Here is a 115,343-nt window from a genome sequence, read left to right on the forward strand (position 1 = left end):
GATCAGTGTGCTGACATCAGTCGTCGGCTGGGTGGCGAGATGGACGAAGCCAACTTCTTCGGCGATTCGCCCTTTACGCTCGAAGTTTCGTCGCCAGGGGTCGATTTCCCGCTGGCGTTTCCGCGTCAGTATGTTCGTAACATCGGTCGGCAACTAGCGGTGGTGCTAACCGATGGCAGCCTGCACCGCGGTAAACTCGAGGCCGCCGATGAGCAGCAGATTGTGCTGAATATCGTACCCGAGAAACGGTCAAAAACCAAACAGAAGAAAGACGCTGAAGCTGGTATCGTTGTGTTGAGTGGCCCAACCTCCCTCCCCTACGACCAGATTAAAAAAGCAACCGTAGAAATATCGTTCAATTAAGTTACAGACTGCTGCCTTCAGGGAACGACAAGTCCGTTCTGACTTTACTCGCTGACTGCCTGCCCGGGTAGACCACCCATACAGAAACTGAAACAGAAAAACTGCACACGAAGAAAATGACCAGTGGATTATTAATCGAATCGTTTGCCGATTTCGCCCGGTCGAAGAACATTGACCGGCCCACCATGATCGCTATTCTGGAAGAAGTCTTCCGGACAATGATTCGTAAGAAATACGGCACCGACGAAAACTTCGACGTTATCATCAACGCCGAAAGTGGCGATCTGGAGATGTGGCGCACCCGCGAGATTGTCGACGATGACTCTGAAGACATCTGGGATTACGACAAAATCCCCCTCGCCGAAGCCCGCAAAATCCAGGACGACTTCGAAGTAGGCGAACAGGTTGCCGAAGAGGTAAAACTGGAAGACTTCGGCCGTCGGGTTGTTCAGACAGCCCGTCAGACCCTGATTCAGCGTATCAAGGATATGGAGAAAGAACTCCTGTATCAGAAATACAAAGATCAGGTGGGCGATCTGGTCAGCGCTGAAGTGTATCAGCTGCTGAAACACGAAATTATCCTGGTCGACTCGGAGAATAACGAACTGAGCCTGCCCCGTACCGAACAGATTCCCAAAGATCGGTACCGGAAAGGCGAAGCCGTTAAAGCTGTGATCAAGAGCGTTGAGATGCTGAACGGCACGCCCAAAATCATGCTGTCGCGCACGTCGCCGGTCTTCCTGGAGCGCCTGTTCGAAATCGAGGTTCCCGAAATTTACGATGGCCTGATCTCCATCCGCAAAATCGTTCGCGAACCGGGCGAGCGGGCCAAAGTAGCCGTTGAATCGTACGACGATCGCATCGATCCGGTGGGTGCCTGCGTAGGTATGAAAGGCTCCCGGATTCACGGCATCGTTCGTGAGCTGGGTAACGAAAACATTGACGTTATCAACTATACCGAAAACCTCGAGTTGCTCATCAGCCGCGCCCTAAGCCCGGCCAAAATCAGCTCGATGCAGATCGATCGCGAAACCAAACGGGTGTCGGTATTCCTCAAACCCGATCAGGTATCCCTGGCAATCGGTAAAGGCGGGCAGAACATCAAGCTGGCCGGCCGACTGGTCGACATGGAGATCGACGTGTTCCGCGACAACGAAGGCCAGGAGGATGACGAAGACGTTGACCTGATGGAATTCTCCGACGAAATCGACGAGTGGATGATCGATGAGCTGCGTAAGGTGGGTCTCGATACCGCCAAGAGCGTGCTGGCCCTCAGCCGCGAAGAGCTCGTTCGGCGGACCGATCTGGAAGAAGATACCGTTGAAGAAATCCTCAATATCCTCAAGCAGGAGTTTGAGTAAGACCGGCCGGTATCGTAACGGAGGAAGAATGGACAATTAACGACCTGACCAGGTGTTCATTCTTCACTTTTCACGCGGCATTATTGAAAGAAGGGATTTTAATTGCTGTAACTGTTGTTCATACCATATCAACAACCATTAAATTTGCCGAATATAGACCGAACGTATGGCAGAAGAAAAGTCAATGCGCCTGAGCCAAGTGGCAAAAATTCTCAACAAAGGGCTTTCCTCTGTTGCGAATAGTCTGTCTGCCAAAGGGTTTAAGGTCGAAATTAATCCTAACACCAAAATCAACATGGAACAGTTGGAGGTGTTAGCGAAGGAGTATAAATCAACGGAACTCCTGAACGGAGCTCGCCGGACCGAACCGTCGGTTGCGGTCGCCGAGCCACCGCGTCGTCGGGAGGAAGATTTCCTACCGGCCTACCGTCGTGATGACGCAGGTCGCCCCCTTGCCGAAGCCAAGCCCGAAGCGCCTAAACCCGCCCCGGCCGAGCCCAAACCAGCCCCCCAGACCGCTCAGACGGGTTTGCCGGGCCTGAAAGTCGTTGGCAAGATTGATCTAAATGCCAGACCGGCTGCCACACCTGCCCCCGAAGCCAAAGCTCCGGTGGAAGAGAAGCCTGTCGAAGCACCGAAACCGGCTCCCGCTCCTGCTCCGGTAACACCACCCAAAGTGGAAGCGCCGGTTGAGAAGCCGGTTCAGCCAGAACCGGTGAAGGCTCCGGTCGAAGCACCGAAACCGGCTCCCGCTCCGGTAGTGGCTAAAGAAGAACCCGCTCCGGCACCTGCTCCTGTAGAGCCTAAACCCGAAGCGCCCAAACCAGTACAGGCGGCACCCGTTCCGGCTGCGCCAGTAGCGCAACCAGAACCACCCAAAGTGGAAGCACCCAAGCCTGCTCCTGCAGCAGCTCCAGCGCCCGCACAGCCCCGCGCTGAAGAACGGCCGGCCGTTGCTCAGGCACCAGCCAAACCAGCCACGCCACCGCCCGCTCCAGCCCCGGCTGAGAGTGAGCCGGCACCGACCGAGACGATCCGGGCAGCCGGTAGTCACCAGTTGGGTGGCCTGAAAATTCTGGGTAAAATCGAACTGCCGGTCAATAACCCCCGTCAGGGTGGTGGCGGCAGCAACGCCGATAAAAAGAAACGCAAGCGGATTCGGGGTGGTCGCGAAGGCGCCGTTGGTGGAACAAACCAGCAGGCTCAGGGCGGCAACGGCCAACCGCAGGGTCAAGGAAATACCAATCGTCCGCAGGGCGACCGCGGTCCGGCAAACCGGGCGCAGGGCGACCGGCCACCAGGCGATCGGAACCAGCCGCGCGATGGAAATCGTACACCGGCCCAGGGCGATCGGACGGCAACTAACAGCCCGGCACCGGCTGGCGGCAACCAGGCTAACACCGGCAACAACGCCAACCGGGGCGGTAACAACGCCAACCGGGGTGGTAATAATTCTAACCGGGGCGGTAACAACGCCAACCGGGGTGGTAACAACCGTCGTGAGGCCCCTTCACAAGCCGACGTACGGAAGTCGATCCAGCAGACCAACGCCCGTATGCAGGGCAACCAGCCCAACCGGGGTGCAGATCGTCGGCGCGACCGTCGGAACCAGCGCGAAGAAGATCGTCGCCTGCTGAACGAACAGGAAGAGCTCGAAGCAAAAATCCTGAAGGTAACCGAGTTTGTGTCGGCCAACGACCTGGCTTCGCTGATGAACGTCTCGATCAACGAGGTGATCTCGGTCTGTCTGAACCTCGGTATGTTCGTCTCGATCAACCAGCGACTCGATGCGGAAGCCATCACGGTTATCGCCGATGAATTTGGTTATGACGTACAGTTCGTGTCGGCCGAAGATGAAACCGAAGCGGGTATCGATGTTGAAGGCGACGAGCCGGATGATCTACAGCCCCGGGCACCGATCGTTACGATCATGGGACACGTCGACCATGGTAAAACATCGCTGCTCGACTACATCCGCCGGGCCAAGGTAGCGGCTGGCGAAGCCGGTGGTATTACGCAGCACATTGGTGCCTACAGCGTACGTACCAACGACGACCGGGCCATTACGTTCCTCGATACCCCGGGTCACGAAGCCTTTACGGCCATGCGGGCCCGCGGTGCGAAAGTAACCGACGTTGTTATTATCGTAATCGCAGCCGACGATAGCGTGATGCCCCAAACCCGTGAGGCTATCAACCACGCGCAGGTGGCTGGCGTACCGATTGTCTTTGCGTTCTCGAAAGTAGATAAACCAGGTGCCGACGCCGAGAAGATTCGTTCTGAACTGGCGTCTATGAACCTCCTCGTCGAAGAATGGGGTGGTAAGTACCAGGCCCAGGAAATTTCGTCTAAGTCGGGTATGGGCGTCGATGAGCTGCTTGAGAAAGTACTGCTCGAAGCCGAATTGCTCGAACTCAAAGCGAACCCCGACCGCCGGGCCCTCGGTACCGTTATTGAAGCCTCGCTCGACAAAGGTCGTGGCTACATCTCAACGGTACTGGTCGAAAACGGAACGCTCCGCCAGGGAGACATCATGCTGGTAGGCGCCCATTACGGGCGCATCCGGGCCATGACGAACGACCGGGGCGAACGGATCAAAGAAGCAGGTCCTGCCCAACCGGTTCAGATTCTGGGTCTGCCGGGTGCTCCGCAGGCTGGCGATAAGTTCAACGTGATGGAAACGGAGCGCGAAGCCCGTGAAATTGCGAACAAACGCGAACAGCTGCTCCGCGAACAAACGCTCCGGACCCGCAAGCACATCACCCTCGAAGAAATTGGCCGTCGTAAAGCGATCGGTACTTTCAAAGAGCTGAACGTGATTGTGAAAGGTGACGTAGATGGTTCGGTAGAAGCCCTGTCGGATTCGCTGCTTCAACTGTCGACGGAAGAGGTCCAGGTGAACATCATCCACAAAGCAGTCGGTCAGATTTCTGAATCGGACATTCTGCTGGCTTCGGCCTCGGATGCGGTCATCGTTGGTTTCCAGGTGCGGCCATCGGCCCCGGCCCGGAAACTGGCCGAACAGGAGCAGATCGAAATTCGTCTGTACTCGATTATTTACGACGCCATCAACGAGGTGAAAGACGCCATGGAAGGCCTGCTGGCACCAACCGTTGAAGAAGTAATTGTCGGTAATATCGAAGTACGCGAGGTGTTCAAGATCAGTAAGATCGGTACGGTAGCCGGTTGTTACGTGACCGAAGGCAACATCAAACGGAACAACAAGATCCGGCTTATCCGCGACTTCATCGTGGTACACACGGGCGAAATCAGCGCCCTCAAGCGTTTCAAAGATGACGTCAACGATGTGAAATTCGGCTATGAATGCGGCTTGAGCATCAAAAACTTCAACGACATTGAAGTTGGTGATATCATCGAAAGCTTCGAACTGAAAGAAGTAAAACGGACGCTCTAACCGGCGCTGTCGGGCGGTACGCGTTAATCGTGCATCCCATATAGTAATCCTGAGCCCCGATTGTAGCACAATCGGGGCTTTTTTGTGCTTCCGCCCGACCAGCAAGCCCATTATACGTGGCAGAAAGTACAGGAATCAGCGGCTTTTTGAGGTGAGCCCCTGCGCGGATGATAAACTGGTACAATCTGTGTACGATAGATAGCTGTCGCACCGGGCGGGTTCGGGTTTTACCAAGTCATAATCCCTGACTATCTTAGAGCACCTACAAACCAAAGTCCCGCGCCAGGTCGTTATTTACTAGATGAATTTCCTGTATCCCTCGTTCCTGTTCGGCCTGCTGGCCGTGTCGGTTCCCATTGCCATACACCTGTTTAACTTCCGTCGGACACGCCGGGTGTTTTTCACCAATGTTGCTTTGCTACGGACAGTCCAGACCGAGACCAAATCGTTTCGGCGGTTGAAGCACTGGCTTATTCTGGCAGCTCGCTGCCTGTTTCTGGCCTGTCTGGTGCTGGCCTTTGCGCAGCCATTCATCCCGAGCAAAAATCAGCTGGGCTTGTCGCGACAGGGCGTCACGAGCCTGTACGTTGATAACTCGTACAGCATGCAGAACGAGCGGAACGAAAAGCGGTATCTGGATATAGCCATTGGCCGACTGGATGAACTCCTGACTCTGTTTCGCAACGCAACGTCGCTGCAGCTGCTGACCAACGACTTTTCGGCCGCCGAACAGCAGGCAGGCTCTGCCGAAGCCATTCGCGACCGGGTTACGTCGGTTCGCTTTGCCCACACGCCCCGAACCCTCGAAACCGTATACCGGCGGCAGCGTAACCTGCTCAGCAGCCTGAACCCGGGCGGCCGTAACCAGCTCTTCTGGTTTTCCGATTTCCAGAAAAGTACGGTAGGCGATCTGACCCGGCTGAAACTGGACACTACGGACCGGCTCTTCATTGTGCCGCTCGACGCGCAGCCTACCCGAAACGTATACGTTGATTCGGTATGGCTCAGCACGCCATTCATTCGCGAAATGCAGAACAACAGCCTGAATGTGAAGCTGACCAACGGCGGCCGTGAGAACGTGAAGAACCTGCCGGTTCGGCTGTACCTCGACGATACGCAGACCTCAACGGCTACGGCCGTGCTGCCCCCCGGTGGCTCGGCTACGGTGTCTCTCAACTTTAACGTAACGACGAAAGGCTACCACCGCGGCCGGATCGTATTCGAAGATTTCCCCATTACATTCGACAACCAGTATTTTTTCGTCATAGAAGCTTCACCCGCCGTTCGGGTACTGCATCTGTTCGAGCAAAAAAGCCCGAAAGACTACGTAGACGCGGTTTATTCAGACGATAGCCTGTTTGTACGGCGCAGCTTCAGTGCGCTGAACTTCGACGTGGGGCAACTGCGCGAAACGGATCTGGTTGTGCTGGAAGGCGTATCGCAGGTCTCGGGTACGCTTCGGTCCGAGCTGGAGCGATTTGTCAGGCAGGGAGGCAGCCTGGCTATCATTCCGCCCGCCACCCCCGATGCGTCGAGCTATGGGCCGTTCCTAAGCAGCCTGGGTGTAAATGGCGTAAGTACCCTGCCGGCAGAGCAGGCGTCGCGCCCCGTTGCTGACCCCGACCGGCGCAATCCGTTTTTCCAGGACGTCTTTCAGCAAAGCTACCAGTCCGAGCCGCTGAACATGCCCTCGGCCGCTCCGGTCTGGCGCTGGAGTGCCGGCGAGCGTTTGCTTACCCTCCGCGACGGAAGCCCGATGCTCACCCAGACCCGGTCCGGGCAGGGCAGCGTATACGTCCTGGGCACGCCCCTGGCAGCTGACTACGGCAACCTGGCCGAGCATGCGCTGTTCGTTCCGATCATGTATAAGATGGCAGCTCTAAGCGTCCGCTCCCAGCGAACGGCCTATTCGTTCGACGAAAATTTGCTGGCGGTACCGATCAGCAACCCAGCGGAGCGGGCCGTCTACAAACTGAAGCGCGACAAGCTGGAGATCATTCCGATTCAGCGCGTTGTGGGGAATCAGCTGCTGCTCGAGATGCCCAAGAGCAATGAGCTGGCAACCGGCCAGGAGGTTGAAGCCGGGTATTATGAATTGCAGAACAGCGCGGGCAAGACCGAGCGGCTGCTGGCCTTCAACCACGGAAACGCCGAGTCGGCCATGGACTTCTACTCGGCCGATGAGCTGCGTCGGGTATTCGCCAGCCAGCCCAATGTTGAGGTATTCGACAGCATACAGGATGGCGACTTTGTGCAGGTGCTGGAGCAGGAAAACCTCGGCAAAAGCCTCTGGAAGTACTTTCTGCTGGCCGCTCTGGGCTTCCTGCTGATTGAGGTTGGTCTGGTTCGGTTTATGAAAGGGTAGCCTGTCTGCTGTACCGGTCCTGCTTCAATGATCAGGCGTCTGTAGAATGGCCATTGAAGCAGACCTGGTAACGTCTTTCATCCTTTCCGTTCGTATTCGACGAAATCAAAAGCCGCTTCGTGTCGATCGTCGGCCTGATGCGGCACCCGGCTCACTTCGGTCCAGTCACGCCGATCGAACGTCGGAAAGTGGGCATCTCCGTCGAACTCCTTGTGAATTTCGGTCAGATAAAGCGTAGTAGCCACCGGCAGCGCCATAGTGTATATTTCGGCCCCGCCAATAACAAATATCTCGTTGTCGTTCAACGATTTCGCTATAGCCAGCGCATCGTCGAGTGTGTGTACCACCGTTGTGCCGGCGGCCTGAAAGTCGGTATTGCGGGTAAGTATGATATTGGTCCGGTTGGGTAGCGGTTTCCCCAGGGCTTCGAGGGTTTTTCGACCCATGATGATGGGGTGATGGCTCGTTTTTCGCTTGAAAAACGCGAAGTCATCGGGCAGGTGCCAGGGCATATCGGGCTGGCCCTGGCTGTTGTTGAGACCGATGACACCATTTTGTGCCACGGCGGCAATAAGACTAATCTTCATACTCCCTGGTTTCTAACGTTTGTTGCTGGCTGACCGCTGGCCCAATGGCATCCGGCCACTGGGCTCCTATATATGCAAAAGGCGCACGTACGTATCGGTCCGGTACTCATAAAAGGCGATTTCCGCGTAAGAACTCTTCGGTGGTCATGCGCCGTTTGCCCTCGGCCTGTAACAAATCAACAGAGAGCCACTGATCGGCCGCCCGCACCAGAATCTGTTTTTTATGGTCGGTATACGCCTGACCCGGCTCGGCAGCGAAGGGCGACTCGTTGGCAATGGAGACGGCATAGATTTTGAAGAACTTCTCGTTGATCGTTGTCCAGGCGGCTGGGTAAGGCGACAGGCCTCTTACGAAATTACGGATGTCCCGGGCGGGTTGATTCCAGTTGATTTCGGTGGTTTCGCGACTGAGTTTAGGGGCCGGTTTCAGATCGTCGGCTGCGGGTTGCGGATGGCGCGGGTAGTCACCAGCTTCGATAGCCCGCACCGTCTGTACGACCAGGCTCGCCCCCCGTTCCATGAGTCGGTCGTGCAGCGAACCAGCCGTATCGTCTGGATAGATCGGTTCCCGATCCTGAAAAATCATCTGGCCGGTATCGATTTCTTTTTCGATGAAAAACGTAGTCACCCCCGTTTCGGCGTCGCCGTTGATGATGGCCCAGTTGATAGGTGCCGCACCCCGATACTGCGGCAATAGCGACCCGTGCAGATTGAACGTACCGATCGTTGGCATCGACCAGACCACCTCGGGCAGCATCCGAAAAGCAACGACAACGAACAAATCGGCGTTATAAGCCTGCAGGGCAGCCAGGAAAGCGGGGTCACGCAGTTTTTCGGGCTGAAGGACAGGTAAACTGGCCGCTTCAGCCGCTTTTTTAACGGGCGACGGCGACAGTTGCAGCCCGCGGCCCGAGGGGCGGTCGGGGGCGGTTACAACAGCGACTACGGTACAACCCGCGCCTAACAGCCGCTGCAGACTGGTAACGGCAAAGTCGGGCGTACCCATGAAAACAATACGAAGCGGTTGCGTCATGAATGGTCAGTCAGTTTTTAGCAGGCGGGCCGGTATGCTGTTGATATAGCCCGGAAGTATTCTTAATTTTGTGAAACAGATGTCCTGCTCCTGGCAGGCATCGCGTCAGAACGTGATCGGCCGACAGCGGCCCTACCCATGCGACGAACAGATAAACACATATTCGAACCGCTCGCTTCGGACTCCCGACGGCGACACTGACGCGGCTGCAAAGAAAACCAATTTGGATGCAGAACGGTCGGCGTACCGTTCTTTTTGTTTTTAGTAGCGGCCCCAAACCATTGTGAAACTCGAGTAACGCGTATCGTACTATTATGGGAAAGATTTCATATTACACCGAAGAAGGGCTCAACCGGCTCAAGGCTGAGCTGAATGACCTGAAGACCAAAGGCCGGGCCGAAATTGCCCGTCAGATTGCCGAAGCCCGCGACAAAGGCGACCTCAGCGAAAACGCGGAGTATGACGCAGCCAAAGATGCGCAGGGTCTTCATGAGCTGAAAATATCGAAACTTGAAGAAGTGCTGTCGAACGCCCGCATTCTCGATGAGTCGACTATCGATGCATCGCAGGTATCGGTGTTGTCGAAAGTAAAGATCAAGAACAAGAAAAACGGAGCCGAGATGTTGTATACGCTGGTTTCGGAAGAAGAGGCCGACCTGAAAGCGGGCCGGATTTCGGTAGGTTCACCCATCGGCAAAGGACTGCTCGGCAAGCGCGTCGGCGATATAGCCGAAATTAAAGTACCAGCCGGCGTGATGGAATTTGAAGTTGTTGAAATAGCCCGATAATCTGGTTTTTCGATATACGGTTTTCAGGCAGGCGACTAGCTGTACGGCGCACACCTGGAAACCGTATACCGGACACTAAATTCATATTGATATGACTATCTTCTCGCGGATTGTGGCTGGCGAGATTCCCGCCCACAAGATTGCCGAAACCGACGATTACCTGGCGTTTCTGGATGCGTTTCCGACCACAACGGGCCACACGCTGGTTATCCCCAAAAAAGAGGTCGACTATCTGTTCGATCTGGAAGATGAGTTATATATGGGCCTGATGGCCTTTGCCAAACGCATAGCCCCCGCCATTGAGAAAGCCATTCTCTGCAAGCGCATTGGCGTTGCGGTAATTGGACTGGAGGTACCTCACGCGCACGTTCATCTGATTCCGCTGAATTCCATGGCCGACATGAACTTCAGTAACAAGATGAAGCCGAGCCAGGAAGAACTGTCCGAAACGGCCGCCCTCATCCGTCAGCATCTGTCGTTGTAGACACAGCCACTGGTTCAGGGAAGTACCCGACCCGCAACGTGGGCTTCGTCATCTTCGCCATTCTCATACCCGTTATTGGGCGTCGAGTCAGCATCGGCCGGCCCTGTCAGTGTGGCTTTTATCACCAGAAGGCCGGGGGCGACGGCCCGCAACGGAACGGTTCGGCCCAGGCTTTGGCCCGGCGCCAGACTTACAGGGTCAGAAATCAGTTCTGTGCCTGTCAATATCCATCCCGGCGTCGGTATAAACTGAACATTTGCCGGCAACTGGCAGCGCACCTGTACGGCTTCAGCACCTGCCCCGCCATCGTTACGAATAGTCATTTTGACCTGCAACACCTGATTCCGTTCGAGTACTTGTTTGTCCAGCGCCATATGTACGCTTAAATCAGGCCGGGCAGGATCGGGCAAGGGTTGATTTGGTAAAACGGCTGGTAACGGCTGCGCAACCGGATTGTCCGATGCATAGAGAGCCCCGTTGTCAGGATAGGTCCGAAAGTCGACGGTGGCGTTGTCATCCTCTCCATCGGCCGTTCCGGTGTCTGGCTCACTATCCGGGTCGGTTACCGCGGCTTTCAGGATCTGCGCAGCATTTCGGTACTGGCCCGGCCGCGCCACCCGCGCCCAGTAGGAAAGCGACCGAATGGAATGGGCCGCAAGCGACTGAACGGTAGCCTGGATGCTCCCGGGTATCTGCCGAAAATCAGCACTCCGACTAAATACCAGTCCGGCAGGTAAGCGGTTATCTACCACAACCGATTGAGCGTCGGCCGGTCCCTGGTTCTCTACGGCAACGGTGAACTGAACCTCCTCCCCTACGGCCGGGGTCCGTTGCTGAACGGTCATGGCCAGGCTCAGGTCGGCCTGCGGATAATCACGCCTACGGAAACGTACCCGGCTAATAGCCTGTCTGCCCCGTTCGAGTACGTAGAGTGTTGTTCCGGCCAAAGCGGCATCGACCGGCAGGTTGAAGCCTTCGGCTACCCGGCTAACCTGCATCCGGTAATTATCCATAGTCGGGTTGTACTGAAGCCGAATCGAACTCAGATCCAGCCCGCGCCCGTTGGTATAGCCCAGCACAAATCCTGAACCGGTAAAATCGGCCAGACTACTATCCGTATCAAATACCAGACCCAGGGGCGACGCATGGGGCGTAAAGCTGGTGATTTCGCTGGATGGTACAGCCTGGCGGGTTGCCGGATCAATCACAAACCAGGCGTCGGGTCCGGTATTGACAATAGCTGACGCGAATGGGATGGCAGGTCGGGGCGGATAGGCAGGGTCTGTACGAAAGCCCTCGGTTCGGTACCCGGCCGAAAGCAGCGGGTCCGCATCCGGGTTGTAGTCAGGAAACTGCTGTGGCGTTTCGTTGCCGCCAATAAGCCAGGGAAAACCATAATGCCGACCGGGCCGCAGCCAGTTCAGCTCTTCAGGATCAGACCGATTGCCGGCGTTCTCGGCCCCGAACAAACGACCTTCGCTATTGAAGGCCATGTCAAACGTGTTACGAACACCTTCGCAGAACAGGAGCCCCGACTGCCGGACGGCTTCATCATTGTTGGGCAGAAACAGATTTTCTGCCGCCAGTGGCAACCGAAAAATACGGGCTGTCAGCGCAGTCTCACGCAGGTTGGGGAAACGACCACCGGCATCCTGTACTTCGCCATGGTCCGTTCGGGAGCCACTGGCAATGTAGACCGAATCCTGATCAGGCGACACACAAACACCATTGAACGCATGATCGAAGGCGGTGTTCGAATTAGCGTAGGGCGCCGTTTCGAGTAAGGTCGACCACTGCCGGGAACCATCGGCCTTAAGACGCCCCTTTGCCACGCGGCCCACCCCTTCGTACGGAAACCGGCGAATTCCAACCAGAATCAGCGTACTATCGGCAAAAGCCAGGCCCTGCAGATAATCGATGCCATGCTGCGCTACACCGGCCACAGACACCTCCTCAGGCAGCCCTCCGGTAGGGGTCGGTCTGAGCTGAAACACATTCCCCTCGGTATCGGCATAGAACAATGTACGCGAAACCGGATCCTGTACCAGCCGAACCCCCGCCCTCGACAGGAACATATACGTATCGACAGTTACGTAGGGATGCAGCGATCTGGGTTGAGCAACGGCCAGGTTCTGACTGGCAACGATTGCCAGAACGAACAGCCAGCAGGCTCCACCCTTTATGCCAATACCTCGTGCCATTTAGTATTCGTAGGCTCGTTTACAGGAGCAAATTTCGTGGCTGCTTCCCCATCCGCATAGTTTCATAGAACTATTTAATCTACTGAATTACCAATAAATTGACGGTGCAGATATACGGTCAGTCCAGATGGCGCAGGGCTTATTTCAGCTTCTGCTGCAGCGCTTTCATCTCCGTAACGGGCGAGGCTCGTTCGTACAGAACGTTGTAAACAGCCTCTACTATGGGCATGTCGACCTTATATTGCCGGTTGATGGCGTGGATGCTTTTTACGGCATAGTACCCTTCGGCAATCATATTCATTTCGGCCTGGGCCGACTGAATGGTGTATCCCCGGCCAATGAGTGTACCGAAGGTGCGGTTGCGGCTGAAGGGCGAATAGGCCGTAACGAGCAGATCGCCCAGGTAGGCCGAGCCGCTGAGGTCGCGGTGCTGCGGGTATACGGCATCGACAAACCGCTTGATTTCCTGCATGGCGTTAGAGACCAGTACGGCCTGAAAGTTATCGCCGTAGCCGATCCCACGCGTAATACCCGATGCCAGCGCGATAATATTTTTCATGACAGCACTGTATTCGATGCCGTAGATGTCGGCCAGGGGCGATGCCTGAACGAAGCGGCAGGTCAGCAGTTGGGCTACTTCATCGGCGCAGTCGAGGTCGGTAGAGCCGATCGTCAGGTAGGACTGCTTTTCGAGGGCTACTTCTTCGGCATGACACGGTCCGGCAATGACCGCCATCCGGCTGGTTGGTACGCCATACTGATCGCTGATCCAGTCGGTTACGAGCTGATTTTTTTCGGGAATCATACCCTTGATCGCCGAAATAACGCATTTCCCGGCGAAATCACGAGCTTCCAGCCCGCCCAGCGCATCGCCCACGAATGCCGCTGGTACGGCCAGGATGATATAATCGCTGTCTTTAAACGCGTCTCGTATTTTGGTGCAGATCTTTACCTTGCGCGGGTTGATCTGGACATCGCTGAGGTAGCTCTTGTTGTGATGAAACTGCCTGATGTGGTCGGCGTCGGCTTTGCTCCGGAGCCACCATTTGATAAGTACATTATTTTCGGAGAGGATCTTGATGAGCGCCGTAGCCCAGCTTCCCCCACCCACCATCGTTAAACGGGTTGGTTGTTGAGATTTCATGGGGTAAAGCTAGGAAAAAGCTTGTCTGGTTCAATAAAACGGCGTTTACAGCCCCGTCCCTCCCTGTGCCGATGCGTAAATGGCGTCGATAACCGTCATCAGCCGGGCCCCCTGTTCGCCGGTGCAGATGGTAGATGGTTTGCCGGCGCAGGCATCCAGAAAAGCAACGGTATTTTTCAGCTGGATGTCGACCTCATCCAGGTAGGGAAACGTGATGTCGGCCAGTTCGCCGGCCACCTCGGTATGCAGCACAAACGGGAACAGCTGCACTCCTCCCTGGCTCCCGAACACCTCCAGATTCCGGTCTACATCGACCTGGTTGTTGAGCGCAAACGTGGCCGACAGCATAATTGAGGCCTTATTTGGGAAAGACAGGTATGCCATGCCGGCATCTTCTACCTCGAACGTGTCGGGGTTCCAGGCCCCCTTCAGCCCCTTGCCACCCGCTTTGCCGATGAAATCGTAGGTATTGCCAACCACCCGGTCGGGCAGTTCGTAGTCGAAAGCCATCAGGGCCAGGTCGAGCACGTGAACCCCCAGGTCCATCAGCGCCCCGCCCCCCTGCATCTCTCTGTTAGTGAAGTAGCCCCAGCCCGGAATTCCCCGCCGACGCAGGAAGTTGGCTTTGATGTGATAAATAGCCCCCAGCCGCCCCTCCGCCTTGCAGCGCATCAGCAGTTGCCACTCGGGCGTTTGCCGGAGCTGGAAGTTGTAGCCCAGCACCAGCCCTTTTTCCGTAGCCAGTTCGGCCATGTCGCGGGCTTCCTGCGCCGTAAGCGCCGGTGGTTTTTCGCAGAAAACGTGACATCCCCACGATAAGGCCTGCCTGGTATACGGGTAATGAAATTTGTTGGGTGTACAGATCACCACCAGGTTCGGCTGGCACGCCCGGTACATAGCGTCGGCATCGGCAAACGCGTGCGGAATAGCGTGTTTGTCGGCCAGCGCACGGGCTTTGGTCTGGTCGCGGCTGCAGACGGCTACGATCTCGACTTGATCTGAACAGGCTTTCAGGGCGGGAATGTGGTTCGTATCGGCAATACTGCCTCCGCCAATAATGGCTACACGAAAAGCGGGCATAGGAATAAGGACTCGGGGTTAGGTCAGAACAGAGCGGTAAATATCACAGATTCGGGTTATCATTCCTCGCTCCTGTTTACCGGCAACTCAAAGGCTTACCGCTAACTAACTGGCATACAGCACAATTACTCACCTTTATTCTAGCTTTGTTTCCTCTCAAGCCTTTTGCCGTACCATGGAACTGTTCTTACTGCTCATCCTTACGCTTACCGCTTTCCTTTTATACAGTCGCTTTGGCTCCGTAAAACAACTGCTCGAGCAGCAGCGTACCGATATGGGCCAGCTACGCGCGGAGTTACTTCGGCTGCGCGATGAGATACGGGGCACTACCGGCGAGACAGGTCCGGCACTGATCACCCCGGCCCGCCCAACGCCCCCCGTAGCGCCCCCCCTTGCTGCGACACCGGTTCGGGAGCCGGTGCTGCCAGTGGTTATACCTCAACCAGTACCGGCTCCCGAACCGGTGTCGCAGCCCGTTACGGAATCCGCTCCGCAGCCAGCCCCAGGCCGTTTGGCAGTACCGCCCGCGGTTCGGCAACCGGCCCCACCCCGCCCGTCGTTCATCCGCCGGTTTCTGACCGACAATCCGGACCTGGAAAAATTCATTGGCGAAAACCTCATCAACAAAATCGGCATTGCCATTCTAGTTTTGGGAATTGGCTATTTCGTGAAGTACGCCATCGATCAGCAGTGGCTCAGCGAAGCCGGACGGGTAGCGATCGGCATAACGGCGGGCGCTGTACTGCTTGGCATGGCCCACCGGCTTCGGAAGACGTTTACAGCCTTCAGTTCGGTACTGGTGGGTGGTGGTCTGACGGTTCTTTATTTTACGATTGCCATTGCCTTTCATTATTACAGCCTGTTTAGCCAGACCAGCGCCTTCGTAATCATGGTCGTTATAACGGGTTTCGGGGTGCTGCTGACGCTGGCCTACAACCGGGTCGAGCTGGCCATAATGACGCTGCTTGGCGGTTTTGCGACCCCGTTCATGGTCAGCTCGGGCGAGGGAAACTATATCGTACTGTTTACCTACATCCTGATTCTGGACGTAGGGATGCTGGTTCTGTCTTACTTCAGAAAATGGCCGCAGGTTCACCTGCTGTCGTATGTCTGTACGGTTCTACTGTATGGCTTCTGGCTGTCGGTTAGCGTGGTAGACCAGCCCAACGCGCCTTATACCGGCGCCTGGGTGTTTGCCAGTTTGTTCTACGGGCTGTTTCTGACCATGAATCTGCTGCACAATCTGAAAGAGAAAGCGCTGTTTAGCCGCGTCGACATCGGCCTGCTGCTGAGTAATACGGGGCTGTACTACAGCGCGGGCATGATCACCATGGCTCATATCGACGGTGGACGCTGGCAGGGGGCCTTTACAGCCGGACTGGCGGTTGTCAACCTGGCGCTGGCCCGGTTTCTCTTCCGCCGGGCTGGCGTTGATCGCACCCTGCTCTATTTGCTGATCGGCCTGGTGGTGACCTTCGGCAGTCTGGCGATACCGGTTCAGTTAGAGGGCAACTACATTACCATGTTCTGGGCGCTGGAAGCCGTTCTACTCCTGTGGTTATCGCAGAAATCCGGTCTTCGGCTCATGGCTACCAGTGCCGTACTGGTTACCGGACTAATGCTCATCAGCCTCTGGATGGATTGGGAATCGATGTACGGTGACGGGGCCGTTCAGTTGCTGCCTGTCATCCTCAACAAAGCCGTTATTACCAGCCTGGTGGCCATTGGCGGTCTGGTCGGCTCCCGCCAGTTACTGGGTCGGCAGGAAGCCCCTATTCCTTTCTGGCCCGCCAATCTGGTCATCAGCCGGTACCGCCAGTTTCTGAGCTATGTCCTGCTGATTACGATCTACCTGGCCGGTGCCCTGGAAACGAACTATCAGGCTATTAACCAGTATGGCTTCGGCCCTAACCGGCTAGCAGTCCTTGGTGCCTACAACATGCTGTTTGCGGGTGTTATGCTAGCGCTGGCCTACCGATCGGGTATCCAGAGCTGGCTACGCCAGGCCGCTGGCCTGGGGCTATTGTTCCTGCTTCTGTACGTCTTTGTGTTCGCAACGGCCCCGCTGGGCGTACTGGCTGACCATTATTACGGAACAAGCCCATCGCTGGCGGGTTTTGGCTGGCATTACCTCAGTCTGGCCTCGCTGGCCGGCATATTGATCCTGCTTCAGCGAATTATTGCCCGGCTCGACCCGTTGCCGGCCGCTGTTGCCCGATACTGGCCGTGGGTGCTGGGGTTCGTGGTGGTGTATGCGGCCAGCTGGGAGCTGTTCAACCATGTTGTGTTCAGCCGTTTCCCGGGGGTAGCTATCGCACAAACCAGCGGGCAGAAAGCCCTTTCCTACGACCAGTTCGACGCCGTTCTCCAACAGGTGACTACGGTTGGGCTGCCCATTCTGTGGGGCATTTGCGCCTTCGTGTTCATGTGGCTGGGGCTGTCGCGCAAAAACCGGAGCTTCCGGGTTCTGTCGCTGGCCTTGTTCGCGCTGACCCTGCTCAAGCTGTTTCTGTACGACATGCGCGACATTTCGGAAGGAGGCCGGGTAGCTGCATTTATCATTCTGGGTGTGCTGCTGCTCGTGATCTCGTTCATGTACCAGCGCATCAAAAAACTGCTCAGTGCCGACCAGCCCGATTCGCCCGTCCTATGAGAAGATTGATTTGTATGGGCGCTGTGCTGTGTTTACCCATGCGACTCAGCGTGGCGCAGTCGTACCGGTACCGGGCCGACCTGGAACCGGTGCGGCAGTCGGGTTTTCACCGGATCATGCTCCCATCATCCGTAGTGGGCCAGCTTAACAACACACTGGGCGACATCCGGCTGGTCGACAATCAAGACCGGGAAGTCCCATACCAGCTCCGCCAATCGGGAGCAGGCCCGACCAGCCGGTTCGTGGCTTACTCGATCGTCAGCCGGAGCAGCGTACCGGACCGGTATACGACGCTGGTTGTTCAGCCACCCGACCAGAAACCGATCCAATCGCTGACCCTGCTGGTCAAAAATGCGCGTCTTCAGAAACAGGCCCGGCTCAGCGGCAGTAACGACAACCGGCAGTGGTTCGGCATACGCGAAGACGTCGTGCTCGAATCGCCTGATAGCAAAGACCATACATCCGGTCGCCTGCAGCTGGACTTTCCGCTGAGCGACTACCGGTTCTACCGGCTCGACCTGGCCGACTCGCTGACGGCGCCGTTGAACATTCTCCAGATTGGTGGGTATCAGCCGGTAGTCGTAACGCCTTCGTATACGCCGATCAACGGCCTGCAGCAGCAACAGCTAGCCACCAAAACGACCACCCATACCGATATACGGCTAACTTTTTCGGCCCCGGCCCGGATTGACAGGCTCGTTATTCCGATCAATAGGCCCGCCCGGTATGAGCGCCGGGCCGAACTCGGCCTGATCAGCCGGCGGAGGGGCCGTCGCCGGCGGGTCGAGACGGAATTTGAAGTGATTCGGTCATTCACTCTCCGCTCCGGCGACAGTGCGGTAGTGCTGCTTTCGGGTCTGCGTACGCCCAGTCTGCATCTGATCATTCACAACGGAGACAGCCCCCCTTTGCAGCCTGGGCGTATTCGGGCATACCAGCGCACGACCTGGCTCACGGCCGATCTAAGCGCCGGTACGCCCTACGCGTTGCTCCTCGGCAGCGAGCAGCTGTCAGCGCCCCGGTACGATTTGACAACGTTCAGCACCCTATTGCCCGACGCGTTACCGATTATCAACCTGGCTCCACTCAGACCGATGAATACCGACCCGATCAGCGATGCAGGTTCGATCGATACCAGGTGGTTCATCTGGCCGGCGCTCGGTCTGGCCCTGCTGATCATGGCGATTCAATCGTACCGACTGATCAAGGAGATGCAACGCCCCGTTTCCTGAACCCGCCCACCAGCGCCTTTATGGAATAACCGTAACCGATCGGTATACCGGTGTTTCGACGGGGGTCGACACACTGATTTCGCGAATAACCACGTCGAGTCCGTTTGATAGTTTGAGGGTATAGGTTCCCGAGGCTAGTTCGCTCAGATCCAGTTGCAGGCGGGTTTTAGTTTCGGTCTGGAGCATAGTCCGGTTGAAGCAGGCATTTCCTTGCTGATCCAGCAGCTGAATCGATACCTCGCCCCCCAGTTCTTTATCGATGTTCACCACCAGTTTACCACGTATAGACACGTAGGCCCCCACCTGATAATGGGCTAGTTTGGTTGGTCGGTCGCGCCGGGGCAGCGGGGCGGCCATAGTCAGGTTGACAAGAAAGGTCAGAAGCAGTGTTGTTGCGAGTCTGTTCATAGTAGTAAGAGGTTAGTTGTTTTGTGCTTAGTCGCGAGATAAAGACACGCAGCAAACCAAACATTGCGCCTATCTGGACAAATGGCTCATTTTGTCCATAAGTGGCAGCAGCTGACCCCGGTATCCGGGCTGGTCATAAACGCCAAAACGCCCGACGGAACAGCGTCGGGCGTTTTGGCATCAGGCAGTCAGAAACCGATTACTCTTCTTTTTCTTCTGTCTTTTTCTTGGCTTTATTCGGATCACGTTTCGTCACCAGCTCGCCGTCTTTCAGCTTTTTGGATACCGCAATGAACGGACCGGAAATGATCTGCTCGCCCGGCTTCAGCCCCGATATCACTTCGATATTCTCGAAGTCGCTGATCCCGGTTTTCACCTCGCGCTGCACGGCCTTACCGCCGACGTTTACAAACACCAGCTCCTTCACCGCTTCCTTTTTCTCGACCTGACCGGCTGGCTTCTCATCGACTGTGCCGCTGGGCCGATCAGTCTGTTCCGGCGTCTCTACCTCCGCACCGCGCGTCGTTACCGCGGCAATCGGCACCGCCAGCACGCCCGATTTCCGGTCGGTAATCACCTCCACCGAAGCCGTCATACCTGGTTTGAAGGGATATCCTTTCTTGTCTTTCTGGGCCAGCAGGTCGGCATACGAGCTGTTGAGAATCTTGATTTTGACTTCAAACTCCGTTACGGCATCCGACGACAGCGCTGCGGCTGTAGCCCCCGACGAACTCGTAAGTCCGTTGGCCGTATTGGCAATTTCGTAGACAACCCCTTTGAACTTACGACCCGCCGTGGTGTACGAATCCACCTCAATGTCGGCCGTATCGCCCAGGTTCACCCGAACGATGTCGTTTTCGTTAACGTTTACGCGCACTTCCATGTTCTGGAGGTTTGCGATACGCATAATTTCGGTACCGGCCATCTGGGATGTACCGACCACGCGCTCGCCCAGCTCAACGTTCAGTTTGGAAACCGTGCCGTTTACGGGGGCGTAGATGGTTGTTTTGCGCAGGTTTTCGGTAGCATCCCGCAGGCTCGCTTCGGCACTTTGAATGCTGAACTGAGCGGCCCGTACGTTTGCTTTTGCCGCTTCAACTTCCTGCTGGGCTACGTTGTAGTTGGCCTCGCTGGTTTCCAGATCGGCCGAAGAAATCACTTTATCCGCAAACAGTTTCCGGTTACGGTCATAATCGGCCTTGGCCCGGATCAGCCGCGCACTCGATTGCGATACCGACGCTTTCGACTGTTCCAACTGCGCCCGGCTCTGGTTCACCGTAGCCCGCGCCCGCGCCAGCAGCGACTCGTAGTTGTCGGGCCGGATACGAACCAGCAGCTGACCCGCCTTAACCGGATCACCTTCGTTTACGTACAGGCCAATAATTTCGCCTGATACGTCGGGGCTGATTTTTACCTCTACCTGGGGCTGAACCCGGCCCGACGCACTGACGCGCTCGGTAATATTGGTTCGCTTAACCGTTGCAAAGTCTACTTCGGTCATCTTGGGCTTCCCGATCATGCCAGCCTGCTTAGCGGCTACCAGACCTCCCACGAGTAGCACAACGAGTCCACCCAATATCCACCAGATGCGGTTCGATTTCTTCTTCATAGTTCATTATTGAGTGATCGAGCGATGCGTGATTCGGCGCCTTCTGAGCCGGCCGCTCCATCACAGATTCACCCAATTACCTATTAAAACGTAAGCGGTTTATTCTGATAAAAGTCTAATATCTTGGTCCGGAACACGTAATCGTACTTGGCCTGCACCAGGCTGGCGCGCGCCCGGTCGAGGTTACTCTTCGCAATGTTATAATCTACGGCATTGATGGCCCCGGCGTTGAACCGGTTTTCTGATGCCCGGAAGGCCTGCTCAAAGGCGGTTACCTGCGTCAGGGTAGCCCGGTATCGGTTGCCCGATGCCACTAAATTAGCGTAAGCGTTTTCAATATTTTGCCGCAGCGCCAGCCGGGTGTTGTCGGCCTGCAACTCGGAGTTCTGCCGGTTGATCGTAGCCAGCTGCACCCGGGTGCGGGCCTGATACCGGTTAAAGATCGGCACCTGAAGCGTAAGCCCCAGCGACCGGTTCTGGTTATTCTTGAACTGCTCGGCGAAGTTAAAATTCTCGAACGAGTAATTCGGCTGATCGATGAGAATCGTTTGTTGTATGCCGTTAATGGTGATCGTTTGCGGAATCTGCGTGACGCCATTCTCGATCCGGCGTTGGGCACCGAAGTTGGAGTACAGGGTCGTTACACCACCATTTAAGGTCAGCAGCGGCATGTAGTTACCCCGGGCTACCCGAACCCCTACCTCATCGCTCCGCACCCGCAGGTCGGCGGCCCGCACATCGGGCATGTTATTGGTCGCAATTTCGTAGACCTGCTGGGGCGACGCATCGTAATCGGCTACGTTCGGATCGGGCAGCGACACGGGCTGCACACTGATGGCCTGATTGCCAAACAGGTTCATGGCCTGAAGCAGGGCTACCTTGGCCAGATCGATGTTGTTCTGCGCGTTCACGATGGCCAGCTCGTCAGTAGCCCGCTGAGCCTGCAAATCGAACAACGCCGACTCGGCCGCAGCACCGGCGTTGACCAGTTTCTGCGTCCGCTCGTACTGCGACCGGCTCACGTCGGCCTGCCGCTGGGCAATGGCCAGCTGCTCCTGCCCCGTCAGTACGTTCAGGTAGTTCTGTACCACCAGCAGGATGACGTTGTTCTGAGTGGCCAGCAGGTTCTGTTCATTCGATTGAACCAGCAGCGCATTCTGCCGGATGGTATTTTGCAGAATGCCTCCGTTGTAGACCGTTACCGACGATGTCAGCTGAAAGTTGTTCGACAGAATGGAGCGCTCAACAAACTGGTTGGTTACGGGGTTTACGTTAAAACCCGAGCTGAAGTTCTGGGTTGCAAATCCGTTCAGGTTGGGCAGCCGGTTGAGCTTGGACTGTTGCAGCTGAACGTTGCTGTTGTTCACCTGAAGCTGGCTTTGCCGAACAGTGATGTTATTTTTCAGCGCAATTTCGATGCACTGCTGCAGGCTGAGCTGCTGCGACGGAGCGATGACTGCGTCGCCCGTTGCGGGCGAAACGGCCGCTGGTGGATTGGTGGTCGACTGAGCCAGACTGGTCAGCGCGCTCCAGCCAAAACAACACCCCATTACTCCGATTCGTAGAAAGCGCATGCGTCTTGTATTCATTGTGTTTGATGATTCAATGTTACAAACTTACCTTCGGCGCAGCTATCGTTTTAGGATAAACGGCGCAAACCAAGCATGTTTCTGGTTTATAATTCGGATTTACTCGCTGAAGATGCCTTTCTACTGACGGCCAACGACCGGGCATTTCAATATGGTGACGGTCTTTTTGAGACCATTCGTTACGAAGCTGGGCAACTGTGGTTCTGGGATGATCACCTCAGCCGACTAACAGCAGGCATGGCTGCGCTCCACCTGTTGGCACCGGCTGCAGCCTGGTCAGAGACGCTGCAGCAGCGTGTTCTGGCCCTGCTGGCGGCCAACGGGCTGACGCAGGCCAGCGCCCGGGTCAGAATTCAGGTCTGGCGGCAGACCGGAGGCCTCTATACGCCCACGACCAACCAGCTTAACCTGCTGATAACAGCCCGGCCCGGTCAGCCATTTGCTATAACCAATCAGGCAAAAATAGGTATTTATCCAGATATACAATTAGCGTATTCTCCCATTTCAGGCTACAAAACCTCCAATGCGTTACCGTATGTACTGGCGGGGTTATTTAAGCAAGAACAAGGCTATCAGGATGCTATTCTGCTCGACCAGCAGGGTCATCTGGCGGAGTGCGTAGCGTCGAACCTGTTCTGGTTTCGGCAGGATGTGCTGCATACCCCGTCGTTACAGACCGGCTGCATCAACGGTATTGCCCGGCGCCAGCTGCTGCGGGCCTTTCCCATGGTTCGGGAGGGGCTTTTCCTGCCTGCCAGCCTGGCCGAAGCAGAGTTGGTGTTTACCGCCAACGTCATGGGTATTCAGGTGTACAAAGGGCGGCTGAGCGAAACGCTTCAGGCCAGGCTCCTGACCCTGTTCAGCCCGGCCTGACCACCAGCCGCTTACAGGACCGTACCAACCGCAGGCTGGCCACTCTCTTCGAGCCATCCGTCTTTCAGCCGCACGATGCGGGACCCGTATTCGGCGTTTAGCTCGGAGTGTGTCACCTGCACGATGGTAACCCCGTCTTTCTGGTTCAACTCCCGAAACAGTTCCATAATATCACGGGCCTGATCGGAATGCAGGTTGCCGGTAGGCTCGTCGGCAAAGATGACGCTCGGCTGGGCCGCCAGCGCCCGCGCAATACCGACCAGCTGCTGCTGCCCACCCGACAGTTGAGCCGGGAACAAATCTTTTTTGGCCACCATATTGAACCGGTCGAGCAGCTCAGCCACCCGGCTTTTACGCTCCGAGCTGCCTACGCCTTTGTACAGTAGCGGAGTCTCGATGTTTTCATACACCGTCAGTTCGTCAATCAGGTGGTAGGCCTGAAACACAAAGCCGATCTGCGTCCGGTGGAGTTCGGTCCGGCGTTTTTCACTCAGTTTCTGAACGGGCTGATCGGCAAACAGATACTCCCCTTCCGACGGCTCTTCGAGCAGGCCCAGAATGTGAAGCAGGGTACTTTTACCCGATCCGCTTGGCCCCATGATTGACACAAACTCGCCCTGCGCGATGCTAAGATTGATAGTCCGTAGTACATAAACCCGACCAAATCCGGCCGGGTAGTATTTCGACACGTTGCGAAGTTGAATCATAATTGATTTATTTTGAGTTACTTCAGTGGCACTGGTATTCCGTAATTTGCGGGCCGCGGCTGCAGCCCGGCGCCCTGACCCCGACACCCTGTTCAAGCGCCGTGCCAGCTTCCTTTTTGAGCTGTCTGTCAGTTGATTACCTAAAATAAAACCACTACAGCGTCCGATAGCGGACAGGAATTCCTCTGAAACCGGACACTTTTTTTTGAGGTTCATGCAACAATAAGCCATTAACTCGCATCTTGTATCAAATCATTAACTTGTTTCAGCCATGAAAATACTTACTGTGCTGCTGGTTCTCTTTACGGCGAGTCTGAACACGACCAGCCGTGACTGGAAAAAAGACCGGCCTATATCGAGCTTTACGAAACTAAGCGTTTCGAGTGGCATTGACGTTTACCTGACGCAGGGCAACAGCGAAAGGCTGACGATCGAATCCAAAGGGGTTGATGAAGAAGACGTGAAGTCGGAAGTTCGCAACGGCACCCTCCGGCTCTATATCGAGCGCAAAGGAGGAAACTGGGGGTTCAACTTCGGGCGTGACCGCTACGTCAAGGCCTACCTGACGTTCAAACAGCTGACCGATCTGCAGGCGTCGGGGGGAGCCGATGTGCTGGGCCAGGGAACGCTCTCGTTCAATGACCTGAACGTCGATGCATCGGGTGGGGCTGATATTAAGCTGACCCTGAAAGCAAACGACCTGAACGCGTCGGCCTCGGGCGGAGCTGATCTGCTGATCGAAGGGTCGGCCCGGGTACTCAACGCCAGCGGCTCGGGCGGAGCCGATCTCGACGCCCGCAAGCTGGTTGTCGAAGTTGGCAACGCGGTCTCCTCGGGCGGGTCTGACGTGTATATCAACGCCACCCGCGAGTTAAGTTTGAAAGCCTCGGGCGGCTCTGATATTTATTACTACGGTTCGGCCCGGGTTCTGGGCAAGAGCGAGTCGGGCGGGTCCGATATTACAAAAAGAAACTAAACAGCCGACCAGCTGACCACGATGCGACCGGGCGTTTGTAATAAACGACCCGGTCGTATTGCGTTTGTACGATGGCCAGCGTAGTGGGCCGACCCGCTCTGGTGTGGGTAGAGAGGTAAGTCCGGGCGTCGTCATAACTATCGAAGCCCGTCAGATGGGTACGTTTTTCGGTATGCTGACACGCGATATAGCGGGGCGCCGGCGACGTTGCCAGCAGCCCGGTAACGCAGAAATCATGGTTCAGGACGCCCATAGTGATGCTTCGCAAAGGGTACGAACTTTATCGCGCGACCGTTTCAGGCGCATTTTCACGGCACTCTCTTTCAAGTTCAGCTTTTTGGCAATCTGAAGCACATCCAGCCCTTCCTGATACTTCATCCGCAGAATCAGCGCTTCCTGCGGAGCAATAGACTCCATGGCTTTGGCCAGCTGCTGCAGGTTATTTTCAGCACTCTCACCGTCAGCCGACTGCGCTACGGCGTATTCGGTTTCCTGATCCAGACCGGTTGTGGCCAGCCGGTTCGACCGCTTGATCTGATCGATGCAGTAGTTGTAGGAGATCGAATAAAGCCAGGTTGAAAACGACGACCGCTCTTGAAAACGATCCAGGTGAGCAAACATGCGCAGGAAAATATCATGAGTATAATCCTGGGCCTGCTCCGAATTTTTTGTCATGGAATAACATCTGTTGTATACCTTGCGTACATATCGGTTATACAACAGCTCAAAACACTCGTTAGGGTTAGTATTACGGTACTGACGAATAACTTCTTCGTCATTCAATGCTGGTTTCATACGTTTGGAAGTGGTAGAAGTTTTGGGGTAGTTGACTTAAGTACTTTCTTGTTCTTTGATGACCCAAATTTGATCTTACTGTTATAGTTTGTGGCCAATTATTCGATGAACTGTACCGTTTTGCCGATTTTTGGAAAACCTAAGTCGATATTCCATTCTAATTTGTAATTATTTCATCTAATAATTTTATAATTTGTTACCCATATTGGTATATTGCTAAGGTTTTAATCTCACTGCTTGTACATGAAAGGAATTGTATTTACGGAACTTTTAGAAATGGTTGAGGACCAGTATGGTTACGCGCTGGTAGACACCATATTAGACCAAAGTAATCTTCCTTCCGGAGGCATTTATACGGCCATTGGCACGTATGATCATGGCGAGATGGTTACTTTGCTGCACAGTCTTAGCCAGCATACCACTACCCCTGTTCCAGAGCTCCTGCGCGCGTATGGCCGGTACATGTTTGGCTCCTTCACCCGCAATTATTACCAGTTTATCGAGCGATCTACCTCTGCCTTTAGTTTACTAAACTCCATTCAGCATTACATTCATGTTGAAGTGAGAAAACTATATCCGGATGCGGAGTTGCCCCACTTCGCCATGGAGCAGCCTTCAGAAAACCACCTGAAGATGTATTACCAGTCGGAGCGGAAACTATCAGATTTCGCCTATGGTCTGATCGAAGGGTGTCTGGCTCATTATGGAGAAACCGCCACCATCCGGAAAACGGAGCTGACCCCCGATGGCAGTCAGGTTTTGTTCGACATCGTGAAAGACTAAGCGTATGCCCGACAACGACATAGACCTGATCAAAAGGCGGTTGGCGCGGGAAAAAGCAGCCCGTTTGCAGGCAGAGGCCATACTTGAAAAAAAAGCGCTGGCCCTCTATAATGCCAACAACCAGCTCCAGCACCTCAACGACCACCTCGAACAGCAGGTGCGCGACAAGCTGGGCGAGCTGGAGCAGAGCGAACAACGCTATCGGCAACTGATCGAATCGGTACAGGACATCATCTATAAAATTTCGCCCAGGGGGTATTTCACATTCGTCAGCCCGGTGGTTGAGAAATCGCTCGGCTATACCGAAGCGGAATTTGTCGGTACGCATTTTACGCGCTTCGTCGATGACGACTACCGCAAACCCCTGACCGATTTTTACCTGGCCATGATGACCGAAGGCCAGGATAGTACCTACAACGAGTTTCCGATTCGGTCAAAAGACGGTCGCCACGTCTGGATTGGTCAGACCGTGCGGCCGATTACGGTCGATGGTCAGATCGTAGAACTGGTAGCCGTGGCTCGTGACGTATCGGACCGCAAACTGGCCGAACAGGAGCTGGCCAAGGCCCGTCAGGTAGCCGAAGAAGCCCAACGGGCCGAAAAACAGTTTCTGACCAACATGAGCCATGAGATCAGAACGCCCCTCAACGCCATCATCGGGATGTCGCACCTGCTGTTCGATACGCAGCCAACCCGCCAGCAACGCGAATACATCGATATCCTGAAGACGTCGGCCGACTTTCTGCACAGCCTGATTTCTGACCTGCTCGACATGACCAAAATCGAAGCAGGCCGCATTGAAGTGAGTCCGCGCCCCTTCGATCTGGCGGGGCTGCTGCGGGCTACCCAGAAGGTATTCGAAATCAAGCTGCACAACCGGCCCGTTACCATCGACGTGATGCACGACGCTCGTATTTCGGGCGATTTTATCGGCGACGATGTCATGCTGAACCAGATTCTGATGAACCTGATCGGCAACGCCGAAAAATTCACGGAAGAAGGCAGTATTCAGATCACCGCCCGGATTGTACAGGAAGACGACAACCGCTGCTGGATCGAGTTCAGCGTGACCGATACGGGCGTCGGCATCCCGGAAGACAAGCAGGGTCTGATTTTCAAGAAGTTTAGACAGGTAAATCCGCAGGGTCACAAGTACAAGGGAACGGGGCTCGGCCTGGCCATCACCAAAGAGCTGGTCGAGATTCAGGAAGGAACCATCAGCGTCAGAAGCCAGAACGGACAGGGAAGTACTTTTACGTTCAAGTTACCCTACGTCCGCGCCACGGCCACGACCGACAACCGGGATGCTGGCAACCCCGTTCTGAAGACGGTGGGTAAACTGCCCGTCAGCCACGTTATGGTCGTTGAAGACAACCTGATGAACCAGACCTATATCGGCAGTCTGCTCACCAAGTGGAAAATTCCGTTCACGCTGGCATCGGACGGTAAAAAAGCCGTTGAGGAAGCCAAACAGCAGCGGTTCGACATGATCCTGATGGATATTCAGATGCCGATTATGGACGGCTACGAAGCCACCGTGGCCATCCGGAGTACCCACAACCCCAACCAGCACGTACCCATCATCGCCCTGACAGCCTCCGCCATGCTCGATCACAAAAGCCTGGCGATGGAAGTAGGCATGAACGACTTCCTGACCAAGCCTTTTGAGCCGAGTCAGCTGCTGAACATACTGGAGCGATACGCCCCAACGGCCGCGTCGGAAGCCGCCCCCCGTAAATCAGACCCTTCGGTTAAGCCGAAACCCACCTTACCGGCCGATGATGTCCTGGACCGGCAGCGCTTGTTCGAACTATACGGTTCGGATAAAGAGCATGCCGCCGAAATGTTCGCCACGTTTCTGGACGATGTGGTACCTGAATTACTCCAGTTACCTGACCTTTGTACCGACCAGAACTGGTCAATGCTGGCTTCTATGGCCCATAAGCTGAAGCCAACGCTGGGTATGGTGGGCCTGTCGAGACTGGAAGATGAACTCCGTCAGATTGAACGGGGCCTGGGCCAGAACATTGATAAAGAGCCGCTGGTGCAACGTTGTCAGGCGCTGGTCGAAGAGGTTACGGACCTGTTGCCGGTCTTACGGAACGAGATAAAAACGCTTTCTCCAAAAGCTTAATCGATGAGCTTGACATGTATCATTGTAGATGACGAGCTGATGGCGCGGAACGCGTTGCAGCGCATGTGCGAACAGCACGAGGCCCTGAGCGTGGTCGGTACCTTTGCCGGCGCAGCACCAGCGCTGGATTACCTGGCCGAACACAGCGTTGACCTGATCTGGCTCGATGTTGAAATGCCGGATTTGTCAGGCTTCGGACTGCTCGAACAGCTGTCGTCTATTCCGCTGGTGGTGCTCACCACCAGCAAGACCGAGTATGCCTACGATGCGTACCAGTATCAGGTAACCGACTACCTGAAGAAGCCAATTACCCTGCCCCGGTTTAAAATTGCCGTGGAGCGGGCGCTGGAACTGGGTGTGCGTAATCGGCCAACGGTATCGCAGGATCGGCAGGAAATTTACATCAAAACCGACGGGCGCTATATCCGGCTCCCGTTCGAAACCATCGCTTATATTGAGAATATGGGCGACTACGTCAAGATCTTCACCACGACACAAACCTATATTGTGTACGCTACCATGAAGTATATCGAGGAGAAGCTGGGCCCACAGTTTCTGCGGGTTCATCGATCGTATATCGTTCACCTCGACAAGATCGTGGATATCGAAGAGAATACGCTGGTTATTCAAAACAAGGTAATTCCAATCAGTCGGGCCAACAAGTCCGAACTGATGAACCGGCTGAACCTGTTATGACTGATCAACGACGCCTGCCGACTCCATTAAACTCAATATACTTACGATGAATACTTTCTCCGTTCATGATCCGGCTCACTCCCGTGGTCCTGACCTTGCCCCGGCAACGGTCTCTGCCATTCAGGATGAGCTGGCGGCCATGCCGCTCCTGACTGCTCCCGAAAAGGTACTTGTTAAGGATGTATGGAATAAATTCCTGGCTTTTCAGGACATGCTTGTCGAGCTGTTCTTCGAACGGCTCCTGCACGAGAACCCCGACCTGGCCGATCGGCTGGGCGATTCGGTCGATCTGGTTCCGGGTTATTTTGCGCAGCTGTTCGACCAGAGCGTGCGGCAGCTGATCCCGCAAACGGAGCGTATCCTGCGCGAGAGTTACCGGGGTGTATACCCGTCTCAACCGGCTCATCATCAGCCGATCGATCAGCAGATAGCGCTCCTGACCGACCTGGGTATGCGCCCCGTTCACTGGATTTCCGCCCGCCGGGTGTGGATGTGGACCATTGCTCAGGTACCACACCTCGAAGACTATGACCGGGATAACATAGCGCGGGGCAACGAATCGGCTTTTTACCGCTTTTTCTCGCTTCATTTACTTCCCACGGCTTTCGACGTCGATCGGGCCTATGCCAGCATGCTGACGCCAGACATGGTACAGGTCATGCGGAAAAGCTGCGAGATTATGGCGGCCAACGCACTGTCCACCGGTACGGAGTTTTACCAGGAGCTGTTTCAGACCCAGCCCGATCTGCTGCCCTATTTCGGCCGTACCGACGTAGACGGGCTGGCCGAACACCTGATGCATACGCTGGTGTTTCTGACGCGCTCGCTCGAAGCAGGCCGGGATGTAGCGACGGAGCTCCGCGACCTGGGCCGTACCCACCTGCGGGCCGGCATTCCGCCGGAGGCCTATCCTAAACTGGTGGCCCCCATGCTGGCGGTTATGAAACGGCATCTGCCCAACTTCTCCGCCGAACAGGAGCAGGCCTGGTCGATGCTCCTCATCCGGGTGAGCCATGTGCTGCAGCAGCCCATGATCAGCGTACAGCGGCTACTGGCCTCGGCCCGGGAATTTATTGACCAGCTGGCCGCCGAGCTGGAGTGGACCCAGGCCGACCGGATTCGGCGGTGGGGCGAAGTGGAACGGGAAATCAGGGCAACGGGTACCTACACGCAGACCTACGACGAACTGTCGTACGGGGCGCAGCTGGCCTGGCGAAACGCCACCAAATGCATCGGGCGCATCTCGTGGCGGAACATGCTGGTTCGGGATATGCGGCACGTGAACGACCCCGACGCGATGTTCCGCGAGTGCGTCGAACACATGCGTCTGGCTACCAACGGCGGCATTATTCAGACCGTGATGACCGTTTTCCGCCCCAAAAAACCCGCCGAACGCTGGGGGCCGCGCATCTGGAACAGCCAGTACGTCCGGTTTGCGGCTTACGAGCAACCCGACGGCTCGATACTGGGCGACCCCGCCAACCTGAAACTCACCCAGGCCATTGTCCGGCAGGGCTGGACTCCCCCGGCCGACAAAACAGCCTTCGATTATCTGCCGCTGGTCATCGACGTACCCGGTCAGCAGCCGCGTCTGTATTCGTTTCAACCCGACGATGTGCTGCGGGTAACGCTCGAACACCCGCAGTACCCGGCGTTTGATGCCCTCAACCTGCAATGGTGTGCGGTTCCGGCCATTACCAATTTCCGGCTCGACATCGGGGGCGTACAGTACGGTTGTGTGCCGTTCAACGGCTGGTTTATGGAAACCGAAATTGCCCGCAACCTCTGGGAAGAAGGCCGCTACAACCTGGCCGAACCCATTGCCCGCAGCTTCAACCTGGACACCTCCAGCGCGCTCTGGCACGACCGCGCCTTTCTGGAGCTGAACGCAGCCGTACTGCATTCCTTCACCAAAGCCCGGGTTACGCTGGTCGATCACCAGACGGCCGCCCGCCAGTTTATGACCCACGATCAGCGCGAAAAACGAGCCGGGCGCGAGTGCCCGGCCCAGTGGTCGTGGGTGGTGCCGTCGGCCGGCGGCAGTACTACGCCCGTCTGGCACCACGAAATGCGGGATTTCTACCTGAACCCCAGCTTCCACTACGCGGCCGACCGCTGGTCGGTCATTGACGATCAGTACGTCATGGCTGATGATCACGTCATGGCCTCGACACCCGTAGCGCAGCGGCTGCTCATTCTGTACGGATCGGAAACCGGCACGTCTGAAAGCTATGCCCACCAGACCGCCCGCCGGCTGAGTCGATACCATCCGCGGGTTATGGCGCTCGACGAATACGATCTGACTCAACTCCCTCAGGAACAGTGGCTGCTGATTATTTCATCCACGTTCCGAAAAGGAGAGCTACCGGCCAACGCCCAGCGCTTTTATACCCAGATCAGACAGTTGCCCGATGGAGCCCTCAGCAAGCTTCATTTTGCGGTACTGGCTCTGGGCAATACCGTTTATCCGCACTTCTGCGCTGCCGGCATCATGCTGGACCAGCAGCTGGCCCGGCTGGGTGCTAACCGGGCAGCCGCCCTGCACAAAGCCGATGAAATCAACGGCCAGGCCGCTACTTTCCGGCAATGGCTGGGTCTGGTAGCCCGCTTGCTGGGCGAAGATCCGAGCCGATCGACCGAGGAGCAGACTAGCCGGGCCGACTGGAAACTTCAGGTGTCGTTCGTTGACGCGGAGCATGTCGATAGCGCCGAGACGGATAAGCGGCTCCATCGCCACCCCGGCGTCGACGTGCCCGTCATCACCAACCGCGAACTGCTTAAGGAGGTGATTGTAGGCAGCCGGTCTACCCGTTTCATTGCCTTCGATATTTCAGAGACCGGCCTTACCTACGAAACCGGCGACCACGTTGTCATTTACCCGCACAACCCACCCGAACTGGTGGAGCGGATTTGCCGCCAGATCAACGTAGACGCCGACGCCTATTTTTACACCTCCCTGACAACCCCGGAAGGAGCCGACGTCCTGGGCGATCATACGTACCCGGCTCCGGTGCGGGTAGGCGACGTGCTGATCAAAGACCTCGATCTGTCGCTTCGCGAACCCTACGACGAGCTTGTTGATGCCCTGCTGGCGGCTGCCCAGGACCCGGCCGAACGCGCCATGCTGGCGAGCTGGAGTGAACTGCTGAACCGCGACGAGTATGACGCCGATGGGCAGGCCCTCAAAAAACACATGGCAGACGCGTTTATGAGCGTCTGCGATTTGCTGGATGCGTTTCCGTCGGCACCGCTCACGTTTGGTCAGCTCATTGAGCTGCTACCCCGCCAGCGCCCCCGCCTGTACTCGATTTCGTCCTGCTCACTGGTGTACCCGACCGAGATCCACGTTACGGTTGGGGTTGTGCAGATCACCACCGACGAAGGCTATACCCGACCGGGTTTGTGTTCCAACTACCTGGCCCGACTAACCACGGGTGATCATGTCAGACTATCGGTACGCACCTCCAACTTCCGCCCCCCGCGCGATCCGCAGGCGCCGATGCTCATGGTCGGACCTGGTACGGGCCTGTCGCCCCTGGTTGGTTTTCTGCAGCACCGCGAAGTACAGCTCCGCATGCTCCGGCAGGCGCAGCAGTCGGCCAGCGGTCATACCCTGTCCGATGCGCCGTCGGCTACGCTCAACTACCCCGGCAGCCCGCTGCTGAAAGCCCGGAACGGTCGGCCTAAAACCGGCTGGAGCTCGGCCCGGCCGGGCGAAACCCGCCTGTTTTTCGGCTGCCGCAACCTGAACGACTACCTCTACCAGCAGGAACTGGAAACCTGGCACGAAGAAGGCATCCTGACCCACCTCGACGTTGCCTTTTCCCGACTGGGCGAAGACCGCATCTACGTACAGGATTTGATGGGACGGCAGGGAGCCGCTATATGGGAGGTGCTATCGCAGCCCGATTGCCACTACTATGTCTGCGGAGACGCCAAGATGGCCGATGATGTATTTGCCGTTCTGCTGAATGTGGCCCGCACGTATGGCGGCCTGTCGGCTACCGAAGCGGTCGAGTTTTTCAGGACCATGCAGCACGAAAACCGCTTCTTCATGGACGTCTGGGGGGTATTGCTCAACTTCAAACAGTCGATGGCCGAAGTGCAGGCCGCCAAGTATACGCAGGGAGAACGCTGGTTAATGGATCGAATCGGGTAATTTTGCCCACTCATTCATCCGTTCACGCTCTTGACACCGACTCTCGGAATTCTGGGCGGAGGGCAGCTGGGCCTTATGCTCCTGCAAGCCGCCATTGACTGGAACCTGCGTGTGCACGTGCTCGACCCCGACGCCGACGCACCCTGCCGCCATTTATGTACTCAATTCAACACCGGCTCCCTGACCGACTACGATACCGTGTATCAGTTCGGCCAGGGAGTCGATGTGCTGACGATTGAGATTGAACGCGTTAATGTAGACGCCCTCGAAGCCCTCGAACGCGAAGGAAAGCGCGTATACCCGCAGCCCGCCGTCATCCGCGTCATTCAGGATAAACGACTCCAGAAGCAGTTCTACCGCGACAATAACCTGCCCACGGCCGATTTTACCCTGACCGACAACCGCGCTGACGCCATCCGGCAGATCAACCAGAACCCGGCCTTACTACCCGCCTTTCATAAACTCGGCCGCGACGGGTACGACGGGCGGGGCGTTCAGCGGATTGCTGCCGCAGCCGACGCCGACAAAGCCTTCGACGCGCCGGGCGTACTCGAAAAAGCGGTCGACTTCGAGAAAGAGCTGGCCGTTATCGTGGCCCGTAATGAACGGGGTGACGTGCAGACGTTCCCAACGGTAGAGATGGTCTTTCATCCAGAGCTGAACCTGGTCGAGTACCTCTTCGCCCCCGCCGAAATTACCACCGATATAGACCGGCAGGCGCAGGCCATAGCCCGCCAGACGGCCGATGCGTTTGGCATTGTTGGGCTGCTGGCGGTTGAGCTGTTTCTCGACAAAGCTGGTAACGTACTCATCAACGAAGTAGCGCCCCGGCCCCACAACAGCGGTCATCATACCATCCGGGCCAACGTAACCTCGCAGTTTGAACAACACTGGCGGGCCGTTCTGAACTACCCCCTGGGTAACACCGACGCCTACCAGCCAGCCGCCATGCTCAACCTGCTGGGCGAAGACGGGCATACCGGCCCGGCGCGCTACGAAGGACTCGAAACGCTGCTGACCATGCCGGGGGTGTTCCCCTTCTTTTACGGCAAAGCCATTACCAAGCCGTTCCGGAAGATGGGCCACGTCACGGTTATGGACGCCGACATGGACACCCTTCGCCAGAAAGTATCGGCGGTGAAAACGGGAATCCGGGTAGTGACCTAGGCTACCCGGTTGGTCAGCGTTCCGATTCCGTCAATGGTAATGCGAACCTCATCCTGGCTGGCCAGGGTAAAATCGTCGGGCGGAACGATACCGGTGCCGGTCATGAGGTAGCAGCCGTTCGGAAACGAGCACTCCCGAAACAGAAACGAAACCAGTTCGTTATGCTGACGCTTCATCTGGCTGATGGCAATGCGGTTGCTGAACACAGGCTGACCCGCCCGGAGAATGTCCAGCTGTATCTGCGAATCGGGCGCGATGGGCGATTCCGGCACGTACAGACAGGGTCCGAGAGCCGCGCTGCCGTCGTAGGTTTTGGCCTGCGGCAGGTAAAGCGGATTTTCGCCCTCGATGCTGCGCGAGCTCATGTCGTTACCGCAGGTATAGCCAACAATCGCACCCGAGGAGGTCATGAACAGGGTTAGTTCGGGCTCCGGCACATTCCAGGTCGAATCGGCCCGGATCCGGACGGCGTCGCCCGGCCCCACAACACGCTCGGCGGTAGATTTAAAAAACAGTTCGGGCCGCTCAGCATCGTAGACCCGGTCGTAGAAATTATCGCCCCCCGACTTTTTCGACTCTTCCATCCGGGCATCGCGGCTCCGCAGGTAGGTTACGCCCGAAGCCCATACCTCCTGCCGTCCGATGGGAGCCAGCAGGTCGGTTTCGGCCCACTGCCGGTACTCGTCCGATGGCGTGTTCTGGGTAGTATACTGACGCAGTACGGTATAGAGGTCATCCTGGTTGACGAGTTCGTCCCAGTCCGTAACGGGGAGGTGATAATACTGCTGCTGATCGCTCAGTACGATGCCGGAGCGGGTTTTATACAGATGCATAGGAACGCTAAAACTAGATCGTGAAAGTAGTACAGTGAATAAATGCCAGGCGGGCGTAGAATTACTGACGTTGGCCGCTTTTTTTGCCGCATTCGTTGTTAAGTACGTATACGGTTCCCTTTCCTTGAGTCCTGATGCTGCAGAAAACCCGGGGCATTGCCCTTAGCTACATCCGCTACCGCGAAACGTCGATCATCGCCCGCGTTTATACCGAAGAGTTCGGTTTGCAGAGCTACATTGTGAACGGCGTTCGATCGGCCAAGAGCAAAAATAACCGCATTGCTCTCTTTCAGCCGCTCACGTTACTGGATATGGTCGTGTATTACAAGAACGACCGCGACCTGCATCGGCTTTCGGAGGTGAAAACGCTGCATCCGTTTCAGAGTCTGCCGTTCGAGGTGACCAAATCGACCATTGCGCTCTTCGTTACGGAAATGCTCAACAAGGTCCTGAAAGAAGAGGCCGGCAGTCCAGTGCTGTTCCGGTTTCTGCTCGACTCGGTCCTGTTTCTGGAAGAAGCCCGGTCCAACTACGAAAATTTCCACCTGATCTTTCTGCTCAAACTGTCGTTTTTCCTGGGTTTCGGTCCCGAAGGCGCGCGCGAGTTCGAAGACCAGCTGCGCGAGAACTCCTACCCCTTCTTACCCGATGCGGCTGTTGAGGAAGCGCTGAACACCATGCTTCGGAAACCCTTCGGCACGCCTATCTCGCTGACCCGCACGGCCCGAAACGAGCTGGCCAACGCGCTGGTTGCCTACTATCAGATTCACATCGACACCGTTGGCGAAGTAAAATCGCTACCCGTTCTGCGCGAGGTGCTTGGCTAGCGATCAGGGTTTTACAGCCGTAATTTTTACGACACCGGCTCCGTCCAGCACATCGCCCGGCTGCAGGCCCGACAGGTCGATGCTCAAGTCGGCCCCCACCCGTTTCCAGGGCAGTTTTTTGGCCGAGCCCAGCAGCGTAACGGTCGACGTTTCGGTCAGGGTTACCCCCAGAAGGGTTAGCTGCGGTACGTAGCGGGGCACGATCGCATAGAGGGTATTGGCTTTTCGGGTAAAGAAAGCGTTGATGTGCGCTTTCCCGCCCGGCTGCGGTTTGGTCAGCTCGCTTACGTCGTAGCTGGTCTGGTACCCCCCTTCCTTGACGTCGGGCCGCTTGCCGGCGCTCCACTGACGCGGCACTGTCCAGGCTTCTGCATCGAATATGGCTTCGCCGTTCCGGTCCAGCCAGGCCCCCAGCTGCCTCAGCCGGTCTTCCATCAGGTCAGGAATGCGCCCGTCGGCGGTAGGGCCGATGTCGAGCAGCAGGTTACCGCCCCGCGATACAATATCAGCCAGAATCAGCACCAGGTCGGCTCCGCTTTTGTAATCGGTAACGGTTTCCATCCGGTTGTACCCGAACGACTGCCCCATACCCCGGTTCTCTTCCCACACCACACTGGCGTCCATACCTGACCCGTATTCGGAGGTGAAGTACGTGCTCCGATGCACCTTCCGGGTGTTCTTGCCCCAGCGGTCGTTGACCACCACTTCGTCCTTCACCGGCGATTCGTTATAGAGCCAGGCCAGCAGGTCGGGGCTTCGCCACTGCGTATCGGTCAGGTCCCACTCGCCATCCGAGAAGATAATAGACGGCTTGTAGCGGGTTACCACGTCCTTAAACTGCGGAAACAAGTGTTCGTTGACAAACCGGCTTTTGTCGGCCTGTAACCATACCGGGTTGTACCATTCGTACAGCGAATAATAAATGCCCATTTTTAGCCCGGCCTTCCGAACCGAATTGCTCAGATCGCCGAGCAAGTCACGCTTAGGCCCGACCGAAACCGCATTCCAGGGCCGCCCCCACGACCGATCGGCTTCGGCGCTGGGCCAGAGGGTAAAGCCCTCGTGGTGTTTGCTGGTCAGCACCACGTACCGCGCGCCCGATTTCCTGAACACCTCGGCCCAGTGATCCGGCTCGAACAGCTCCGCCCGAAACTGGGAAGCAAACTCCTTGTAGTCGAAGCTGGCTCCGTAATTCTTCGTGTGGAACGCTTTCACCTCCTTGTGGCTGTGCCGGTCGGTCTCCATCAGATTACTCCAGTACCATTCGGAATACCCGTCAGGCCGAACGGGCGCATAAGCCGGGACGGAATACGTACCCCAGTGGATGAAGATGCCAAACTTAGCTTTCCGGAACCAGTCGGGAATAGGCCGCTGGTCGAGCGACGCCCAGTTGGGTTGGTAGGGTTGGGCATGAACGGGCGACCCGGTTCGTACAAGCAGACTGATCAGCAGCAGAAAGGCCGTGTGCGCAGCGTTAATCGATTGCATGAATACAGAGATAAGGATTGGTCATAAAAAGGTTAGAAATACTGACTAATACTCCTTTTACGGGCGATACAACCGACCGACCAACGCTAACCGTACATCCCATGAATGGGCAGTCTCTCAAACTCTTCTGGCGACGAACCGCTCAGCGAAAGAGCCATTTTTTTATCAATCTGTTCGGACTGTCGGTAGCCATTGCGGCCACGACCCTTATTTTTTTGTGGGTCAACCACGAAACCAGCTTCGACCGGCATTTCAGCAACGCCGACCAGATCTACCGCGTTTATCCGGAAATCAGCGTCAATGGTAAGGATTTCAGCAATGCCATGGCTCCGCCCCCACTGATGCGCGTTCTCTCCCGCGACTTTCCGGAGGTTATGGCCAGCACGCGCATCTGGAGTTACCCGAACAAACTGGTTAGCTACGAGCAGGCAGGCCACGAAACAAAGGCTTTCAACGAGAAACGACTGTATCAGGCCGACTCCACATTCTTCGATCTGTTCAACATCCGGATGCTCCAGGGCGATGCCAGAAAAGCCCTGACGGTACCCTTCAAAATGGTCATCACCGAAGAAACGGCCATTCGGTATTTTGGCGAAGCCGTTTACCGCTCGGGCAAAGCGCTGGGTAAAAGTCTGTCCATTACTTTCTTCGGCAAAAAATACGACTGCGAAGTAACGGGCATCACCGAAAACGTGCCGGCCAACTCGCATTTCCACTATGACCTCATCCTGTCTAACGTCACCGACCCCTGGTGCAACTCCAACGTCTGGGTCGACAACACCTATTACACCTACGTATTGCTACGCCCCGGCAGCGATCCCAAAGCGCTGGAGGCCAAGCTGCCTTCGCTCATCCGCACCCACCTGAACCCGCAGCTACAGGTGAATTTCGGGGTCAGTTACGATGCTCTCCGGAAGCGGGGCGAATACTGGGACTACAAACTACAGCCGCTAACCGACATCCACCTGGGCTCTAATTTTGCGCGGGAGCTGGAGCCCAATGGGAACCGGAACAATGTTACGTTGCTGATGGCGGTCGCTTTTTTCATGCTGCTCATTGCCTGCATCAATTACACCAACCTGACCATGGCGGGGGCTATCGAGCGCTCGCGGGAGGTCGGTGTGCGCAAGGTACTGGGATCGACGGTCGGGCAGCTGCGCGCCCAGTTTTTTACGGAGTCGGCCTTGATGAGCGGGTTAGCGCTGGTGCTGGCCACCCTGCTGATCGTGCTGCTGCTGAACCCGTTTACCGAGATGCTGGGCGCGTCTTTACCAACCAACCCACTGCGTGAGGGTACCACATGGCTCCTGCTGGGAGGTATTTTTGGCCTGGTAACCCTGTTGGGTGGCGCTTATCCGGCTTACTACCTGTCTACGTTTACGACCACGCTGGCCCTGAAGGGGAAGGTTAGCCCCCGCTCGGGCACGGTAAGTTTTCAGGGGGTTTTGGTAACCGCCCAGTTTGCTATTTCCATCACCCTGGCCATCTGTGCTCTGGTGGTTTATCGGCAGCTGGATCTGCTGCGCTCGCAGTCAGCTGGTTTCCAGAAAGACAATGTGATCATGGTGGCCGACCCGTCAGTCAAGCTACGCGATCAGTCGGAGGTGTTCATTCAGGAACTGTCCCGTTTTCCGGGTATCAGCAGTGCCAGCGTCTGCTCCGACTATCCGGGCAGCGGCAGCTACTCGTTTCCCATCGCGGCCCGGCGCAAGGGCGAATCGGCCGATCAGCTCCTGTATAACTTCACCGCAGGATACGATTTCCTGAAGACCTTTTCGATCAACCTGCTGGAGGGGCGCGACTTTGCCAAGACGTTCGACGATGCCAGCCCCAAACGGGTGATTCTTAACGAAACGGCGGTCCGGATGCTGGGGCTGAAAACGCCCATTCATGCCCAGATCGTCACCAAAAACCTGAACGTACTTAAACTGGAAGAGCAAACCTACGAGGTCATCGGAGTGGTAAAAGACTTCAACTTCGAGTCGCTGCACAAAGCCATTCTGCCGATGGCTATTTTTCTCGATCAGAACGGCTCGTACGTGTCCATCCGGGTTAAACCGGGCAATCCGGATCAGCACCTGGCCGCTATCCGGCAGGTATGGGAGAAACGGCTGCCCGGTGTCCCGTTTGAGTATTCGTTTCTGGATTCTCAGCTGGATACGCTCTACAAAACCGAACGCAGCCTGAGCCAGGTGCTGGCTATACTGACCGGTCTTACCATTCTGGTAGCCGCGGTGGGCCTCTTCGGGCTAACCCTGCTGATGGTGCAGCGCCGAACCAAGGAAATCGGCATCCGAAAAGTCATCGGAGCGAGTTTGGCCGATGTGCTGCTGACGCTGAACCGCGATTATATCCGCTGGATGGGTGCTGCGTTCCTGATCGCCTGCCCGATGGCCTGGTTCGCTATGAACCGCTGGCTCCAGCATTTTGCCTATCAGGCCAGCATTCCCTGGTGGTTGTTTGCCGCAACGGGTACCCTGGCCCTGGGTATTGCCCTGCTGACCGCCAGCTTTCAAACGATCCGGGCCGCCCTGCAGAACCCCGTAAACTCGCTGCGTAACGAATAAACCCCCAGACGGCGGCTATATCTTCCGCTTCAGCTCGAAGTGCTGACCCAGGTAAAGCCGCCGTACCTGCTCATCGCTGGCCAGCTCTTCGGCCGAGCCTTGTTTCAGGATTTTTCCTTCGAACAGCAGATACGCCCGGTCGGTGATCGACAGGGTTTCGTTTACGTTGTGGTCGGTAATCAGAATGCCAATGTTGCGGTGCTTGAGCTTGGCCACAATGCTCTGGATATCTTCGACGGCAATGGGGTCAACGCCCGCAAACGGCTCATCGAGCAGGATAAACTTAGGGTCAACGGCCAGCGCGCGGGCAATTTCGGTGCGCCGGCGCTCACCACCCGACAGCACCTTGCCCTTACTCTTCCGAACGTGCGTCAGGCTGAACTCGTCCAGCAGCTCTTCTACCTTGTCGCGCTGCTGTTTTTTAGGCAGGTCGGTCATTTCGAGCACCGCCAGCACGTTTTCCTCGACCGACAGATCGCGGAATACCGAAGCCTCCTGCGCCAGATAGCCCAGGCCGAGCCGGGCGCGTTTGTACATAGGCAGGTCCGTTACGTCGATGTCATCGATAAAGACTTTGCCGCTGTTAGGTTTGACCAGCCCCACCGCCATGTAGAACGACGTTGTTTTACCGGCTCCGTTGGGTCCCAGCAGCCCGACGATCTCACCCTGGGCCACCTGGTACGACACGTTGTTGTTTACAAACCGCGCCCCGTATTTTTTAACTAAATTTTCGGTTCTGAGAATCATTGACTTAATCGGTATGGAGTACGCCGGCCTGTAGCTTGCTCCCTAAAGTGGGCTGGCACCTCGGGGGAAACCAGTGTGGTTCAACTTCATTCTGTCTTGCCGGCGGTCGTAATGCTGGCATAGCTCACGAACACCGAATATCTTTCAGCATCAGCTGGGTCGATATGTTGCCGTTATATACGTTCTGCTCAACATGGTAGCAGATCGAAAACGGACTACCCGCCCGCAGGTACCCAGCCATATGGGCCATACCGAAACCGACGGCTGTCAGCGTTGGGCTCGGCCGGTGAGTGGTACGCTGCCGCACCTGAATTTTCAGGTGTTTCTCTTTCATGATCGTCGGCTCGCTGGCCAGATACACCTCCTCGGTCATGAACGTTGGCTGCATATTGTGCGGCCCAAACGGCCCCATCTGCCTCAGTATCCGCACAAACTTGGCGTCGATTTCGCTGAAGTCCATGGGCAGATCGATGTCGATCAGGGGCGTCAGATGCTCTTCTTTGATCTTACGCGCCACCACTTCTTCAAACTTCTGCCGAAACGCGTCAATTTTGTCTTCGGCTATGGTCATCCCGGCGGCAAACGTATGGCCCCCAAACTGCTCGAGCAGGTCAGCGCACTCTTCAATGGCTTCGTACACATCGAACCCCGGCACCGAGCGGGCCGAACCGGCCGCCTTATCGTTGGAGCGCGTCAGGATAATGGTGGGGCGGTGAAAATGCTCGATACACCGCGACGCCACAATACCAATTACGCCTTTATGCCAGTTGGCATCGAACAGGACGGTACTCTTGGCGTTGGTCAGCGCTTCGCTGCGCCGGATCATATCCAGTGCCTGCTCGGTCATGCTGCTGTCAAACTGCCTTCGGTCGTTGTTGTGTTTGTTAATGGCCATCGCAAACGCATCCGCTTCCTCGTCATCTTCGGCCAGTAGCAACTGTACGGCCGCTTTGGCGTGCTGGATACGTCCGGCGGCATTGATCCGCGGACCAATGCCGAACACCACGTTCGTAATATCCAGCTCGCCCCGGAAGCCCGCTATATTGATTAACGCTTTCAGCCCGGTTCGGGGTGTTGCGTTAAGATATTTTAACCCATAATAGGCCATCACCCGGTTCTCGCCCGTAATGGGAACGATATCTGACGCGATGCTGACAGCAACCAGATCGAGATGCGGAAACAGGTCGGTGAGCGGGATCTGGCGACACTGGCAAAACGCCTGCAGCAGTTTGAAGCCAACGCCACAGCCGCTCAGTTCTTTGTAGGGATAGGCGCAGTCGTCGCGTTTCGGATCGAGCACGGCAGCCGCAGCGGGAATCTCGCTACCCGGCCGGTGGTGATCACAGATGATAAAATCGACGCCCAGCGCCGTAGCCTGAGCCACCCGATCAACCGATTTAATGCCACAGTCGAGCGCAATGATCAGCGTAAATCCGTTCTCGGCCGCCCATTCGACGCCCTGCTGCGAAATGCCATAGCCTTCCTTGTAGCGATCCGGAATGTAGTAGTCGATGGCCGAATGGTACTGTTTCAGAAAGCCGTAGACCAGCGCAACCGAGGTGGTACCATCTACGTCATAATCGCCATAGACCAGAATTTTCTCCGGCTGTCCCGGGTTCATAGCCCGATCCAGACGACTGATGGCCCGATCCATATCGCGCATTAGAAAAGGATCGTGTAAGTGATTAATTTCAGGCCTGAAAAAGGCCCGGGCCTCCTCGTAGGTATGCACACCCCGTTGCACCAGTAAAGCCGCCAGAAACGGACTAACCCCCAACGACGCCGTCAATGACTCAATAGCAGTCTGTTGTGGAACAGCATCGGGAAAGGGTTTCCGGATCCATCGTTTGGCGGGTGGTGTCGACTGGGCTATCATAAATGCAAAATAAATCCGTTTTTAGAGAAACTTCGTGTCTATGCTTCTTTTGCTGTCGTTCATCAACCTGTTTTTTACCGGTTTCCAGTCTGCATCCCCGCCCGCCAAAGTAGGTCTAACGATTGATGTTCAGAATATTCGCAAGAAGCAGGGCGCTGTGTACATAGCCCTGTTCGAGCCCGGCAAAACATTTCCCGAAGGTAATCCAAGGGAAGGCCGGAAACTAGACGTGACCGGCAACAGCGTAAAAGCCACTTTTTCGGTAGAGCCCGGCGACTATGCGGTGGCGGTATACCACGACGAGAACGGCAACGGCAAAATGGACAAACGGGTATTCGGCATTCCCAAAGAACCGTATGGCTTCAGTAATAATTTCCGGCCGGTGATGTCGGCCCCAAAATTCAGCGACTGCCGCTTCAGCGTTAACGAGAGCGGCAAGGCCATCAGCATCCGCCTGGAGTAACCCAATCCGTTTGTAGCGTTGTGTCGTACAGCCCGCGAAAGCCGGTTATTGGTTCTATTTTTGCAAATTTTTCCCGAAACGGCTCTGGACATTGAAAAAATCCGTAGTTTTGTCTGGCAAATAACACCACCTGCTTATTTGCCATGAGCTTAGACTCCAGTAAGTTTCTTTACGAGGCTCTCACCTACGACGACGTTCTGCTTTTACCTGCCTATTCGGAGGTTCTACCGCGCGATACGACGACCGTCACCCAGCTTACCCGCAACATCCAGCTCAACATTCCGCTCATATCGGCGGCTATGGACACGGTTACTGAATCGTCGCTGGCGATTGCAATGGCCCAGGAAGGCGGCATTGGCATCATCCACAAAAACATGAGCGTGGAGGCCCAGGCCGACCAGGTTCGGAAGGTAAAACGTTCCGAGAGCGGTATGATCATCGACCCGATCACCCTGCCCGAAAGCGCCACCCTGGCCGATGCCCACAAGATCATGCGCGAGTTCAAAATCGGTGGCATACCGGTTGTGGACGAAGCGGGCAAACTGGTCGGTATTCTGACCAACCGCGATCTGCGGTTTCAGCGTAACCTGGCCCGGCCCGTTACCGAAATCATGACGCGGCAAAACCTGATCACGGCCAAAGCCGGACTCTCGCTCGAAGATGCCGAGAGTATTCTACAGGAATACAAAATCGAAAAACTGCCCATCGTCAACGAAGACTACAAACTCGTTGGCCTCATTACCTACAAGGACATACTGAAGCGCAAAAGCCACCCCAACGCCTGCAAAGACAGTCTGGGACGCCTGCGCGTCGGCGCTGCCGTTGGCGTAACCCCCGACCTGACCCGGCGCATCGAAGCGCTCGTGAAGGCGGGCGTCGACGTGATCAGCGTCGATACGGCCCACGGTCACTCGAAAGGTGTGCTCGATGCCGTACGCAATATCAAGCTGCAGTTCCCCAACCTGGAAGTCATTGCCGGCAACGTAGCAACCGGCGAAGGGGCAAAAGCCCTGGCCGACGCGGGGGCCGATGCCGTTAAAGTAGGTGTAGGGCCCGGTAGTATCTGCACCACCCGCATCATTGCCGGTATTGGTATGCCCCAGCTGACGGCCGTTTATGAATCGGCCAAGGCGTTGCAGGGCACGGGCGTTCCGGTCATTGCCGATGGGGGTATCCGTTTCTCGGGCGACATCACCAAGGCACTGGCAGGTGGTGCCAGCACGGTTATGATCGGCTCGCTGCTGGCCGGTACCGAAGAGGCTCCCGGCGAGGTAGTACTTTACGAAGGACGCCGGTTCAAAACCTACCGGGGCATGGGGTCGGTAGAGGCCATGGAAGATGGCTCGAAGGACCGCTACTTCCAGGATGCCGAAGACGACATCAAGAAACTCGTACCCGAAGGCATTGTAGGCCGCGTACCGTTCAAAGGCAAGGTAGCCGAGATCATCTACCAGATGGTGGGTGGCCTGAAAGCCGGTATGGGCTACTGCGGAGCCAAGGATATTCCGGCGCTCCAGCAGGCTAAATTCGTGAAGATTACAACCGCAGGATCGCGCGAAAGCCATCCGCACGATATCCAGATTCAGAAAGAAGCGCCGAACTATTCGTCGCGGTAATCGCCTGTTTTACCCGGCCGCTGGCGGAACCGTTTTGTGCAAAAGCACGACGCGGCCCCGTCAGCGGCCGGTTTTTTAGCCGATATAATGTACGGTGCTGGTGGTGCCGTGGTTATCGAGGTTGATCTCGCGAATGCCCACGCGGTAATGATCGACGGCGAAATCGTCGCTATCCTGCTTCATCTGGTAATAGGTAGACGGCGATAGGAGCGTCAGCAGGTTACCCCGCTGTACGACTTTGTCGACATGATAATGGCCGCAAACAACCGTAACGTGGCAGGGAAGTTCACGCACCAGCGACAGAAACTGCTCAGTCTGTAAAAACGGGTGATGCGAGTCCATGAACGCCACGTCGGCGGGCAGGGGCGGGTGGTGCATGAACACCAGCACGTTGTTATCGCGCAGGGCCAGCAGGTACTCCCGCAGCCAGGCCCACTGCTTAGCCGAAAACTGGCCTTTCGATGAATCCAGAAACAGGGCCGGGTGCCCTTCCAGCGGCAGCGCGTAGTAGAGTTCAGATCCGGTCAGAAAATTGGACCGGCCAAATACCTCCGCCATCAGCACCGAGTCGTCATGGTTACCCGAAATGACGTAATGCGGAAACGGTAAGCCGCTGAGCAGTTCTTTCACCCAGGTGTAGGTTTCCCGATCACCGGCTTGGTAGCAGATATCTCCTCCGATAACCAGCCCGTTTGGACGTATGTGTTCCAGATGAGCCAGGGCCTGCAAGAAGTTCTGCCGAACGTCGACACCCATCGGTTTTTCGCCCTCGGCACCAATATGCGGGTCAGTAATAAAGGCAATACGCATCAGACGGTTTTTGCTTCGTTCCAGTAAACATCCATTTCGGCCAGGGTCATGTCGGCCAGCGCCTTACCGTTGGCGCGGGCGCGCTCTTCCAGGTACTGAAATCGTTTAATGAATTTTTTGTTTGTACGCTCCAGCGCGGTCTCCGGATTTATGTCGATAAAGCGGGCGTAGTTGACCAGCGAAAACAGCAGATCACCAAATTCACCTTCGGCCCGCTGGCTGTCGATAGCCTCGCCGGTATCGCCGTTGAATTCGGCTTTAAACTCCTGCATTTCTTCTTCTACCTTTTCCCAGACCTGCTGCCGTTCTTCCCAGTCAAAGCCGGCTCCGCGGGCTTTCTCCTGAATACGCATGGCTTTTACCAGCGCAGGCAGCGACCCCGGTACGCCACCCAGGACCGATTTGTTGCCCTCTTTGAGCTTAAGCTGCTCCCAGTTGGCTTTTACCTGCTCTTCGGTTTCGGCCACCACTGTACCACCAGCGGCATCGGGGTAGATATGCGGATGCCGGCGAATGAGTTTTTCGCAGATGCCGTTCAGCACGTCGGCCATGTCGAACCGGCCCAGCTCGGAGGCAATTCGGGCGTAGAAAACCAGGTGAAGCTGAATGTCGCCCAGTTCTTTCTGTATCTCGGGGAGGTCGTTCTCCAGGATAGCGTCTGACAGTTCGTAGGTTTCTTCGATGGTTAGGTGGCGCAGGCTTTCGAGCGTCTGTTTCCGGTCCCAGGGGCACTGCTCCCGCAGCTCGTCCATGATGGTCAGCAACCGATCGAAGGCCATCAGCTGCTCCTGACGACGCGGGGGTAATTCGTGAAATGGCTTCATGTTGTATATGAACCGACACCCGATCCTGACTCCCTGTTACCGGGCCCGCCCGAATGCCATGACAAACAACAAAGATACGAGCAGATCGGCTGACTTAGTCCCGGCTCATGTCTTAACCATGCGCATCACGGCCTGACCCGAGTCGGTGTGCAGGCTGTAGAGGTAGTATCCCGCTACCAGCCCGGTGCCATTCAGCGGCACGACGTAATTGCCGGCATCGTGAAAACCGTCGCGCAGAACCTGGAGGGGGCGGCCCTGGAGGTCAACTACCGTCAGGCGGGCATACTGGGCTTTTTTGAGCGTAAACTGAATTTCTGTCGTGTCGACAAACGGGTTCGGCGCATTTTGTCCGAGTGCAAACGAACCCGTGGTCACCTCTAGGGCCGATGTCTGACGGAAGATCGGGAGCGTCTCAAACGAGCGTCCCAGCAGCTGTTGGGAGGTATCGGCACTGACGCCCAAATGGTCCTGCAACACGCTGGCATACACCTGCCTGAAATCGTTTTTGAACCGGATATCGCCACTCGGGTCCAGGTCGCCCAGGTTGGGCGCGCTTCCGATAATACCTCCGCGTACGGTTTTTCCGATCACGAACAACGGAGCTGCGGTACCGTGGTCCGTGCCGGTAGTACCGTTCTGGTTTAACCGGCGGCCAAACTCCGAAAACGTCATAATGGTAACCCGATCGGCCAGATTCTGACGGGTCAGGTCTTTCTGGAACGCGGTTATGGCTTCGGATACGGTTTGAAGTAGGGTGGCGTGCAGGCCTGCGGTTGTGTTACCGGCCGTAACCTGGTTGGCGTGCGTATCGAACCCGTTCAGCGTGGTCAGGTAAACGGGGGTCGTCAGCCCGCCCGAAATCAGATCGGCCACAATAGCGAGCTGCTTACCCAGATTCGTATTGGGATAGGTGACGGTGTTTTTTCCCGCATCGGCTTTTTGCTTGATCACGTCCGAATACCGGATCGACTGGGCAGCGACCTGGTTCAGAAACCGGAGCTCGTCGCCCGCCAGCGTATTCTGAAGCGCACCGGCATCGTTGCTGGTCCCCTTCACGAGCTGATAAAACGCATCCGGATTGTCGAAAACGGTACCCATTGACCCAACGTTACTTTGCAGCAGCATCGACTCAACGGAACCGAGCTGTATGGCCATTGGCTGCTGGGGCAGGGTAACCGGATAGGCCGGAAACTTTTTCTGGAGATAGCGGCCTACCCATCCCTCCTCTTCCTGTACATTGGCGTCGGACCCCGACAACCAGATATCCGTCGATCGAAAATGGGACCGATTGGGCGACTCATAGCCTACGTTCTGAACAATGGTCAGCTGGGCATTATGGTACAGCTCCCGAAAACCGGCCAGCGCCGGATTCAGGCCTAGCTGGTCAGTCAGTTTCAGCACACTGTTTTTTGCAATGGCAATGGCAGGCCGTTTCTGGTAATAGATATCGTTTTCGAACGGTACCACCGTGTTAAGCCCGTCGTTTCCTCCCTGCAACTGAACCAGCACCAGAATGGTATCGGCGGGCGCGGAGCCGTTGATCAGCCACGGATTGTAGGCCGAAGCCCGCACCGGAATGCCCTGTACGCCAACGGCGACACCGCCCATCAGCAGGCTCATCTGGCGAAGAAAATCATGACGGTTCATCAGCATAGAGAGTAGTTGGGTGTGATACCAGATCCGTTTGTCAAGCGCGTATCTCGATCAGGTTAGTTGAAATTCAGGAAGACGCATCAGCGCTTTCAGAAATTTTTGAATGCGGGCGTCGGCATTGGGCGTGTTGGTCGACCAGTTGGTAACCACCGTACCGTCGAGCAGCGTATCGAGCAGTAGTTTCTCCCGGCTGGCCGGTGGGTCGACCGCCAGCAGCGCACGAAGCACGTCTTTAACAAACAGGGGCGCATTCTCGGAGCTGCTGAACGAACGGGCAAAATCAAGCGGGTTCACCCTGAACGGCAGGGTTTGTCCATTGCTCTTGCGGCCGTTGATCAGCGAATCGGAATAGCCCCCCCGGGCCGGGTAGGTGTTGGAACTGATCCAGTCGCGCTGACCGGGCCATCCGGCTACGTCGGGCGGATAGAACAGGTACTGTTGCAGCACCCGGCCCATGTCGCCCAGATAAACCAGATCCGGGGCGGCAACGCCCAGGCCTTTCAGCGCGCCGATCATCAATTCGGTCGGACTCTTGATTTTGGCACCCCGGTACTCGGGCCGGTAGAACTCATCGGCGGTAAAGAGGAACTGCAAAACAGCCCGGATGCTGTAGCTGGCCTTCCGGAACACATCGGCCATTTGCCCAACGAACAACTCATTGGGCTTGTAGTACACAAACTCCCGGTACAGCTTCCGGCAGATGAATTCGGCAACGACATCTTTGCTCAGGATGATATCGACCACATCGGCATAGGTGAAGTTACCGGTTCGGCCCAGCAGGGTTTTGCTGACGTCGGCAAAATTGGCTTTGCTGAACACGGCCGTCAATCCATCGACCCGCCACCCCGTCAGGGCCAGGGCTGCCTGCCTCACATCCGCTTCGGTGTAATTACCGATGCCCATGGTAAACAGCTCCATCAGCTCGCGGGCGTAGTTTTCGTTCGGTGCGTTTTTGTTATTCTGCCGACCATCCAGGTAGATGAGCATGGCCGGGTTGATGCTGACCTCTTTCGTAAACTGGCGAAAATCGCCAAACACATGCTGCCGGAATAAAGCATTCTGCTGATACATGTACTGCGGATAATCTACCTTGGCCCGGTCCGACACAAAATGATTATGCCAGAACAGCACCATTTTTTCGCGCAGGCTGGTGCCTTCGGTCAGCATCCGATTCAGCCACCAGCTGGTCAGTTCGGTATACCGTACGCTCCGCATGGTATCGTTGGCTACCGGGCGCTCGGTTACCCAGCTGGCGGGAGGAGCAGGCTGCGGCCGATCGGCCAGAAGCTCCTGGCTCACAAAGTCGGCCGCCGATGGGTACGACAGTGCTTTGGCCAGATCGGCCCGGGTGTAACCGAACAGACAACGGGCCAGCAGATGGCGGGCTGAGTCGGCGTTCCAAACCTGCATGATATACGAGTGTTATGTCAGCAAACAATATATAAACTTAATCGACTATCCAGTTAACGACTCAACGAATAAGTTAATTAATTAACAGTCAGCCACTTAAATATAGCCAAACTGCTTTGTTTCAACTTATTTCATCGGTAAATAATCATACTGACAGGCGTCTGGCCCGGTGGTACCGATTGCTTCCCTCCCAGCGACTACGGTACAGTCAGGGCCGTTCAAATGATTTCCTGAAAAATCGTTGGAAATCAAAAAGTGGCACCGTTACTTTGACAAACAAAGTACTTTACATTTCATGCAACATTCACTTACTCCATTTGCTCAGGCGCTGGTCAGCCAGCCAGGACAGACCAGACCCGGGAAAGGGCTAATGGCCCTGGCCGGTTTAACCCTGGCGGGGTTGAGCCTGGTTACGATGCGGGGGCTTCTGACAGGCAACTGGTGGTTTTTTGTCATGCTCACCTGGAACCTGTTTCTGGCCTTTTTCCCGCTGGGCGTGGTGCTGGTCCTCCGCGATCTGCGCACGGCGGGGTTCCTGAACCGGTGGTTGTTACTGGGCAGCCTGGCCGTATGGCTGGCGTTTCTGCCCAATGCACCCTACATCATTACCGACCTCTTTCATATCCAGCATATTGAGCCGCCCCTGCTCTGGTTCGATACGATCACCCTGTTTCTTTTTGCCCAGACCGGGCTGCTGGCCGGCCTTTACTCGACCCTGATTGTTCATCGGATCGTGCGCCCCCTGGCGGGCACCTGGCCAACCTGGGGACTCATGCTGGGCAGTCAGGTGTTGTCGGGACTGGGCATATACCTGGGTCGGTTTGGCCGCTGGAACAGCTGGGACGTTCTAACCAACCCCGTTGCCCTGACGCGGGCGCTGACCAGGGTGTATCAGGACCATCTGAGCCTCAAACTGACGTTATCGTACGGGTTTGTGCTGGTGGTCGTCTATCTTGCATTTTACTGGTATGTAGAAGACAACCGGCGGTAAAGGGTCCGTCTCGTGCCCATAGGGCTGCAGTTTCCGTCCCGCCCGGTAGTTATCTACCCTGTTTCAACTGTATGTTTGCCAAATGATCGACTGGCAGAAGGTAGTACGCAGCTTTCGATTTGCAGGGCAGGGCATCGTGGATCTGTTCCGTTTCGAAAACAACGCCCGGGTCCATCTGCTCCTGGCGGGGATGGTAGTCGGCGCGGGCTTGTGGCTACAGCTGAGTCGGGCGGAGTGGGCCATTATCGTAACGCAGATTGGTCTGGTCTGGGCCGCCGAAGCCGTCAATACCGCCATCGAGAAGTTATGCGATCTGGTATCGCCCGGCTATCATCCGCAGATCAAAGCCGTCAAGGATCTTTCGTCGGGTGCGGTCCTGATCCTGGCCATCACGGCGGTGGTAGTTGGCGCCCTGATTCTGGGCGGACACCTGCTCGAGCGTTTTATGAGTAACTAAACCGTTGACCAGCCAACCCGGCCGTAGAGGCCCGGTTGACTCCTTTAAACTGAATACGATCTTATGTACGAATCTCACGAACATCTGCAGACGCTGACGGAGATCCGCAGCCTGATGGAGCGGTCGTCCAAATTCCTGTCCCTGAGCGGTCTGTCGGGCGTGTCGGCGGGGGTGGTGGCGCTGGCCGGAGCAGCCGTTGTCTACACACGACTTCGCGCCGACTGGGTCAGTGCGTTGGGCTATCTGCCCGCCGGTTCGTATACCGATACGACCCACGCAGCCCTCGTGCCGTTTCTGGTGCAGGTAGCGGTAGCGGTGCTGGTGCTGGCCTTGCTGTCGGGCACCTACTTTACCGTTCGGAAAGCCCGACGGCAGGAGCAACGGGTCTGGAATGCCAGCTCACGGCGGTTACTCTGGGCCATGCTGATTCCACTGGCTACGGGGGGCTTATTTTGCCTCGTTCTGCTGATGCACAAGCTCATCTGGCTGGCCTTTCCGGCTACGCTGATCTTTTACGGACTGGCCCTGCTGAACGGCAGTCGGTACACCGTCCGGGATGTAGAGTCGCTGGGCTATTGCGAAATCGGACTGGGGTTACTGGCGTTAGTCTGGCCCGGCTATAACCTGCTGGCGTGGGCCATCGGGTTTGGTGTGCTGCACATTGTCTACGGCCTCACCATGTATTATAAATATGAACGAAATACGGCATGATCGATCTGCTCGCTCAATTTAACAAAGCCTTTGAGAGCAAAGCGCGTCTGAATATCATGTCAGTACTGATGGTAAACGACTCCATGAGTTTCAACGCGCTGAAGGAATTGCTCAGTCTAACCGACGGCAACCTGGCAACGCATTTGCGGGCGCTGGAAGAGTCGGGGTATATTGCCGTATCCAAGCAGTTCGTGGGTCGGAAGCCAAACACCACCTACGCAGCCACCGACACGGGCCGCCAGGCTTTTCAGGACCACCTCAATGCTCTCGAAGCCTTCATCAAAAACCTGTGATTCAGCGGATCATCGACCGGATTCATAACTGACGACACCCCTTACAGCGCCAGTTCGACAGACGGGTCCCACAGGCGGGTCTGGAAATCGACCACCCGATCATCTTCCACCTGTACGCCTTCGGCTTCGAGGAGTTCCTGCATGGCGGTGGGGCTACCAAAAAAGTGTTTGCCCGACAGTACCCCGATTCGGTTGACCACCCGGTGGGCGGGTACGTCGTGGCCGTGCGAGGCTACCATAGCCCAGCCTACCATACGCGCTCCGGCCCGCAAACTCAGATAGCGGGCAATGGCTCCGTAGGTGGTGACCCGGCCGACCGGCACCTCCCGCACGACCCGGTATACTTCCGCGAAATAATCTTTATCCTCAAGCATACTGCCGAACCGTCTGCTACGCTACCGGATCATGACGACCGGGGTGTTTCGATTTCGGCCACCAGCCTTCCGTACCATTCTTCGCCGTAGGCCCGGATAAGAGCCTCGCGAACAAACTTATAAATAGGCACGTTGAGCTGTTCGCCCAGTCCGCAGGCCGGGCTGCAGATGGGCCAGCGGTCGTAGTTAAGCGCGTGAAAATGCTCGTATTTGGTGACGCGGATGGGATACAGATGACACGAGATCGGTTTTTTCCAGTCGACTTTTCCGTCGTTGTACGCTTCTTCGATGCCGCACTTCAGGATGCCTTTATCATCCCAGGTTGCGTAGACGCACTCGCGCCCGCCTACCGTATTCGTCACGTAGCCACCCTCTCCGTCGGGCTCATATCCGCCCCGTTGTTCAATAACCTGGATGCCTTCGGGCGATAAATAAGGCTTGATGTCTTCATAGATCCGGTCCAGAATCAGATGCTCTTCGTCCTCAAGGGGAGCCCCCATATCGCCTTCGACGCAGCAGGCGCCTTTGCATTTGTCCAGGTTGCAGACAAAGAATTTTTCGGCCACATCATCGCTGATGCAGGTATTATCCAGTAGAATCATGCCGGTTGACAGGGGCCCTACCCCCGCTGATTTATGTCAATAAGCGGGGGTAAGCCCACCTTACTTCACTATTTTGATCTTTTGTCCTTCTTTAACAGCAACATCGGTCAGATTATTCCATTGCTGAATCTGTTCGATGGTGACCCCGTAGCTTTTCGAGATGCGGAACATGGTCTCTCCTTTGGCAACGGTATGGTAAACAACCTCCCCACCCGCCGACGCAGCCTCGGGTTTGGACGGCTGCACAGCCCGACCGGGCGTTGCTTTCACGACCAGCTGCTGACCCACTTCCAGCACATCGCTGGCCGTCCGGCTGTTGAGCGCCAGGAGTTCATCGACCGTTAAGCCATACAGACGGGAAATGCTGTAATAAGTCTGCCCGGCTTCAACCGTATGACTGGCAGCCGACCGGTTCACGACCGGGGTCGGGGCAGCCGGACGCGGAGCCGGTTCGACCGTACGCTCGGGCGCACTGGGGGCGGGCGTGCGGTCAGCTTTCACGACGGCAGGCGCAGCCGGGCGCGGGGGCGCTTTGGTAGCGGGTACCGTAAGTGATCCGTCGGCCTGCTGTTCGCGGGGGCCTTCGTAGCGGTCCGACTCCGGCGCGGATTTGGCCGGGGTCGTTGCCCGTTCGGGCCGGGTAGCGACCGGTACCGTTTTTTCAGGAGTTCCGGTTTCCGGCGACCGGACAATCACGACCCGTTGCGAACCCGTATCAGACGAGCGGCTCGTGGTGGGCTGGGCCGGGGCGGGTGCCGGATCAGGCCGGGTGGCCGGTTCGGAGCTACCGTCGTTGGGCGTTACCCCCCCGCCTACCAGCTTGGGCTGATATACTTTACGTTCCGACGCCGTGCGGGGCACATCGCTCATCCCGCTGACGGGCCTCCGCGGACCGCTGTTGCTGGCTACCTCGGCCTGACGGGCTGCCGGGGTTGGCGTCTGATCGTATACCGGTGGCGTAGGCGAGTTGATAATTTCGACCGGTTTGTTGTTGGGTCGGCGTTCGCGCAGCCACATGACCCGCCCTACGGCCAGCTTCTGTACCCGGTCGAGCCGATTGTAGCGCATCAGCTTCTTCAGCCGCAGGCCGTACCGCTGCGAGATGCTGCGCGACGTTTCGCCATCCCGAACCGTATGAAAAGGCACCAGCGCTTTCTTCCGCTTCTTGGCCAGGTAATACACATCGTTGACAATAACCGGGTCCCGATCGCTCATGTCGTTGTACCGCAGAAAGCTCGACACGCTGATTTTCGCCTTCCGCGCCAGCGTGGTGGCATTGTCGCCAGCCTGGGCCTGGATACCGGGCAATCCGTTAATTTCGTACAGAATCGGTTCATTTTTGCTGCTGACACCCGTCGTTACCCGGCGCAGCACCGGAAACCCAACGTCATTCTGTACGAACTCGGGCGTTTTTTTGGCCCCGACGCTTACGATCTTCTGCCGAACGTCGTTGATCTGATCCGACGCCACCGGTATAGCCATAACGTAGGCTTTGTCGGTGGGTACGGCTTCGCCGAGCACCCAGCGGTTGTATTTCCGCAGTTCGAATTCATCGACGCCCAGATCGTCGGCAATGGAGCGCATGGTTTTGCCGCCCCCGTTACCATATTCGATCAGCGCAAACCGGTTCGACGACTGGTGGGTCGGCAGGGCGCTTTCGATGGCGATCTTATGCGCAAAAAAGCGCAGAATATACCGGTCGGTCCGCCCGTCGAGGGCTACCTCCCGTGCATACGACCAGTCGGGCGGTATTAGTTTGGAGATGCCGCCAGCGCCCAGGTAATACGAGTACAGCGACGCAATCCAGTTGTTGAACTGGCCGTTGCTTTTCTTCATGTACCGGGCCGCGCCATGCGTTGATGCCGTAATGCTCTTCCGCTCATCGACCTCATCATCGACGCGCAGACCGTGTTCAACCGCGGTTTCCCGCTTAAACTGCCAGTACCCGACCGCCGTTGACGCCGACACGGCATCGGGTGTCAGCGAACTCTCCTGCACGGCCAGGTATTTGAAGTCGGTAGGTACGTCTTCATCGATCAGGATGGCTTCAATTATCGGGAAGTACAGCGCCACCCGGTCGAGTTTGGCGGTCCAGTACTGCCGGTTGGCCATCAGCGCGTTTACATCCTGTTGCACGATACGGCGGGCATCGGGATCGAGCCGCACCGAGATATCGGCAAAGGTTATCTGCTCGGGTACGGCTGGCACCGACGTCTGGGCCAGGGCCGTAAAGCCCGTAAGCAGGCAGGGAATGGTTAAAGCGTAGGTGATTCTGGTCATAAATCGGATAAATCGTATTCGGTCTTGTTGTCTTTTCTATACTTTTCGGGCCATCATAATGCCGTCGCGAATGGGCAGCAGTACGTTTTCTACGCGTGGGTCATCCTGAACCAGTTGATTGAATGTCAGCACCGATCGGGTATCCTCGTCTGACGGTTTCAGCGGCTCAATAACCTTGCCACTCCAGAGCACATTATCAGCCAGCATAAAGCCGCCCGGCCGTAGTTTATCGATCACCAGCTCGAAATAAAGCGGCAGGCTGCGCTTATCGGCATCGATGAAAACCAGGTCGAACGTATCGGTCAGGGTAGGGATCACCTCGGCAGCCAGCCCGATCCGGAGGTCGATCCGGTCGTTGAGGGGCGATTGCTGCCAGTAGGACCGCGCAAACGCTTCCAGTTCTTCGTTCTGATCGATGGTAATCAGCAGGCCATCGTCCGTCAGTCCTTCGGCCAGGCAAAGAGCCGAATAGCCCGTGTAGGTACCGATCTCAAGCACCCGCCGGGGGCGAATCATCCAGGAGATCATGGCCAGCAGGCGACCCTGCAAATGCCCCGACAGCATACGGGGGGCCATAACATGGGCTCGGGTGTTGCGGTTGAGCCGACGCAGCAGATCGCTCTCGGGCGAGGTGTGCGCTTCGGCATAGTCGGTCAGGGCGGCAGGCAAAAAATCCATTCGGCTGGCTCAGCGATGTTTCCGAATCAGGGAATCTGGCATCGCTAATGGGCTGGTTTAGGTAAAAGTAGTGGTTTTTAAGAAACGAACGCCCAAAAGCAGCATTGTAGTACAGAAAATTAGTAGGCCACTCAGAAAGCCCGCCAGCCTACACCCGGTTCTGGCTATCGATGATGATCGTTACGGGCCCGTCGTTGAGCAGCGACACCTTCATATCGGCCCCAAACTGGCCCGTTTCGACGGGTTTTCCGAGATCGGCCGTGAGCTGGGCAATCATAGCTTCGTAAAGCGGGATAGCCACGTCGGGCCGGGCCGCTTCGATAAAACTGGGGCGGTTTCCCTTTCGGGTGCTGGCGTGCAGGGTGAACTGACTGATGAGCAGAATAGACCCGTCGACAGCCGCCAGGTCGAGGTTCATTTTGTCGTCGGCATCGTTGAAGATCCGCATCCCCACAATCTTCCGGCTGAGCCATTCGACATCCTCTCGCGTATCGGCATGGGTAATGCCCAGTAGCACCAGAAAACCAGTCCCGATCTGTCCTCTGACCTCGTTGTCAATGGTAACGGAAGCCTGCGAAACGCGCTGTATTACGGCAATCATGCAGCAAATAATGACAGTATGTAAAAAGCCCGGTCTGCCACCAGGCAAACCGGGCTCAAAAGTACACATCAACCAGTAAAAGCCGGTCGGTGCGCGCTGGCTTAGTCAACAGCCGGTGCCTGGCCCCCATCCGTACCGGCCGCACTGACGGTCATGCCGGACGTGGTAGCGGGCGCAGTGCCGATGGCGTCGATCAGCCAGCTGGGTGGTCCACCGGCGTCGGTAGCCGATCCGCTTTCCGGCGTCAGCTGGCTGGAAACGGCATTGTCGGCCGGTGCTTCTCCGCCGGCCGATGCGGTGGGCGTGGTATTGGGCAAAACCGTACCGACGTCAGGCGTCAGGGTGGTTTTCTCTTCGGTTTCGATCAGAATTCGCATGGCAGAGCAACGGTTTAGTTCAGAATGGCATAACGCGCTTCGATGTTGACGGGCTGATTGGTCAGATTCCGGATCGTGATCCAGTACGTAATGGCCGTGGGCGATGACCGCTCTACATCAACCTCCCACTCTACCTGGGGGCCACCCGGCCGCGGTGAGGTTGGTACCACGTTCCAGATAACCTGTTTGGCTGCGTTCCAGTTAAAGGTGAACCAGCGCTGGGCTGCATTGGGGCCTAGTGTGCCCGTAAATTGTACGCCGACTTGCATGATCTGTTCGATTAAAAAGTTGTCGATAGTGATGAAATAGGAGACTGGCTACCAGCCCAGTACCGCAAACCGCCCCTCGATCGTGACGGGCTGGTTGGTCAGATTGGTGACGTTGAGCCAGTAGGTAACGAAGGCGTCGGACGACCGTTCGACCTGTACTTTCAGGCGGGTTTGCGGAGCGCCGGGGCGCGGGCTGGTCGGCACCACGGTCCAGACAACGTGCCAGTGGGCGGGCCAGTTGAAGGTAAACCAGCGCTGGGTGGCGTTGGCCCCTACCGTTCCGGTAAACTGAACCCCCGTCCAGAAATTGGTTTGCAGCACCAGGGGGATCAGCTGCCGCAGGTTGGGCCGGTTGCCGATCCGTTGCGTAGCCGGTCGACCGGTGGCACCCTGCTGCGGAGAGCCGGTAGCCCGCAGCACCTCACGGGCCCGGGCCGGCGACATCGGAATACGACCACGCGTCCGCAGAATACCCTGCAACGAAGCCAGCGCCCCAACCACGATGGGCGACGCGCTGGAGGTGCCGCTGAACTGATCGGTATAGAACGTGTTTTCGCTGCCTCCCTGCAGATCGCCGTAGCCCGTGGTGGTTACCTCGTAGCCCCAGCCCTGCACATCGACCATAGCGCCGAAGTTGGAAAAACCGCACCGGGCCCGGTCAACGTAAGGCTCGCCGGGCTGACCGCTGCGACCGTGCGTACCGGCCGGCGGATTCCCCGCCCCCACAACGACCGCGCCCGAATCGCGGTTAGCGCGGTTGAAGGGGTTGCGCCAGCCCGCCGGAAAACCGGCCAGCGGGGTATTATAAATGGCGTCGTCGAGGTTGTTACCGCCGTTGCCGGCTGCTTCGACCACAATGACACCCCGCGCCACAGCATACCGAATAGCATCGAATTCGGCGGGCCACCACTCAACCGTTGTCCAGCCACGGGTCGGATGTCCGTACTGCTGCTCGATCAGGATTATATCGCCGGGACGCAGGCTGTCGGCGGCCTGCCGGAGCGCTTCGGGCAGGTTATACGCCATAGCCGCATTTCGGTAGACCGACACCGCCCGGGTGTTTGCCTCGGGACTGATGCCGGTAATACCGAGCGTATTGACATCGCCACCGATCTCGCCCAGGACCGCCGTGCCGTGGTCGCGCCAGTCGGCCCGCTGTACCCCGCTGAGGAGGCCGCCCGAGTTCTGGATCAGGTCTTCATGGGTGAAATTCCACCCGCCTTCGATATCGATTACCTGCACGCCCGCTCCCCGACCGCCCGGAATAGTCCAGGCAAAGTCGGCGTCGATACCGGTCGGTGCCGCCCGCAGGTAATCCTGCCGGGCCGTAAAGTTGGGCGTTACGGGCGGAGCCGCATCGGCCGGACTGGTAGTCGGCGTTACCACAAACGGCAGGGCCGCTTCGGGCTGCACGTAGGCGCCATCTACCGTGGCCAGACTACGCAGCGACTCGGCTACCGCTTCAGCGCGATCTTTCGGCACATCGGCCACGTAGTAAACGCTCAGGTTGGGCAGCTCGTCGGTTTCGGCCAGCCCGTTGGTGGCCGGTTGCGGGGCCGAGCGGCTGAGTTCGAACATAGGCCGCAGCGAAATTCCTTCGGCCGCCAGCAAACTGGTCAGAGCGCCGGACTGCCCTTCGTCGGCCAGCACAACCGCCTGCGTACCGGCTTCGGGCTGCGGCACACTGTCTGTCCTGAACACAACAACAACCTGACCCGTATCGGCGTTGACCGGGTTGCCTGCCGGGGGCGCCGAGGGCGATGGAGGTGCACTTCGTTTTGCCATGATAAAAAGATTTAGGATGGGTGTACGAATAGCCCCTTCGGGCAACTCGTAGCCCTTAGTCGCCACCCGCCCCCGCCGACGGCAACAAACGCTTCCTGTCTTTGAGCGAACGGTCAGTAAACCCCATGATTCTGGGCTACTTCGGTCCTGTTCACCAGCCAGCGCGGCCTGGCTAACGGGGAGTACCGGCGGTTGGGACCAACAAAAAACCGGGCTCGATGGCCCGGCTTGTGCGAAGTCGGTCTGGCGAGACGGCTATACTTCGGCCAGCAGCAGCTGGGCAATCAGGAAATAAACGCCGATCCCAATCAGGTCATTGGCGGTCGTAATGAACGGCCCCGACGCTACGGCCGGGTTAATGCCAATTCGGTTCAGCAGTAACGGTGTAATTGTGCCCATGAACGACGCCAGCAGCACCACCGACAGCAGCGACATGGCCACCACAAAAAACAGCCGCGGCTCGCCGATCAGGAACGTATACACCCCCGCAATCAGGCCCACCACCAGCCCGTTGATAACCGCCACCAGCAGCGTCCGAAACAGCCGCCGGGCCAGCGTCGTGGTCAGCCCCGAGGTGTCGGATAAGCTCTGTAGAATCAGCGATGACGTTTGTATACCCACGTTGCCCCCCGTTGACCCGATGATCGGAATGAACGCAGCCAGCGCAGCAATTTTGCCCAGTTCACTCTGGAATCCGTTGATGACCGTTGCGGCCATGAGACTCCCCACGGCCCCCGCCACGAGCCAGGGGAGCTGCACTTTGGAGCGCTGCCAGATGCTGTCGTCCTCTTCGACCTCGCCCGACAGACCAGAAATGACCTGGATGTCTTCTTCGGCCTGCTCGGTAATGACGTCGACTACGTCATCGATGGTAATCCGTCCCAGCAGGCGCTGCTGTACGTTCACGACCGGAATGGCATCCAGGTCATATTTCTGCATCACCTCGGCCACCTCGGCTACGGGTCGGTAGGTTTCTACGTAGACCACATCGTCGTCGTAGATATCGGCAATCTTGGCCGTTTTCCGGGCCAGCACGATCTTCTTCAGGGAGACCAGCCCCAGCAGTTTACCGACATCATCGACCACGTAAACGGCGTAGACATTCTCGACGTTTTCGGCCTGTTGCCGGATTTCTTCGATGCAGGCATTGACGCGCAGGTTGACGTTAATTTTTATCAGCTCCTTCTGCATCAGACTACCCGCCACGCCGTCTTCGTAATGCAGCAGGTCCAGAATAAACCGCGCCTGTTCGCGGTCTTCGAGCAGGCCGATGACCTCTTCGCGCACCTGAATGGGTTGTTCGTTCAGGATATCCACGGCATCGTCCGACTCCATCACGTTGATGAACGGAGCAATTTCGGCCGAGGTGAAGGTGCCGAGCAGGTTGGTTCGGTCGTTGGTTTCGAGGTTGGCCAGGATCTCGGCCCCGACCGATTTGTCGAGCAGGTTCAGCAGGTAATGCGCCGGCTCGGGCTCCAGCTCGTACAGGATGCCCGAAATATCGGCCGGGAACAGCTCTTCCATCTCCGCCCGAAGCGCCACATCATCGCCCGAGCCGATCAGCTGCTGTATGTGGTCGAGGTAGTCCTGGGTGAGTTCGAAAGTCACTTCTAAGTGATGAGTTAGGAGTTATGAGTTATGAGAACCGAATGCTCATCGCTCATAACTCATCGCTATTGTTAGGTCAACGAACTCGGCTACGCTGAGCTGTTCGGCGCGTTTGTCCATAAACGGGCTGGCCAGAGCCGCTTCGGTGGGGTTGAGGGGTTTGAGGGCGTTGCGCAATGTTTTGCGTCGCTGCCCAAAGCCATGCTTAACCACCTGAGTGAATTTGCGCTCGTCGCAGCCGAGCTCGGTTTTGTCATTGCGACGCAGCGAGAGCACGCCCGAATGCACTTTCGGGGGCGGGTTGAACACCTCGGGCTCAACGGTGAACTCGTACTTGATGTCGTACCAGGCCTGGAGCAGTACACTCAGAATACCGTAGTCTTTGTTGCCCGGCCCCGACGCGACCCGCTGTGCCACCTCGCGCTGAAACATGCCCACAACCTCGGGTACGCGGTCGCGCATCTCAAGAACCTTAAACAGGATCTGGGTCGAGATGTTGTACGGAAAATTGCCGATTACGGCAAAGGGGGTGGTAGTATCGGGCTGTTTAGCCGGCAGCAGATCGGGGCGTATGTTCAGGAAGTCGGATGCCAGAATATGCCCCTCCAGCGCCGGCACGTGCTGTTTGAGGTAATCGACCGATTCGCGGTCAATCTCGATCACGAACGTTTCGAAGGCGGGTTTCTGCAACAGAAACTGCGTCAGCACGCCCATTCCTGGCCCAATTTCGAGCAGCTGCGTATAGCCACCGTGCCCGGTCAGCAGATCAGCGATGCGCTGGGCAATACTAAGGTCTTTCAGAAAGTGCTGGCCGAGTTCTTTTTTAGGCGTAACCTGCATAATGGGCGAAGGGCCGCAAAAAAAGTGATTCAGACACGTTGGCAGCCCACAACAAAGGTACGGCGAGCCAGTCAAAAGTAAGCCAATCAACTGCACAAGCCTGAAGGTTTAGGCGTTCTCAGGCTACCCTAACAAAGTTCAGCTCCGTTAGCCTCCCAAAGCCCGCAGCGTCTTCGCGCTTTTTGCCGGTTGGCAACGGCCTATCCATCCCCCCGCTCCTTCGCCATAGCCCCGGCAGGGACGACATGTACCCGGAGCCCAATATCGCTATGAGAACAAACGCCGACGTGCCGAAGACGGAATCGGACGGAATCGGACGGAATCGGTACGACCCCGACTCAGAAATCGATATCGGTCAGCTCGAAGTTCTGCTTGAGCGGAATGATACCGCCTTCTTCGGCACCCGGATGGTAGATAATCGATTCGGGCTGGATACCTTTCTGTACGTTGCCAATGTCGCGCTTTCTGTTGCCGTTGCGGTCAATGATGAGCCGAACGCGGTATCGACCCGGTCGAAGGCGGGCAAAGCTATAGGCCGGCGTTCCGTATGACGACCGGATTAGGGTGTACTTCTCGTCCAGCAGCTCGACAATGAAGTTGGTACCCGCAGCCCCCACGGCCGCTGGACTTACCCGACCCGCAATCAGGCCGTAGCTGTCTTCGTCGGCAATGGTGTACTTGGCCAGAAACCGGGGCAATGTATCGCCCTGCACGCTTACGAACGCTCCTTTTTGCAGCAACATGAACAGGCTGTCGCGCACGTTGGTCGGCTTTTTGATCACCAGCCGCGAGAAATTGTTGCTCCAGGTCAGCTCGTTCTGGGGCAATGGCAGGGGTTTGGTCGTATCGGGACCGATCGCAATCAGCTGGGTGCTATACCGCAGGATGGGTTTGGTAAACGTCAGCGTCAGCTCCAGGTTATTATCGGTCGGTTCGCTGGGGGCCGGCGTCAGGTTCACAGTTAGTGGTTTCCGGTCGCGGGCGCGCGTTTTGAGGGGCGAAAAATAAATTCGCTCTTTCAGCTCCGTCACGTTACCGACCGAGTCTTCGGCCGCCACGGTAACGGCAATGGTATCGGCCGCGGCCCGGTTGGCAGGCCTGAACAGCCGGATCATCTTCGGCGACTCCAGAAACGACACCAGCGTATCGCCGGGCTTGGCAAACAGCAGCCGGTAGCTGGCAATACCGCTGCTCAGCTCCAGCCCCAGCGTTTCGTCGGTGCGTTCGCGTCGGCTGATGCGTGGCTTACCGTAGCCCCGAAACGCCACCAGATTCACATCGGTGTACGTCCGGTTCAGGTTCACCACGCTATCGCGGAAAGCGACGCGCTCGCCGGGGGTGTTGTTGACCAGGTTCAGATCCTTGTCTTCGAACCCGAACACTTTATAGCGATCCGACTTCACGTTTTCGACGCGGAAGACGCCGTTGCTGTCGGTACGGGCAAAATAAGCCGGGCGTTTGCGGTTGATAGGCAGCGTATCGTTCGGCCCAAAGAGACCCACCACGAAGCCCAGCAGCGGCAGGCGGCTTTCGTCATCGACAACAGTACCGCTCAGGTAAAGCGAATCGATGGCAGGTCCGGTGCTGAAAACGACCTTGGCATCTTTGGCTACGTTACGCTCGGTAATGTCTTTGATCCCGTCGGAGAAATCGATGGTGTAGGTGGTGTTCTTCTGTAAGGGTTTGGCAAAGTTGAGCCGGAGTCCGTTTGGCTGTTGCTTGACCACGAAGGTGTTGCTGTCCTGGGGCGTGATGGTAATTTTCTGCTGGATATTTTCGGCCGTCACGTACTCGTCGAACGCCAGCTCTACGGTCTGGCCGGCATAATTCAGCTGGCGCTGCTTGGGCACACTCGACACCAGCTTGGGCGCCAGGGTATCTTTTTTACCGCCGGGCGGCTGGGCCACCTGGGCGCAGTTCTGCAGAAGAATAGGAAGAGCCAGCAGGGCGATAAACAGGTAATGGCGAAATGACATATCAGGGTAGTGGCCAGCCAGAGCGGGTGGTATCGCGCTGGTTTGGGCGGTAAAAGCAACTTGTTTTCTCTCGTCCGAAGCATCGGCTTCGGCTTTACCATTCACACAAAGGTAAACGCCCGTTTATGGTTCTTCTGTACCGGCCGACATAAAATGGGTGTTTCATTCGTTACGTTAGGTAGAATTTTAAGAAAATTTAAGCCTGCCTGGTCATCAGGCGACCGGGGGCGTAACGAGTTTGGTAGCTTTACCGCTCAACCTTTGTCAGACGAATCGGGTTTACGCCACTGACAAACGGATTTGCCCCCGGCCGTTGTGCCCCCATCAAAACGCTGTTCATGATTCACACCCGCCTATTTTCCCTGCTGACAACGCTTACGCTGGCAGGCTTGCTGGCCAGCTGCTCCGGCCCCGCTGATGAGCTGGACAGCCAGATCAGCGATGCGCTTACCAGCGATAAGGCCATCGACGCCACCGAAGCCGACGCGATCCGTACCTTCATCGAGAGCCAGAAAGACGACCTCGCCGACAATAAGAAAACCGCCAAACTACTCACCGATGCGGGCGACGTAGACGACGCTGAACTGTTGAAGTACATCCGGCGGAACATGACCTACCGCAAACTCGCCAAAGAAGGCGACGCGCCAACGGTATCGCTGGCGGGGGCGACGGCATCGGCCAAGCCCCTCCGGCTCAAACTTTACCTCGAAGCCAGCGGCAGCATGTTCCCCTACGACGCGCCCGGCGGCAACGGCACCTTCAAACGAACCCTCAACGACCTGCTGACCCAGTTCGATGGCATCAATCCGGGCCAGGGAAACATGTTCGTAGTCAATACCGAAGTGACCCCGCTGGGGCTGTCGCTCTCGCAGTTTTTCCGGGAGAAGAACCTCTTTACCGTAGCCAGGACAAAAGGGAAAACGACCAGTACCGATTTCGAAGGCATCTTCCAGACCATTCTGTCCGAAACCACCGGCGACGACCTGAGTGTGCTGGTCTCCGACCTGATCTACTCCGACCCCGGTCTGGCCGGGATGAGTGCGCAGAAAACCCTCGACGCGGCCAGCTCGCTGCTGACTACGGTCTTCAACCCCCACGCCACAACCCACTCGATGCTGGTCCTGAAGCTCACCGCCGACTTCGACGGAACCTACTATAGCTGGAACAACACCAAACAGAAATACAAAGGCGAACGCCCGTATTACCTCTGCCTGATTGGCCGGACCGAAACCCTGCAACGGCTGTATACCGACCCCGCTTACCAGACCATCCGGCAGTTTGAGCGGCTGCCCGGTTTCGAAGATTCGTGGTTCTTCGGGCGCGACGCCAAAGCAGTGGAGCCGTTCTATACGGTACTGGTCACCGACCCGGCGCGCAAAGGCCGGTTCAAACGGGCCGCCGAAGAGGTGCGCGCCCGCACCAAAGCGGTTCACGCCCTCGACGATGTGCAGCCCGACGTAACCGACAAAAGCCTGGCCATTCCGGTAGCGGTCGACCTGTCGGCGCTGCGCCTGCCGGCCTCGCTGCTGACCGACGTCAGCCAGTACGACGTATCGGGTAAAGACAACTTCAGGGTATCGGCCGTACAGACCTACTCGGGCGCCAACGGCACCACCCACAAGCTGTTGCTGAGCACCGATAAACCGGCCCGGGGCGCCCGTACGGCCGTAATCCGGCTCCGTCGGCAGTTTCCGCCCCGCTGGATCAGCCAGACCAACACGACCAACGATATCCCCGTCGACGCTACCTCTACCTTTGGCCTCCAAAACCTCTTGCAGGGCGTCGAACGAGCCTATAACCCCAACAACCAAACCGAGTATTTCACGCTAACGATAAATCTGAATTGAGTGAATGGTTTGCGTAAACCGGTATTCACTCAATCACTCATTCGCCATTCGCTCAATAAACAACATGGAAGAATCACTCTATAATTTCTACAATCTGTTTGTCAACAGCGCCTTACTCGAAGATTTGTACCAGGAGGAGCTGCTGTCGCCCATGACCTGGACCGCCATCGGCATTGCGTTCGTCGTTGCCTTTGCGTTTTACATCTGGCCTTTCAACAAAGTCAGTTTCAGCGGACTCGGCAGCTGGCTGCTGATGCTGGGGGTCAGCGCCCTGACCCTGTTCGTTATTACACTGGTTACCTGTTACCAGAAAGCCGGGCAGGAACTCCCGCGCGACGAGGCCGACCCCGAGCAGGGGATGTACTTCGACCAGGGCATCAGCGTCTTTCTGAGCTATGCGTTCGGGATGGCGCTGCTGACGGCGGTTATCTTCTTTGTCATCTCCATGATCATGAAAAATTTCAGTAAAAACGCTAAACACCGGCCCATGCTGTGGCCATCTAAATAACGAGTTTCGACGCCGTGGGTACACCGTGGTCCGTGTACCCACAGACCACGGTTGTAGAGACGCAACCCATTGCGTCTCCTGACCGGATGGTTTTACGTCTCTCTACAACCGGATGGTTTTGCGTCTCTACAACCGGACGGTTTTGCGTGCTCCCATCCGGATGATTTATTACTGACGCGGCTGAGACACGATGGCCGGGCGGTCGCGTCTGCACAAAGGAAAAACATAGAACTATGGCTAAATTATTTGTATTCGCTATTGGCGGAACGGGATCGCGGGTGCTGAAGGCCCTGACGTTCCTGCTGGCGTCGGGCGTGAAGCTCAACAACACCGACGAGGTCATTCCGATTGTCCTCGACCCCCATGCCACCAACGACGACCTCCTCCGCACCAAAGATCTGTTGCGCGAATACGGCAACATCCGCGCGGGTCTGCAATCGAAACCTGCCGAGAACTTCTTCGGTACGGAAATAAAAACCCTCAACCGGTCTATCGGCGGTAACGCGACCATTGCCGATACGTATGTGTTCGAGCTGCAGGGCGTACAGCAGGAGAAGTTTCGCGACTATATCAACTACGAAGGTCTCGACGCGCCTAACAAAGCACTGGCCAGCCTCCTCTTTTCGGAAGAAAATCTGGAAACGAAAATGGACATCGGCTTCGTTGGCAACCCTAATATTGGCAGTACGGTACTGAACCAGTTCCGCTACTCCGACGTGTTCCAGGCCTTTGCCGAGAACTTCGGCGCCAACGATCGTATTTTTATCGTCAGCTCCATCTTCGGCGGTACGGGCGCGGCCGGCTTCCCGATTCTGCTCAAGAACATCCGGGGGGCGCAGGCTATCGGACAAATTCCGAATCCGGCGTTCCTGCGCGATGCCAAGATCGGTGCCGTAACGGTGATGCCGTACTTCAGCCTCACCACCAGCGACAACAAGCTGATCGACCCGGCCTCGTTCATCGCCAAAACCAAGGCCGCCCTCAACTATTACCAGAAAGGCGTAAATCCATCTGTCAACGCCCTCTACTACATCGGCGACGACCAGACGAAGGCCTATACCTATGACCCCGGCGCGGGTGGTCAAAAGAACGAAGCCCACTTTGTTGAAATGGCGTCGGCCCTGGCCATTGTCGATTTCATGAACACGCCCGACAGTTCGCTGACCGTCAGCAACGGCCGCCCGACCAATCCGGTTTATAAGGAGTTCGGGGTCGAGCAGGACGGCACCTCGCTGCAACTGGGGCATCTGGCAGCCGCCACCAAACAGCTCATCAGCCTGCCCCTTTCTAAAATGGCGCTGTTCAGCACCTACCTCAGCCAGCGAATCCGCTCAGCTGCCGGTACCGTGCAGTGGTCGAAAGCCAACCCGCAAATCTCGACCTCGTTCCTGAACTCGTCGTTTTTCAACAGCGTCAAAAACTTCGATGCGGGCTTCCGGCAATGGCTGTCTGAGATGGGCGCCAACAAGCGCGGATTCGACCCGTTCCTGCTCGACGCAGCTAACCTGGGCCATACCGTTCGCGGATTCGAACCCAAGAAGAGAGGCCTGTTCGGGGGCGAGTCGGATGTTAAACTCGACATCGTTGACGACTTCGACCAAACGCTCAACAAAACCGCCGAAGGCAAAGCCTACGTAAGCGAGGCCGATAAATTTATTCAGTTGTTCTCCGAAGGTACCGACCGTTTCGTACGCGAGCGGCTGCCGAAGGTGATGGATTATTAACAAGTTCAGGTTGTCATTTCGCCGTCAGAAGGCCTCTCATTGCCAACCGCCAAAAGCGCTTAACTATGCCAACAACGCTTAGCTTACATAACCCAACACCGGGTCTGCACTGGTACGTGAGCAAACCGCTCGGGACCGACCAGATTGCCGCCATCCGCGACCCGCAGGGCGGCCAAACGGTGAAGCAGCCGACCTCGATTCCGAGTCCGTTTGCCCGAATGGATCTGGTTCGGTCGGCCTTCCTGAACCTGGCCCTCCGGCCCGATCTGAACGGCACCATCAACGACCAGCGTATCGTATCCGACTGCCTCGACGTGGGCGAGCTGTTTTTCAACTTCGACAAGCTCAAAACCTTCGTCACCATCACCCCTTTCGACGTGCGCACCGACCTCGATCGGCTGCGGCAGTCGACCAATCAGGGCCACCGGCGGCTGGGCGATGCGCTGAAGCTGTTTCTCGACCAGGACGCGGCCGAATACAACTTTGCCGACATCAACCGGCTGTTTATTCTCAGCTACCGGGGGCGCGTGGTCGGTGGCACCTCGCCCAAAACCCTGTTTTTCTCGTCGGGCAACGACCTGAGCTGGGTCGACGTAACGATGGGGAACGATCGGCTGTTCGATCAGTCGGTAACGCCCCTCCACCAGCGCGATATCGAATACCAGAAGTTCTGGTACGCCATCAAGCTGTTCATGCCCAACTTCCGCGACCGCTTCCGCGAGGTCGATGATTACCTGAACCGGAGCCGGTCGCTGTTGCAGCAGCAGAATCCGACGATGTTCTACGAGCATATCGAATCGCCCAATGGCCAGCCGCTGCTGACGCGCGAAAAGTTCGACAACGATTTCGACGAGCTGACCACCGGCCCCGGCGACGTAGTGGAAGTGCTGGGATTCCCGCTCCGCAAGAAGAAGTCCGACGCCCGGGCCATCGATCAGGTCAGCGACTTTATCATCAAATCCAAGAAATACGAGACCCTGAACCAGGGCAAGCCACGCCCCATGGCCTTGCAGAACCGGTTCTTCCGGCCCTTTACCTACGTACCGCAGGCGCAGTGGAACCCCAACACGCCCGTACCCTACGTGGCCCGGGAGTCCTGGCGCGACAACCAGCGCCCCCTGCCTGGCCAGCCCGGCAACTACCCCTGGCTGACGGTCAGCGACTTTCTGGAGCCTTACCTGGTCCGGCTTCCCTACCCTATGGATCGGGGCCGGTTTTTCGACGGAAACCTGCAGGCTCCGGCAACCGACAAGGGCTACCTGCTGCCGCTGAAAAAGGATTTCTTCGACTTCTTCGACGTAGACGACCTCATGACGGGCCGCGTCCGGATCAGGATGACGCCACAGGGGGCCGGCGTCAACGTATCGCTCGATATTCCGGTAACGGCCCCCGGCCAGCCCGGCAACCAGTTCGTCACCTTCGAGCGGCTGTATGCCCAAACGATCGGCAACAACGGTACGGCACCGAATGAAACCACAAATGAAGGAATCATCATCGAAAATTCGTTTACGGTCAACGTGTATCCCTTTGTTCGGTCGGGCAGTGTACCGGTACCGGCCGATTATCGGGTGCAGCTGATCGAGTCGGGTTTCGATAGCCAGAACCAGTACGAACTGACCTATTACGGGGAGAAAACCAACGCCGAAGTCAGGCCCGAGTCGAAACACCAGCGCACCGTTCGCCAGCAGAACACCGACGGATCGAGCGTGTATTATGTGCTGCGGGAGGAGTTCGACTACGTGCAGGCCAACATCCGGGGCGACGGTCGTGAGGTCCACGGCCTGCTGATTCCGCGCTGGCAGGTGTACAACGGCGGTAGCAAGCAGTTCGAATTTTCGGTCGATTTCGGCACCACCAACACCCACGTCGAGTACAAAGTAGACGGCAGTGCGCCCCGCCCCTTCGAGGTGGCCGAACTGACGCCACAGGTAGCGACGCTGGTCAATCCGGCGCAGTACAACCCGGCCCTGTTCGAGCTGTTTCTGCTCTACGATCTGGAGTTCGTACCGCCCACCATCGGCCCCGGCCGTCCTGACAATTTTCCGACGCGGACGGCCATTGCCGAGCCGATGAACCTCAGCTTCAACCAGCAGACGCAGGCCCTGGCCGACTTCAACATCCCGTTCTACGTAGAACGACAGCCAGCGGGGTCGAACCGGATCACGACCAACCTGAAATGGGCCAAGAACAACGACCAGACCGAACGGCGGGTAGAGGCCTTCCTGGAAGAGCTGCTGATGCTCATCAAAAACAAAGTGCTGACCGAAGGCGGCAACCTGACCCAAACGGTGGTGTACTGGTTCTTCCCGGCCAGCATGACCCCCGGCCGCGTGAGCCAGCTCCGCACCGACTGGCAGGAACTGTATGACCGCTACATTGGCGGAGCGCCCGGTCGGTTGCGCGAGGTATCGGAGTCGGTAGCGCCGTTTTATTACTACAAGCAAAACCCCACCCTGAGCGCATCGGCCCGGCCGGTCATCAACGTCGACATTGGCGGAGGCACCTCCGACGTGGTGGTCTACGAACGAAACGAACCCAAGCTGCTGACCTCGTTCCGCTTTGCCGGTAACGCCATCTACGGCGATGCATTCAGCGAATACGGAGCCGCCAGCCACAACGGGTTTGTCCGCAAGTACGCCGACCGCATCCAGACCCTGCTCGACAGCCAGAGCCTGGGCAACCTGAGCGATAACAACCGGCGCATGCTGGAAACCAACCGCTCCGAAGACATCATGGCGTTCTGGTTTTCGATCGAGAAGAGCAACGACGTAAAAGCCAAAAGTATGCTGTCGTTCAACGGCATGCTGGCCAAGGATGAAGACCTGAAGGTCGTATTCGTACTGTTCTACACCGCGCTGCTTTACCACGTAGCCCGGCTGATGAAGAGCAAAGGCATCGGGTTGCCGGGCGCGCTGACGTTTAGCGGCACTGGCTCGAAACTGCTGACCATTATCAGTACGGACGATGCGATGCTGGGAAAGCTAGCGCGGGCCATCTTCGAGAAGGTCTATGAGCAGCCCTACGACCTGAGTGGCCTGACGCTGTTCTACGAGCGCAAGGGACCGAAAGAGGTGACCTGCAAAGGAGCGCTGATGCAACCCACCAACAGCCGCCCCGTCGATACCGAAGCCATCAGCTATGTGTACCCGGCCACGTTCAACGATCAGTACCCGGCGCTGACCTATGCGGATCTGCGCCGGCCCGAAGTCGTCGATTCATTGCTGAAAGAAACCAACGCGTTCATCGATTTCTTCTTCGCCCTGAATCAGCAGTTCAGCTTTGTCCGCAACCTGAACGTGTCGGCCCGGTCGCTGGCCGTGGCGCAACAGGAACTGCGTACCCACCTGGACACCTCGCTCATGGACGGTATCCAGCGCCGGGAAAGCGACGTGGCTGCCGAGTACAGTGGCATGACCGACGCCCTGGCCGCGCCCATCGAAGAAACGTTGTTCTTCTACCCGCTGATCGGAGCCATCAACAAACTGGCCAACGCCCTGGCGTAATCCCTGGTTGATACCGGTCCGGGTGTTACACCGAAGTCGCTCACCGTGGTCCGTGTCCTCACCGGGACGCGTAGTCCGGGACGCGTAGTTGGACCACTTGTCCGGATGGTTTGTTGCTGTCGCACGAGTGGTCCAACTACGCATTCCGGTGAAGCCGGCGCAGACCACGGTGTAGAGAGCGCCGACCGCAGGGACTACGGTGAGCGACTTCGGTACATACGACAATTGAAAAGAGGACAGCGCCCGACTGGCAGACCGGTTCGGGCGCTTAAACCAACCTTTTTTATGATACAGAAAACGATCCTGACGCTCGTTGGTACGATTGGCCTGGGCACTTCCCTGCTGGCTCAGACGGCAACGCCCAATGCGGCTGCGGTGGATACGCTGACCAAAGAGGTAGCCATTGCCGTATTTGAGAAAATCGACCAGCCCAAGGCACAGGACATCTACAATCAGCTGCTCGAATGTGGCGACGGCTGCGACCCGCAGATGATCATCAGAACGGTAGGCAGCTGGGATCAGGTTGGCGCCAAGCTGGAAGAACTGTCGGTGCTGAAAAACACCCAGCGTTTTCAGGCCCTGCCACCCGCCGAAGCCAACGCGGCCATCCGGAAACAGCTGCTGCAGTTCTACATCAAACACAAAGCGGAAAAACCATACAGTGTGCCGCTCACGCCAGCCGTTCAGCTACAAATTCTGGCTAAAATTGACGGGCTCCTGCCCCCTGGTCAGCCCGACCCGGCTCAGCCAGCCACCGATCAGCCCGCCACGGCCGAACAACCGGCCGTTGACGCCGAAACCGGCCTGTCGGACGAAGGCAACATAGACCCCGTAGCCCTGCAGATGAGCCGGCTGGAGCGGGCCGTAAAAGAAGAACAGGAAAAAAGCATGTGGATGATCATTGCAAGTGGTCTAGTTGGGCTGATAGTCGGAGCCGGCGCCGTTTATTGGCTGGGGTATCGGTCGTTGAAATCGGACGTAGACGGACTAACGGCCCAGAACAGCCGGCTTGCCGCCCAGTTGGACCAGGCGCAGCGGAGTAAGCCGACCAACACCCCTCGTCCCCCACAGAACCAGCCCGACTATAAAACCAAAGCCGAGGCCTACGATACCATCCGGGCCGAGCTGGGTACCGATCCACTGGCCGCTATTCGTCAGTTGAAGCAGTCGGCCAGTCAGCCCGCCAGCCCGGCAGCGCCCGCTCCGCCCGCTAATCCGGTTGTCGAAGCCAGTGTCCGGCCCGAGCCGGCGCCGGTACCCATGAGCCAGTCGCAGGTAACGCCCCCGCCGGTCCGGAACGAGGTGCTTTATTTCCCGCCCCCCAGCCCCAACGGTTTGTTCGACAGCGGCCAGCAGATGCCCGCACTCTCGCCCGAATCGGCTTATCGGTTCAGCATCAGCGCCGACAAACCCGACGTGGCTACCTTTAGCTTCGAAGCAGAACCGGGCCGGGTAACGCGCCTGCTGACGTATCGAAACTACATGATCGAACCCGCCTGCGATAGCGAAAACAGCTACTCCTCGCAACACACCCGCATCGTTAACCGGCGCGACGGGGAGGCTGTCCGCGAGAACGGGGGCTGGCGCGTCGTCACCAAAGCCCTCATCCGCTATGAATAGGTCTGTAGCGATCATAGCGGCACTCCGACCTCTGTATGCGCTGCTCCTGGTGGCATCGCTGCTGTACCTGTCGGGCTGCTCGGGCTGCTCACGATCGGGTAGTCACCAGCCCCGCCGGACCAAACGCAGTACGTCCGATGCACCGGCCCGCGTACCGGCCGATACGACCCCGGCGGTGGCGAAACCAACGCTGAAGCAGATCGGCGACGGGCCTACCGAAGTGGCGATGGAGAAAGAGAACGGCGTATATAAAGTGCCGGTTACGGTAAATGGCGTTCCCATGCGGTTCATCCTCGACACCGGCGCGAGCCTGATTTCCATGTCGGAAGCCGAAGCGGAACTGCTCTACAAACAGGGGGCGCTCAAACCCGCCGACGTAATCGGGCGGTCGCGCTTCCAGGACGCTACCGGAGCCATATCGCCCGGGGCGGTGGTTCGACTCCGGTCGGTCCAGATCGGGGATCGGGTGTTACAGAATGTCAACGCCAATATTGTCGGCAGCAGCAAAGCCCCTTTGTTGCTCGGCCAGTCGGCCTTGTCGCAGTTTGGCAAAATTTCGGTCGATTACCGGCGGAACGTGGTGACGTTTGATTGATTTTTTGTGTTTATAGCAATGACCAGCGCGGTTTACGGCGACATGCCCGGAAATCGCGCTGACTTGACTACATACCACTACCGCTCTCAATGACAGAAACCGAACTGACCGATCGACTCCGCGAAGCCATCGTACTGGATGGTCCCGACGCCTGGCGCACCAACGGCTACCTGCAGGACGCGCAGGCGGCTGGCCTGTCGCTGCCCGATGCGCTGAAACGAGCCAATGATATCGGTCAGGAGGTCAGCAACAACCGTATTCTTTTCCAGAATATTCAGACCCGTATTGCCCGGCTGGCCGAACCGTCGCGCGCGCATCTGATCGATCAGGACATCAACCAGATTATCAATGCTGCCCGATCGCTGAACCTGTCGCCCGAGTTTGTCCGCAACCGCTGGATACCGGCCGAGCTGGCGCGGCACAGCCCGAAGCCAGTGCCCCCCGTCAGCGAACCGGCCCCGGTCGTAACTTCGCCGGTTGCGCCCGCGGCTGATCCCTACGAAGACCTGATTGAGCCGGAGCCCGAGCCTGCCCCGCCGGTTGTACGCGTTACCGAGCCCGCCCCCGTAGTTGAGCCGCCCCAGCCACCGCCTGCGCCAGAACCGGCTTACGTCCCTCCTGCTCCGCTGCCGGAGCCGCCCGCGCCCTTTGTCAGAACGTTTACGGCCACACCCGCCCGGGTCAGGCAGGGCCAGGCCGTGACCATCGAATGGGACGTTACGAACCTGCTGGCCGTAACCATCGACGATCTGGGCGAGGGCCTGTCGCCGAAAAACCGGGGCTGGGTAAAACCGAAGAAGACCACCGATTACACCCTGTTCGACGTCAATAATAATCCGCTCAGTACCGTAAGGGTGGAGGTTATCCCGCGCGACCGGAGCGGCATATACGGCGTTTTGTTCGCGCTGGCCCTGCTGGCGCTGATTTACTGGTTCATCAGGAACAGCAACTCGGGAAGCCGGACCCGTGCCGAACCTAACCAGCAGGAACAACTCGCCGACCGATCGACAACCGACGAAACGTCGGCCCTGAGCCGGCAGGAACCCGCTCCCGAACCAACCGCTACGGAGACCGAGACAACGCCCGCTACGGACGAGGACGAGTCGATCGCATCCGATACGAAACCCACCGACGAACCGAAGGCCCGGGAGCCGGAACCGCAGCGCGTTGACGAACCCGCCACCGAACCCGCCCCAACCCCCGCCGACGCCCGACAGGGAAAATACGAGGAAGCCTTTGGCGATAAACCCTACGACAAGGTAGAACTCGGCACCGACGAACGCGGCTGGCGACGCGCCCGCAGCCGGGGCCGCTGGGGTTACATCGACCAGAATGACCAGTGGGTGATCGAACCTGAATACGAAGCCGTAACGCCATTCCGGGGCAATACGGCCGGGGCATTTCTGAACGGTCAGCTCATCACCATCAACCGGGACGGCGAGCAGGTTCGGAATCCATAGGCCACCTGCTCCCTACGGCCCCAGCGTAACCGTCAGCTTCTGAAACGAAGTCCAGTAGCCCGTTGTCGTCACGCCGATTCCGTTTCCCGACAGCATCTTGAACGGATACGGACTGCTGCGTACCTCCTGCTCGTTGATGTAAAAATGGAGCAGATCGCCCTTCCGACGAATAATCAGCCGGTTCCGGTTTTTATCGAGCGCTACGCCCGGCTTGAAATAATCGCCCGGCATGTAGTCGCTGAAGGTCTGCCCATCGGCCATCCGCACGATGGCAATATCGCCGTTTCCGTTCAGCAGGAAGGCCGAATAGGTCGTTGAGTCGCGCACGCCGAACACGACCCCACCCGTAGGAATCCGGCCCGAGTCGGCCACAATATCTACTTTGATGGTATACTCCTCCGCAATATTGAGGTTGATGGCGGTCGGCAGCGGCACGAAGCTGAACGCAGCCTGCTGCGTAGCCCGGCGTTTGAGAATATTGTATTTCCCCAGGCCGATCTGATACTGATAGTCGCCTTTCACGCCTGCTTTCCAGCCGTTTCGGTTCGTGGCAAAGTCGCCGGTAAAAGCGGGCCGATAACCGGGATCAGCCGCCGGAGCAGGTCGACGGGTGGGCGGTGACGACGGGGGAGCAGCTGCGGTGGCCGGTTCATCGGGTGTTGCCGCTGACGCAGGCGTGGGTACACTGGCCGAAGCCGTGGGGGTTGCGGGCCGACGCGCAGCCGCCGGCCGGAGGGTTACCTTCTGCCAGTCGCTGGAAGCCGAATAAACGACATCCTTCGCCCGGCGGGTTTGCGCCAGGCCATCGGTAAGCAGCAGGGCCGTGAACACCAGGGAGAAAAAAAGACGCATAAGAGATTATCGTTAGAATGAGTAGCGAAGAACGGCGGTGGGCTGGCCCATCTGAAGACCCGGCCGAACGGATACGGCATCGATCCGGCGGGCCTCGCGACGCAGCTGGCTGTTCCGCAGTCCCTTGATAAACGTCAAGACCACATCGGTCAGTGCCACAGCGGCAGCCGCCCGGGTGGCCATAAAATACCGCTGGTGATGGTTATTAGCCGTCACGTAAAAGGGTTCGGCGGCCGTGGCATTTTTCTGCACCTCGTAGTCAGCGTAAGCATCCTGCGCCTGCTGGCGTTCCATGAATCCGTAAGCAACCAGACCGTACGTAGCAACGGTTACCAGTGGCCGGAAGCCCACGCGGGGTCTGGGACGCTGCACGAAAATATTGCCGATGCCCGGCGCTACAGCACTGACCAGCGCCCAGGCTGGCCCGTCGTACCGCTGTCGACCCAGCCGGCTCCCGCCCGGTATGGCTGGGGTTTCGGGCCCGGCAGGCTCGGCGGGAGTTTGGACAACCGGCGCTGGCTCGGGTACCGGTCGGTCCCGGTTCCGGCGCTGACGCGGCTGGTCCGGAGCGGGTTCGGGGCTGGCAGGCGTAGCGGGAGTCGGGGCGGTAGCCACCGGGGCCGTTCTGGTCGGGGTTACCGGCTCGGGAGTCGGTTCAGGAGCCGCTGGCATCACCCCCGCTTTGACCCGCACAATGGCCTGAATTTCTTCGTCGAGCGCGTACCCATTGGCCAGCGCATTCCAGACAATACGCCGGTCAGAACCAGCCACGATACGCCGACCCACATCCCCCCGCACCAGTTCGGGCCGGATAGAGAGTAAGCCACGAACCCGGCTGCGGACGTCGAAATAAACAGAGTCGCCGGGCCGGGCGCTGATCAGGTCGTAGCGAATTTCGAGCTGGGCCGAGTCAATGGCGCGCACCCGAATGTTACGTACCCGTTCCTGCGCCTGAACCGCTGGTATCAGGAGAAGCCCCCCGAAAAAAAAGAGAATGAAACGCATCATGGTTTAGTTACGGACGGTGATCTGGGCGGTACGGACGTATTTATCATCGCACGAGTTGACCAGCACGAGCGTGACGGTATAGGTGCCCGGCTGGGCGTAGTTGTAGGTGACCCGGTTTCCGACCCGGCCGATGTTTCGCCCATCGCCGGGGTCCCAGCCCGCCACGGTGATATCGCCCGTGGGTTTGTCCAGGAAAAAGGTGACGTCCAGTTGATCGACGACAACGCCGATCTCGGCCGAGGGTTGGGCGCAGACAGGAAAGGTTTTGCGCTCCAGATCGAATGGCTCACAGGCAGCCAGACCCAGTAGCACAAACCCAAATAGGAAACGTTTTAGCATAAGTAGTACAATAAACAGCAAATTAAGTAATAGTAGACCAATGAAGATATACTAGCCATCAAAATAGACTTGATCCGGTCTGTACCAAACAGCCACTCTTTTGCGTAAATTTATACAATCACTGACCAATGTATGGCCTGATCCAACACCGGAACGAGTAGCCGTTCAACAGATCGATTGACTTGTCATAGTTATGCCTGGACTCAAAGCCCAACAGGACCCTATAGCCGATACCCTTACCCCGTTCGATGTTCGCCAGACCGTTGACCAGCTCAACCTGATTGGCGTTACCATCGACCGCGACGGTACGCTCAGCTACGCCAACCCGTATACCTACCGCGTTACGGCCTGGCAACCCGACGATATCGTCGGCAAAAACTTTTTCGACATTTTCATTCCGGCGGCCGACCGCGCCCGGCTCGAACTCGAATTTGAGGACGCCCTGACCAAAGCCACCTTTCCCGAACAGCGGGAGATCAGCATGCTGGCGCGCAGCGGGGCCGTCCGGAATGTGCTGCTCAACTCGTTCATTGCCAACCGGGGCGACGACAGCACCGGCACCCATCGGTATGTCTCGTCGTTTACGCTCATCGGCGAGGATGTTACCAACAAACGGCGGGTAGCGTCGGCACTCTCGAACACCAATGCGCAGCTTCAGGACCTCGTCGACAATACCTCCGACCTGATTCAGCTGCTCACCCTCGACGGCAAATTTATTTTCGTGAACCGGGCCTGGCGCGAGGTACTCGGCTACAGCTCCGACGAAATTGCCGCCCTGAACCTGCGCGACGTACTCCACCCCGACTACGCCACCAGCACCCTGGCGGCCCTCAAGCGCATTCAGCAGGGGGACAAGCTGCCGTATATCGAGACCGTTTTCCGCAGCAAAACGGGCAAAACACTCTTTCTGTCGGGCAGCGTCAACTGCCGCTTCGATAACGACCGCCCAACGGCTTTCCGCTGTATTCTGCACGACACCACCGGAAAAATCCGCGCTGAAAAATCGCAGAAACTCTATTATAGCATTGCCAACTGGACCATCAACACGCCCAACCTGGACGAGCTGTATCAGAAAATCCATGAAGAACTGGGCAACATCATCGATGCCCGCAACTTCTTCATTGCCCTCTACGACGCCGGCAAAACCTACCTGTCGTTCCCGTATTACGTAGACGAATACTTTGGCGGCAACATGCGGTTTACCAAGCGGAAGATCGGCAACGGGCTGACCGAATATACCATTCAGGCCAACAAACCGCTGTTTCTGTACGAGAAAGATATCCGGGCCCTGGCCGAACAGCACGAGATCGATCTGTACGGCCAGCTTCAGCCGCAGGTGATGCTGACGGCTCCGCTCCGGATCGGCGACGAGATTACGGGGATTATCGGGGTCAAATCGTACGACGATGCCCGCACCTACGGCCCCCGCGACCTCGAACTGCTCGAATTCATTTCGGGGCAGGTGGCGCTGGCCATCGCCCGAAAGCAGTCCGAAGCGGCTCTGGATAAGCAGAACGCCCGGCTCAACGCCATGTTCGACAGCAGCACCTACCTGATTTGGTCGGTCAACAAAGCGCTGCAGCTCACCTCGTTCAACCGAAATTACGCCCAGCTGATCGAACGCAACGTGGGTGCCTTGCCTACCCTCAACAGCAGCGCGCCCAACTTTGGCTGGCGGATGGTCGGCCCCGAAAGCCGTAAAATACTCGAAGACCGCTACCGGCAGGCTTTTCGGGGGGTGCCGCAGAACTTTGAACTCCGCATCGACGGCGACCGGCTCGACAACTCGGAGGGCTGGCTCGACTTTCAGCTCAATCCGATCATGCTGGCCAGCGGGCTCATTGAAGAGGTGTCCGGCATAGCGCGCGATATCACCAACCGCAAACGGGCCGAAATCGCGACCCGGCAGAGCGAAGAAAAATTTCGGGGTATCTTCGAAAACCTCCAGGATATCTACGCCCGGGTCGACCGGAAAGGGCGCATTACGATGGTCAGCCCGTCGGTATTCAAACGCCTGGGCTATACGCCGGACGAGGTACTGGGGCAGGATGCCATGCAGTATTTTGTGGACAAGAGCGTTATCCACCGGGCCATGATCAAGCTCGGCCGCAACCACAGCCTCCGCAACTTCGAGGTCAGCATGCGCCGGAAAGACGGCACCGAGCGGCAGTTTATGTTCAACATGCTGCTGCTGAACGATGGCCCCGGCAACGACCCCGACCCGGTAGTAGCGGTGCTGGCCCGCGACATTACGGAGCTGAAGCGCCAGTCGGCCGAACTGGTTAAAGCCAAAGACGAAGCCGAACGATCGCTGAAGGTCAAAGAGCAGTTTCTGGCCAATATGAGCCACGAAATCCGGACGCCCATGAACGGGGTGATCGGCATGATCGACCTGCTCAACGACACCCAGCTCGACGACGAACAGCGGAGTTACGTCAAAACCATCAAGCGATCGTCAGAAACGCTGCTCAACATTTTGAACGACATCCTGGACCTGTCGAAGATCGAAGCGGGCAAGATGGTGCTGCACGAGTCGCCGGTTGCGTTCCGGGAGATTTTCGAGAAGCTGATTGCGCTGTTCGGGCAGCAGGCCAACTCCAAAAATAATACGCTGACCTACCACCTCAGCCCCGACCTGCCCACCTACGTCATTGCCGATCAGACGCGGCTGCTGCAGGTGCTGTCGAACCTGACCTCGAACGCCATCAAGTTTACCGAAAACGGCGAGGTGCGCGTGGAGGCATCGCTCATCAGTAAACACGGGAAGTTTAACCGGATTCGGGTGGCCGTGATCGACTCGGGCATTGGCATCTCGCCCGCCAACATCAAGCTGCTCTTCAACTCGTTCAGTCAGGTCGACACCTCCTCGCGCAAGTCGTTCGGCGGCACGGGGCTGGGACTGGCCATCTCGAAAGAACTCGCCACGCTCATGAAAGGCGACGTGGGTGTCGAGTCGGAAGTAGGCCAGGGCAGCACGTTCTGGTTCACCATCGAGCTGAAAGAAACGGCCATCAGCCCCACCCAGCAAACCACCGAAGTGGCCGAAATAGCGCTGGCCAACTTCTTCTCGACCTATCACCCGCAGGTGCTGCTCGTTGATGATAACGCCGTGAACCGGAAAGTAGCCAGCGAAATTCTGCGCAAAGCCGGCTGTGTCGTCACCACGGCCGACAGCGGTCCCGCAGCAATCCAGGCCGTAGACGAACGGGTCAAAGACGGCGCCGGATCAGCAACGCCGACGGCCTCGCCCTTCGACGTCATTTTTATGGATATCCAGATGCCCGACATGGACGGCGTGGAAACGACCCGGCATCTGCGCCATCAGTTCGGCAGTCAGCTCCCGACCATCGTAGCGATGACGGCCTATTCGATGCGCGAAGATCGCGAACGGTTCATCAGTCAGGGTCTCGACGATTATATTGCCAAACCCATTCGGGCGCAGAGCCTGGTGGCGAAGGTAAAAGAGATTGTTGACAACCGGCAGCTGAAGGCCAGCCAGCCCGAACTTTCGTCGGCCCCGCCCGTCAGTAAGCCGAAGGCCCAGGAACCCAAACCCGAAAATCAGCTCCCGATTCTTGATGAAGCCATTGTGGGTCAGCTGCGCGACATTGGCGGGCAGGAGCTGGTGGACAGTATTCTGGAAGAGTTTATGATCGAAGCCGCCGATCTGGTACGGGGTTCTATCGATGCCTACGCCCTGGGCGACATCCCGACCGTGAAAAGCCACCTGCATACCCTCAAAGGATCGGCGGGGACCATCGGCGTGGCGCGCATGGCCGACATTGCCCGCACCGCCGAAGGCAAGCTCAAAGTCAACGACACCAGCGGCCTGAACGAAGCCCTTCAGGACCTCGAAAAAGCCTTCGCCGAGTTCCTGGCCACCCGCGAAGAACCCTGACAAAACCCACCTCTACCAACCACACCATTTCCTGACGCATGAACTCGATAAAACGGCTGTCTGATCTGACCATTCAGCAAGACCGAAAAGCCACCTTGCAATTCCTGGTCAATAAAGTCAAGCAGCGTAAAGACGATTTCCCGGCTCCGCCTTTTTTTCTGTTGATGGGGGCGGGTTGCTCATTCGATGCCCGGATTCCTACGGGTTCGGGTATTATGACGTACCTCCAGAAACGTTGTTACGTCGAGAATACGATGAGCATCCCGAATCACAACCTGCTGGACCTGGACAAAATAGACAGTTTACTGACCGACAACGACGCGCAGAAAAACCTGGCCGCCTTTATCAAAGAAAAGCAGGAGGCCTGTCACCAACAGGTCGATGCGCAGCGCGACGAATTTCTTGGTAGCATTCCGGCTGACCTCGTCGAGATTCTGAAAACCAACAATCCTGATGCTGATCTGTGGGACGTTGTCAAAGAAGAGTTTTATCAGACCAGTTATTACGGTTTCTGGTTCGACATTACGCTACCGGACCCGCGCGAACGCCAGCAGCTGATCGAAGAAATCATCGACAGAAAGGAACCTTCGGCGGCTTACATTCTGCTGGCCTGCGTGGTCAACTCAGACGGGATCAGAACCATTTTCACTACCAATTTCGATGATCTGGTCAACGACGCCATTTTGCAGGAAACCGACAAAAAATCAAGGATTTATGCGCATAACGAACTGGTGAAGTTCATCAACTTCCGCAGCCCCCGCCCCAACATTGTCAAACTGCACGGCGACTATCTGTTTCAGGACATGAAAAATACCCTGCACGAAACGTCGACCCTGCAGGCCGATCAGATCATGAAACTTCAGGAAGCCGCGCAGGATATGGGCGTTATTGTCACTGGCTACTCCGGCTCCGACCGATCCATCATGGACGCTCTGTACCAGGTGAAAGAAAAACGAGGAGCGAGTTTCCCGTTATACTGGTGCGCCCGCGATGAGAAAAATATTAACTGGCGGGCCAAATACCTGATTAATCAGCATCCCAACAGTTATTACGTTCCCGTCGACACCTTTGAGCAGCTGATTGTCAAGCTTTACAATGATCTGAACTGCAAACTGCGCGACGTAGAAGAAAAGAAAAAGTGGGTAGAAAAACATCACCAGAAAGCCGTCGATACCCTCAGTAAGGGCGACTTGAGAAAGCAAAGCCCAAACCTGGAAAAAGCCCTGAAAGCCGAAGAAATTCTGGCACAGGCCCGGCAGATAAAAACCCCTACAGAACGGGTCACGTATCTGGACGATATGATTCAGAAAGTACCCCCCAATGCTGAGTTATACGTATGGAACGCTTACTACAAACATGACCTCCAGCGCTACGAAGACGCCCTGACCGACTTGGATAAAGCCATTGACCTTGACTCAACTAACGCTACAGCCTATAACAACCGGGGCTCCGCCAAGAGTAACCTCCAGCGCTATGAAGACGCCCTGATCGACTTGGATAAAGCCATTGACCTTGACCCAAATAACTCTTCAGCCCATAACAACCGGGGCTTCGCCAAGAATAGCCTCAAGCGCTACGAAGAAGCTCTGAGCGACTACGAAAAAGCCATTGACCTTGACCCAAATAACGATGCAGCCTATATCAACCGGGGCTCAGTCAATAGTTACCTCAAACAATACAAAGACGCCCTGATTGACTTCGATAAAGCTATTGACCTTGATCCGACTGACGCTACAACCTATAGCCACAAGGGCAGAGCGCTTCGAAAGCTGAACAGATTGACCGAAGCTGAAGAGAACGTCCGGAGAGCGATTGAACTCGATGAGAATTACGCGAATGCCTACGCGAATCTGGCCGAGATCAGGGCGGCCCAGGGCAACGCAGATGGTTATTACGAGTCGCTGGAAACGGCTCTGGCGAAGGGCGCCAATGTAGAAAACCGGTTTACAGACGAGGTTTACATCCCCTACCTGACTGAACCTCGCTTTGTTGAACTGCTGAAAAAACACGGTATTCCGCAACCAGCTTAACCACGAAGAATGCGGGGTACAGCAGGCTAACTAAACCCACCCCCTTTATGACAACGCAACAAGATGTACTTTGGAAAAAGCTACAGACGTTCCGATTCGATGAACCCGGGGTGGCGCTTACCTTCACCGCCCGGCTGGCCCGCGAAAACGGCTGGTCGGACGCATACGCCCGGCGCGTCGTTACCGAGTACCGGAAGTTTCTGCTGCTGTGCTGCCTGACCGAAACCGGCGTTACCCCGTCCGATGCCGTCGATCAGGCCTGGCATCTGCACCTGACCTACACCCGCTCCTACTGGATCGACCTGTGCCGCACGACCCTCGGGCGCGACATTCACCATACGCCCACCCAGGGCGGCAGGCAGGAAGCCGGCAAGTTTAACGGGTTCTACTCGGATACGCACCGGCTGTATCGCGACACCTTCGGCACCGAACCGCCCGCCGACATCTGGCCCGATGCCCACATCCGTTTTACCGATACCCGGTTTACGCGTATTAACCGGGGCCGATACTGGGTGCTGCCCAAGCCATCGGTTCAGCTCAGCCGGGGCCTGACGCTGGTTGGCCTGTTGCTGACGGCACTCCTGTTCGTACAGGCCAGCTCGCGGGTGCTGGTAGTGGCGCTGCTGGGCATAGTCGCGTTTGGCGGGCTGGTCTGGCTGATCGGTAGCCTGGCTAACTCGAACGAAAACCCCGACCAACGACGACAGCAGGCCGATGATGGGAGCGGTGTAATCCTGTTATCGGGCGATGCTAACCACCACAGCCACGACGCAACTAATGGTCATGACGGCGCTGACGCCGGAGCCGACAGTGGCTGTTCGGCCAGCGGTTGCAGCGGCTGTGGTGGTGGCGACTGATTTGACTTAATCCCGCACCGGGAAGCGCCTAAGCTGGCGTTCCAGATCCTGAATGGCGCCCTGCAGTTCGCGTTTGTCAGGCGCAACGGGCAGGTAAAAGGGAGTGGTACCGGTTTGCCAGGAAGGCCGGGCTTCTGAGCCGAGCTTGATCCGGAGCCGGTAATCGCCCCGCCCGCCCGACAGCGTGCTGAAGCCAAGGGCCGGTTCAACAAACGTCAGTCGGGGCGACAGCTCGCGCTCGTCGGCTACCGACCGCATCCATTTAAGCAGAAGTTCCAGCTCCCAGGTCGACAGGACGGGAGCCGTACGAACACATTCGCGGTTCTGATACCGGGTCTTTACACTGACAATAAGCCAGTTTCGATCCATGAAATAGGGCGAGTCGCTGCATTCATAATCCAGAATGTTCAACTCGAAGGCCCCTTCGGGTCCGGTGAGTTTCATAATTAATAGAGTGAGAGAGTATAGAGGAAGGATAGCTAATACATACATAGTACCTGACCGGGCCACTGGTCGTCAGTCAAATGCCTCTCGGTTACACTCGACAGACGGCTGGAACGGGCAGGTAAAACACCGTAGCGCTGTTACTCAATTTACTTTATAGGATATGAATGGTAAACTTAACTAAAATAATGATACCAGCCATAGGAAAAAGGCTATTTTTTCGAAATATTTTACTGGCTTTGCCAACATATGCCGCTCCGGAACGCGGTTGGGGTACTTGCCAGAAACAGGCCGGCAAATAGTCTTTTTGTGTTTGCCGAATTAACTCTATAATTTCACCACACAAACGTAACACGATTCCCCAGCCCTATGTCAGCTTCCAAACGCGTCCTGATTGCCGAAGATAGCTCCGTTATTCAGAATCTGGCCCGCAAAATCCTTGAGTTTCAGAACTATGATATTACAGCCGTAAAGAACGGCGAACAGGTTTTACAGATTCTCGAGAAAGAAGACTTCAGCATCCTGCTGCTCGATATCAACATGCCCATCATGGATGGCATGGAATGCGTACGTCGCGTGCGGGCCCTGTCTGACACGACCAAAGCCGAAGTACCCATCGTGGCCATTACCGGTAACGCCAAGAACTATACGGAAGAAGAATTCAAGACCGCAGGCTTCAACGACGTCCTGGTCAAACCCCTCAACTTCGACCGCCTGGTAGAAGTCGTCAATCAACTTACCGATAAATAAAGAGCGGTTGAGTGATTGAGTGATTGAGCGAATCAGCTTTACGCAACCCAAATTCACTCAGTCACTCAGTTACTCAATCACGCACCATGGTTGTTACGCTGCTTGGAACCGGAACGTCGTCGGGGGTGCCGCTGATTGGCTGTGACTGTGCCGTTTGCCGCTCGGCCGACTTTCGGGACAAACGACTGCGCACCTCGGCCCATATTGCCATCGACGGGCGCAGTTTCGTCATCGATACCGGGCCCGACTTCCGGCAGCAGGTACTCCGGCTCAATCTGAACCAGCTCGACGCGGTCTTGTTTACCCACGAGCACAAAGACCATACGGCGGGGCTGGATGAAATCAGGGCCTATAATTTTCGCTCCGGCCGGGATATGCCTGTCTACGGCCGCCCTACAGTACTGGCGCAGCTCCAGCGTGAGTTCGCCTATATCTTCGCCGAACATAAATACCCCGGCATTCCCCGCATCCGGCTCCACGAGATTCAGAATCAACCCTTCGAGGTACTGGGGATTCCGGTAATCCCGATCGAGGTCATGCACCACCGGTTACCCGTATACGGCTACCGAATCGGCGATTTTACGTACCTCACCGACCTCAACGCCATTGCCGAATCGGAACTGGACAAAGTCTACGGCACCCGAATTCTGATCCTCGACGCCCTACAGCGCCAGCCGCATATTTCGCACTTCAACCTCGATCAGGCGGTGGCGCTGGCCGAGCGGGTCGGCGCCGAGCGTACCTATTTCACCCACATCAGCCACAAGCTCGGTATGCATCAGGACGTCGAGAAAGAGCTGCCCCCTTCTATCCGGCTCGGCTACGACGGAATGCAGATTTATCTGTAAACCAATCCCCCGCCCCCAGCGTTACCGGCATACAGACTCGCTCCCATGCCGACACTCGTCAAGCCAACCCGTTCGTTCTCCGATACGCTTCTGAGCCATTATCGCCAGCAGGGCGACCCGCCTGCCGATGCCGTTCTGGCCGCCGTTGCCGATACCAGCGGACGCGGGGGCATCAGCCTACTGATGCAGTGGCTGGCCGACACCCATGAGTTCGATCTGGCTCAGCAGCCGGCAGCCGTTCAGGCGTTTTTTGCCGAACACGCCCGTCTTCCCGACTGGGCCGACCCGGCCCGGATGAAGCGCGGTATGGCTTTTTTTCAGCAACATGCCAGCCTGATCGGGCTCGTGCTGGGCACCTACTCACTGCCTTATACCTACATGGGGGCCGATGGGGTGCAGCTGCTCTGGCTTACCGAACGGATCAAGAACGATACGGCCCGACGCCTGCAGGAAACCGGCGAATGGGTCTTCGGAGTCAATACGCCCAACGAATGGAGCGGTCCCGTCAAAGCCGTTCTGCGCACGCTGAAAGTCCGGCTGATCCATGCCGGCGCCCGCTGGTTCGGGTTGCAGTCGGGGCGCTGGAACATGGACTGGGGTATGCCCGTCAACCAGGAAGACATGGCCGGTACCAACCTGTCGTTCTCGTACATTGTGCTGCGGGGCCTGCGGCAGTCGGGCGTTGCGGCCACCGAACAGGAAGAAGAAGATTACCTGCACCACATCAACGTCATTGCCGCGCTGAATGGTGTTGCCCATGAACTGCTTCCCCAGAACCTGCGCGAGGCCTACCACCTCGACCGCGCCATTGCCCGTCGGCAATTTCGAGCGTCCGAAGCCGGCAAAGGCCTGACCAGCGCGCTTCTCAACGCCATTGCCGAGGTAGCCGGAAAAGCGTCGGGCCAGCCCGATAACGTCAGGAACCTCGCAGCCGCTCAGATGCGTTTCTTTCTGGGCGACAGCCACGCCGACGCCCTCGGGCTGCCAGCCGTTCCACTGGAAAAGCGCATCGTCAATGTCGTCAGGCGGCTTCCCATATTTCCCAATACCGTTTTCAGCCTGTAAGTCCGCAGGGTTGCAGATCAGCCGCGCTGAACCGAAACACAAACGTAACCTTGATTCAGTTAGATCCTATTGCCGCCCTGGCCACGGCTCCCGGAATTGGCGCCATTGCCGTTATCCGCGTATCGGGCCAGGACGCCATTTCCATAACGAACCGATTTTTCCGGGGCAGGGACCTCACCAGGCAGGCCAGCCACACGGCGCATTTCGGTACCCTCCGCAACCGCCCCGACGCATCGGGCGAAGAAACCATCATCGACGAGGTGCTGGTAACCATTTTCCGGGCACCGCGCTCCTTTACCAAAGAAGATGTTGTCGAGATTTCGTGCCACGGCTCGGAGTTCATCATCCAGCAGATTCTGCGACGGCTGACCGAAGAAGGCGTCCGCCTGGCCCGACCGGGCGAGTTTACCCAGCGCGCGTTCCTGAACGGTCAGTTCGATCTGGTTCAGGCCGAAGCCGTGGCCGATCTGATCGCGTCCGACTCCGATGCGAGCCACAGGGCCGCCCTCACCCAACTGCGGGGCGGTTTTTCGCGGCAGCTTAAAACCCTGCGCCAGCAGCTGATCGACTTCGTGGCGCTGGTAGAACTCGAACTGGATTTTGGGGAAGAAGACGTCGAGTTTGCCCACCGCGATCAGCTCCGGCAGCTGATGCTCGACATCCGGCGGGTGCTGCATCCCCTGATCGAGTCGTTCTCAACCGGCAACGCCATCAAGAACGGCGTACCGACCGTCATTGTCGGTAAACCCAACGCTGGCAAATCAACCCTGCTGAACGCGCTGCTGAACGAAGAAAAAGCCATTGTCTCCGATATTCCCGGCACCACCCGCGACGTGATCGAAGATGAACTGTTCATCGACGGTATCCGCTTCCGGCTCATCGACACCGCCGGGCTGCGGCAGGCTACCGACACCATCGAAGCCATTGGTATTGAGCGGACGCAGCAGAAAATGCGGGATGCATCGCTGGTCATCTACCTGTTCGACGGTCTCAACATCGCCCCCACCGACCTGCGCGACGCCGTAGCCGAGGTGCGGACATCGGGAAAACCGTACCTGCTGATCGGCAACAAACTGGACGCCATTGACGCCGGCCGCAAAGAAGAATTGGAGGGTATCGCCAGCGAACCCATCGTCTGGATTTCGGCCGCCCGGCATACGCATCTGGATGAGCTTAAGGCGGCTCTGTCGGCCCGTGTCCGCACCGATGCCGCCGTTCAGACGGGCAGCGCCGTAGTGACCAATGCCCGGCATTACGAGCACCTCACCGGCACCGACAACGCCCTGGCCCGCGCCCTGACCGGCCTCGACACCGGCGTTACCCCCGACTGGCTGGCGATGGACTTACGGGTCGCCCTGCAACACCTGGGTGAGCTGACCGGCGAGATCACCACGGACGACCTGCTGGATTCGATCTTCAGCAAATTCTGCATCGGCAAGTAACCCTTTGTCTACAAAAAAACTCCGTTTCAAATCCATCGACACCTATAATGGTTACCAGCTGGCTGGCCAGCAGAAGCGTCTGTTTATCGGCGCTGGCTACCTGGATCAGATCCAGAAAACTGACCAAGGCCTCGCGTAGCTTTTGTCCCAACTATTGCCTGTAGACCTTGGCCTCGTGTTCCAAACAAATAAGCGGTCATTTTAACAGTAGTCCAACTACCAATACGTGCATTATACTGCCCTTTTGCGTATATATTTACGTAGCATTCATCTTTCACGATCAAAAAGGGTAGTATAATGCACTATGGATGAATTAATTTCTAAGCTTATTGCGCGTCGGAATGCGCTGCGCCTGACGCAGGAGTACCTGGCCGAGCTGGCAGGGGTCAGCCTGCGAACGATAAAAGCCATCGAGTCGGGCGCGGGTAACCCCAGGGTGTCTACCTTGCTCAAACTGGCCGACGTATTGGGCATGGAACTCAGATGGATCGTAAAACCACATAACCTGTAATCGCATGCGCCAGGCGGCCGTTTACCGAAACCAGGAACTGGCGGGTTATCTCACCGAAGAGACTACCCAACACTACATCTTCCGCTACGATGAGGGGTGGCTGGCCGACGCGCAAAAACCGGCAATCAGTCTGACCTTACCCAAACGCCAGGCGCCTTATGAAAGCAATCAGCTCTTCCCGTTTTTTGCCAATCTGCTCAGCGAGGGCGTGAACCGGCGTTTGCAGAGCACTCAGCTTCACATCGACGAGAACGACAGCTTCGGTCTGCTACTCGCTACGGCCCGGTACGATACCATCGGCGCCATCACCGTACAGCCCCTGATTGCCCCATGAGTATACCTCCTGTTTCCTGTTGTCCGGGCACGCTCGCCGAGGGGTTTACAACCTATAGCCCCGCCTGTCTGCGCCAGCTGTTCAACGGCAAACGGGTGAGCCACCTGTTGCCCTATGAACAGCCGCAGCGCGACGAGGTCGTGGCCGGTTTTTTCCTGGAAAATCGTAAACGGATTTCCATATCGGGCGTGCAGGAAAAAGAGAGCCTGCTGCTGGACAGGAACCAACTCCGGCTTACCCAGGCCGGCGAGCAGGGAACCTATATGCTTAAGCCCATTCCGCGCGATGTGCTGAAGGTAGATCAGGTGCCGGCCAATGAACACCTGACCATGCAGATTGCCCGGCAGGTCTATGGAATTGACACCGCTGCTAACGCGCTGGTGTTCTTTCAGGATGGCGCACCGGCCTACCTGACCAAACGCTTCGACGTAAAACCCGATGGGACCAAATGGGGCGTTGAGGATTTCGCGTCGCTGGCGGGCAGGACAAACCAGAACGCCGGGCCTACTTTCAAGTACACCTACAGCTATGAAGAAGCGGGACTACTAATCCGGCAGTACGTGGCCGCCTGGCGGGTCGAGATCGAGCGGTATTTCAGGCTGGTCGTCTTCAATTTCCTGTTTTCGAATGGCGACGCGCACCTGAAAAACTTTTCGCTGATGGAGTCGGCCTACGGTGATTACCTGCTCAGCCCGGCCTATGATCTGCTCAACACGCACCTGCATGTCGACGATACCGACTTCGCCCTGGACAACGGTCTGTTTGCCGATGGGTACCGATCGGCAATCTTTACCCGCACGAACCATCCGGGGCTGAGCGACTTTACCGAGTTTGGTCGGCGGATCGGGGTAGCCGACAGGCGGATCGAACCGCTATTGGCGCCGTTTCGCGAGCGGCAGGCCAGCGTCAGCAGTCTGGTTGACCGATCGTTTCTGAATGAAAGCAGCAAGCGGGCTTACCTGCTGCATTACAACACCAAACGGAACTTCTTGAACCAGTTAGGGTAATCACCCTCTATCGGCAACGGGTAATTCTTCAACAATTAATTACGTACTCACGTGAACTTTATGAGCGACCAGACCGCTTTGTAGAAGTTGTAGCCTAGCCGCTTAACTTTGTGTTGCATTAATTCCCCCGATGAACAAACGACGGTCTGGTAATCCGATCTGGCACCGATTATTCTGTCTGTTGATGGCGTTCTACGTCATCAACGTCAGTATCGATGCGCCCGACGGGTACGTCACGCCGAACAGCCGGGGCGAATACCGAGAAGACCTCTCCTTCAACGAAATCGAAAGCTTCAGCGAGTTGGTACTGGAGACGATATTCGGCATTCAGGACGCCGTTCCGGAGCATGACGAGTCTGACGAGGAAGAAGACCAGGTATCCAAAATTTTTGTCGACTGGTCAGTTCCCGGACCGGTTGTTATCTACGCGTTTGCGGCTTCTGTCGGCTTTGTAGCGGTGCCGGTTCAGGCATTTACCCATTCGATCTACCGCTCCAGATCGACCGACATCAATACCCCTCCCCCCCAGATCGCGTAACGACTGATACGCCTATTGGCCAATCAGGGCAGGTCCGTTCCGGGTCTGTGCAGGCTATGGTGCGTCCTGATGCCCCGGCTAGTTACCAGCCCGGAGCCTTTCCATCCATTTTTCTCGTTCATTTTACCAAACAGACTATGTCTGCACAACTGGCGACCCGCTCTGTCCGGGTCCAATTGTCGGCGCTTGTCCTGTTCGTGCTGCTGGCAATGGCCTTGTTGCCAGGCTGCTCGAGCGAAACCAAACAGCAAGCGGCCCAAACCGAAACCTATCCGGTCATTCAGCCGGTCATTACCGATACGATTTACGCCAAAGAGTATGTTGCCGACATACAGGCCGTACAGAATGTTGAGATACGCACCCGTATTGAAGGCTATCTCGACCGCATTTACGTCGATGAAGGAACGTTCGTGCAGAAGGGGCAGCTACTCTTCACGGTCAGCAACCCCGAGTACCGGGAAGAACTCCTGAAGGCACAGGCCAGCCTGAAAAATGCCATGGCGGAAGCCAAAACCGCCGATGTTGAGGTCAAAAGTGTTTCCCTGCTGGCGGGTAAGCAGATCATTTCAGGCATCGAACTCGAGAAGGCTCAGGCAAAACTAGCGGCCAGCCAGGCCAAGATTGACGAGGCCAGAACGTCAGAAACAGCAGCCAGACTCAAGCTGGCTCTCACCCAGATCCGCGCTCCCTTTGCCGGCACCATTGACCGGATACCGAATAAAGTGGGAAGTCTGGTCGGCGAAGGAACCCTGCTGACAACCCTCTCCGATAACCGGCAGGTATTCGCTTATTTCAACGTACCCGAAGGCGAATACCTGGATTTCATGACCGCTCACAACCCGTTACAAAAACGGGCCGTGTCGCTCCTGCTGGCCAATAATCGACTGCACGGTAGCCCGGGCGCCATCGAAAAAGTAGATGGCCAGATTGACCGTAGTACCGGAAACATTGCCTTCCGCGCCCGCTTCGCCAACCCCCGGAACCTGCTCAAACACGGATCGAGCGGCAAAGTCCGGATGAATCAGACCGTAACGAACGCGCTGCTTATTCCGCAGCAGGCGGCCTTTGAGCTCCAGGATAAACTCTTTGTATTCGTGGTCGGGGCTGACAACAGGGTGCAGATGCGGAGCTTCGTGCCCAGGCTTCGGCTGCCGCAGCTCTACGTAGTCGGATCGGGTCTGTCGGCCAGTGACCGGATCCTGTACGAAGGCATACAAACCGTCAAAGAAGGTGATATCATCCAGCCCAAACTGCTGTCGGCCCCGCAGGTCATGGCGCAGCTAGCCAGGCAATAACTGACCCATATTATGTTTTCCCGATTTATCGAACGCCCCGTACTGGCTATTGTCATCTCGGTGATAATTACCCTGCTGGGTCTGCTGGCGGTAACCCAGCTCCCGATGACCCAGTTTCCGGCCGTCGCTCCGCCGGAGGTCAACGTGACCACTGAATATACGGGCGCCAACGCCGAAACCTCCGTTAAGGCCGTCATCACGCCCCTCGAACGGGCTATCAACGGCGTACCGGGCATGAAATACATGTCGTCCGATGCCACCAACGACGGCGTAAGCGTCGTGCAGATCATCTTCGAAGTAGGCACCGACCCCGACGTAGCCGCCGTAAACGTACAGAACCGCGTGGCGGCCGTGATGGCCGAGTTGCCATCGGAGGTGATCAAGAACGGGGTAAAAATTGCCAAAGAAGAAAACTCGATGCTGATGTATCTGAATATCTTCAGCGACAATAATGCCCTCGACGAGAAGTTCCTCTATAATTTCACCGATATCAACATCCTGGCCGAACTCAAGCGGATCAAAGGTGTGGGGTATGCTGACATCATGGGCGCCCGTGAGTATGCCATGCGGATCTGGCTCAAGCCAGACCGGATGCTGGCCTACAATATATCGGCCGATGAAGTGGTCGAAAAACTACAGGCTCAGAACGTGGAAGCAGCTCCGGGCAAGCTGGGGGAAAGCTCTGACAAGCAGGGACAGGCGCTGCAGTACGTGCTGAAATACACCGGTAAATACACCACCGAGGAGGAGTACGGCAACATACCCCTGCGGGCCAACACCGACGGGGAGCTGCTCCGGCTCAAAGATCTGGCCGACATTGAGTTCAGCACGACGTACTACGATGTTGTATCGAAGCATAACGGGCGCCCATCGGCTGCCATCATGCTCAGGCAACTGCCGGGTTCCAACGCCAGTGAGGTTATTTCCGGTATCAAGGCCCGCATGGCCGAGCTGAAGCAAACGCGCTTTGCCCCGGGTATGGACTATGAAATTACCTACGACGTATCCCGCTTTCTCGACGCATCCATTCACGAGGTGATCAAGACGCTCATCGAAGCGTTCGTGCTGGTCGCGCTGGTCGTGTTTCTGTTTTTGCAGGACTGGCGGTCTACGCTGATTCCTGCCATTGCCGTACCGGTAGCGCTGATCGGCACGTTCTTCTTCATGCAGCTTTTTGGCTTCTCCATCAACCTCATCACCCTCTTCGCCCTGGTCCTGGCGATCGGGGTCGTTGTCGACGACTCCATCGTGGTCGTTGAGGCCGTTCATGCCAAAATGGAGCAGGATGATCTGGACCCCTGGGCTGCGTCGAAAGCGGCCATGAGCGAGATTGGCGGGGCCGTCATCGCCATTACGCTGGTGATGGTTGCCGTCTTCGTACCCGTCATGTTTCTAACGGGGCCAGTGGGTATATTCTTTCGGCAGTTTGCCGTGACGATGACCGTAGCTATTCTAATCTCGGCGGCCAATGCCCTGACACTCAGCCCGGCCCTCTGTGCATTAATCCTGAAGAACACGCACGGCGAACCCAAACAAGGAATACTCAGTGGCTTTTTTGACCGTTTTAATCGGGCCTACGACGGGCTGGCACGTCGGTATCAGCGCCTGCTGCGGCTCATTATTAATCGGCGGGTGGTGACGTTCGGTCTGCTGGGGGCGTTCTGCGCGGGCATCTGGGGCACGAGCTCGCAGGTAGCGCCGGGCTTTATTCCGAACGATGACCAGGGTACGTTCTACGCCAGCATTACCACCCCGGCGGGGGCTACCCTGGAGCGAACCCGGCAGGTGGTTGACCAGATTCAGCAACTGGCCAAAGGCATTCCCGCGATCAAATCGGTCTCCACGCTGGCGGGCAACAACATCCTCTCCGACGGTACAGGCGCCACCTTCGGCACCTGCCTGGTCAATCTCAAGGCCTGGGACGAGCGGACCGAGTCGGTCGATGAGGTGATGGAAGCCCTGGCCGAGAAAACGCGCGGCATCAAAGGTGCGCAGATCGAGTTTTTCCCGCCCCCGGCCGTGCCGGGCTACGGAAATGCCAGCGGCCTGGAGTTACGACTACTCGACCAGACCGGCAAGGGTGACTACAAGCAGATGGAAAGCGTGGTTCGGCGGTTCGTGCAGGACCTGGAAGACCGACCCGAGATCGAAAACACATTCACCATCTTCGACGCCAGCTTCCCCCAGTACATGCTCTACGTAGACCCCGACAAAGCGGCTCAAAAAAGCGTGTCGGTCGGCAAAGCCATGCAGACGCTGCAAACCCTGATTGGTTCGGAGTACGCTACCAACTTCATCCGCTTCGGCCAGATGTATAAGGTGATGGTGCAGGCCCTGCCGAGCTACCGGGCGCAGTTGGATGATCTGCTGAAGTTATACGTCAAGAACGACAATGGGGAAATGGTCCCTTTTTCGGCCTTCATGCGCGTGGAGCGGGTGTACGGACTGGAGCAGGCGACCCGCTACAACATGTACCCTTCTGCCGAAATTAACGGGCAGGCAGCGCCCGACTTCAGCAGTGGCAGCGCCATCCGGGCGGTTCAGGAAGTGGCGGCTACCAAACTCCCCAAGGGCTACAGCATCGACTGGGCCGGTATCTCCCGCGATGAGGTACAATCGGGCAACCAGGCCGTGATTATTTTCCTGATATGCCTGGTGTTTGTTTATCTGATCCTGTCGGCCCAGTACGAAAGCTTCCTGCTCCCGATGCCCGTGATCCTGTCTTTGCCAACGGGGGTGTTCGGAGCGTTCTTCTTTTTGTGGGTCACGGGGCTGGAAAACAACATATACGCACAGATTGCCATGGTGATGCTGATCGGTCTGCTGGGTAAAAATGCCATCCTGATCGTTGAATTTGCCAACCAGCGCCGGGCTGAGGGACTTTCTATCGTCCGGGCCGTCGTAGAAGGCGCCCTGGCCCGGTTACGCCCTATTCTGATGACGTCCTTTGCGTTCATTGCGGGTCTGATCCCGCTCTGCATCGCTACCGGGGCCGGGGCCGTGGGCAACCGCACCATCGGTACGGCGGCAGCGGGGGGGATGCTGATGGGCACCGTATTCGGGCTGGTCATCGTGCCGGGCCTGTATGTCGTGTTTGCCAGCCTCGCCAACCGCTTCCGCAAACCGCGTTCGGGTCCACATCAGTCGTCGACCATCCGTACTTCTTCCACCAACGCGCCCCTCCATGAACCGGTATAAACTCCATTGGTTATTCATCGGCGGGTTACTTGCCGGCAGCCTCAGCGGCTGCCGGATCTTGCATCAGCCCGCCCCCACACCGGTGATGATGACACCGCCTTCGTTTACCGGCAACGCCGATTCCGCCGGCATTGGGGAGCAGCCCTTCCGCAGCCTGTTCACCGACCCGAACCTGGTAGCACTCATCGATACGGCCCTGGTGCGCAATCTGGATGTGAAGATTGCCCTGCAACGGATTGAGGGGGCGCGGGCTACGTACAGCATCAGCCAGGGCGCGCTGCTGCCGCAGGTCGACGCGGTAGCAGCGGCCGGTGTAGACCGCTTTGGTCGGTATACGCTGAACGGGGTCGGCAATTTCGATACCAACCTGTCCGATAATGTGCGGGGTAATTTACGGATTCCGAACCCCACGCCTGACTTGTTTGCCGGTTTCCGGGCCTCCTGGGAACTCGACATCTGGGGAAAACTTCGCAACCGGCGCCGGGCAGCTTACAACCGGGTGCTGGCTTCGGTTGAGGGCCGCAACCTGGTCGTTACGGCCCTGATCGCTGACATTGCCCGGCTCTATTATTCGTTGCTGGCCGACGATGCCGAACTCGAAATCATCCGCGACAATATCGAGCTGCAGCAACGGGCGGTCGAGTTAGTGACCGTTCAGAAGCAGGCCGGGCGGGTAACCGAACTGGCGGTGCAGCAGGTCAACGCGCAATTACTGAATACGCGCGCCCTGGAAGGACAGGTACGGCAACAGATCGTCGAAACAGAGAACCAGCTCAATGGGCTGCTGGGCCGGTACCCTACGCCTATCCCGAGGGGTTCCTCCATTCGGGATCAGCAACTGCCCGGATCGGTTCGGGCGGGTGTGCCCGCCCAACTGGTACGTCGCCGACCCGATATCCGGCAGGCCGAGCGCGAACTGGAAGCGGCCAACATCGATGTAGCCGTGGCCCGGGCCGAGTTCTTACCGGGGTTGACGCTGACTCCTTATCTGGGTCTCAACGCATTTCGGCCCGGAGTACTGCTGAATCCGGCGTCGGTAGCTACGGGCGTGCTGGGGAGTCTGGTGGCGCCGGTGTTTAACCGCCGACTGTTGCGGGGCAATCTGGCTAGTTCGCAGGCCCAGAGCCGCGAAGCCTACTATGCCTACCAGCAGACCATTCTGACCAGCGTGGGCGAAGTCGTGAGCCGCTTACAGGGCCTGGAAAATTACCGGGATGTAGCTGATCTGCAAACGCAGGAAGTGGCCGTACTCCGGCAAGCCGCAACGACCGCTAACGATCTGTTTGCCGCCAGCTACGCCACCTACCTGGAAGTAATTACGGCACAACGATCGGTACTGGATGCCGAACTGGGATTAATCAATACGAAACAGGCACAGTTTACCGCCCTGATCGACTTATACCGGGCGCTGGGGGGCGGCTGGCAGTAAACAAACCTTATTGTATCGACCCCATGGAAATTGTCATCATTATTGCCCTGACGCTGCTCAACGGTTTATTTTCCATGTCGGAGATCGCGATCGTATCGGCGCGGAAAGCCCGTCTGGAAGGGCTGGCCAAGCGGGGTAGCGCTACCGCCCGGCGGGCGCTGGACCTGGCAGAATCGCCCAATCGGTTTCTCTCGACGGTGCAGATTGGCATCACCCTGATCGGCATTCTACTGGGTATTTTCAGTGGCGATACGCTGACTACCTCGCTGGAGATGACGCTCAGGCAGATCCCCCTGTTGACGTCGGTGGCTCGTCCGCTGGCGGTGGGCGGGGTACTTCTGTTCATCACGTTTCTGTCGCTGGTACTGGGCGAACTGGTTCCCAAACGGATCGGCCTCAATAAACCGGAAGCCATTGCGCAGCTGGTAGCCGGCCCCATGTCCATTCTCTCCCGGGTGGTTTCGCCCTTCGTATGGCTCCTGACAATCACCACCGAAGGTTTGCTGAAGGTACTGGGTATCCGGCCTTCCACGGACAGCGCCGTTACCGAGGAAGAAATAAAAGCCATTATTCAGGAGGGCACCGAAGGGGGTGAGGTGCAGCTCGTTGAACAGGAACTGGTAGATCGTGTATTCCGGCTCGGCGACCGCAACGTGCGGTCGCTGATGACTCACCGCAGCGAGGTCACCTGGCTGGATGTCAATCTGTCGGCGTCCCAGGTCAGAAAGCGGATCGCGGGTGAACTGCACCGCATCTATCCCGTCTGCGAAGGTAGCCTGGATAAACCGCTGGGCGTTGTACGGCTGACCGATGTGGTCGAAGACCTGCTCAATGGGCAGTCGTTCGATCTGCGAAGCCACATCCAGCCCGCCCTTTTCCTGCCCGAACACAACGCTGCCTATAAGGCGTTCGAGCGGTTTCAGGCAGCTGCAATCCCGTTTGGTCTGGTTACCGATGAATATGGTGGCGTTCAGGGGGTGCTTTCGCTGGACGATATTGTAACGGCACTGGTCGGCGAGGTAACGTTTATGTCGGAGGCCGGGGGCGATGTGCAGCCGCAACCCGACGGCAGCTACCTGATCGATGGGCAGTACCCGTATCCTGATTTTCTGGACTACTTCGACCGGGAAGAGCTACTGGACCAGGACGACCGGTTTCACACCGTTGCCGGGTTGATCCTGGACCGGCTGGGCCACCTGCCCCAGCCCGGCGAATCCATTCGCTGGCATGAGTTCACGCTGACTGTAGACCAGATGGATGGGGCACGCATCGATCGGGTCCGGGTTCACAGACGACTTGAATAAGGGCATCAGGTTCATCAATACCGGCTCCCATTGGCTACCTTTCGCCCGTCTATCTTTCCGTTACGAAAAACCGTCTCCCATGAACACGAATCCAACGTCATCCCGGGTTGAGTTTGCCCGGCGGGTCTGTATTGCCGTCGGCATTGCGCTTTTCTTCGGTCTGGTGACCTGGTTATTGGGCGCGTCATTCAACGTGCTCCTGTTGCTCCTGTGCGCCATTCTGATTGCGCTGCCCCTGCGGGCCGCAGCGCGCTGGCTAAGCCAAAAAACCGGCTGGCGCGAAGGCATAGCCCTGATTGTAGTCGGGCTGACATTGCTGGGAACGCTGGCCGGCGTTGGCGCCCTGGTAGCTCCGCTCATCGGCGAACAAACCCAGCAACTGCAGCAGGAGTTGCCCGGCGTGCTGAAAAACGCGCAGCAGCAGATCGAGAAAACGAGCTGGGGGAAACAGCTGATTGGCCAGATTCCGGAGTCGCCCGAGAAACTGCTCAAAGGGGGCGGGGGCAGCCAACTGGCCGGGCGGGTCTTTGGCGCCGTTTCGGGAACGGTCAGTGTGTTTACGGACCTGTACGTCATTTTCTTTCTGGCCCTGTTCCTGGCTGCCGAGCCCCGGCTGTACACCGACGGGCTGGTCAACCTCATTCCCCCGGCCAGGCGGCAGCGCACCCGGCACATTCTGGCCCAGCTGGATGAGTCGTTGCTGGGCTGGCTGATCGGGACCCTGATCTCCATGGCCATCGTCGGGCTACTAAGCTGGCTGGGCCTTTCGCTGCTGGGGGTTCGGCTGGCGGGAATACTGGCTTTATTTGCCGCCCTGATCACCTTCATTCCTAACCTGGGTCCAGTGCTGGCGCTGATCCCGGCCCTGCTGTTTGCCCTACTCGATGGCCCCCAGCAGGCGCTGAACGTTCTGCTACTGTACGTAGGTATCCAATTCGTGGAAAGCAATCTGGTAACGCCCCTGATCCAGAAGCGGCTCAACGACATTCCACCCGCCCTGCTCCTGCTCGTGCAGATCATAGTGGGCGCGTTTGCCGGTACGCTGGGCCTGATCATGGCCGCGCCCCTGCTGGCCATTCTCATGGTACTCGTCAGAACGATTTATCAGGAAGATATGCTGGGGGACAGTAGCGGGGATTAGCTCATGACAAACGCCCTTTCGGTCGTACACTACTCATACGAGATAGTCTTTTGGCAGAAGATACGATCACAACCGGGCAAATTTGTACCGCATTTGTACCTTTCGAGTTAGAGTAAACCAGTACCGTACAGATAATCAGCGCATAAGCGACTGTCAGTATATTCTGCATCGGCAAGTAAGTTTACAGGGTTATAGAACGTGCCGGCCTGGCTTCGTGCCGGCAGCGCTGTTAGTCACTTACCTATGTCAACTATGAATCGTAGCCCGCTACTGGTTGGTGATTGTCTCTACTGGACGCGCCGGGCACTCCGCGAACATATCGAAGCGCTTGGCGTTCGGGCGGGCGATGCCGTTATGGTACATGCCGGGCTCCGATCGGTGGGGCCTATGCTGCACGGGCCCGACGCGCTAATCGGGGCGCTGCTGGATGCGGTCGGGGCAGCCGGTACGCTGCTTTGTTACGTGAACTGGGACCAGCAATACGAGGATGCGGTGACGGACACGGGCCACGTTCCCGACGCGCTCAAAGCCGACATTCCGCCCTTTGACCGACTCGGGTCCAGAGCCAGCCGCGACCACGGCGCGTTTGCCGAGTTTGTCCGCACGACCCCGGGAGCGCTCCGAAGCCAGAACCCCGGTGCGTCGGTAGCGGCTATCGGCGGTCGGGCGGCCTGGTTTACCGCCGACCATCCGCTCCAGTATGGATATGGGCCGGGCTCTCCCTTCGAGAAACTCGTGCTGGCCGGCGGCTTGGTGCTCACCATAGGCGCCCCGCTGGATACCATAAGCCTGCTGCATCATGCCGAGCATCTGGCCCGGATACCCGGCAAACGGATAGCCAGGCTGGAGGTCCCTATCCTGATCGACGACCGCGTCGACTGGCAGATGATCGAAGAGTTCGACACGAAAGACCCGGTCGTTGAAGGGCTCGACCCGGACTATTTCAAGACCATCGCCGATGCGTTTTTGCACCAGCAAGGAGGCCGGCAGGGGTTGATTGGCGATGCGCCGTCGGTGCTGCTACCCGCTGCCGCGCTGGTTGCCTTCGGTGTCGACTGGCTGGAACGGCGTTTCGGCCAGACGGATCCATAACCACAAGCCGTTTTTTGCAGTTAGGCTGATACAATGTCCTTCTATAGGTGTGCGCAAAATCGTGCCGATTCTTCAACTCCTGGCCCGGGCATTCATCAACCTGAGTGCGAACGATCCTATCCGCATGGCCGCTGCTACGGCCTTTTTCGCCTTCTTTGCCCTCCCTTCCATCCTCATCATTCTGTCGCAGTTGTATGGAGACTGGCTTACGGGCGATCGGCGGTGGGTAAACAGCCAGTTGTTTCGCGAACTGGCCGATCTGTTTGGCCCCTCCAGCGCCCGTCAGCTGCGCGACATATCACGTAGTCTCCAGAAACCGCGCTCCTCAGAATGGCTGACCGCCTTGAGTCTGGTGCTGCTGTTTCTGGCATCGACTACCCTGTTTACCACCATTAAAAACTCGCTCAACCAACTCTGGAATGTCAAGTCGACTGCCCAGGGGCGGGTCTGGCCGGGTTTGCTGACCAAGCTGGTTGCGCTGGGCATCATTATTTTCTCCGGCTTTCTGTTCACAGTCTCCCTGAGTCTGCACCAAGCGGTATCGACGCTCAGCGCCGATGCGTCGTCGTACAGCTGGCTGGCTCAGCTAGCCCACCAGAGTTTGTCGGTGCTGGTGCTGACCATCTGGTTCGGGCTTGTTTTCAAGTACCTGCCCGACGTTCGGATTCACTGGCAGGCGGTTTGGGTGGGCGGTCTGGTAACGGCCCTGCTCGTTGAACTCGGCGAGGTTATTCTCGACCGGCTGCTGATCAACAGTCCCGTGCGTAGTTTTTACGGCTCGGCAGGCAGTACGATCCTGGTGCTGCTCTTCGTTTTCTACTGCTCGCTGATCTTTTATTACGGGGCCAGTTTTACCCGCCAGTATGCGCTGTGGCAGGAACTGGCCACCGAACCCGGTGCGAACTCGGTGGCCTACCAGATCAACGAAGTAACTGATCAAAAGCCCCCTGCCGCCAGCTAACCCGGCAGGCTTTGCCGGAAGCGGGCCACATAGCCTGTCATTCTCTCAATCTGGAAAATCGATCGGAGAAAATCGCCCTCCCGACAGAGCGCCAAAATAAGGTCGGTATAATACTAGTATTTCTTACTTAAACCTTATTGTTTTGAAGCTTCAATCAGTTCTTCGCTCGTTTACTCTATGCCTATGTCCGGGCCATACGGATCGTCATCACCCGACCGCTCAGCCGAGCAGCAACTTTGGGCGCGTTTTCTGGCGGGTGAAGAACCGGCGTTCGACGCGTTGATGACCACGTACTACCGGCCGCTATTCCGGTACGCCACCCGTTTCTCCCGAGATAAAGAGTTTATCAAGGACTGCATTCAGGATCTGTTTCTGTACCTCTGGGAACGCCGGGCCTCCCTCCGGACCGACGTTATGCTGAAGCCGTATCTGATGGCGTCGCTACGCCGGTATATGCATCGGCATTTACCCGGGGCGACACCTGCCACCGAGTTATCGGACGACAAAACTCAGCTCTTCGACTTCGAGTTTTCGGTCGAAGAGCAGTTCATTGACCAGGAAACCACCTTCCACCGATCCCGGCACATGCAGCAGCTGTTGCAAACCCTCCCCCGCCGGCAAAAAGAAGTCGTTTACCTGAAGTTCTTTCAGGAGATGGAGCGCGAACAAATCGCCGAGGTGATGGACATTGCGCCCCAAACGGTGTCGAATCTCCTTCAGCTGGCCCTCAAACACCTGCGGCAATACTGGAAAATTGAACTCCTAACCCTGCTGGTGGTCCATTTCAACTTGTTTTAGAGCCGCGGTTAGGCAGCCATGCCCGCCTGTAGAATCCCACCTGTTTGCAACAAACAGCCTTCAGCGGCATTGGTCTGGGGCGGCTTACTGACAGAATCAGAAAAAACCAGAAAAAAATTGCATTAAAAAATGGTATCCCGGGCGGACTTCTGTCTATCAGCTATTGAGAGGCAGCATAACGGCTATGAAACGATACCTGCAGTACCGTATTGAAGACTTTGTCTGGGACCAGGCTTTCCGGCAGTGGGTGCTGTTGCCCACCCGCGAAACAGACGCCCGCTGGCAGCAGTGGCTGGCCGAGCATCCCGACAAGGTAGCCCTCGTTGCGGAGGCCCGGGCTATGGTGCAGTCCCTGCAGCTACGGGAGTTGCCGCTGAGCGATCAGGAGATTCGGTATGCCGTTCAGCGAACGCTGGGCCAGGCCCGCAAACAGCAGGCTCCCTTCATCCCCGACGCCGACGGGCCCGTGCGCCGGCTGCCGTTCTACCAGCATAGCTGGTTCCGGATGGCGGCTTCGCTGATCCTGATTGCCGGGCTTGGCCTCTGGGCCTGGACGGTTCAGCTACCCAGCCGGCTGAGTGCGCTGATGCGACCCGACTTCAGCTATGACCAGCTGACCGGCACCCGCCAGCCCATGTTGACCGAAACCGTAAACCGAACCGGTAAGGTTATGCCGGTGAAGCTGACCGACGGCTCGCTGGTTATTCTTAAAGCCGGCAGCCGCATCAGCTACGTACCCGGTTTCCGTAGCCGCAGCCGGGAAGTCTTTCTGTCGGGTGAGGCTTTCTTCGAAGTGACTAAAAACCCCGCCAGGCCTTTTCTCATCTACGCCAACGGCCTGGTTACCAAAGTCCTGGGCACCAGCTTCCTGATCCGCGCGTATCCCAAAGATCCGGAGGTTATTGTGGAGGTAAAAACGGGCCGGGTAGCGGTGTTTGCCCAGACAGACCCGCAGGCGAGTCGAAAAATGAGCGACCGCGAACTGGACGGAGTAGTGCTGACACCCAACCAGAAAATTGTCTTCGAACGCAGCGAAGTACGGCTGTCGAAATCGCTGGTAGCGGATCCGCAGGTCGTTGCAGGCCCGGCCCAGCGCTTCGGCTTTGACGATACCCCGCTGCCGACGGTGTTTGCTACCCTCGAACGGGCCTATGGCGTAGACATCGTTTATGACGAAGAGCTGCTGGCCAACTGCCCCCTTACGGCCGAACTGGCCGACCAGCCCCTGTTCGAAAAGCTGGATGTGATCTGCCGGGTTATCGAAGCCAGGTACGAGCTGATCGACGGCCAGATTGTCATCAACAGCCGGGGCTGCAAACCCTAGCCGACTTTACAAACGTGATGCTAACCCCTAAACCCGGCTCTATGACGTAAACGTACATCCCACAAGAACGAAAAAGTCGGCAATGCTGGAACATTGCCGACCTGAGTACTCCCCATGCCAAGCTGGAACCTGAGCCTATCCCAAGCGGGATAACGGGGATTGTTTTGTCCATTCTTAAACCAACAAAACTGACCAAAAGTATGCAAAAACGGGTACAACCTAAAACAGTACTGCGTAGGGTTATGCAAGTTACCTGTACACAATTAATACTGGCCATGCTGTTCGTCGGCGCGAGTTTTGCGAACGACGGCTTCGCACAGGCCATTCTGGATCAGCGCATTACGTTACAGGTGCAGGAAAAAGATGTCCGCACGGTATTACACGAGATAGAAAAGCAGAGCGACGCCCGGTTTGTGTTCAGTTCACGGCTGATCCAGACCAGCCGGAAAGTATCTATTTCGGCCAGCAACGAAGCCCTGGCCACGGTGCTGAACCGGGTGCTGAAACCGCTCCAGATCGAGTACGAGGTGGCTAAAAAGCTGATCATGCTTCGCCGGAGCGAGGGTACTGGGTTCAAAGCCCCCCAGCCGACCGACAATCCGGAACAAGTTGCCGAACGCACCCTCACCGGCGCCGTTATCGACGAAAAGGGCGAAGGACTGCCCGGCGTAAGCGTCGTGCTGAAAGGATCGCAGCGCGGCACCACCACCGACGTAGCCGGCAACTACCGCCTGTCTATTCCCGACGATGCCACCGAGGCCGTGCTGGTTTTTTCGTTCGTCGGTTTTTTATCCCAGGAAGTAGCCGTGGGCAATCAGTCGGCGGTTAACGTGACGCTGAAACCAGACACGCGCGCCCTCGACGAAGTGGTGGTCGTTGGCTACGGTACGCAGTCGCGCCGGAACGTAACGGGCTCGGTGGCCAAGGTCGATATGAAGCAGGTCGAGAATCTGCCCAACACCAACGTGACCCAGGCGCTGCGCGGCCGGGTAGCGGGCGTCCAGTTCACCGACAATGGCCGGCCGGGACAGGGCGGCAGTATTCTCGTACGCGGCACCCGTTCCATTACCGCCAATAACGACCCGCTGATCATCCTGGACGGGGTTTTCTACAACGGTAACCTGGCCGACATCAACCCGAACGACATCGAGACGATGGAGATTCTGAAAGATGCATCGTCGGCAGCCATCTACGGCTCGCGCGCAGCCAACGGGGTTATTCTGATCACGTCCAAAAAAGGCACGACCGAAAAACCGGTCATCCGCTTCAACGCCTACGCGGGCCTGTCGGACTGGAGCCGCCGGATCAAACTCCTCAGCCCTGAACGATACATCGAGAAAACCCTCGATGTCCGGCGGCAGAGCGGCCAAACGGCCGACCCCGCCCAGGTGGCCAGCTACCTCCAGAATACCGAAGCCGAAAACTTCCGCAACGGCGTCACGATCGACCCCTGGGACGAAATTTCGCAGCAAGGGTCGATTCAGTCGTACGACATCAGCGTATCGGGTCGTACGGGCCGCACCTCCTACTTTATCTCGACAGCGCAGGTATACGAGAAAGGCCTGATTTTCAACGACAATGCCAACCGCACGTCGTTCCGGATCAACCTGGAGAACAACATCACCGACTGGCTGCGGGTGGGCGTCACCTCGCAGTACGCCCGGCGCGACCTGTCGGGTAAAGAGTCGGATACGGGGCAGGGCTATACGCTGAGCCCGTTCGGCAAGCTCTATTTCGACGAAGCCAAAACGGACCCGGTCCCCTATCCCGTTGACGACCAGATTCAGCGCAGCCCGATCTTCTACCCCATGCTCGACAAAGACCAGGAGATCAAGCACAACCTGTTCGCCAATTTCTACGCCACGGTCGATGTGCCCTTCGTGAAAGGGCTGACCTACCGGGTCAACTATTCGCCGAACTACCGCTGGGAGCATCGCTACACCTCGTCGCCCATCTACCGGCGCAATGGGCTGAACAACCTCGGCAGTGCCTCCAAGTACAATCGCGAAGATTTCGACTGGGTGCTGGAAAACATCGTCACCTACAGCCGCCAGCTGGCGCCGGATCACGACCTCGACCTGACGCTGCTCTACGGCCGGAATCAGCGGTACTGGGAATCGACTAATGCCAACGGCTCCAACTTCTTTACCGATGTGCTGAGCTGGAACAACCTGAACCTGGCTCAGGTACAGCAAGCCTTCTCGAACGCCCAGCAGGTAGACGGGGTCTCGTCCATGGCCCGGCTTAACTACCGCTTCCGGAACCGCTACCTGCTCACCCTGACCGCCCGGCGCGATGGCAGCTCCGTATTCGGCGCCAGCCACAAGTACGGCACGTTTCCGTCGGCTGCGCTGGCCTGGATCGCGTCGGATGAACCGTTTATGCAGAAACTGCCGGTGTTCAACCTGCTCAAACTACGGCTCTCGGTTGGGTCGGTTGGTAATCAGGCCATTGCCCCTTACGGATCGCTCAGCACGGCCGGAACGACCCAGTACGTGTACGGCGACGGTGGCGCCACGGTCAACGCGGTGTATACGGCTACCATGGCCAACCAGGACCTGCGGTGGGAAACAACGGTTTCCAGCAATGCCGCCGTGGATTTTGAGCTGATGAAAGGCCGGATTGGCGGTACCCTCGAATATTACCACATGAACACCCGCGACCTGCTGCTGAACCGGGCACTGCCCAGTCCGACGGGGTTTGCGCAGGTGCTGACCAACCTGGGGGCCACCCGGAATACCGGCTTCGAGTTTACTCTCAATACCAGCAATGTGCGCAGCGGTAAGTTCGAGTGGTCCACCAACCTGAATTTCTCTACCAACCGCAACCGCATCACCCATCTGTACGGCAGCGACCTCAACAACGACGGCCGCGAAGACGACGATCTGGGCAACCGCTGGTTTATTGGTCAACCAATCAACATCAATTACGACTACGTTTTTGACGGCGTATACCAGGTAGGCGACGAACTGCCACCGGGCTACAAGCCAGGGTTCCTGCGCTTCAAGGACCTCAACCAGGACGGGAAACTCGACGCCAGCGACCGCACCATCATCAGCCAGCGGGAGCCCAAATACCGCTGGGGTGTCAACAATACGCTGCGTTACGGCAACCTGTCGCTGTCGGTATTCCTAAACGCCATGCAGGGCTGGCAGCAGTCGTTCTACCTGCTCGACCCGGTCAATAACTACCCCAATCGCCCGGTCAACATGCTCGACGCCGGCTGGTGGACGGCCGAAAACAAATCGACCACGCGCCCGTCGCTGGTTTATACTAACCCGCTCGGCTACGGCTATTATACCTCCCGTGATTTTGTCCGGATTCAGGACGTGAGCCTGGCCTACGACTTCCCGAAACCGCTGCTGTCGCGGCTGAAGGTCAACTCGCTGCGGGCCTACGTGAGCGGTAAAAACCTGCATACGTTCACAAATTACGTTGGTCAGGACCCCGAAAGTGGCTACAACTGGGCGGGCTACCCAACGGCCCGTTCCTTCACGGCGGGGATAAACCTGAGTTTTTAGTCGACACTCCTCAAAAGCTTTACTTATGAAAACACCAACTGTATTACCCGGTCGATATACCGTTCTGAAGCGCGTGCTGCTCGGCCTGATGCTGGTCGTTTCCGGCAATGCCTGTAAGGATTCTGTGCTGGACGAAGTCCCCCTGGCCTTCCTGAACCCCGATGTGGTGCTGGTGAACAAGTCGGGCTTCGATACCTACATAGCCTCGATCCACGCCGTACTGCGGAGTGCTTATTTTGAAAATGACGATTACGGGTACGGAGCCAACGTCTGGGATTTCCAGGTCGGCACCGACGTAGGCATGACCGGCGATCCGGGCATCAACACCTACGTCGATTACCGCACCTGGGTTACCCCCTCTGCCTCGCAGGTGAACCACCACTGGGAATGGGCCTATCTAAAAGTAATTCCACGGGCCAATACGCTGATCGAATACGCCGAAAAGCCCGCTGCGGTCTGGAAAGACGAAGCTGAAAAAAATGCGGCCGTGGGCGAAGCCCGGTTCCTGCGTGCTTATGCCTATAACATCTTGGCCAATCTGTACGGCGGGGTGCCCATCGTTGACAAGGTTGCCAGCAGCCCCAAGCTCGATTTCGTACGGGCCACGCGGGAAGAGGTGCTGGCCTTCGTGGCTAAAGATCTGGAGTTTGCGTCGCAGTGGCTTCCTAAATCGACCACCCAGGACGGCCGCGTTGTTAAGGCAGCCGCCGACCACCTGCTGGCCGAAGTGTATAACAACCAGAAGCAGTACGACAAAGCGATTGCGAGTGCGTCGGCCGTTATTCAGGATGCGCAGTACCAGCTGATGACGACCCGGTTTGGCAAGTACACTGCCCAGCCCGGCGACGTGTTCTCCGACCTGTTCAAGGACAACAACCAGAACCGCACCACATCCGGCAACAAAGAAACCATCTGGGCGCTTCAGTTCGAGTTTCAGACACCGGGCGGCCTGCCCAAGTCGGGCGGAGGAAACGGCACCCTGCGCGCCTGGGGACCCCGCTATTTTGCCATCAAGGACCCCGACGGAAAAACGGCGATGACCGTTGCCGACAGCCTTGGCCGACCCGTAGGCTGGTACCGCCCCACGTCGTATTTCAATCACCTGATCTGGACCGACCCCAACGACATCCGGAACTCCCGCTTCAACATCCGGCGCGATTTTTACTATAACGACAGGTCGTCGAAATATTTCGGCCAGCGCGTTAATCCCAAAACGGCCAAAGACCTCGACACCATGTACTGGTACTATCCCTACATCCGCAAAATTGAGGGCGAGCCACTGGCCGGCGCTACCTACGGCCGCACCTTCAAGGAGTTTTACCTGATGCGGCTGGCCGAAACCTACCTGTTGCGGGCCGAAGCCTACCTCATGAAGGGAGACCTGCAGAAAGCCGCCGACGACATCAACGTGGTACGCAGCCGGGCCAAGGCCAAACCTGTAGCGGCCACTGAGGTGACGCTCGACTACCTCCTCGACGAACGGGCGCGGGAGCTGATGCTGGAAGAACTCCGGCGGCTCACCCTCAACCGAATGGGCAAGCTCGTTGAACGGGTGCGCCGGTACAACCCGCGCAGCGGCAGCACCATCCAGGACTACCACGCGTTTTTCCCGATCCCGCAGAAATTTATCGATGCCAACCTGGCGGCCAAGGTCGATCAGAACCAGGGCTACTAACCGTCTATCCACACCCGTTGATCGCGAAAGGGCGGCCGTAGTCGAGTAGACAGGCGGTTGCGGCACCCTTTTCGCTTATCCTGCATCTTTTTCCTTCTTACCTCTATGTCTACGAGCGCACAGTTCAGTCGTCGCCATTTTCTGCGTACTGCATCGGTAGCCGGTACCAGCCTGATCGTATCGCCTTCGCTGTCGGCGGGTGGTTTTTACCGGGGCAAACCTAATGATAAAGTGGTTGTGGCCATTATGGGCACCAACAGCCGGGGCGCCTTTCTGGCCAAACATTTTGCCCGCATTCCCAATACGGAGGTGGCTTATATCTGCGATGTAGACGAGCGGGTACTGACCAAAACCTGCGCCAGCCTCGAGACCCAGACCGGTCGGAAACCGAAAGGATTCACGGATATCCGCAAACTGCTCGACCAGAAAGATTTCGACGCCCTGGTGGTAGCCGCACCCGACCACTGGCATGCGCCCGCAACGATTCTGGGCTGTCAGGCCGGTAAACACGTGTACGTAGAAAAACCCTGCAGCCACAATCCGCACGAAGGCGAAATGGCCGTTGAAGCCGCCCGCAAGTACAACCGGCTGGTGCAGATGGGCAGCCAGCGCCGGTCGTTCTCCAACGTGCAGGATGCCGTCAAAAAGCTGCACGAGGGCGTTATTGGCCGGGTGTATTTTGCGCGGGGCTGGTATACCAACTGGCGCCCCAGCATCGGCAAAGGCAAAGAAGTAGCAGTTCCGGCCCATCTGCATTACGACCTCTGGCAGGGCCCGGCGCCCCACCGCCCCTACCGCGATAACCTGATCCATTACAACTGGCACTGGCTCTGGCACTGGGGTACGGGCGAGGCCCTCAACAACGGCACCCACGAACTCGATGTCATGCGCTGGGGCCTGGGCGTCGACTACCCCAGCCAGGTCGTTTCGTCGGGCGGGCGCTTTGCTTTCAACGACGATTGGGAAACCCCCGATACACAAACCATTACGTTTACGTTTCCGAACAACACCGCCATGACCTGGGAAGGGCGCAGCTGCAACGGCTACGACTCGGAAGGCAGTGGGCGGGGCGTGGTATTCTACGGCGAGAAAGGGACGCTGGTCTATCCGGGAGCCAACAGTTACAGCATCTACGACCAGAAAAACAAACTGGTTAAGACCGTGACCGACAGCACACCCTACGACGCGACCAACACGGTAAGCCCGCTGGAGCAGCTCGACGCCCTCCACCTGCAGAATTTCGTACAGACGATCCGGGGCGACGCCAGCCTGCAGGCCCCCATTGCCGAAGGCCACAAGTCGACCCTGCTCCCCCAGCTGGGCAATATTGCCTACCGCGTGGGGCGGGTGATCCACTGCGACCCCACGAACGGGCATATCCTGAACGACAAAGAAGCGATGAAGCTCTGGTCGCGCGACTACAGCAAAGACTGGGCGGTGCGGGTATAGCCTGAGCCCACGCTTTCTCTTATCTATTAAAGACCAGCGGTCTACACGAGTACCCCCGTCAGCTCCGGAGCCGGCGGGGGTTTTTGTTGGGGCTTTTTTACGGGCGGCAACCGGAAAATCCAGTAATTTAGCCCAACGGGCGATACCCACAGCCCCGAAAGGCACCAGACCATGAAAGGGAGAGAGTTGGACTTATACCTGAGCGAAGGTTATTTCCGGATGCAGCAGGACGTGTTTACCTGCCGGTTCATCCTGTTCGAAGACCGGCTTTGTCCCGTTCACTGGCTCCGGCTCGATCTGGCGCGGGTCACCTACGGCAAAAGCCAGCGCCAGCTGCTGAAGAGTAACGCACGCTTCTCGGTCGATGTCCGCCCGTTTGTGCTTACCCATGAGCTGGAAACGCTCTACGCCGAGTATCGGGACAGTATTACGTTCGACGCTCCGCTGTCGGTAGAGGCCTGCCTGCTCGACGGGTCAGCCTACAACGTCTTCGACAGCTACGTGGTAGAAGTCCGGGACGGAGCCCGCCTGATTGCCGCCGGTATCTTCGACGATGGGGTCCGGAGCATAGCGGGCATTATGAACTTCTACCATCCCGACTACCGGCGCTACAGCCTGGGCAAATTTCTGATGCTGCAAAAGATCAGGTATGCGCAGCAACAGCAGAAGGTCTACTATTACCCCGGCTACGTGGTGAGCCATTACCCGAAATTCGATTATAAGCTATACGCCTGCGAGTCGGCTACCGAACTCTTCGACCAGCTGAGCGGCAACTGGCTGCCTTTTTCGTGGGAGACCATGAGCACCCTGGCGGCTACCATGCTGGACGAATGATGGCGCGATACGGGCTGCCTCCAAAAACATCGACCGCGCCCAGCTGTTATGCTGTAAACAAACAGTAGCATGGCCCGTCAGGATCCGCACACCGAATACATCGTCAACCAGGAAGACTACGCCAAAGCCCTGGCCAGCTTACCCGCCAGCGGCACAGAGCAGCAGAAAGCCCACTCCGCCCCCATCACCGCCCGTCAGTACCGGCAGAATACCAGCCAGACCATCAACGCCGGCAAATGGTCCATGTGGGGGATCGCTCCCGAATCCTTCGAGTTCGAGTGGCGCAACGGCGCCTGGCGCCCCCCCATCAACCTGGTCATATCCATGTAGAGACGCAACCGCGACGGCGGCCCGGCCCTTGCGTCTCCTACGCGTCAGCAACCATATTTCTAACGGACGAACTGCTTATTGGATCAGGAGACGCAACCGCAACGGCGGCCCGGCCCTTGCGTCTCACCCGCGTCAGCAACCCTCACCCACCCCATCCACTACCGAGTCCAGTAAGAACCGGGGCGGGTACCCTTTGCTAGTTGTTGATCAACTCCTGCCGCTGTATGCGTACCCCTTTTACTTTTCTCCTGTCTATTCTTTTCGCTGTACCTGTCTTCTGCCAGCAGCGTTTTGCCGACCTCGGCAACTTTACCCTCGACAATGGCCAGGTGATCCAGAACTGCCGCGTCGGCTACCGAACCTTCGGCAAACTGAACGCCACCCGCTCCAACGCCATCCTGGTACCGACCTGGTTCGGTGGCACCTCAGAAGCCAAAGCGTTCATAGCCAGTCCGGGCAATGCGGCCGACAGCACCAGATACTTCACCATTGTAGTCGACGCGCTGGGCAATGGCGTCTCTACATCGCCCTCCAACAGCAGCGCGCAGCCGGGGCCCCAGTTCCCGGCCTTCAGCATCCGCGATATGGTTCGGTCGCAGTACGAGCTGGTCACCAAAACGCTGAAACTCCCGCACCTGTACGCCGTACTGGGTATTTCGATGGGTGGCATGCAGTCGTTCGAGTGGCTGGTCTCCTACCCTGATTTTGTCGATCATGTGGTGCCTATTGTCGGCACGCCGAAGCAGAGTAGCTACGACCGGCTCTTCTGGGGCACCCAGCTCACCATCCTGGAACGGGGTAACTTCTCGGCCGAAGCCATGCGCACCGTCGGTAACCTGCACGAACTGAACCTGACGACCCCCAGCCATTTCCTGCGCACCCTCAAAGCCGAAGACGAACCCGACTTTGCCCGTAAAAAAGAAGAAGGCTACAGCGGCCGAAACCCCTACGACTGGGCGTCGCAGCTGCGCGCCATGATCGGCCAGGACATTTACCGGGGGCGCACCGCAGCCGACCTGAAAGCACTCATCAGGGCCCGGCTGCTGGTCATCGTGGCCACCCAGGATCACATGGTCACGCCCGGCACGGCTACCGAGCTGGCCCGCGCCCTCAACGTTCCTCTGGTAGAACTGACCGGCGACTGTGGCCACCTGGCTACCGGTTGCGAATCGGACCGGATCAACACCGAAATCGGCGCGTTTCTGGGGCGACGCTAGCCCGGCCGGGTTTCCATACAATCGGTTCCGTCAACCTTCTATTCTGTCAGGGGTTTAGTGTCTATCAACGATATGAATCCCTATGAATCTTCTGACAAAAACCATCGGCTGGACACTGGCGGGCCTGGGAGCCTGGGCCGCTACCAAAGCGTATCTGGCGCAGAAACGAAAGATCGACTTTCGGGATAAAACCATCATCATTACCGGCGGTTCGCGCGGGCTCGGGCTCGAGATGGCCCGGCTGCTGGCGCTGGAAGGAGCAAACCTGGCCCTCTGCGCCCGCGATCAGGACGATCTCGACCGCGCCCAGTCTGAGCTGAGCCAGTATCAGGTGGATGTATACGCCGAAGTGTGCGACATCACCAACAAAAACCAGATCGAGCGGTTTGTCGAAAACGTTCGGCAGGCGCTCGGCCCGGTCGATGTGCTGATCAACAACGCGGGGGTGATCATCGTAACACCTTACGAACACGCTACCGAAACCGATTTCCGGCAGGCCATGGATACCAACTTCTGGGCTGCTTTTCATATGGTCAATGCCGTACTGCCGCACATGATGGCCCGATCAGCCAGTGAGCACACCCGGGGGCGTATCGTCAACGTGGCGTCGTTTGGCGGCAAAGTGGCCGTACCGCATCTGGCTCCCTACTCGACCAGCAAGTTTGCGCTGGTTGGTTACTCGGAAGGGCTGCGGGCCGAGCTGCTCAAGGATAACATTCAGGTGACGACCATCTGTCCCGGCCTGATCCGGACCGGCAGCCCGCGCAACGCCATCTACAAGGGTCAGAACGAAAAAGAATATACCGTCTTCAAGATTGGCGATTCGCTGCCGTTCGTTACCATCGACTCGACCGACTGCGCCCACGAAATCATCGACGCCTGCCGCTACGGAGAGGTTGAACGTATTATTACGCTGCCGGCCAAACTGGGAGCCGCGCTGGAAGGTATTGCCCCGAGCTTTATTGGCGAAACGATGGCCCTGGTCAACAGGCAGCTACCCGGCCCCGGCGGCATTGGCGAGCAGCGCGCTTTCGGCCGCGACAGCGAAACACCCCTGTCGCAGTCGTTTATTACCCAGCTTACGAACGAAGCCGCCGAGCAGAACAACGAAATGGGCCGCGATGCGTCGGGGCTATAAACCGGCGGCAGGGCCATGAACCGACCGAACCGGCTACCGTTACAGATTCGATCTGGCGTCGTCTAGTCAGTACAGCAAACAATTTGCGCCGGAAAAGGTAATCGATGGGGGACTTTGTTCCCAGCTACATAACTACACGACTAAACGAATACACATCATGCGTTGGTTAGGAGGACGCGAAAGCGATAACGTTGACGACCGCCGGGGGAGCGGTGGCGGAGGACTACTGGTTGGCGGTGGCATCGGCACCATTGTCATTGCCATTATCGTCACCCTGCTGGGGGGCGATCCGTCGGATATTATCGGCAACCAGCCGCAAACCCAGAGTCCGACCATGCCGGGCTCGCAGCGGGCTACCGGACCACAACCCGACGATCAGGCGGCTCAGTTTACGCGCCGGGTACTGGCCAGCACCGAAGACACCTGGACCCAGCTGCTGGCGAAGGAAGGGGGACAATACCGCCCGCCAACGCTGGTATTTTTTCGGGGACAGACGCCGTCGGGTTGCGGAGCAGCTTCGTCGGCCTCGGGTCCGTTCTACTGCCCCGGTGATAAGAGACTATACATCGATCTGTCGTTCTACGATGACCTGGCCCGTCGCTTCAATGCCCCCGGCGACTTTGCCATGTCGTATGTCATTGCCCATGAAGTCGGGCATTACCTTCAGGATCAGATGGGTATTATGGACAAAGTACGGGCCGCCCAGGAGCGCATGAGCGAAACCCAGGCCAACCGATTGTCGGTGCGGCTCGAACTACAGGCCGACTTCCTGGCGGGTGTATGGGCGCACCACGCGCAGGGAAAAAGTTTCGTGCTGGAGCCGGGTGATGTGGAAGAAGCCCTGACGGCTGCGAACGCCATCGGTGATGACCGCATCCAGAAAGAAACCCAGGGCTATGTTGTACCCGACGCGTTCACGCACGGCACGGCCGCTCAGCGCGTGTACTGGTTCTCGAAAGGCCTGAAAACCGGCGATATCAACCAAGGCGACACCTTCAACAGCCGCGAAGACGCCAATCTGCAATAGTTTTTGATTTGATACGAATGTGGAAGGGTAGCATGATGTTATGTCATGCTGCCCTTCCACATTCGCGTTTTTTCTGATCCGTCCACAACCCTACGCGAGCAGTGATCCGGAGCGTGAAAGGAAGCAGCTACGTCTCTATTTATGCCAGCTCCAGACAAACGACCCCTGTAGGCTGGGTTGCTCCGAGCCGTTTCGGGTGAGCTTACCGTATTTGGCAACGCCTTCGATAGAAAAACGGCGGCCCAGGGCGTATTCGACCCCAACGAGCGCATTGAGTTTGGGGCTGTAGTAGGGCGCAGGATCGTTTAGAGAGCTTCCATCCAGGTTAAAAACCCGGTCGTGGTACCAGCCGTAGGTGACGCCCCCGCCTACGAAGCCGGACACAAAACTACCGCTCCAGAGATAGTAGCGGGCAAACACCCCGCCCTCCCGACGCAACGCAATCAGGCTATGGTATTCGGCTTCTACGCCCACCCAGGTCCGGTTGGCAATAAACCGCCCACCTCTGGCCGTTGCGCCCAGTAACGTCAGGCCAGCGCCGACCATCCAGTTTCCTTTCTGCTGATGCAGGGCGGCTACGGACTTCCATTCCGAGTCCTGAATAGGTTGGTCAGCGGCCGTTTGCGCCTGACTGCGCCCCGCCAGCATACCGAGCAGGCAAGCCAGTAATACGTATCGGTTTTTCATACAGATGAGTATGAATTTAATTCGTTGTCAATGACAAAGCAACACGATAAGAGGCTGGGTAGCAAGGTGTCGAATCAATAATTATTCATATTTTATTATATGGTAAATGAGCCATAGAAAGACAGTCTTGCGGGTAGCAGCAGGGCCATCCCGTTCTAACAATGGCAGGCAGCTATCGCAGAACT

Annotated in this window: 94 protein-coding genes (2 of these 94 only partly in view); 58 read left to right on the forward strand and 36 right to left on the reverse strand. The window is 57.3% G+C overall.

What is annotated here, in order from left to right:
* The 4 genes from rimP to B1C80_RS12020 form a co-directional block, all read left to right on the forward strand.
* Positions 1-363 carry the 3' portion of a ribosome maturation factor RimP gene (gene rimP / locus B1C80_RS12005; RefSeq protein ID WP_077921334.1) on the forward strand. The gene continues 147 nt to the left of window position 1, outside the view, so only the last 363 of its 510 coding nucleotides appear in the window; its start codon lies beyond the left edge, outside the window; its stop codon occupies positions 361-363.
* Between the two features lie 116 nt (positions 364-479).
* Positions 480-1,724 (forward strand): transcription termination factor NusA, encoded by a 1,245-nt coding sequence (gene nusA / locus B1C80_RS12010; RefSeq protein ID WP_077921335.1) that lies wholly within the window; start codon positions 480-482, stop codon positions 1,722-1,724.
* A 166-nt stretch (positions 1,725-1,890) separates the two neighbouring features.
* Complete coding sequence (infB, locus tag B1C80_RS12015) at positions 1,891-5,139, forward strand: translation initiation factor IF-2 (protein WP_077921336.1); 3,249 nt, start codon at positions 1,891-1,893, stop codon at positions 5,137-5,139.
* Positions 5,140-5,440: 301 nt separating this feature from the next.
* On the forward strand, positions 5,441-7,504 hold the full coding sequence (locus B1C80_RS12020) for a BatA domain-containing protein (RefSeq protein WP_077921337.1): 2,064 nt from the start codon (positions 5,441-5,443) through the stop codon (positions 7,502-7,504).
* A 77-nt stretch (positions 7,505-7,581) separates the two neighbouring features.
* Here the strand turns inward: B1C80_RS12020 and B1C80_RS12025 are convergent, their stop codons facing one another.
* Both B1C80_RS12025 and fmt read right to left on the reverse strand, forming a co-directional pair.
* Entirely contained in the window at positions 7,582-8,091 is a 510-nt protein-coding gene (locus B1C80_RS12025; RefSeq protein ID WP_077921338.1) for a dihydrofolate reductase, read from the reverse strand.
* Between the two features lie 106 nt (positions 8,092-8,197).
* Positions 8,198-9,124, reverse strand: a complete 927-nt coding sequence (gene fmt, locus B1C80_RS12030; protein WP_236648740.1) for a methionyl-tRNA formyltransferase — start codon at positions 9,122-9,124, stop codon at positions 8,198-8,200.
* Between the two features lie 314 nt (positions 9,125-9,438).
* Between fmt and greA the strand changes: the two genes are divergently transcribed.
* Together greA and B1C80_RS12040 are read left to right on the forward strand one after the other, a co-directional pair.
* Positions 9,439-9,912 (forward strand): transcription elongation factor GreA, encoded by a 474-nt coding sequence (gene greA / locus B1C80_RS12035; protein WP_077921339.1) that lies wholly within the window; start codon positions 9,439-9,441, stop codon positions 9,910-9,912.
* Positions 9,913-10,003: 91 nt separating this feature from the next.
* Positions 10,004-10,396: an HIT family protein gene (locus B1C80_RS12040; RefSeq protein WP_077921340.1), complete on the forward strand. Its 393-nt coding sequence runs from the start codon at positions 10,004-10,006 to the stop codon at positions 10,394-10,396.
* Positions 10,397-10,410: 14 nt separating this feature from the next.
* On the opposite strand, the gene B1C80_RS12045 is transcribed toward B1C80_RS12040, so the two are convergent.
* From B1C80_RS12045 to B1C80_RS12055, 3 genes are all read right to left on the reverse strand, one after another.
* A complete protein-coding gene (locus B1C80_RS12045; RefSeq protein WP_077921341.1) occupies positions 10,411-12,597 on the reverse strand; it encodes a PQQ-dependent sugar dehydrogenase in 2,187 nt (728 codons plus the stop codon).
* A gap of 139 nt (positions 12,598-12,736) precedes the next feature.
* Complete coding sequence (locus B1C80_RS12050) at positions 12,737-13,741, reverse strand: NAD(P)H-dependent glycerol-3-phosphate dehydrogenase (RefSeq protein ID WP_077921342.1); 1,005 nt, start codon at positions 13,739-13,741, stop codon at positions 12,737-12,739.
* A gap of 45 nt (positions 13,742-13,786) precedes the next feature.
* The gene (locus B1C80_RS12055; RefSeq protein ID WP_077921343.1) at positions 13,787-14,821 is read right to left on the reverse strand and encodes a Gfo/Idh/MocA family protein; all 1,035 of its coding nucleotides are present in this window, start codon (positions 14,819-14,821) and stop codon (positions 13,787-13,789) included.
* Between the two features lie 175 nt (positions 14,822-14,996).
* On the opposite strand from B1C80_RS12055, the gene B1C80_RS12060 reads away from it, so the two are divergent.
* Both B1C80_RS12060 and B1C80_RS12065 read left to right on the forward strand, forming a co-directional pair.
* Positions 14,997-17,474 carry a DUF2339 domain-containing protein gene (locus tag B1C80_RS12060; protein ID WP_077921344.1) on the forward strand — a complete coding sequence of 826 codons (2,478 nt, stop codon included), beginning with the start codon at positions 14,997-14,999 and terminating at the stop codon, positions 17,472-17,474.
* Complete coding sequence (locus B1C80_RS12065; RefSeq protein ID WP_077921345.1) at positions 17,471-18,706, forward strand: DUF3999 family protein; 1,236 nt, start codon at positions 17,471-17,473, stop codon at positions 18,704-18,706. Before B1C80_RS12060 ends, B1C80_RS12065 begins: the two co-directional genes overlap by 4 nt.
* A gap of 18 nt (positions 18,707-18,724) precedes the next feature.
* Here B1C80_RS12065 and B1C80_RS12070 read toward each other — a convergent pair whose 3' ends face one another.
* The 3 genes from B1C80_RS12070 to B1C80_RS12080 all read right to left on the reverse strand — a co-directional run bounded on the left by B1C80_RS12070 (position 18,725) and on the right by B1C80_RS12080 (position 22,312).
* Entirely contained in the window at positions 18,725-19,114 is a 390-nt protein-coding gene (locus B1C80_RS12070) for a T9SS type A sorting domain-containing protein (protein ID WP_077921346.1), read from the reverse strand.
* 199 nt (positions 19,115-19,313) lie between these two features.
* Positions 19,314-20,723 (reverse strand): efflux RND transporter periplasmic adaptor subunit, encoded by a 1,410-nt coding sequence (locus tag B1C80_RS12075; RefSeq protein WP_077921347.1) that lies wholly within the window; start codon positions 20,721-20,723, stop codon positions 19,314-19,316.
* An 83-nt stretch (positions 20,724-20,806) separates the two neighbouring features.
* A complete protein-coding gene (locus B1C80_RS12080) occupies positions 20,807-22,312 on the reverse strand; it encodes a TolC family protein (RefSeq protein WP_077921348.1) in 1,506 nt (501 codons plus the stop codon).
* A gap of 75 nt (positions 22,313-22,387) precedes the next feature.
* On the opposite strand from B1C80_RS12080, the gene B1C80_RS12085 reads away from it, so the two are divergent.
* The gene (locus B1C80_RS12085) at positions 22,388-23,185 is read left to right on the forward strand and encodes an aminotransferase class IV (protein ID WP_077921349.1); all 798 of its coding nucleotides are present in this window, start codon (positions 22,388-22,390) and stop codon (positions 23,183-23,185) included.
* 11 nt (positions 23,186-23,196) lie between these two features.
* Here the strand turns inward: B1C80_RS12085 and B1C80_RS12090 are convergent, their stop codons facing one another.
* Positions 23,197-23,892 carry an ABC transporter ATP-binding protein gene (locus tag B1C80_RS12090; RefSeq protein ID WP_077921350.1) on the reverse strand — a complete coding sequence of 232 codons (696 nt, stop codon included), beginning with the start codon at positions 23,890-23,892 and terminating at the stop codon, positions 23,197-23,199.
* A gap of 271 nt (positions 23,893-24,163) precedes the next feature.
* Between B1C80_RS12090 and B1C80_RS12095 the strand changes: the two genes are divergently transcribed.
* The gene (locus B1C80_RS12095; protein WP_077921351.1) at positions 24,164-24,868 is read left to right on the forward strand and encodes a head GIN domain-containing protein; all 705 of its coding nucleotides are present in this window, start codon (positions 24,164-24,166) and stop codon (positions 24,866-24,868) included.
* Here the strand turns inward: B1C80_RS12095 and B1C80_RS12100 are convergent.
* A complete protein-coding gene (locus B1C80_RS12100; protein WP_077921352.1) occupies positions 24,852-25,121 on the reverse strand; it encodes a hypothetical protein in 270 nt (89 codons plus the stop codon). The genes B1C80_RS12095 and B1C80_RS12100 overlap by 17 nt on opposite strands.
* Positions 25,109-25,663: an RNA polymerase sigma factor gene (locus B1C80_RS12105; RefSeq protein ID WP_077921353.1), complete on the reverse strand. Its 555-nt coding sequence runs from the start codon at positions 25,661-25,663 to the stop codon at positions 25,109-25,111. Before B1C80_RS12105 ends, B1C80_RS12100 begins: the two co-directional genes overlap by 13 nt.
* 243 nt (positions 25,664-25,906) lie before the next feature.
* Here B1C80_RS12105 and B1C80_RS12110 point away from each other — a divergent pair, with 243 nt between their 5' ends.
* From B1C80_RS12110 to B1C80_RS12130, 5 genes are read left to right on the forward strand one after another with little or no spacing between them, the layout of a single operon-like run.
* Positions 25,907-26,446: a heme NO-binding domain-containing protein gene (locus tag B1C80_RS12110; RefSeq protein ID WP_077921354.1), complete on the forward strand. Its 540-nt coding sequence runs from the start codon at positions 25,907-25,909 to the stop codon at positions 26,444-26,446.
* Positions 26,447-26,450: 4 nt separating this feature from the next.
* Positions 26,451-28,580 (forward strand): PAS domain-containing hybrid sensor histidine kinase/response regulator, encoded by a 2,130-nt coding sequence (locus B1C80_RS12115; protein WP_077921355.1) that lies wholly within the window; start codon positions 26,451-26,453, stop codon positions 28,578-28,580.
* Positions 28,581-28,583: 3 nt separating this feature from the next.
* On the forward strand, positions 28,584-29,276 hold the full coding sequence (locus tag B1C80_RS12120; RefSeq protein ID WP_077921356.1) for a LytTR family DNA-binding domain-containing protein: 693 nt from the start codon (positions 28,584-28,586) through the stop codon (positions 29,274-29,276).
* 46 nt (positions 29,277-29,322) lie between these two features.
* The gene (locus B1C80_RS12125; protein ID WP_077921357.1) at positions 29,323-33,435 is read left to right on the forward strand and encodes a nitric oxide synthase oxygenase; all 4,113 of its coding nucleotides are present in this window, start codon (positions 29,323-29,325) and stop codon (positions 33,433-33,435) included.
* Positions 33,436-33,465: 30 nt separating this feature from the next.
* Entirely contained in the window at positions 33,466-34,602 is a 1,137-nt protein-coding gene (locus B1C80_RS12130) for a 5-(carboxyamino)imidazole ribonucleotide synthase (RefSeq protein ID WP_077921358.1), read from the forward strand.
* Here the strand turns inward: B1C80_RS12130 and B1C80_RS12135 are convergent.
* Positions 34,599-35,435 carry a fumarylacetoacetate hydrolase family protein gene (locus tag B1C80_RS12135; protein ID WP_077921359.1) on the reverse strand — a complete coding sequence of 279 codons (837 nt, stop codon included), beginning with the start codon at positions 35,433-35,435 and terminating at the stop codon, positions 34,599-34,601. The genes B1C80_RS12130 and B1C80_RS12135 overlap by 4 nt on opposite strands.
* Before the next feature lie 134 nt (positions 35,436-35,569).
* On the opposite strand from B1C80_RS12135, the gene recO reads away from it, so the two are divergent.
* The gene (gene recO, locus B1C80_RS12140; RefSeq protein WP_077921360.1) at positions 35,570-36,262 is read left to right on the forward strand and encodes a DNA repair protein RecO; all 693 of its coding nucleotides are present in this window, start codon (positions 35,570-35,572) and stop codon (positions 36,260-36,262) included.
* A 3-nt stretch (positions 36,263-36,265) separates the two neighbouring features.
* Here recO and B1C80_RS12145 read toward each other — a convergent pair whose 3' ends face one another.
* Entirely contained in the window at positions 36,266-37,750 is a 1,485-nt protein-coding gene (locus B1C80_RS12145) for an alpha-L-fucosidase (protein ID WP_077921361.1), read from the reverse strand.
* 101 nt (positions 37,751-37,851) lie between these two features.
* Here B1C80_RS12145 and B1C80_RS12150 point away from each other — a divergent pair, with 101 nt between their 5' ends.
* Entirely contained in the window at positions 37,852-40,317 is a 2,466-nt protein-coding gene (locus B1C80_RS12150; RefSeq protein ID WP_077921362.1) for an ABC transporter permease, read from the forward strand.
* A gap of 15 nt (positions 40,318-40,332) precedes the next feature.
* On the opposite strand, the gene lptB is transcribed toward B1C80_RS12150, so the two are convergent.
* Together lptB and recJ are read right to left on the reverse strand one after the other, a co-directional pair.
* The gene (gene lptB, locus B1C80_RS12155; protein ID WP_077921363.1) at positions 40,333-41,064 is read right to left on the reverse strand and encodes an LPS export ABC transporter ATP-binding protein; all 732 of its coding nucleotides are present in this window, start codon (positions 41,062-41,064) and stop codon (positions 40,333-40,335) included.
* 124 nt (positions 41,065-41,188) lie between these two features.
* Positions 41,189-42,940, reverse strand: coding sequence for a single-stranded-DNA-specific exonuclease RecJ (recJ, locus tag B1C80_RS12160; RefSeq protein WP_077921364.1), 1,752 nt, complete (start codon positions 42,938-42,940; stop codon positions 41,189-41,191).
* Between the two features lie 40 nt (positions 42,941-42,980).
* Here recJ and B1C80_RS12165 point away from each other — a divergent pair, with 40 nt between their 5' ends.
* Both B1C80_RS12165 and guaB read left to right on the forward strand, forming a co-directional pair.
* Complete coding sequence (locus B1C80_RS12165; protein WP_077921365.1) at positions 42,981-43,403, forward strand: DUF2141 domain-containing protein; 423 nt, start codon at positions 42,981-42,983, stop codon at positions 43,401-43,403.
* A 143-nt stretch (positions 43,404-43,546) separates the two neighbouring features.
* Positions 43,547-45,019: an IMP dehydrogenase gene (guaB, locus tag B1C80_RS12170; protein WP_077921366.1), complete on the forward strand. Its 1,473-nt coding sequence runs from the start codon at positions 43,547-43,549 to the stop codon at positions 45,017-45,019.
* Between the two features lie 75 nt (positions 45,020-45,094).
* Here guaB and B1C80_RS12175 read toward each other — a convergent pair whose 3' ends face one another.
* The 4 genes from B1C80_RS12175 to B1C80_RS12190 form a co-directional block, all read right to left on the reverse strand.
* Positions 45,095-45,829, reverse strand: a complete 735-nt coding sequence (locus B1C80_RS12175) for a metallophosphoesterase (protein WP_077921367.1) — start codon at positions 45,827-45,829, stop codon at positions 45,095-45,097.
* Positions 45,829-46,653, reverse strand: coding sequence for a nucleoside triphosphate pyrophosphohydrolase (gene mazG / locus B1C80_RS12180; RefSeq protein WP_077921368.1), 825 nt, complete (start codon positions 46,651-46,653; stop codon positions 45,829-45,831). Before mazG ends, B1C80_RS12175 begins: the two co-directional genes overlap by 1 nt.
* A gap of 105 nt (positions 46,654-46,758) precedes the next feature.
* Complete coding sequence (locus B1C80_RS12185; RefSeq protein WP_236648741.1) at positions 46,759-48,306, reverse strand: DUF1501 domain-containing protein; 1,548 nt, start codon at positions 48,304-48,306, stop codon at positions 46,759-46,761.
* A 51-nt stretch (positions 48,307-48,357) separates the two neighbouring features.
* On the reverse strand, positions 48,358-49,716 hold the full coding sequence (locus B1C80_RS12190) for a DUF1800 family protein (RefSeq protein WP_077921369.1): 1,359 nt from the start codon (positions 49,714-49,716) through the stop codon (positions 48,358-48,360).
* Between the two features lie 295 nt (positions 49,717-50,011).
* On the opposite strand from B1C80_RS12190, the gene B1C80_RS12195 reads away from it, so the two are divergent.
* The 4 genes from B1C80_RS12195 (at position 50,012) to B1C80_RS12210 (ending at position 52,168) form a co-directional block, all read left to right on the forward strand.
* The gene (locus tag B1C80_RS12195; protein ID WP_077921370.1) at positions 50,012-50,707 is read left to right on the forward strand and encodes a DUF1361 domain-containing protein; all 696 of its coding nucleotides are present in this window, start codon (positions 50,012-50,014) and stop codon (positions 50,705-50,707) included.
* 82 nt (positions 50,708-50,789) lie between these two features.
* Positions 50,790-51,164 (forward strand): diacylglycerol kinase family protein, encoded by a 375-nt coding sequence (locus B1C80_RS12200; RefSeq protein WP_077921371.1) that lies wholly within the window; start codon positions 50,790-50,792, stop codon positions 51,162-51,164.
* A gap of 63 nt (positions 51,165-51,227) precedes the next feature.
* Positions 51,228-51,875, forward strand: coding sequence for a hypothetical protein (locus B1C80_RS12205; protein ID WP_077921372.1), 648 nt, complete (start codon positions 51,228-51,230; stop codon positions 51,873-51,875).
* On the forward strand, positions 51,872-52,168 hold the full coding sequence (locus B1C80_RS12210) for a transcriptional regulator (RefSeq protein ID WP_077921373.1): 297 nt from the start codon (positions 51,872-51,874) through the stop codon (positions 52,166-52,168). Before B1C80_RS12205 ends, B1C80_RS12210 begins: the two co-directional genes overlap by 4 nt.
* 41 nt (positions 52,169-52,209) lie before the next feature.
* Here B1C80_RS12210 and B1C80_RS12215 read toward each other — a convergent pair whose 3' ends face one another.
* The 11 genes from B1C80_RS12215 to B1C80_RS12265 form a co-directional block, all read right to left on the reverse strand.
* On the reverse strand, positions 52,210-52,542 hold the full coding sequence (locus B1C80_RS12215) for an MGMT family protein (RefSeq protein WP_077921374.1): 333 nt from the start codon (positions 52,540-52,542) through the stop codon (positions 52,210-52,212).
* 29 nt (positions 52,543-52,571) lie between these two features.
* Positions 52,572-53,144 carry a DUF3109 family protein gene (locus B1C80_RS12220; RefSeq protein ID WP_077921375.1) on the reverse strand — a complete coding sequence of 191 codons (573 nt, stop codon included), beginning with the start codon at positions 53,142-53,144 and terminating at the stop codon, positions 52,572-52,574.
* A gap of 60 nt (positions 53,145-53,204) precedes the next feature.
* Positions 53,205-55,424, reverse strand: a complete 2,220-nt coding sequence (locus tag B1C80_RS12225; RefSeq protein ID WP_077921376.1) for a LysM peptidoglycan-binding domain-containing protein — start codon at positions 55,422-55,424, stop codon at positions 53,205-53,207.
* A gap of 36 nt (positions 55,425-55,460) precedes the next feature.
* Positions 55,461-56,102 carry an O-methyltransferase gene (locus B1C80_RS12230; RefSeq protein ID WP_077921377.1) on the reverse strand — a complete coding sequence of 214 codons (642 nt, stop codon included), beginning with the start codon at positions 56,100-56,102 and terminating at the stop codon, positions 55,461-55,463.
* A 148-nt stretch (positions 56,103-56,250) separates the two neighbouring features.
* Entirely contained in the window at positions 56,251-56,703 is a 453-nt protein-coding gene (gene dtd, locus B1C80_RS12235) for a D-aminoacyl-tRNA deacylase (RefSeq protein WP_077921378.1), read from the reverse strand.
* 101 nt (positions 56,704-56,804) lie between these two features.
* Complete coding sequence (locus tag B1C80_RS12240; protein WP_077921379.1) at positions 56,805-57,080, reverse strand: hypothetical protein; 276 nt, start codon at positions 57,078-57,080, stop codon at positions 56,805-56,807.
* Between the two features lie 14 nt (positions 57,081-57,094).
* Positions 57,095-57,349: a hypothetical protein gene (locus B1C80_RS12245; protein ID WP_077921380.1), complete on the reverse strand. Its 255-nt coding sequence runs from the start codon at positions 57,347-57,349 to the stop codon at positions 57,095-57,097.
* Positions 57,350-57,397: 48 nt separating this feature from the next.
* Positions 57,398-59,134 (reverse strand): S8 family peptidase, encoded by a 1,737-nt coding sequence (locus B1C80_RS12250; protein WP_077921381.1) that lies wholly within the window; start codon positions 59,132-59,134, stop codon positions 57,398-57,400.
* Between the two features lie 255 nt (positions 59,135-59,389).
* Positions 59,390-60,742, reverse strand: a complete 1,353-nt coding sequence (gene mgtE / locus B1C80_RS12255) for a magnesium transporter (RefSeq protein WP_077921382.1) — start codon at positions 60,740-60,742, stop codon at positions 59,390-59,392.
* 45 nt (positions 60,743-60,787) lie between these two features.
* Entirely contained in the window at positions 60,788-61,582 is a 795-nt protein-coding gene (rsmA, locus tag B1C80_RS12260; RefSeq protein WP_077921383.1) for a 16S rRNA (adenine(1518)-N(6)/adenine(1519)-N(6))-dimethyltransferase RsmA, read from the reverse strand.
* 338 nt (positions 61,583-61,920) lie between these two features.
* Positions 61,921-63,558 carry an Ig-like domain-containing protein gene (locus B1C80_RS12265; protein ID WP_077921741.1) on the reverse strand — a complete coding sequence of 546 codons (1,638 nt, stop codon included), beginning with the start codon at positions 63,556-63,558 and terminating at the stop codon, positions 61,921-61,923.
* Positions 63,559-63,896: 338 nt separating this feature from the next.
* On the opposite strand from B1C80_RS12265, the gene B1C80_RS12270 reads away from it, so the two are divergent.
* The 7 genes from B1C80_RS12270 to B1C80_RS12300 all read left to right on the forward strand — a co-directional run bounded on the left by B1C80_RS12270 (position 63,897) and on the right by B1C80_RS12300 (position 74,815).
* Positions 63,897-65,405, forward strand: a complete 1,509-nt coding sequence (locus B1C80_RS12270; protein ID WP_077921384.1) for a hypothetical protein — start codon at positions 63,897-63,899, stop codon at positions 65,403-65,405.
* Between the two features lie 64 nt (positions 65,406-65,469).
* Positions 65,470-65,913 carry a hypothetical protein gene (locus B1C80_RS12275; protein ID WP_077921385.1) on the forward strand — a complete coding sequence of 148 codons (444 nt, stop codon included), beginning with the start codon at positions 65,470-65,472 and terminating at the stop codon, positions 65,911-65,913.
* A 233-nt stretch (positions 65,914-66,146) separates the two neighbouring features.
* Positions 66,147-67,637, forward strand: a complete 1,491-nt coding sequence (locus B1C80_RS12280; protein ID WP_077921386.1) for a hypothetical protein — start codon at positions 66,147-66,149, stop codon at positions 67,635-67,637.
* A gap of 65 nt (positions 67,638-67,702) precedes the next feature.
* On the forward strand, positions 67,703-71,140 hold the full coding sequence (locus B1C80_RS12285; RefSeq protein WP_077921387.1) for a hypothetical protein: 3,438 nt from the start codon (positions 67,703-67,705) through the stop codon (positions 71,138-71,140).
* 285 nt (positions 71,141-71,425) lie between these two features.
* Entirely contained in the window at positions 71,426-72,760 is a 1,335-nt protein-coding gene (locus tag B1C80_RS12290) for a hypothetical protein (protein ID WP_077921388.1), read from the forward strand.
* Positions 72,753-73,355 carry a TIGR02281 family clan AA aspartic protease gene (locus B1C80_RS12295; protein WP_077921389.1) on the forward strand — a complete coding sequence of 201 codons (603 nt, stop codon included), beginning with the start codon at positions 72,753-72,755 and terminating at the stop codon, positions 73,353-73,355. Before B1C80_RS12290 ends, B1C80_RS12295 begins: the two co-directional genes overlap by 8 nt.
* 89 nt (positions 73,356-73,444) lie before the next feature.
* Positions 73,445-74,815: a WG repeat-containing protein gene (locus tag B1C80_RS12300; protein ID WP_077921390.1), complete on the forward strand. Its 1,371-nt coding sequence runs from the start codon at positions 73,445-73,447 to the stop codon at positions 74,813-74,815.
* 12 nt (positions 74,816-74,827) lie between these two features.
* On the opposite strand, the gene B1C80_RS12305 is transcribed toward B1C80_RS12300, so the two are convergent.
* Genes B1C80_RS12305 through B1C80_RS12315 form a run of 3 tightly spaced genes read right to left on the reverse strand, consistent with a single transcriptional unit; the run spans position 74,828 to position 77,014 of the window.
* Entirely contained in the window at positions 74,828-75,667 is an 840-nt protein-coding gene (locus B1C80_RS12305; RefSeq protein WP_077921391.1) for a hypothetical protein, read from the reverse strand.
* 12 nt (positions 75,668-75,679) lie between these two features.
* Entirely contained in the window at positions 75,680-76,675 is a 996-nt protein-coding gene (locus B1C80_RS28920) for a hypothetical protein (RefSeq protein WP_304442106.1), read from the reverse strand.
* Positions 76,676-76,678: 3 nt separating this feature from the next.
* The gene (locus B1C80_RS12315; protein WP_077921393.1) at positions 76,679-77,014 is read right to left on the reverse strand and encodes a PKD domain-containing protein; all 336 of its coding nucleotides are present in this window, start codon (positions 77,012-77,014) and stop codon (positions 76,679-76,681) included.
* Between the two features lie 193 nt (positions 77,015-77,207).
* On the opposite strand from B1C80_RS12315, the gene B1C80_RS12320 reads away from it, so the two are divergent.
* Genes B1C80_RS12320 through B1C80_RS28525 form a run of 3 tightly spaced genes read left to right on the forward strand, consistent with a single transcriptional unit; the run spans position 77,208 to position 83,799 of the window.
* Positions 77,208-80,912 carry a PAS domain S-box protein gene (locus tag B1C80_RS12320; protein ID WP_077921394.1) on the forward strand — a complete coding sequence of 1,235 codons (3,705 nt, stop codon included), beginning with the start codon at positions 77,208-77,210 and terminating at the stop codon, positions 80,910-80,912.
* Between the two features lie 38 nt (positions 80,913-80,950).
* Positions 80,951-82,942 carry a tetratricopeptide repeat protein gene (locus B1C80_RS12325; RefSeq protein WP_077921395.1) on the forward strand — a complete coding sequence of 664 codons (1,992 nt, stop codon included), beginning with the start codon at positions 80,951-80,953 and terminating at the stop codon, positions 82,940-82,942.
* 47 nt (positions 82,943-82,989) lie between these two features.
* Complete coding sequence (locus tag B1C80_RS28525) at positions 82,990-83,799, forward strand: hypothetical protein (RefSeq protein WP_201723564.1); 810 nt, start codon at positions 82,990-82,992, stop codon at positions 83,797-83,799.
* A 6-nt stretch (positions 83,800-83,805) separates the two neighbouring features.
* Here the strand turns inward: B1C80_RS28525 and B1C80_RS12335 are convergent, their stop codons facing one another.
* Positions 83,806-84,243, reverse strand: a complete 438-nt coding sequence (locus tag B1C80_RS12335) for a hypothetical protein (protein WP_077921396.1) — start codon at positions 84,241-84,243, stop codon at positions 83,806-83,808.
* 369 nt (positions 84,244-84,612) lie between these two features.
* Between B1C80_RS12335 and B1C80_RS12340 the strand changes: the two genes are divergently transcribed.
* The 25 genes from B1C80_RS12340 (at position 84,613) to B1C80_RS12460 (ending at position 114,471) form a co-directional block, all read left to right on the forward strand.
* Entirely contained in the window at positions 84,613-84,993 is a 381-nt protein-coding gene (locus tag B1C80_RS12340; protein WP_077921397.1) for a response regulator, read from the forward strand.
* A gap of 86 nt (positions 84,994-85,079) precedes the next feature.
* Positions 85,080-85,841: an MBL fold metallo-hydrolase gene (locus tag B1C80_RS12345; protein WP_077921398.1), complete on the forward strand. Its 762-nt coding sequence runs from the start codon at positions 85,080-85,082 to the stop codon at positions 85,839-85,841.
* Positions 85,842-85,886: 45 nt separating this feature from the next.
* Positions 85,887-86,906 carry an oxygenase MpaB family protein gene (locus tag B1C80_RS12350; protein ID WP_077921399.1) on the forward strand — a complete coding sequence of 340 codons (1,020 nt, stop codon included), beginning with the start codon at positions 85,887-85,889 and terminating at the stop codon, positions 86,904-86,906.
* Between the two features lie 50 nt (positions 86,907-86,956).
* Positions 86,957-88,348: a tRNA uridine-5-carboxymethylaminomethyl(34) synthesis GTPase MnmE gene (gene mnmE, locus B1C80_RS12355; RefSeq protein WP_077921400.1), complete on the forward strand. Its 1,392-nt coding sequence runs from the start codon at positions 86,957-86,959 to the stop codon at positions 88,346-88,348.
* A 304-nt stretch (positions 88,349-88,652) separates the two neighbouring features.
* On the forward strand, positions 88,653-88,859 hold the full coding sequence (locus B1C80_RS12360; RefSeq protein WP_077921401.1) for a helix-turn-helix transcriptional regulator: 207 nt from the start codon (positions 88,653-88,655) through the stop codon (positions 88,857-88,859).
* A gap of 4 nt (positions 88,860-88,863) precedes the next feature.
* Positions 88,864-89,193 (forward strand): HipA N-terminal domain-containing protein, encoded by a 330-nt coding sequence (locus B1C80_RS12365; protein ID WP_077921402.1) that lies wholly within the window; start codon positions 88,864-88,866, stop codon positions 89,191-89,193.
* Positions 89,190-90,200, forward strand: coding sequence for a type II toxin-antitoxin system HipA family toxin (locus B1C80_RS12370; protein WP_077921403.1), 1,011 nt, complete (start codon positions 89,190-89,192; stop codon positions 90,198-90,200). The genes B1C80_RS12365 and B1C80_RS12370 overlap by 4 nt, the downstream gene beginning before the upstream one ends.
* Before the next feature lie 130 nt (positions 90,201-90,330).
* A complete protein-coding gene (locus B1C80_RS12375) occupies positions 90,331-90,738 on the forward strand; it encodes a hypothetical protein (RefSeq protein WP_129604045.1) in 408 nt (135 codons plus the stop codon).
* A 137-nt stretch (positions 90,739-90,875) separates the two neighbouring features.
* On the forward strand, positions 90,876-92,033 hold the full coding sequence (locus B1C80_RS12380) for an efflux RND transporter periplasmic adaptor subunit (protein WP_139361645.1): 1,158 nt from the start codon (positions 90,876-90,878) through the stop codon (positions 92,031-92,033).
* Positions 92,034-92,045: 12 nt separating this feature from the next.
* Positions 92,046-95,231: an efflux RND transporter permease subunit gene (locus tag B1C80_RS12385; RefSeq protein ID WP_077921406.1), complete on the forward strand. Its 3,186-nt coding sequence runs from the start codon at positions 92,046-92,048 to the stop codon at positions 95,229-95,231.
* The gene (locus B1C80_RS12390) at positions 95,218-96,660 is read left to right on the forward strand and encodes an efflux transporter outer membrane subunit (protein ID WP_077921407.1); all 1,443 of its coding nucleotides are present in this window, start codon (positions 95,218-95,220) and stop codon (positions 96,658-96,660) included. The genes B1C80_RS12385 and B1C80_RS12390 overlap by 14 nt, the downstream gene beginning before the upstream one ends.
* Positions 96,661-96,683: 23 nt before the next feature.
* Positions 96,684-97,964: a hemolysin family protein gene (locus tag B1C80_RS12395; RefSeq protein WP_077921408.1), complete on the forward strand. Its 1,281-nt coding sequence runs from the start codon at positions 96,684-96,686 to the stop codon at positions 97,962-97,964.
* A 79-nt stretch (positions 97,965-98,043) separates the two neighbouring features.
* On the forward strand, positions 98,044-99,105 hold the full coding sequence (locus B1C80_RS12400; protein ID WP_077921409.1) for an AI-2E family transporter: 1,062 nt from the start codon (positions 98,044-98,046) through the stop codon (positions 99,103-99,105).
* A gap of 252 nt (positions 99,106-99,357) precedes the next feature.
* Complete coding sequence (gene aac(3), locus B1C80_RS12405) at positions 99,358-100,197, forward strand: aminoglycoside 3-N-acetyltransferase (protein WP_077921410.1); 840 nt, start codon at positions 99,358-99,360, stop codon at positions 100,195-100,197.
* 49 nt (positions 100,198-100,246) lie between these two features.
* Complete coding sequence (locus tag B1C80_RS12410; RefSeq protein WP_077921411.1) at positions 100,247-101,158, forward strand: YihY/virulence factor BrkB family protein; 912 nt, start codon at positions 100,247-100,249, stop codon at positions 101,156-101,158.
* 183 nt (positions 101,159-101,341) lie between these two features.
* Positions 101,342-101,956, forward strand: coding sequence for an RNA polymerase sigma factor (locus B1C80_RS12415; protein ID WP_077921412.1), 615 nt, complete (start codon positions 101,342-101,344; stop codon positions 101,954-101,956).
* Between the two features lie 184 nt (positions 101,957-102,140).
* On the forward strand, positions 102,141-103,280 hold the full coding sequence (locus B1C80_RS12420) for a FecR family protein (protein WP_077921413.1): 1,140 nt from the start codon (positions 102,141-102,143) through the stop codon (positions 103,278-103,280).
* A 242-nt stretch (positions 103,281-103,522) separates the two neighbouring features.
* Positions 103,523-106,801: a TonB-dependent receptor gene (locus tag B1C80_RS12425; protein WP_236648742.1), complete on the forward strand. Its 3,279-nt coding sequence runs from the start codon at positions 103,523-103,525 to the stop codon at positions 106,799-106,801.
* Positions 106,802-106,826: 25 nt separating this feature from the next.
* Complete coding sequence (locus B1C80_RS12430; RefSeq protein ID WP_077921414.1) at positions 106,827-108,476, forward strand: RagB/SusD family nutrient uptake outer membrane protein; 1,650 nt, start codon at positions 106,827-106,829, stop codon at positions 108,474-108,476.
* A 105-nt stretch (positions 108,477-108,581) separates the two neighbouring features.
* On the forward strand, positions 108,582-109,925 hold the full coding sequence (locus tag B1C80_RS12435) for a Gfo/Idh/MocA family protein (protein ID WP_077921415.1): 1,344 nt from the start codon (positions 108,582-108,584) through the stop codon (positions 109,923-109,925).
* A 171-nt stretch (positions 109,926-110,096) separates the two neighbouring features.
* Positions 110,097-110,759, forward strand: a complete 663-nt coding sequence (locus tag B1C80_RS12440; protein WP_077921416.1) for an arginine-tRNA-protein transferase — start codon at positions 110,097-110,099, stop codon at positions 110,757-110,759.
* Between the two features lie 69 nt (positions 110,760-110,828).
* Positions 110,829-111,089, forward strand: coding sequence for a hypothetical protein (locus B1C80_RS12445; protein ID WP_077921417.1), 261 nt, complete (start codon positions 110,829-110,831; stop codon positions 111,087-111,089).
* Positions 111,090-111,313: 224 nt separating this feature from the next.
* Entirely contained in the window at positions 111,314-112,306 is a 993-nt protein-coding gene (locus B1C80_RS12450) for an alpha/beta fold hydrolase (RefSeq protein ID WP_077921418.1), read from the forward strand.
* Between the two features lie 82 nt (positions 112,307-112,388).
* Positions 112,389-113,444, forward strand: a complete 1,056-nt coding sequence (locus B1C80_RS12455; RefSeq protein ID WP_077921419.1) for an SDR family oxidoreductase — start codon at positions 112,389-112,391, stop codon at positions 113,442-113,444.
* Positions 113,445-113,601: 157 nt separating this feature from the next.
* Complete coding sequence (locus B1C80_RS12460) at positions 113,602-114,471, forward strand: neutral zinc metallopeptidase (protein WP_077921420.1); 870 nt, start codon at positions 113,602-113,604, stop codon at positions 114,469-114,471.
* Between the two features lie 135 nt (positions 114,472-114,606).
* On the opposite strand, the gene B1C80_RS12465 is transcribed toward B1C80_RS12460, so the two are convergent.
* Together B1C80_RS12465 and B1C80_RS12470 are read right to left on the reverse strand one after the other, a co-directional pair.
* A complete protein-coding gene (locus B1C80_RS12465) occupies positions 114,607-115,158 on the reverse strand; it encodes a hypothetical protein (RefSeq protein ID WP_077921421.1) in 552 nt (183 codons plus the stop codon).
* A 172-nt stretch (positions 115,159-115,330) separates the two neighbouring features.
* Positions 115,331-115,343, reverse strand: the 3' portion of a protein-coding gene (locus B1C80_RS12470) for a bifunctional precorrin-2 dehydrogenase/sirohydrochlorin ferrochelatase (RefSeq protein WP_077921422.1). The gene runs 554 nt beyond the window's last position; the window shows 13 of its 567 coding nt (coding positions 555-567); its start codon lies off the right edge, out of view; its stop codon occupies positions 115,331-115,333.

Origin of the sequence: Spirosoma sp. 209 (assembly GCF_002006735.1) — a bacterium.
GTDB lineage: Bacteria > Bacteroidota > Bacteroidia > Cytophagales > Spirosomataceae > Spirosoma > Spirosoma sordidisoli.

What these genes read in the sequence shown, in the direction of transcription:
- B1C80_RS12390 (WP_077921407.1), top strand. Translation starts at nt 95,218, where the DNA reads ATGAACCGGTATAAACTCCATTGGTTATTCATCGGCGGGTTACTTGCC.
- B1C80_RS12020 (WP_077921337.1), top strand. Translation starts at nt 5,441, where the DNA reads ATGAATTTCCTGTATCCCTCGTTCCTGTTCGGCCTGCTGGCCGTGTCG.
- B1C80_RS12305 (WP_077921391.1), bottom strand. Translation starts at nt 75,667, where the DNA reads ATGCGTCTTTTTTTCTCCCTGGTGTTCACGGCCCTGCTGCTTACCGAT.
- B1C80_RS12430 (WP_077921414.1), top strand. Translation starts at nt 106,827, where the DNA reads ATGAAAACACCAACTGTATTACCCGGTCGATATACCGTTCTGAAGCGC.
- B1C80_RS12225 (WP_077921376.1), bottom strand. Translation starts at nt 55,424, where the DNA reads ATGACCAGAATCACCTACGCTTTAACCATTCCCTGCCTGCTTACGGGC.
- B1C80_RS12320 (WP_077921394.1), top strand. Translation starts at nt 77,208, where the DNA reads ATGCCTGGACTCAAAGCCCAACAGGACCCTATAGCCGATACCCTTACC.
- B1C80_RS12250 (WP_077921381.1), bottom strand. Translation starts at nt 59,134, where the DNA reads ATGGCAAAACGAAGTGCACCTCCATCGCCCTCGGCGCCCCCGGCAGGC.
- B1C80_RS12350 (WP_077921399.1), top strand. Translation starts at nt 85,887, where the DNA reads ATGCCGACACTCGTCAAGCCAACCCGTTCGTTCTCCGATACGCTTCTG.
- B1C80_RS12325 (WP_077921395.1), top strand. Translation starts at nt 80,951, where the DNA reads ATGAACTCGATAAAACGGCTGTCTGATCTGACCATTCAGCAAGACCGA.
- B1C80_RS12425 (WP_236648742.1), top strand. Translation starts at nt 103,523, where the DNA reads ATGCAAGTTACCTGTACACAATTAATACTGGCCATGCTGTTCGTCGGC.
- B1C80_RS12060 (WP_077921344.1), top strand. Translation starts at nt 14,997, where the DNA reads ATGGAACTGTTCTTACTGCTCATCCTTACGCTTACCGCTTTCCTTTTA.
- B1C80_RS12365 (WP_077921402.1), top strand. Translation starts at nt 88,864, where the DNA reads ATGCGCCAGGCGGCCGTTTACCGAAACCAGGAACTGGCGGGTTATCTC.
- B1C80_RS12110 (WP_077921354.1), top strand. Translation starts at nt 25,907, where the DNA reads ATGAAAGGAATTGTATTTACGGAACTTTTAGAAATGGTTGAGGACCAG.
- B1C80_RS12120 (WP_077921356.1), top strand. Translation starts at nt 28,584, where the DNA reads ATGAGCTTGACATGTATCATTGTAGATGACGAGCTGATGGCGCGGAAC.
- B1C80_RS12045 (WP_077921341.1), bottom strand. Translation starts at nt 12,597, where the DNA reads ATGGCACGAGGTATTGGCATAAAGGGTGGAGCCTGCTGGCTGTTCGTT.
- B1C80_RS12095 (WP_077921351.1), top strand. Translation starts at nt 24,164, where the DNA reads ATGAAAATACTTACTGTGCTGCTGGTTCTCTTTACGGCGAGTCTGAAC.
- B1C80_RS12445 (WP_077921417.1), top strand. Translation starts at nt 110,829, where the DNA reads ATGGCCCGTCAGGATCCGCACACCGAATACATCGTCAACCAGGAAGAC.
- B1C80_RS12230 (WP_077921377.1), bottom strand. Translation starts at nt 56,102, where the DNA reads ATGGATTTTTTGCCTGCCGCCCTGACCGACTATGCCGAAGCGCACACC.
- dtd (WP_077921378.1), bottom strand. Translation starts at nt 56,703, where the DNA reads ATGATTGCCGTAATACAGCGCGTTTCGCAGGCTTCCGTTACCATTGAC.
- B1C80_RS12075 (WP_077921347.1), bottom strand. Translation starts at nt 20,723, where the DNA reads ATGAAGAAGAAATCGAACCGCATCTGGTGGATATTGGGTGGACTCGTT.
- B1C80_RS12135 (WP_077921359.1), bottom strand. Translation starts at nt 35,435, where the DNA reads ATGCATCTGTATAAAACCCGCTCCGGCATCGTACTGAGCGATCAGCAG.
- B1C80_RS12395 (WP_077921408.1), top strand. Translation starts at nt 96,684, where the DNA reads ATGGAAATTGTCATCATTATTGCCCTGACGCTGCTCAACGGTTTATTT.
- B1C80_RS12415 (WP_077921412.1), top strand. Translation starts at nt 101,342, where the DNA reads ATGTCCGGGCCATACGGATCGTCATCACCCGACCGCTCAGCCGAGCAG.
- B1C80_RS12275 (WP_077921385.1), top strand. Translation starts at nt 65,470, where the DNA reads ATGGAAGAATCACTCTATAATTTCTACAATCTGTTTGTCAACAGCGCC.
- B1C80_RS12270 (WP_077921384.1), top strand. Translation starts at nt 63,897, where the DNA reads ATGATTCACACCCGCCTATTTTCCCTGCTGACAACGCTTACGCTGGCA.
- B1C80_RS12050 (WP_077921342.1), bottom strand. Translation starts at nt 13,741, where the DNA reads ATGAAATCTCAACAACCAACCCGTTTAACGATGGTGGGTGGGGGAAGC.
- B1C80_RS12165 (WP_077921365.1), top strand. Translation starts at nt 42,981, where the DNA reads ATGCTTCTTTTGCTGTCGTTCATCAACCTGTTTTTTACCGGTTTCCAG.
- B1C80_RS12105 (WP_077921353.1), bottom strand. Translation starts at nt 25,663, where the DNA reads ATGAAACCAGCATTGAATGACGAAGAAGTTATTCGTCAGTACCGTAAT.
- B1C80_RS12215 (WP_077921374.1), bottom strand. Translation starts at nt 52,542, where the DNA reads ATGCTTGAGGATAAAGATTATTTCGCGGAAGTATACCGGGTCGTGCGG.
- B1C80_RS12175 (WP_077921367.1), bottom strand. Translation starts at nt 45,829, where the DNA reads ATGCGTATTGCCTTTATTACTGACCCGCATATTGGTGCCGAGGGCGAA.
- B1C80_RS12085 (WP_077921349.1), top strand. Translation starts at nt 22,388, where the DNA reads ATGTTTCTGGTTTATAATTCGGATTTACTCGCTGAAGATGCCTTTCTA.
- B1C80_RS12455 (WP_077921419.1), top strand. Translation starts at nt 112,389, where the DNA reads ATGAATCTTCTGACAAAAACCATCGGCTGGACACTGGCGGGCCTGGGA.
- B1C80_RS12290 (WP_077921388.1), top strand. Translation starts at nt 71,426, where the DNA reads ATGATACAGAAAACGATCCTGACGCTCGTTGGTACGATTGGCCTGGGC.
- B1C80_RS12370 (WP_077921403.1), top strand. Translation starts at nt 89,190, where the DNA reads ATGAGTATACCTCCTGTTTCCTGTTGTCCGGGCACGCTCGCCGAGGGG.
- B1C80_RS12335 (WP_077921396.1), bottom strand. Translation starts at nt 84,243, where the DNA reads ATGAAACTCACCGGACCCGAAGGGGCCTTCGAGTTGAACATTCTGGAT.
- B1C80_RS12055 (WP_077921343.1), bottom strand. Translation starts at nt 14,821, where the DNA reads ATGCCCGCTTTTCGTGTAGCCATTATTGGCGGAGGCAGTATTGCCGAT.
- fmt (WP_236648740.1), bottom strand. Translation starts at nt 9,124, where the DNA reads ATGACGCAACCGCTTCGTATTGTTTTCATGGGTACGCCCGACTTTGCC.
- B1C80_RS12195 (WP_077921370.1), top strand. Translation starts at nt 50,012, where the DNA reads ATGCAACATTCACTTACTCCATTTGCTCAGGCGCTGGTCAGCCAGCCA.
- B1C80_RS12210 (WP_077921373.1), top strand. Translation starts at nt 51,872, where the DNA reads ATGATCGATCTGCTCGCTCAATTTAACAAAGCCTTTGAGAGCAAAGCG.
- guaB (WP_077921366.1), top strand. Translation starts at nt 43,547, where the DNA reads ATGAGCTTAGACTCCAGTAAGTTTCTTTACGAGGCTCTCACCTACGAC.
- B1C80_RS12380 (WP_139361645.1), top strand. Translation starts at nt 90,876, where the DNA reads ATGTCTGCACAACTGGCGACCCGCTCTGTCCGGGTCCAATTGTCGGCG.
- B1C80_RS12065 (WP_077921345.1), top strand. Translation starts at nt 17,471, where the DNA reads ATGAGAAGATTGATTTGTATGGGCGCTGTGCTGTGTTTACCCATGCGA.
- B1C80_RS12115 (WP_077921355.1), top strand. Translation starts at nt 26,451, where the DNA reads ATGCCCGACAACGACATAGACCTGATCAAAAGGCGGTTGGCGCGGGAA.
- B1C80_RS12100 (WP_077921352.1), bottom strand. Translation starts at nt 25,121, where the DNA reads ATGGGCGTCCTGAACCATGATTTCTGCGTTACCGGGCTGCTGGCAACG.
- B1C80_RS12435 (WP_077921415.1), top strand. Translation starts at nt 108,582, where the DNA reads ATGTCTACGAGCGCACAGTTCAGTCGTCGCCATTTTCTGCGTACTGCA.
- B1C80_RS12245 (WP_077921380.1), bottom strand. Translation starts at nt 57,349, where the DNA reads ATGCAAGTCGGCGTACAATTTACGGGCACACTAGGCCCCAATGCAGCC.
- B1C80_RS12295 (WP_077921389.1), top strand. Translation starts at nt 72,753, where the DNA reads ATGAATAGGTCTGTAGCGATCATAGCGGCACTCCGACCTCTGTATGCG.
- B1C80_RS12360 (WP_077921401.1), top strand. Translation starts at nt 88,653, where the DNA reads ATGGATGAATTAATTTCTAAGCTTATTGCGCGTCGGAATGCGCTGCGC.
- B1C80_RS12440 (WP_077921416.1), top strand. Translation starts at nt 110,097, where the DNA reads ATGAAAGGGAGAGAGTTGGACTTATACCTGAGCGAAGGTTATTTCCGG.
- recO (WP_077921360.1), top strand. Translation starts at nt 35,570, where the DNA reads ATGCTGCAGAAAACCCGGGGCATTGCCCTTAGCTACATCCGCTACCGC.
- B1C80_RS28525 (WP_201723564.1), top strand. Translation starts at nt 82,990, where the DNA reads ATGACAACGCAACAAGATGTACTTTGGAAAAAGCTACAGACGTTCCGA.
- B1C80_RS12025 (WP_077921338.1), bottom strand. Translation starts at nt 8,091, where the DNA reads ATGAAGATTAGTCTTATTGCCGCCGTGGCACAAAATGGTGTCATCGGT.
- B1C80_RS12080 (WP_077921348.1), bottom strand. Translation starts at nt 22,312, where the DNA reads ATGAATACAAGACGCATGCGCTTTCTACGAATCGGAGTAATGGGGTGT.
- greA (WP_077921339.1), top strand. Translation starts at nt 9,439, where the DNA reads ATGGGAAAGATTTCATATTACACCGAAGAAGGGCTCAACCGGCTCAAG.
- rsmA (WP_077921383.1), bottom strand. Translation starts at nt 61,582, where the DNA reads ATGCAGGTTACGCCTAAAAAAGAACTCGGCCAGCACTTTCTGAAAGAC.
- B1C80_RS12185 (WP_236648741.1), bottom strand. Translation starts at nt 48,306, where the DNA reads ATGCTGATGAACCGTCATGATTTTCTTCGCCAGATGAGCCTGCTGATG.
- B1C80_RS12465 (WP_077921421.1), bottom strand. Translation starts at nt 115,158, where the DNA reads ATGAAAAACCGATACGTATTACTGGCTTGCCTGCTCGGTATGCTGGCG.
- B1C80_RS12190 (WP_077921369.1), bottom strand. Translation starts at nt 49,716, where the DNA reads ATGCAGGTTTGGAACGCCGACTCAGCCCGCCATCTGCTGGCCCGTTGT.
- recJ (WP_077921364.1), bottom strand. Translation starts at nt 42,940, where the DNA reads ATGATAGCCCAGTCGACACCACCCGCCAAACGATGGATCCGGAAACCC.
- B1C80_RS12090 (WP_077921350.1), bottom strand. Translation starts at nt 23,892, where the DNA reads ATGATTCAACTTCGCAACGTGTCGAAATACTACCCGGCCGGATTTGGT.
- B1C80_RS12220 (WP_077921375.1), bottom strand. Translation starts at nt 53,144, where the DNA reads ATGATTCTACTGGATAATACCTGCATCAGCGATGATGTGGCCGAAAAA.
- B1C80_RS12150 (WP_077921362.1), top strand. Translation starts at nt 37,852, where the DNA reads ATGAATGGGCAGTCTCTCAAACTCTTCTGGCGACGAACCGCTCAGCGA.
- B1C80_RS12265 (WP_077921741.1), bottom strand. Translation starts at nt 63,558, where the DNA reads ATGTCATTTCGCCATTACCTGTTTATCGCCCTGCTGGCTCTTCCTATT.
- B1C80_RS12300 (WP_077921390.1), top strand. Translation starts at nt 73,445, where the DNA reads ATGACAGAAACCGAACTGACCGATCGACTCCGCGAAGCCATCGTACTG.
- mazG (WP_077921368.1), bottom strand. Translation starts at nt 46,653, where the DNA reads ATGAAGCCATTTCACGAATTACCCCCGCGTCGTCAGGAGCAGCTGATG.
- B1C80_RS12400 (WP_077921409.1), top strand. Translation starts at nt 98,044, where the DNA reads ATGAACACGAATCCAACGTCATCCCGGGTTGAGTTTGCCCGGCGGGTC.
- B1C80_RS12385 (WP_077921406.1), top strand. Translation starts at nt 92,046, where the DNA reads ATGTTTTCCCGATTTATCGAACGCCCCGTACTGGCTATTGTCATCTCG.
- infB (WP_077921336.1), top strand. Translation starts at nt 1,891, where the DNA reads ATGGCAGAAGAAAAGTCAATGCGCCTGAGCCAAGTGGCAAAAATTCTC.
- B1C80_RS12145 (WP_077921361.1), bottom strand. Translation starts at nt 37,750, where the DNA reads ATGCAATCGATTAACGCTGCGCACACGGCCTTTCTGCTGCTGATCAGT.
- B1C80_RS12280 (WP_077921386.1), top strand. Translation starts at nt 66,147, where the DNA reads ATGGCTAAATTATTTGTATTCGCTATTGGCGGAACGGGATCGCGGGTG.
- B1C80_RS12040 (WP_077921340.1), top strand. Translation starts at nt 10,004, where the DNA reads ATGACTATCTTCTCGCGGATTGTGGCTGGCGAGATTCCCGCCCACAAG.
- B1C80_RS12375 (WP_129604045.1), top strand. Translation starts at nt 90,331, where the DNA reads ATGAACAAACGACGGTCTGGTAATCCGATCTGGCACCGATTATTCTGT.
- B1C80_RS12285 (WP_077921387.1), top strand. Translation starts at nt 67,703, where the DNA reads ATGCCAACAACGCTTAGCTTACATAACCCAACACCGGGTCTGCACTGG.
- nusA (WP_077921335.1), top strand. Translation starts at nt 480, where the DNA reads ATGACCAGTGGATTATTAATCGAATCGTTTGCCGATTTCGCCCGGTCG.
- B1C80_RS12240 (WP_077921379.1), bottom strand. Translation starts at nt 57,080, where the DNA reads ATGCGAATTCTGATCGAAACCGAAGAGAAAACCACCCTGACGCCTGAC.
- B1C80_RS12345 (WP_077921398.1), top strand. Translation starts at nt 85,080, where the DNA reads ATGGTTGTTACGCTGCTTGGAACCGGAACGTCGTCGGGGGTGCCGCTG.
- B1C80_RS12315 (WP_077921393.1), bottom strand. Translation starts at nt 77,014, where the DNA reads ATGCTAAAACGTTTCCTATTTGGGTTTGTGCTACTGGGTCTGGCTGCC.
- B1C80_RS12200 (WP_077921371.1), top strand. Translation starts at nt 50,790, where the DNA reads ATGATCGACTGGCAGAAGGTAGTACGCAGCTTTCGATTTGCAGGGCAG.
- B1C80_RS12125 (WP_077921357.1), top strand. Translation starts at nt 29,323, where the DNA reads ATGAATACTTTCTCCGTTCATGATCCGGCTCACTCCCGTGGTCCTGAC.
- B1C80_RS12450 (WP_077921418.1), top strand. Translation starts at nt 111,314, where the DNA reads ATGCGTACCCCTTTTACTTTTCTCCTGTCTATTCTTTTCGCTGTACCT.
- B1C80_RS12070 (WP_077921346.1), bottom strand. Translation starts at nt 19,114, where the DNA reads ATGAACAGACTCGCAACAACACTGCTTCTGACCTTTCTTGTCAACCTG.
- lptB (WP_077921363.1), bottom strand. Translation starts at nt 41,064, where the DNA reads ATGATTCTCAGAACCGAAAATTTAGTTAAAAAATACGGGGCGCGGTTT.
- B1C80_RS28920 (WP_304442106.1), bottom strand. Translation starts at nt 76,675, where the DNA reads ATGATGCGTTTCATTCTCTTTTTTTTCGGGGGGCTTCTCCTGATACCA.
- B1C80_RS12205 (WP_077921372.1), top strand. Translation starts at nt 51,228, where the DNA reads ATGTACGAATCTCACGAACATCTGCAGACGCTGACGGAGATCCGCAGC.
- B1C80_RS12460 (WP_077921420.1), top strand. Translation starts at nt 113,602, where the DNA reads ATGCGTTGGTTAGGAGGACGCGAAAGCGATAACGTTGACGACCGCCGG.
- B1C80_RS12340 (WP_077921397.1), top strand. Translation starts at nt 84,613, where the DNA reads ATGTCAGCTTCCAAACGCGTCCTGATTGCCGAAGATAGCTCCGTTATT.
- B1C80_RS12420 (WP_077921413.1), top strand. Translation starts at nt 102,141, where the DNA reads ATGAAACGATACCTGCAGTACCGTATTGAAGACTTTGTCTGGGACCAG.